Genomic DNA, 115,343 nt, shown 5'->3' with positions numbered 1-115,343 from the left:
CTATGGGATTGTCTATAGCCGGAATGAAGAGTGTTGTGGAAATGCAGTTTGCAGATTTTATCTCTTCTGGATTTAATCCTGTCGTGAATTTATTAGCGAAATCGTATTACCGCTGGGGGCAACAGGCTGATGTAGTTATCAGAATGCCATGCGGTGGTGGTGTGGGTGCAGGACCTTTTCATTCGCAAACCAATGAAGCTTGGTTTACTAAAACCCCTGGGTTAAAAGTAGTTTACCCCGCTTTTCCTTATGATGCTAAAGGTTTATTAGCTTCCGCGGTGAATGACCCAAACCCTGTTTTGTTTTTTGAACATAAAGGATTGTACCGAAGTATTCGTGAGGACGTTCCAACTGATTATTACACCCTTCCGTTAGGAAAAGCTTCTGTATTAAAAGATGGCACAGAAATCACTGTCATTAGCTACGGTATGGGTTTGCACTGGGTTTTAGAAACTTTAAAGCAGTATCCTGAAATTTCAGTAGATGTTATCGATTTAAGAACCCTTCAGCCTTTAGATACTGAAACGATGTTTAATTCGGTTAAAAAGACCGGGAAAGCTATTATTTTACAGGAAGATTCACTTTTTGGTAGCCTGTCAAGTGAGATTTCAGCATTAATTATGGAAAACTGTTTTGAATATTTGGATGCGCCCGTAAAACGTGTGGGAAGTTTGGATACGCCTATTCCGTTTGCTAAAGCATTAGAAGACCAATATTTAGGTGAATCTCGGTTTGAAGCCGCTTTAAAAAGCTTGTTAGCGTATTAATTTCTTATATTAAAGGAATGAAAACAACAGGTTTGAAAGGTATTTTAATGATATTGACAATGGTTATTCTAGGTTGTAAGCAAGAGCGAGAACAGCCTGTTAAAGAACTCTATGTATGGAAACCCTTAACAGTGAAAGCTTCAGCATATAATTCGGTTCCTGAACAAACGAGTCCGAACCCACATATCACGGCCTTTGGTGATAGTATTCATCCGGGACAACAATTTATTGCGGTGTCTCGAGATTTACTGAAAGGGGAATTAAAATATAATACCCTTGTTAAAATAGAAGGACTTGAGGGCATATATATTGTGAAAGATAAAATGCATTCACGATGGAAAAATCATATTGACGTTTATATGGGCTTAGATATTGAAGCTGCCAAGCAATGGGGCAGGCGAACGGTTGATGTTTTATATGCTGTAGAAAAGGAGGACTCAGAGCAAGAGTAAGCACCCAAAAAACAAAAACTAACAACCAATTATACCTTCTCGCAAAGACCCGAATGCGTAAAGTGTAATTAATCAGTGAAAATCAGTAAAATCTTTGTCTTAAAAGTTTTCTGTGAGGCTTTGTGAAACCTCAGTGTTTCTCTGTGTAATAATCAGCACAAGCGTAAGCACATAGTAACTAAAACAAACCAATTAAACTTAAAAGTTCTTTCTAATTCGACCTTGATAGAACTTGTTGTCAAAAAGCACATCCTTAAAAAACAGAAAAGCTTGATGGTAATCTTTATTAGGAAGATTAAAAACATCATGCCCTCGTCCTTTATAAGTGTATAGTAAGAAACTTGCATTAAGGTTTGCTAATTTATTGGTTATTTGTTTCGAACCTTCTAAGATGAAAAACCCTTTTTGAAAGACCGTACACGAATGATGAGCGCCTTTACTATAAGGTACTACGCGATCATTTTCACCATGATAAAAAGCACCTGGAATGGCGTTATCTTTTTTTATGGCATTAAGATCAAAAATAGCACCTGAAATTGAAAAAACGGCAGCAATTTTAATCCTTTTATGTCGCGACAAACTACTCATAAGTTTTCTGTTATAGGCGATATTTAAAATCGTTTCTGCTCCAGCGCTACTTCCTGCCAATATTATTTTTGAAGCATCAATTTTAAACTCCTTTTTATACTTAGTTAAATAGAATAAAGCGTCTAAAACATCTTGTGCACCTCTTCTATATACCTGAAAAATTTCATTTTGTGGGGTACCACAGCTTACATCTCTGTGCTCTTGTGTTAGCCGGTAGTCAATGCTAGCCACATTATAGCCCTTTTTAGCAATGTTTTTTGCCATAGAAATCAAATAACTCTCATTTCTACTACCGCTATAAAAACCACCGCCATGTACCAAAACCATTAAAGGTCGTTTCTTTATACTATCTCCAACAGGTTCATAAATATCAAGTTTTAAGGTGTCTTTGTCTTTAATAGCATAATTGTACGTACGCATTGATGCGTCACTGAAAACAGGGTCAATATAACGTGTTTGTGCGCTTAAGGCGTAAAAACTAAGTAGGAATAAAAGGCTTAATCTTAAAGCTGTCATAAATAGAATACATGGTAATTCGTAAAGCTAATTTAAAATGAATTTTTAATAATTGATGTACTGTTAGGATTATATTGTGAACTCTAACCTTATTTTAAACTGAAAAGGTTGCCTGAAAAAGACAACCTTTTAGTTTTACTGCATGAAATTTAGCAGTATATTAATTTGATGAGCCACTGAATCACCGTGCCCGTCGTCGGGCAGGAGTACTGGTTGATAAAATTTTACTTTTCAGACAGCTTCTTTTTATGCAAATAGATGAAATATATTGATTCGTAATAATTTTCATTATTATTTTATATTTTAGCGTAAATAATACGCATAATATGAATCAATCTATAAAGCTTTCCGTAGATGCTGTGGTATTTGGGTATGAAGCAGGTACTATCTCCGTATTACTCATAAAGAGAAAATATGAGCCTTTTAAAGGGAAATGGGCAATTCCAGGAGGTTTTGTTCTAAATAATGAAGCTTTAGAGAAGGCAGTAGAAAGGGAGCTAAAAGAAGAGACTGGAGTAGAAATTAATTATTTGGAACAACTATATTCGTTTGGAAATCCAAATAGAGATCCAAGAGGACGGATTGTCTCTATAGCGTATTTTGGACTAGTTCACCCTAGTGCTTTTAAAATTAATGCTTCAACAGATGCAGAGGAGGTGCAGTGGTTTAAAATAGATGAACTACCACAACTTTCTTTTGATCATAAAGATATTCTAAAATTAGCCATTTCTAGATTGCAAAGTAAAATAACCTATGAACCTCTAGGCTTTGAACTTCTTGATGAGAAATTTCCTTTTTCAGATTTAGAAAATTTATACACTACACTTTTAGGTAGACCTATTGATAGACGTAATTTTAGAAAGAAATTTTTAAAATTAAATATTCTTGACGAACTAGATGAGAAAATTTCAAAAGGATCGGGAAGACCAGCTAACTTATTTAAATTCAATCAAAAAAGATATTTTAAATTAAAACAAGAAGGTATCATTTTCGATATATAAAAGCTTAATATTTGTTTTTGTGTAAAAAAAACACAAATATTGTTTTGTGCAATCTAAATCTTGAATTATATTTGCGTTATAATTACGCAAAAACATTTTATTATGAATGGTTTATTATTAACAGACGGCTATAAAACAGGACATCACCAACAGTATCCAAAAGGAACAGAAGAAGTATATTCAAATTGGACACCTAGAAGCAATAAGTATGCTCCTAAAGGATGTAACCAAGTCGTATCTTTTGGGCAACAATATGTATTCATGTGGTTACATGATTTTTTTCAAGACAATTTCTTTTCAAAACCAAAAACTGAAGTTTGTAATGAAATTAAAGAAGAATTATCAATGTATTTAGGAGCAGATTATGATGTGACTCATTATGAAAAGCTCCATGATTTACAATATTTACCAATAAAAGTAAAATCGTTGCCAGAAGGGGTAGAGGTCCCTATTAGAGTACCTATGGTAACTATTGTAAATACTGATAAAGAATTTTACTGGATTACAAATTTTTTAGAAACTATTTTATCTACCATGTTATGGCAACCCATGACATCGGCTACCATAGCTTTGTGTTATAAAAGAATATTCAAAAAATGGGCCTTACGAACAGATAAAGAAAATTTAGGTTTTATTGATTTTCAAGGTCATGATTTTTCAATGCGAGGTATGGGTGGTTTACAAAGTGCTGTTTCTTCCGGGATGGGACATGGTGCGGTCTTTTTAGGATCAGATAGCTTGCCTATAATTAGCAGCTTTAGAAAATATTATAATGCACAAGGTTTTGTAGTAGGTTCTGTAAATGCAACAGAGCATTCTGTAATGTGCGCAGGAACTAAAGATGATGAAATAGGAACTTTTAGAGCGTTAATGAATACATATCCAAGCGGAATATTATCTGTGGTAAGCGATACTTGGGATTTATGGAAAGTACTTACAGTATATTTACCAGAATTAAAAGATGAAGTATTATCAAGAGATGGAAAATTAGTAATTCGCCCTGATAGTGGAGATCCTGTTGATATTATTTGTGGTGAAAGCCGAACTCTTGGAGGTAAAGCTGCAAAAGACAAAGGTGTTGTAGAACTGCTTTGGGATATTTTTGGAGGCGCTACAAACCCACAAGGTTTTAAAGTTCTAGATGCACATATAGGAGCTATTTATGGCGATAGTATTACAACAGAAAGAGCTGAAAATATTTGTCAGCGATTAAGCGACAAAGGCTTTGCAACAACTAATGTGGTTCTAGGAATAGGTTCTTTTACGTACCAATTTAACACAAGAGATACTTTTGGTTTTGCAATGAAAGCAACTTCTGTCGTTGTAAATGGAGAACGAAGAGAAATTTTTAAAGATCCAATTACAGATGATGGTGTAAAAAAATCGGCAAAAGGTTTAATGAAAATTGATGTTGTAGATAATGAATATGTTTTAATTGATCAGGTAACTCCTGAGGTTGAAAATGAAGGCGCTCTACAAGTTATTTATCAAGATGGTAAATTTGTTAATCAAATTAATTTACAAGACATAAGAACTAAAATTAATGGATGTATTTAATTTCGACTTCTATCAAAGACTGCAAAAAGACTATTTAGAGCATAAAAGTCTTTTTGTAGCATTTGATTATGATAATACAATTTTCGATTATCATAATCACGGTATTAATTATGATAGAATTATTTCTTTGTTAAGAACATGTAAGTCTTTAGGGTTTACTATGATACTTTTTACTGGTAACGAAGGCGAAAAATTAGAAACTATTAAAAGTGATTTAAAAACTCGAAATATCCCCTTTGATTTAATTAATGAAAATCCATTAATGCCAACAAGAAAACCTTATTACAATATTTTGTTAGATGATAGAGCGGGATTAAAAGAAGCCTATAATAATTTAAAAAAACTTACTGATGCAATACGAAATAAAGAAATTTAAAGACGGTCAGGTAGCTGCTAAAATTATTGAAAATGGAAATATTCATATAAAAATTAGAGGAAATAGCTATGAAGGTTTATTTGAAGCCGCCGCTGCAAAAGAAGCTTGGGATGCTGAAAACGCTATAAATAAGTCTGCAATTGCAGAATTAACGATTTACTGTTTAATTGGCCAACGTTCAGACCGACGTTTTAATAAGGGTGAATCTTTCGATTTGAAGCTTATATGTAATTTCATTAATTCTATGAAATTTGATAAGGTTTATATTCTACATCCGCACAGTCCAATTTCACTAGCATTAATTAATAACTCTGAAAAAATATCACATTTCAGTTTTGTTGAAGATGCTTTTAATAAAATTGGAAATCCAATATTAGTAAGTCCCGATGCAGGAGCTTATAAAACAACACATGAAATTGCTGAAAAACTTAATGCCGATTTAGTGCCTTCAAATAAAGTTAGAGTAAATGGAGCTCCAGAAATAAGCATACAAGGCGATGTTAAAGGTAAACCCTGTTTAATTATTGACGATTTGGCCGATGGAGGTAGAACCTTTAAGTTTTTAGCTGAAGCTTTAAAATTACAAGGCGCTATAAAAGTATTTTTATATGTAACTCATGCCCAATTTAATTATGGGTTTGAAGAATTAAAAGAAACCATTGATCATGTATATTGTACAAACAGCTATAAGAATATTGATGATGAGTTTGTAACGCAATTCAAACTAAAAGGAATTGAGTAAAATTCATAAATTTAAATTGCTTTATAAAAAAGGTTACTTAATTAAGTAACCTTTTTTTTATCTAGCAACCTCTTAGTTATTACTAGAAATAACGTTTAATATCTCACTTTTCTGAAGCACTCCAGATTGTCTCCAAACTTGTTTACCGTTTTTAAATAACAGCATGGTTGGAACGCCACGTACTTGATATTTTGTTGCTAATTCTTGATTTTTATCCACGTCAATTTTAACAATTGATACGTTTTCTCCTAAAGTATCTTTGACTTCCTTTAATATAGGACCTAATGTTTTACAAGGGCCGCACCAAGTAGCAAAAAAATCGATTAGAACAGGCTTGTCTTGATTTATTATTTCTGAAAAATTACTCATAATTTAAAATTTTATTTATCAAAAGTAATGCTCCATATACCTCGCACTTGGTTGGTATTATATCCAATTGCTTCATCTTTAGGGTAAAGAGCTTTTAACTTCTTATAAGTTTGTTGTTCTATATTTTGACCAGGGTTGCCATGACATTGTAAACACATGGAATTTGTTACAATTGGATAGTAAACATTCACTTTTTTACTTGTTTCTTCAAGAATAGGTTGTGGTTCACCTTGATTCTTTATTGTGTTCTTAAATGTTTTGATGTGATTTAATTCTTCAGCATTTGCTTGATTATCAGGGTTTCTTGGTTTATCGGATACCCTTTTAATAGTTGCATGATGTACAACCGACATACTATCTGTTAACGGGTAAGCTGCTTCATTACAAAATGCTAAAGCTTCTAGTGTTCCTTCTTTCTGAATAGTGCCTATTAAGTTTTTTCCTAAAACAGTTTTAGTTGATAAGGCATATTTTAAACCACGTTCTCCATAAGGCAGTTTTTCAATGGCTGATTGACCAGACGATGTTTCTGAATTCTTATTTCTATTTTTTTCACTGAAACCTTCTGGTTTATCAATATCATTATCAAACATATAACTTGCAATTTGTTTGATGGTCTCATCAGGATAAGCTGATTTTGGCATCAAACCAAATTGTTCTACAGCACCAGGCATTTTAGAGTCTTCAACATTAGGGTTATTAATCCAAGCGATCATGTCTTCAATAAATTCTTCTTTTGTGGTAGAAGGACTTATGTAGTGATTTTTAATAGCACTCATAGGAGGTCCTATTTTGTTGCTTTTAGAAGCCGTAGGACTATGACAGGTATAACAATTGGTTTCCATAAGCTGTTTACCTGGATGTGCTATACTTTGTTCTTTTTTATAATCAGTTACGTTTTCCTTCTTTTTTGACTGATTGCAATTGAAAATAAAAAAGGGTACTATTAATAGAATACAACCTTTCTTCATGTTATTATGGTTTATTTTGAAAATTTACCAGTTGCACAATTTACATAAGATTTTGCTTTAAAAATGTAGTTATTATCATCTTCAACTGATGGATAGCCTAAGCTTTTTAATTTTTCCTTTACTAATAATGCATCTTCAGTCGTTTCATAATTAAATGAAACTTTACTTTCTTCAATATCAACATGAATTTCAGAAATATTTTTAATACTAGCGAGTTTAGAGGAAATGGTATTCGCACAACCTCCACATTTTAGATTTTGAACAATTATTGATGTTTTCATAATTTAATTAGGTGTTTTACAGCTAATGTTAAAGAGTTTTAAAAAAAAACATTTATCGTTATCAAAATTAAAATTTAAAAAATAAAAAATAGGTGATATTTGTTACCTAAGGTATAATTATTTATTGGCTACCACCTATTTTTTATATTATATAATTAATAAGCCATTTTCACAATTTTCTCAACTTTATCAGGTGATAAGTCTTGGTGTTCACCCAAGCCAGTCCAACCACGATCGGTAAAACGTTTTGAAATTTCTTCAGCTGTACCTTCATAATCTTTGGTATAATCTGATAATTTCGTATCTATTCCTAATTCATGGAAAAAAGCTACTGTTTTTTCAATGGCCGCTTGTGCTTTATCTTCGGTAGAACCTTCAGTGATATTCCAAATGCGTTCGGCATATTGGGCTAGTTTTTCCTTTTTTGCTTCAAAATTGAAATGATAATGACTTGGTGCAATCACGGCTAAAGTCCTAGCGTGATCAATTCCGAATAAAGCGGTAAGTTCATGACCCATAGCATGTACTGCCCAGTCTGTAGGTACGCCTTTTTGAATTAACCCGTTTAAAGCCATGGTGCAACTCCACATGAAATTTGATGCCGCTTCATAATTGGTAGGATCTTCAATTACTTTCGGAGCCACTTCAATAAGGGTTTGCATGATACTTTCAGCAAAACGATCTTGAAGCAAAGCACCAGCAGGGTAGGTCATGTACTGCTCTAAAACGTGGCTAAAAGCATCAGTAATACCATTTGCTAATTGACGCTGCGGAATAGACTGAATGACCTGCGGGTCTAAAATTGAGAACTCAGGAAACAAGCCAGGGCCACCCATACCTAATTTTTCTTTAGTTTCGGCATTGGTAATCACGGCACCAGAATTCATTTCAGAACCCGTAGCTGGTAATGTTAAAACCGTTCCGAAAGGCATGCCTTTTTCAGTTCTAATCTTTTTACTTAAAATATCCCAAGGAGTATCGCCATCAAATAAAGCAGCAGACGATAAAAACTTCGTTCCATCAATAACAGAACCACCGCCCACAGCTAGTAAATAGGTGATATTTTCAGATTTAATCAATTTTAAAGCTTTCATTAAAATCGCATATTCCGGATTTGCTGGAATACCACCAAATTCAAGAACTTCGAACTCAGATAAGGCTTTTTTTACTTGGTCATAAATGCCATTCTTTTTGATGCTTCCTCCGCCATAGAGAAGGAGGACTTTGGCATCTTTAGGAATTTCATTTTCTAATTTTTCTATAGTATTCTTACCAAAAATAATTTTGGTAGGATTTTTAAATTCAAAAGTGTTCATAATTTAAGTTTTTCGTTTGTTTAAATTTCAACAATCATTTTCCCTTTGTTTTTCCCTTCAAATAAACCGATAAAAGCATCTGGGATATTATCAAAACCATTAACAACGGTTTCGGTATAAGTGAGTTTACCTTCAGATAACCAAGTAGATAGTTCTTTCATTGCTTCAGGAAATTTTTCAGCATAATTAGAAACAATAAAGCCTTGCATTAAAGCACTATTTTTAACCAAAAAAGGCTGTACACTAATACTTTTAGGGATTTCAGTATTATTATAAACAGAAATAGCACCGCAAATGATGATTCTCGCAAATCGGTTGATGTTGAACAATACCGCATCTGAAATTGGTCCGCCCACATTATCAAAATAAATATCTACACCGTAAGGTGCTAATTTCGAAATTTCAGCATTAATATCTTCCGTTGTTTTGTAGTTAATTCCAGCATCAAATCCGAATTTACTTTTAAGCATATCAACTTTTTCATCGGTTCCAGCGATACCTATTACATGAAGTCCGAGAATTTTTCCAATTTGTCCAACAACGCTTCCTACAGCTCCAGCAGCACCAGAAACCACTAAAGTTTCGCCTGCTACAGGTTTTCCTATTTCGGTTAAACCACAATATGCGGTTAAACCTGTCATACCTAAAATACCTAGGTAAGCACTTAATGGTGCTTTCGCTCCATCAACTTTTAGTAGCCCTTCGCCTGAAGAAAGTTGACTTGTTTTCCAATTGAGCAATCCTGAAACATAATCACCTTCTTTAAAATTTTCATTTTTTGAGGCTATTACTTTCGCTACGACACCAGACTGAACCGGTTTATTGAGTTCTAAAGGTGCTACATATGATTTTGCATCGCTCATACGTCCTCTAAGATAAGGATCAACAGATACAAATTGAGTTTCTAAAAGGATTTCTCCAGAACTAGGTTCTAAATTTTTATCTTCCGTTATAAATTCAAAATCTGAAACTGAAGGTTTACCTTGTGGTCTATTTTTAAGTAAAATGCTTTTTGTCTTCATCTTTTAATCTATTAAAGTTACTAAGTCTTTCATAGGTTTTCTAACTTTTACCAAGTTAACCAACCAATCATTTTCTTCTTTTCTGTAGCCTAAAGGTAACATGACCGCACTACGTAATCCTTTTTCTTTTAATCCCAAAATCTCATCTATGACAGCAGGATCAAAACCTTCCAATGGCGTGGCATCAACACCTTCAAAAGCAGCGGCGATAATGGCTTGAGAAAACGCAATGTAGGCTTGTTTTGCGGCATGGTTAAAATTTTCTTCGGCTGGTTTTTGCGGATATGAACTTAAAAGCATCTGACGGTAATTTTCCCAACCTTCGTTTTTAAATCCGCGAATGTCGTTTGTTAAATCAAACATGTAATTGATACGGTCTTCGGTATAGGTATCCCAAGCCACAAAAACAAGTAGATGCGAACAATCAGTAATCACAGATTGGTTCCAAGCTACTGGTTTAATTTTTTCTTTAATCTCTTTGTTTTTTATTACTATAATTTCAAAAGGTTGTAAACCACTTGATGTTGGGGCTAAACGTGCAGCTTCTAAAATTCGTTCTATTTTATCTTCAGGAACAGTTTCACCATTCATGGCTTTTGCCGCATATCTCCAATTTAATTTATCTAATAATTCCATAATTGTAACTGTTTATTTAATTCTATTTTGAAAGTGTTTTTATATTGTGTGATGTAATAATCGATTCTGTTTGAGAACTCGAATTAGCGAGGTTTATCATCCCTTGTGCAATGGTGTCAGGTTCAATGATTCTATAGTTTTTTAATGAGCCGAAGAATAAAGGTTGAACAACTTTAAATACCGCCAAACCTATTTTTTCTAGTGTTCGTTGTTCATTACGTTCGCCACCGATTAAAGACGGTCTTAAAACATATGTGTTTTTAATATTTTGCTGAAATACATCACGTTCCATTTCGCCTTTAGTTCTGTTATAAAACACCTTGCTTTTTGGATTAGCTCCCATTGCTGAAATCACCAGAAATGTTGAAATATTATTCGTATTAGACAGTTTTGCCGCCGTTACCGGAATACCATAATCAATTTGTTTGTAAAGTGTTTTATCTGGTGTTTTACTAGCCGTGGTCCCTATGCAACAATACACTTCGTTGGCCGTAAATTCTGCTCTTAACTGTTCCAATTCTAACAGATCACCGATAAACTGAGTCACTTTACTTGGAAGGTTTTCAATTTTAGAACGCGAGAACAGTTTAATTTGGCTATATCGGTCATCTTCAATTAATTTTTGAAGTAAAACACCTCCTGTTAAACCAGTTGCTCCTAATATTATGGCTGTTTTATTCATTGTATTATTTAAGTTTTATGCTATCCCAAGCCGCTTGATAGGCTTCTTCAATTTGATTTTTACTTAATGTAAAAGCCGCTCTTTTTTGTATCGTCAATAAAAACGACAAGGGGTTTATTGAATAGGCATACAAAAGGTAATCGTCTATGGGTTTAATAACACCTTCTTGTTTTCCTCGAGCCCATAAATCGAGTAGGGGTTGCAGGTGTTTAATACCTTCTTGCCTAGAGGCCTCATCTATAATAGGCGTATTATCACATTGTGCTAAGAAAAAAGCGTATTCACATTCTTTGAGTTTGAAATCGGCTATACGCTTCCAAATCACTTCAAAACTCTTTTCAACACAAGCATCTTCATTATAATTAGCGAAGGCGTATTTGGTGTATTCAGCTTTTACTTCAATGTAAGTCTGATTCACCAAATCCTGCTTATTTTCAAAGTATAAGTAAATCGTTCCTGGAGAAACATTCGCCATTTTAGCAATTTTACTCATGGGTGTCGCATGGAATCCGTTGTTGTTTACCAACTCAATAGTGGCCTTAATTAAGGCATTTCGCTTGTCTATACTTTTTTGAAGTTGTGCCATGATTTTATAATTGGACAACAAAGATATTAAAAAATGAACATTCATTCATTTTTTAACAAAAGTTTAATTTTTGATGTTACTTGATAGTACTGCATTTTAGTGCTTACTCTTGCGAGATTATTACACAGGGCTACGCTGAAATTACACAGGGATGCGCAGAGGATTTTGCAGACAACAATAAAAACGGTGATAGAGGGAAGTCGATATCCAATAATAACCTACGAATACAAAATCAAAAAGACACCCAACATAATCCCAACAAGTGGCACCAGTTTTTTACGCTTGTTTTGTTCTTTGAATAGGAGTCCGCCAACAAGAACTGAGATTAAAATCTGACTACGTTTAATAGCTGAAAGCAACATGATTAAGGCTTCTGGATCTTGTAGGGCTTTAAAATAGAAATAATCGGCAGACAATAGTAAAACGCCAACCGCAGGAATAGACCAACGCCATTTAAAAGCTTTTCGTTTTTCGGCATACGGAAACCAAGTAATGCTTAAAATAACTAGCAAGATTAAAACCACATAAAAACTAAACCAAAAGATTAGGGTAAAAGGAGTTAAGTTCAAGTATTGAATTAGGAATTTATCATATAATCCGCTTGAAGCTCCTAAAAACGTGGCTACTATTATCGCTAAAATCCATTTGTCCTTTTTGAAAACAATGCCTTCTTTTTTTCCGATTTTAGAATATAATAACACTGAAAAAATGATGAGAAAGAACCCTAACCATTGCAATAAATTTGGGTTTTCATGGTAAATAAGTATCGCCCCAATAAAGGTAAAAAACGGACCCGCAGAACGTATTGGTGTTACAATAGTAATAGGCAAGTGCTTTAAGGCTTGATAAGCTAGAATCCAAGATGCCGCCATGATGGCTGATTTTATAAATATATAGCCATGGAGAGTCCAAGATATGGTTCCGATGAATACACCATTTTTTTGAGCATATTCGGGCGCATTAACAGAGGTTAAAAATAAAGGAATAAGGAATAAAAAACCTGAGCCAACGGTGCCCAAAAGTACTGGAAAAACTTCGTTTCCTCTAACAGCATGCTTTTTACACAGGTTGTGTAAGCCTAAAAATAACGCGGCTAAAAGCCCTAAATACATCCACATGCGCGCGAAGATATGTTAAAGCTATTTTTTGAGGAATAAATTTCGTTTTTAATTTCATCACAGCTTTCTGAAATCAATTTTTAGTGTATTTTTAGAAAAGATATTGTGTGTTAAAATATTTGAATATCTAAAAAAAGCCAACTAAAACCACCACTTTTATGTCAACTTTAGAATCAAGTACCCAGATTAATATGAAATTAATAATCTTAGGTTTACTCGTTTTTTTTAGTATGATTTTCTTTGTGGACTTGCAACCTGGAAAACCTGAAGTCACTTATACTGCTGCGATTGCCGTTTTAATGGCTTTTTGGTGGGTTACTGAGGCTTTACCCATTGGCATCACATCGTTTCTTCCTATTGTTTTGTTTCCTACACTTGGGGTTTTGGATGGGAAAATGATTTCTGATGCTTATATCAATTATGTTATCTTTTTATTTATTGGTGGTTTTGTTATGGCTTTGGCTATGGAAAAATGGAATCTCCATAAACGCATCGCCTTAAAAATTTTATCGCTAGTAGGAGGGAGCCCTTTTAGAATCATGTTGGGTTTTATGCTAGCTTCTGCTTTTTTATCGATGTGGATGTCTAATACAGCCACGGCCATGATGATGCTTCCTATTGCATTTTCAGTAACGACGGCTCTTGAAGAAATTTATGGCTCAGGGAAAATAAGTCGATTTGCGGCAGGTTTACTCTTATCGATAGCGCATGCTTGTTCCATTGGAGGTATTGCAACTCTTGTTGGTACGCCTCCTAATTTATCATTTTTAAGAATTTTTGAAATTATTTATCCTGGTGCACCTGAAATTTCATTCGGACAATGGATTTCTTTTGCTTTTCCAATTACGCTTATGATTTTTATGTTTTCATTAGGCTTACTCTACTTTTCTTACCGACCGAAAGGACAAATAGAAGCTCTGGATAAATCCTTTTTCAAAGACAAATATCAAGCCCTTGGGAAAATAAGTTTAGAACAAAAGCGTGTGTTTCTTTTATTTGTGACTTTAGCATTTTTGTGGGTGTTTCGTTCAGATTTAAATCTAGGGTTTCTAAGTATTCCGGGGTGGAGTACTGTGTTTAAAAACCCGAAGTTCATAAATGATGGTACTGTTGCTATTTTTATTGCCATGCTTTTATTTATTGTACCTTCTAGCAAACAAAAAGAAGCCTTAGTCGATTGGAAAATTATGAAGAAACTCCCTTGGCACATTGTTTTCCTTTTTGGTGGTGGCTTTGCGCTTGCGAAAGGCTTTATTGACTCTGGATTATCAACGTATGTTGGCGGACTACTAAGCGGAACAAAAGGAATGTCACCAACACTTTTGGTTGGTTCACTCACCACATTAATGTCTACACTAACTGAATTTACATCAAACACAGCAACTACCGAAATGATGCTGCCAATAGTTTCAGGTTTGGCTTCAGAAATTCAAGTAAATCCCTTGTTGATTATGGTTCCGGTAACCCTGGCAGCTTCTATGGCTTTTATGCTGCCTATTGCTACACCACCAAATGCCATTGTTTTTGGCACCGGGAAACTCAAAATGATTCATATGATTAAAACAGGTTTAATCATTGATATTTTTGCCACTATCATCATTGTATTCATGACCCTTGTTTGGGGTACCATCATCTTTGATATTGACCCGAATGTTTTTCCTGAATGGGCTCATAATTCCGCGGAAGCGTTAAAACACTAATTGGTAAATGCTTTATTAACTCTCGATCTAATCCTTTATTCATAGGGTTTCAATAAGCATGTTACATATCTTTCACGATTTGTAATATATGAAATACATTGTACGGTTTTAGGGTGGTAACTTTATAAATGAAAAGTTAAACAGCTTGAATACATATATTTATTGATGAAAAATTTATTTCGAATTAGTCACTCGAAAAAAGCGAGATCTTAATTTTTAAGGTCTCGCTTTTTTAAAATTGTTATTATTGGTTTACGGGTTTGTAGACCATAATGCAGCACTTTTTAACATAGCGCGACGTGGAAGTTTCAACCCTGCTACAATTAACTCTGCAAAATCTTCAGGTTGTAAAACAGTATCTTCAGAATCTTTGTTGGCGATACCTAAATCAACAGACATATCTGAAACAATGGTACTTGGTGTTAATGTACACACACGAATATTATTTTTACGCACTTCTTTCATCAAGGATTCCGATAGGCCAATAACTGCAAATTTAGATGCCGAATATGCTGAAGTTGTAGCATTACCACTTAATCCAGCTGTTGAAGATACATTAATAATTTCACCTTCATTTTGATTAATAAGATGCGGTAAAACTTCTTTAGTTACGTAATACATGCCCATCACGTTGGTTTGCATAATTTGAGTCCATTGATCAACAGGCATGTCATTTAAAGTACCAAAGGCTGCAATTCCAGCGTTATTCACTAAAATATCAATGCCTCCAAGTGTACCAATTAGATTTTTAATTGCTGGTTTAACAGCTTCATAATCACTAATATCAAAAGCGGCGTAAGTAGCATTGACACCAAGCGCCTTAATTTCACTAACGGTTTCCTTTAGTGTGTCTTCATTTCTGCCTGTGATAGCCACATCAATACCTTCTTTGGCAAATTCTAAAGCTGTAGCTTTTCCTAAACCTCTGCTGCCACCCGTAATAATGGCTTTTTTTCCTTTAAATTCTGTCATTTTTCTTTTTTTTAGCGTTCTATGCAAGTGCAAAATCTTACATTTTTTTTAAGCTTCTAAGTTACGAATTAGCACAAAAAAGACCATAAATCTTATATAGTTTTAAGGTTAATTTATGAGTTAAAAGAAATTTATTTTTATCGAATAAATGGTATAAAAACAGACTAGAAACGTCAATCCCTTAGTGTTTAAATGAAGTCTATTTCTTGTTAATTTTTTATACATTCGTCTTTTTTTAAGACAAAGACTACAATTAAACAGCTTTTATGTCAAATGTTTACAAAATCATTCTGGTTCTAATACTAATACTTTCCATAGGGCATTTACTAAAATCTATATTCAACGATCGTGCATTGGATAAGATTGAAACTGAATTGAAACTGGTAAAACAAAGTTTAGATTCCGCTCTGTTTTCAAATCAAAAAGCTAAAACCGAAATAGAACAGTTACAAGCGGTTATTTCAAATTACCAATTAGAAAACGAGACAATTCAGAATGAAATTGACATTGTCAATTTAGAACATGAACGCGCTAAAGTAGGAACATTTAAGCAGCGCATAGTCATTGATTCCTTACTAAAAGTGAAACAGGAACGTCTTATTACTCTAAAAGCAAAAGATTCTGTTTTCAACTAAACAAACCCCTTATTTATGAAGCTCTTTTTACTTAATATTTTGTTCACAACCTGCTTTAAAAGTGTTTTATGGGCTCAGGGAAGTGTTACTGTCACAGGAGATACCACTACGGTTCATGAAACTTATGCCAAACAGCTAGAAAAACCGATTGAAATCAAGTCTTCTAATTATTTAATAAACAAAACAAACAGTACACTTTATGTGTTTAATGCTGTAAGCTTCCAATATTTTCAAGATTTAAGAATGCTTTTGGATGAGGAAGCCAATAGCAGCCTCATGGAAGCCATTAGTTTATATCATAAAAATTATTCTGAAAACCAAAAGCATTATCAAATATTATTCAACGCCTGTAATGAGCAACAAGCCTTATACAAAAGAAATATCACTGATTTAAAATTAGGTTTAAATGACTTAGAATCTACAGTTGAAAACACACAAAATGCCTTGCTACTAACTAACACCCATTTAGACAAAGCTAATGAAGCGCTTAAAACTTATAAGAAAAAGCAATTTTGGAAAAACTTTGGAAAGGTTGGAGTAGGCGTCGTTGTTGGTGTTGTTATAGGTGTATTGATAGCACATTAATAAGCTACTGACCTGAAATACCCGGAAATCATATATCTTTATAGAGTTGAAATACAGTAATTTATCACAAGCTAAACAATCAATGTCAAACCAGTTTAAACCTTTTGAAAAAATAGGGCTTTGCTTTAGCGGAGGTGGGTATCGTGCCACCTTTTACGCTTTAGGGATTTTATCTTACTTAGAGCAAATTTCCTATGAAAACCAAACCTTATTGAAACGTGTTAAAGCTATAAGTACGGTAAGTGGGGGAACTTTAACTGGGGTCGCATATACCAAAGCCGTGCAAGCTCCTGATTATAATTTTGATAGTTTCTTTAAAACTTTCTATAGCACGTTTACTCCTGAAAATGATAAACTTTTAGAAAACGCCATAGCAAAACTTGAAGACGATACCGTTTGGAAGGCTAATCCGTATAAAAAAAGGTCACTTATTAATGCTTTCGCCTTAACCTATTCGGAAATGCCTTTATTTCAAGGTACGTTTGAAAACTTAAAAAAAGATAAAATTAAGCAGCTAGAACAAGTTTGTTTTAATGCCACCGATTTTTCATTCGGACTCACATTTCGATTTCAAAATCATGGTTATTTTGGCAACACCCCGCTATATAAAAACAATCAGAAGGAAGTTAATGCGCTTCGTTATCAAGTGGAGCTAGGGGATGTGATCGCCTCATCGTCCTGTTTCCCTGTAGGTTTTGAGCCTTTAGTATTTCCCGACGATTATTTTAAAAATCAAACAGACACTGATTATAAAAACCTCAAATCACTAGATCATTTCATTGATGGTATTGGGATTATGGATGGTGGTATCGCCGATAATCAAGGTATTGGAAGTATGATGCTTATTGATGATCGTATGAAAAACACTTTAGACCTCATAATTGTGAATGATGTGGGAAGTTTTAAAATGCAACCCTGGAAACCTGATGATACACAAGTAGAAAAAAAATCAACGTTTAAACAAATTGTAAATAAAACACTTAAGTACTTTACTTTAAAACCTTTATACTGGATTGTTTTATTGCTAGGTTTAATAATTATTGTATTGAATGATATGCATGTTTTTGGAGTTCAAGCCTATAGCAGTCTTTATATTTTAGGTGGTGTGATTTTAGGTGCGGGCATGCTCTTAACACTTTTTGGTATAGTGGCTTCAGTGATTAAAATGTCCGTACTTTCCCGATTAAAAAGTATCTTTAAAAGGCAGGTTCCAGAGCCTTTGTTAGACGATGTTTTAACTTTTCAGAAATTAGATATCAGTTTAATTCAGCGCATGCTTTCTGAACGTTTAACTTCAGCAATGAGTATGATTAACGATGTGTTTTTAAAACAAATGCGACGCTTAAATTACGACTTGTTTTACTCAAAAAATGCTTTAAAAAACAAGCGTATTACAGCTACGGTTTATAAGTTAAACGGACAAAAAACACCTTATAATAAAGGCAAAAACTACAACAAGGCCATTCCTGCACCAAGTAAAGTCCTAGAATATGTATGTTTAACGGCTTCTGAAACCCCAACAACTTTATGGTGGGACAAAGTAGACGTCACTAAAAATCGCATGGAAAAATTGATTGCCTGCGGGCAATTTACCATCTGCTATGAGCTCATGGACTACATTTTAGACTTAAAAAAAGATCATGAAAATTTATTTGTTGATTTTCCTGAAGTAGAAGTCATGTATAGCACTTTAGAAACCGATTGGAAAAACTTCAATGCCAATCCACTCTGGTTAGTGAACCAACTCAAACCCTAATTTTATAAATTAAATTGTACTTTTATTCTTTAAACCAAACCAATGAGCAGACCTATAGCCGACCTACATTGTCACCCTTCATTCAAACCTGCAAACAATTCTGAAATCACTGATATCTGGACCTACAAGAAAAATCCTTGTACCAAAACCTTATTTAAGGGTGTTTTAGGATTTAGTCTAAGACGACTCATGGTCAACCTCTTTGTTAACGATTTAGCCACATACACGCAATCAAATTTAGATCATTGTCATGATGGTGAAAATCGACTCCTGTTTTTATCCATTTACCCTATTGAAAGGCAATTTGTTAAGCCCAATAGACCATTTTCATCTTCAACGGCTAGCCAACGTTTCATTTTAGGTCGCGTTTTTGGCATTAATCTGAAGTTACACCTTGATGCTAAGATTTTTCAGGTCCTCACAGGGTTTTCAGAAACTAAAGTAACAGGCTATTTGGATAGTGCTCATGGCTCAGAAGTGGTTGATTATTTCGATGACGATTTGGCTTGTGAATATACCTATCTTAAAGAAAGTCACAATAGCGAGTCACCAAATGAAACTTATGAAATCAGGCCAAAATTTCAGATGGTTTCTAACTATGAAGAATATGCTGCCTTGGAAAATCAAAATATTATTGCTGGAATAGTCACAATTGAAGGCATGCATGCTTTGGGTAAATATAAAAGAACCGATTTATTTGGTTCAAGCACTATTGACGGACTTTCAGATGAAAACAAAACCGATTTAATAAACAGTTTTATACAAAATGTGAGGCGCCTTAAGAATAAGGATGAATTTGAATTCACACCCTTTTTTATCACATTCGCACACCATTTCAATAATCTATTAACGGGACATGCCAAAAGTTTTGGTGATCCTAAAAACAAACTGCTTCCAGGTTTCTCCAATGTTTTTAATCAAAAACCAGGATTAGATGCAGGCATAACAGCCTTCGGAAAGGTTTTAATAAAGGATCATCTACTTTCAACAGTGAATGGCCAACGTATTCTTATCGATACTAAGCACATGTCTTTAGAAGCTAGAAATGATTATTTCAGCATTGTAAAATCCCTTAGAGACGTGGGTGATCATGTGCCTATAATTATCAGTCATACTGCGATAAACGGTATTTCTACAAGAGCCAGAGCGGCTGAACAGCCAGATACTAATAAACTCGACAAAAACTCTTATATAAGCCGTTGGGATATTAATATCACTGATCAAGACATTAGAGAGGTTTTTGATTCCGATGGGATTATCGGGGTATGCATGCACGATGGCCGTATGCCAGGAGGGAAGTTTAAAGCACTAATGAAAACCTATAAAAGACGCTTTACAAAAGAGGAAACGTTAAATAAATTGCATACACAAATGTTCTTAACCAATGTTTTTCATATTGCAAAAGTGAATTTGGAACATATTAGAGCTCACAATTCTCAAAATCCTAATCATCGCTACGAAGAAATTGAAGCTTGGAAAACCATTTGTTTAGGTTCAGACAATGATGGCATTGTTGACCCGTTTGATAATTTTAATTCAGCTAAAACTCTAGATGGTTTTAAAAATAGAGTAGCAAAATCTATTCATCTTAATTTTGACCCGTTATGGGAAAATTTTAAAATTCTTAATATTCAAGAAACGTCTTATACCGTTTTCACGGAAGATGAACTCCAAGATCTTATGTTAGGTTTAACTCCAGAAACGATATCAGAAATGATCTTCTGTGAAAACGCGCATCATTTTCTTAAAAAGTATTTTACACGATCGTATTTGGAAGAAGGTATAGTAAATAACATAGAAGCAATAGTTTAAAAGATTCGTTTCTAGCGGAAATCTGGTTAACCAATTTTTTTGCTTGTCATATATTTTCTATATTTAGGCACCAAAAACTAACCAAAACTAAACCATGTTAAGAAACATAACCGTAGGTTTATGCTTTTTATGCTGCATTTTTATGCCATTAAACGCACAAACTTCAAACCAAGCTAAGGGCAAACCAACCCAACAAAGCTCTACAGCTTCTTCCGGTACTTCAGATCGTGCTGTAGATGATAACAACAATACATTCACACAAACTAATAGTCAGTTAAATTCTTGGTGGCAGGTTGATTTACAATCAGATACTAATATTGACCTAATTAAATTATTTAAGGGATCAACCAGTCTTTCTAACTTTTATATTTTTATTTCAGACAGTGATTTAAGCTCACGTAGTTATTCAGATATCCTATCAGATTGTTCAGTCGAGTACATCTTTGTTTCTGAAAATATTGATGAATCATTGAACATTCCAGTTTCAGTGAGCGGCCGTTATGTTCGTATTCAATTAGCAGATACCAATATACTTTCTTTAGCTGAAGTTGAGGTATTTCAAGACACATCATCAAACGCTGTGTGTACTGATTTTTGTCTCATTGAAAATTTTGATAATAAACTCAACGGAAGCATTAGAGATCAAGACGGTTGGGTTGCCAATCCACCAGGTGCTTTAGATGGTGCCATAGTTGATTCTGAACCCAATGAAGCCTTTACAGGGAAGGCTTTAATGTTAGATCCTAACAATGTGCAATTCCGCGGAAACGCATACAAACCTTTAAATAACCAAAGCATTGTAGAAGGGGATTCTGGGACTTTATTTTTTCAATTGCTTACTGAAGATTTAGCTAATACTAGTACATCTATCGGTCTTAGTGATTTAATAGCCCCACGTTTAACTGATAGTGGAACAGGGCAATTGGATTTAGAGAATGATTTTGAGGTACAACTCATTTTAAAAAATGGTCAAATCGGCATTCAAAATGGAGGTTCAGCAGACTATTTTAATAATATTCAACTAGAAAACAATGTTGTTTATAACATTTGGTTGGTTGCAGACAATCAAAATGATAGTTTCCAAGTCTTTGTACAAGGTGGTGCTCATGTTTTTCCTGCTCAAGCGGAAATCACAGGTGGTGTAAACACTTTCACGTTTCGTAACAACACTACTGCGTCATTACAAAGCCTTTATTTTCTTAATGACCCTAATCAAATAGGAAACAGCTTAGTTTATCTTGATCAATTTTACCTTGATAACCAAAAAGAAAATCTTTCTATTCCTGTTGAAGTGTCTTCAATTTCAAAATTCACCTTAATTGAAAACTTTGAAAACCTAAATTTAGGTAATATTAACGGTCAAGATCAGTGGATCGCCAACACAGATGATGCCAAGGTGGCAACTGATCCTGAGTATAGTACGAATCAAATCATGACTTTTGATGCGTCTGAAGCTACGGTTTACCGTGACATTCCAGATGTTAGAGACTGTGAAACAGGTACACTATTCTTCCGAATGAAGCGTAATGGTTCGCTCAATGAAAATGTTGGTTTTTCAGATGTTCAAATACCTTCTGAATATGCCGATTTTGAAAGTCAGATTAATATTTCTGGAGACGAACTTAATGTACGTGATGGTGGTTCTTTTAGAGGTTTAGAAGATCTTGATAATGATTTGTGGTACTGTGTTTGGATGGTTTCAGATAACACGACAGATACCTATAAAATCTACATTCAAGGTAATGATGAAGAGAAACCAAGGTTATTGCGCAGTGATATCAACTACCGTAATGGTAGTGCTTCTAATGCTCTAACCACCTTTTTGATGAAACAAAGTCAGAGAGACGGTATTACGGGGACTTTTAGTATCGATGATATTTATTTACATCACAATGAAGAAAATTTAACTCACCCACATACTGACACCTGTATTCATGAAGAACCTATTCCTGATCCTAGTCAACCGCTTGACAATCCAATTGTAGAGCGTATTCATACTGATGGTTTAGGGCTTATTTTAGAAGAGTTTGTGACCATTCCTGCAAGTAATGGAGGTAACCCGAATACTAGAATTAATTTTTTAGACCATGCTAATGATGGTAGTGGACGCCTTTTTGTAAATGACCTAAACGACAAATTACACGTCATAATAAACGGAAACGTTTCAACCTATTTAGATGTAAGTGCACAATTTCCATATTTTGCTGAAGAACCACGATTAGGTTCTGGCTTTGGTTTCTTCGCCTTTCATCCTGAATTTGCCAACAATGGTAAGTTTTATACCGTACATACTGAGAGATTTGGTGCTTTAAGCGCTTACACACCAGATTATACTTCAGCCGGGACTGATGATATGCATGGTATTATTACAGAGTGGACGGCTTCAGACTCGTCGGCCAACGTATTCTCAGGAACAAAACGTGAAGTCATAAGAATTGGGTTTGACACTTACCTTCATGGTTTTCAACAAATAGGATTCAACCCCAATGCTACCCCAGGAAGTGATGATTACGGTTTACTATATCTCGCTCTTGGTGATGGCGAAGAAAACCCTGTGTTTTCAGGAGCACCGCAAGATCTTAGCACGCCGCATGGTAAATTATTACGAATTGATCCGCAAGGGAATAACGCTCCTAACGGCAATTATGGTATCCCAAGTAATAACCCATTTGTAGGTAATGCAGGGGCCTTAGGTGAAATTTATGTTTATGGTTTTAGAAATCCGCATCGTTTTAGTTGGGATACAGAAGGCACCAATAAAATGTTTATTGGAAATATTGGAGAGAAAAATGTTGATGGCGTTTATATAGGCGAACCAGGTGCCAATTATGGCTGGAATGAACGAGAAGGCTCTTTCTTGTTTAAGACAAACGACCCTAATAACGTATATCCGCTGCCTGCAGTTGATAATTTTGGCTATACTTATCCTGTTGCTGAATACGATCACGATGAAGGCTTCGCACTTGTGGGTGGTTTCGTTTACCGAGGAAATACTTACCCAGACCTTCAAGGCAAATATATTTTTGGAGATGTAGTAAAGGGCCGTATTTTTTATACTGAAGAAAGTGACATGATTTCTGGCCAGTCTTTTGCTGAAATCAAAGAATTTATAATTTATGATGAAAACCTTAATCAAACCAGCTTTTTAAATTTAGCCGATTATTCGCGTGCCGATTTACGCTTCGGAATGGATGCCAACGGTGAGTTGTATGCCCTTTCTAAGCAAAATGGTAAGATTTGGCGCATTAAAGGAGAGCGAACGCTATCTACCGACGCTATAGCTGAAGCCACTGAAGTCAAGGTGTTTCCAAATCCGGTTAAAGATGTGCTTAACATAAAATGGAATAACTCATTTCAAGGAAATGCCGAAATCAGTATTGTAAATCAGCTAGGTCAAAGCATAAAAACCATAAATGCTAAAAGTTTTTCAGGTAGAGTACAAGTATCTTTGAGTGACTTACCAAGCGGTTTGTACTTGGTAAATGTTTTTACAGGCACCGTTAATCATAGCGTTAAAGTTATTAAAAATTAGTAACTATGACCGTTATCGACCAGGCTCTAACGTGATCTCTGAAGTTGTTTCTTTATAGTCTTCGGAGTCGAGAAGCAATTTAACCACACAAGCGATGTTTTAAAGTGTAAACTTAAAAACATCGCTTTTTTTGTAATGGCAACTAATTTTTTCGACAGTTTTGACATGAGATAATCATAACATCTCTCAATAAAAAAACTCATGAAAGATAAATTAAAAATAGATATTGTTTCTGATGTAGTTTGCCCATGGTGCATCATCGGCTACAAACGTTTAGAAAAAGCTATTAATGAACTAGGTGTACAAGATCAAGTAGAAATTGAGTGGCAACCCTTTGAATTAAACCCCAATATGCCTGCGGAAGGCCAGCTCCTTACAGAGCATATCGCAGAAAAATACGGTTCAACACCAGAAGAACAAGAAGCTTCTAGACAGCGTATGACTGAAATAGGCGAGGAGCTCGGTTTTAAATTTGACTATTTTGAGGGTATGAAAATGGCAAATACTTTCAACGCTCATGTTTTATTGGAATACGCTCAAGAATTCGGCAAACAAACTGAATTAAAAATGAGATTAATCACCGCTTTTTTTGGTGAACGTCAAGATGTTTCAGACCGTGACGTTTTAAAACAAGCTTCGTTAGACGTTGGTTTAAATGCCGAAGAAGGTATGGCTTTGCTAGATAATGATGAAGCCCGTTATAATACAAGAAGCAAACAAGCGTTTTGGCAAAATGCCGGTGTACAATCTGTGCCAACTATCGTTTTTAATAAGAAAAGTGGCGTAACAGGAGCTCAGCCAATAGATGTTTTTAAAGAAGTATTAACCGACATGCTTAAAAAGTAAAAAAAGCTAATTAATTATGTCACGATTGTGATGTTAGCTTAATTGAAATATATATATGATTAAAAATAAATTACTATTAGGCTTGCTTTTAATGACGTTTCAACTCTTTGCTCAAAAGTATACTAGGGCAGAAGTAAATAATTTAATTCAAGAGAATTCTACTTTTACAATTCATCAAGATAACTATATTATTACTGGAATTCCAACGAATACAGATATTAATTCTGACACGGCAGATATTAAATATCAAATCAGTTTTAAACAATTAATTAGTCGTAAACCTCTAGTGTGGGATAGTTATATATACGCAACCTACACCCAAAAAGCATTTTGGAATATTTATAAATTTTCCAGTCCTTTTGAAGAAATAAATTTTAACCCCTCCATAGGTTTAGCGAAAGTGATTTATGATAAAAATGATCGCGTTCAGGGTTTGGCATCGGTCATGCTCAATCACAATTCCAATGGTAGAGATAGTATATACTCCAGAAGTTGGAACAGTTTGAATTTTAAATATTCGACAGCTTTAAATAAAAAAACGTTATTGAGTGCCGAAGTTTGGGCTCCTTTTGTTTATAAAGAAAGTAACCCCGATCTTTTTGATTATATAGGTTTAGCAGCTGTGACAGTATCTCGTAATTTAAATTCGGAAAAATTAATTTTAGAAATCGAAGCCAAAAAAGGATTAGAGTGGGATTGGAAAGGTTCAATTAGATCACGCCTATATTATAATCCGTTTAAAACAAAAAACCAGTATTTAATGTTCGAATGGTTTGCAGGTTATGCCGAAAGTCTCATCGATTACGATCAGTTTACAAGCATTGTTAGAGTTGGTTTTGTGGTAAAAACGAACGAATTAGATTTCTTAAGGCAAAAAAGATAATTATGAATCATTTAAAAAGGATCGCTTCTAAAAATAACAAGGTGTTGCGTTAAATACTTTGTAAGCTTTTTTCAAATGCTTAAATTTGATTAACAACTATCAATACGTTTATACTATGCTCGCATTATACAACTTATTACTTCAAATCCCGATGGGCACACCAAACCCAGACGATAATCAAAAAGTAGATTTATCAAATCCAGTTGAGATTATCGTCTTTATTGTGATTCCTATTGCAATTATAGCCCTTTATATTTTTTGGAGGGGAAAGAAGAAAAAATAGGTATTTATATCATAGTTAAAAAGTTACCGAGTTCACCCTATCTGCTGATAGCTAGGCTCGAACACCATTTCCAATCAAACCTTCGGAACGGTGTTTGAGCGAAGTCGAGAACCATTAAGCAATAGCTATTTATTTCTCCTTCTTTCCTGGTTTAGTATCAAGCTCGATATTTTCAATAGGTTCTTCTTCTGATTCTTTTTCTTTCTGCAGTTTATCACCCTTATGCCTGTCGTTCGTCAAAGGTCTTGCCGTGCGAGCTCCAGGAAAGTCTAAATTTTCTTCAGCAATCTCTGGCTCATTAGGGGTTTTCTTTACGATTGCGTTATTATCAGCATTTTTATTTAAATCCTTGGTATTCTTTTCTGAATTTTCTTTATCTGATTTATTCATGGTTTTAAAATTTTAAGTTCGTATTTACTCAAACTTAATGAATAGAATACCATAAGATTAGCTGGTTTACTTAAAACATTGATGCTTTTAATTAATTGAAGACAAATTGATAAAGTCATTATTTTACATAGAATAATCTATCAATATGAGACAGCAGTTTTGAGGAGTGATTTAAGTGTTTTAGGAGAAGTTTAAGACATTTTTTTGCTGTAAATATTTTTATCATATTATCTTTAATGAATAACTATAAAAAAACATTACATGAAAACTTTATATGAAGCAACTACGATTGCTACTGGAGGAAGAAAAGGTCGCGTAGAATCTGAAAACAGTCCGGTTAATTTTGATTTATCAGTACCTAAATCTATGGGAGGTGATGGCGGAGACGGTGCAAACCCAGAACAATTATTTGGTGCAGCCTATGCTGCCTGTTTTGGTGGAGCGTTACAAGCTGTGGCTCAAAATGAAGGAATAGACATTGATGATAATGAACTAAGTGTAACAGCTATCATCGGTTTTTGTAAGGATGACGACGGGTTCTTTTTAGAAGCCACTTTAGATTGTTATATCCCAGGAGTAGATCTTGAAACAGGTGAGGACTTAGTAGAGAAAGCTCACGAAATGTGTCCGTTTAGTAAAGCAACACGTGATAACATCACAGTTACCTTGAATTTGTTATTGGATAAGTAGAACCTCACAAATTTAAATTTATTGGAGGCTGTCTAAAAAATAAAGTTTTCGTTAACCTGAACTCCTGCCTACTAGCAGGCGTGATGATTAAGATTTTCATATTACCTGATTATCATAATAATACAACCCTTAAAGCGAAGTTTTAACGGGGTTGTATTACTTCAGAATGAGGGACTTTAATACTTTTTAGACAGCCTTTTTTATGCTTGTATTTTAAAAACTAAATTTTAGTTATAACGTATTAAAATGTTTTAAAATTTCGGCCCGATTGGATTTGCTTACCGGGATTTTTTTGTCCTTTATATAAAGCATATTTCCTTCAAAGCCACTCACTGCCGAAATATTAATGAGATAGCTTCTGTGCACTCTAAAAAACATATTTTCAGGCAATTGTTCTTCAAAATTTTTTAATCCTGTAGAATATAAAAATTTATCTAATTTGGTGTGGATTATGGTGTAATTATTATCTGCTTCTAAAAACTGAATATCTTCCAAAGCAACCCGTTCGTAGTGATTATTTTTTTTCAGAAACAAATCATTTTTAATACTCAGAGCCTGATTATCACTTTCTATAACAGGGTTATTATTTTGATTATCAATAGAATTTTCGACATGGCTTTCCTTAGAAAAGTTAGACAATGCTAATTCTATAGCAATATTTATCTGCCTGTCATTGAATGGTTTAAGAAGATACGCATGGGCTTTTACATCTTTAACACGATCAACAATTTTAGCATCAGTAAGCGAACTTAGAAAAATTAAAGGAATGTTATATTTTTCATTAATTATATGTGCTAATTCAATACCATCTTTATCACCCTTTATCATGATATCCATGAGTATAATATGAATATCAGAAGTGTTTTCTAATAAAGATAGTGTGGTTTCCGCCGAATCAGTAACACCTACTATTTCATAAGACATGTCTAAAAGTCGCCATGAAATATCTTGGGCTAATAGCTTTTCATCTTCAACAATAAGTATTCTAATATTCGAACTGAAACTCTTCATTCAAAAGTTATATTACTAAATTTATTTTCCACTGAGTGCCTTCGTTGCTCTCAATGTTTACGCTGCCATCTAATTGATCTATTAGTGAGTTAATAAGCTGTAACCCCAAAGAATTCTTTTTTTGTCGCTCTGTAGGACCGAACCCTTTGCCATTATCGCTCACTTCAACATGTAATCCTTTTTCATTAGAAAGTGCCGATATTTCAAGTTTAGGGTTAGGATTATCTTTATAAGCATGTTTGATGGCATTGGTTACAATTTCATTTAAAATTAAAGCAATAGGTATAGCTTTGTTAACGTCAATATTTATGGGGTCAATGTTAAATTTTGGATTTAATTCGACACCAAAACCATAAATAAGATTTAAAACAAGTTCCTCTACATATTCTTTTAAATTAATTTTGGTCTCAAGTCCTTCTTGGTATAGCTTACTGTGTACTAATGACAAGGCCTCGACTCTGTTCTTACCAGAAACGATAATTTCCTTATCTGAATTTTCACTAAGCGATCGGCTTTGCAAATTAAGTAAGCTAGATACCATTTGTAAATTATTTTTAACACGGTGGTTAAGCTCTTTTAAAAGAAAGGCTTTTTCTTTTTCCTTTTTCGATAAATCGGCATTAACGATACGTATACGATTGTACAATCTGTATAACAAATAACTTAATACAATAAATAATACAATCACAACTGATAATCCTATAACAATATTTTTTCTTGTAGCACTTATCTCATTAATACGCTCAATTTCCAACTCCCTTTTATTAATGATATACCCAGCTTTAAGCTGTTCTACTTTTTTTATATTCTCTTTATTAACAAGGCTATCGTGATAGGTTTGATATATGTTTTGATATTTAAAAGCTTCTTTATAATCTTGCTTTTCTTGGTTAAACAAAACTAGCGTTTTACTAAAGTCTTGTATTTGTTCTTTTAAACCAATTTTTTTAGCAATTTTGAAAGCCTCTAATAAGTATTTTTCTGCGAGATCGTGATTGCCTTCTTTCTTATAAATATCACCTAATTCCGCGAGGTATATGGAAACACAGTAATCATCTTGTAAAATCTTAAGAATATTTATGGCTTTTTTCAACGCATTTTTAGCCTTTTCAAATTCATTTTTAGAAGCATAAACCATTCCTAAATTACCAGATGTGTAGCCCGAAATGGCCTCAATGTCAAGGACTTTGTTTAATTCAAGAACATCTAATAAGGTTGTTTCTGCTAGATCGAGCATCCCAGCAACGCGATATGACTCACCTAAATTAATTAAGGTTAAAGCATATTTTATTTTTTCGTCAAGATCTTTGTAAATCGATGCTGTTTTTTTAAGATAAGTTATCGATGATTGATATTCTTGTAAAGCTGCATAAACAGTAGCTATTTGAGCTTGAACTGCAGCTTGATTATCTATTAAATTTAGTTCTTCATATATAGTTAAAGCTTCAAAAGCAGCTGATAAAGCATTGCTATAATTGCCTAATCGTTGCTCTAGCATTCCAATACTTTCTAGGGCTTGAGCTTCTAAAAGTCTGGAATCAATTTCTTTTGAAACTTTTAAAGATTCTTGAGCGAAGTAGAGCGCGCTATCTAATTTAGGGTGGTAAAATGAAATAGACTCTAATAAGTTAGCGCGCTCCTTTTTTGTGAAATTTTTAGCTTTTAGTAAATCTAGTAAACTATCAGATTTTTTTCTGTCCTGCCCATAGCCAAGCTGGCACAAAAGGCAAAAGATTAAACAAAAAAGGACTTTTAGTTTACTATACATATATTAATCGTTTAAATACTAATTGTGTTTTGAATGAATTTTAACAAACGGATCAATTTTAAAGTAATATTCTTTGTTGTCTATTTCAAAAGATAATACAATCGTATAGTATAAATACAAGTCTTTTAAGTCGCAATCTGATTGGTCTTTGTCTTTACTTTTAATTAAGAAATACTCTTCATTGCTCTCTTTAATGGTTCTAGGTTTAACAAAAAGGCTACCGTCTGGAGCTACCGAACTATGTTTATCATTTTTTTTAAAAATAATGTGTTCTTGCCAATCTTCTAAACTCATAAAAGTTTGAGAAGCTTTACTTAAATTGATGAATTTTAAGTAATATAATTTAGGAACGATACTTGTTCCTGGAAAATTTAATTTAAATTGAACACTTTCTCCACAAACTAGATTAAGGAAAAAGCCTTTTAAATCGTTTTTCACAAAAAAATCTAACAGTATAGGGTTTAAGTGTGAGCCTTCTCCAATATGTGTATTTTCAAGGGTTTCTTTTAGTTCATTAAAATCGAAATCAAGATCTAAAACGACCTCTTTAGGTGTTGGTTTTTGTTTCATAGAAAATTATGATTAATTAATTTAATTGATATTCTCAAATATATAGAATTATTTTCCGAAAGGAGGTTTGAAAAAAATTATCATTTTAAAAGTATCCACTTACTAGGTTTTTAGGTCGATTCACACAAAAAGATTGATATTCTTAGTGATGTCATATATATTCGATGTATGATATTAAAACAATTGGTGGTTATCTGAAAAACCAGAATAGAGTAGGAGCCTAATTAAAAGATGACATTATGAAATCAGAAAGTTTAGGAAATATAATTAGTGCTCATGATTTTTACAACCTAACCAATGAAGATATTGAAAAATTAACTTCTGGTATATCAAAAAGTTCTGCAATTATTTTTAATGATACTGGCAAACCTGTAGATTTCTACGTTTATAATTACATGGATGCCATGTGTTGGATACCAGCTCAAAATACTACGATAGACCATGGGAATTTTGGTACCATGACAACATTTGGTAAATACTTTAAAATTCATCCTGATAAAAACGAGGTCTATGAGTTTTTAGTTGCCCCAAATAGAGCTTATATATATAAAGGTCCGGGAACATTAGTTCATATTGACAGAAAATGAAAATATGATTATAAGTACTTTTCAATTCATGGATTGCTCATTTGTGTTTTAAAAAAAATTAGTGAAGGGATTAATGATTCAACTAAAAATTAAATTTTTAAAAAACACAAACTTCTCTAAATATCCCAAGAAATAAAGTTTATTTTAAACTGAGTTTTTTGGGATATTTTAAATTCTTGATGAACTTAAAAAAATTAAAGTATACAAACTTCAGATTGGCCTTGAAGGAATAAATCTTCTCAATTGTTACCTCGACAAGGTTAATAAAGTTAGTTTTCGAGATTCAAGAACATTCCTAAAACAATATTAACCTAGTGGTTAAACACTTTTTATTTAACGACATAGAAAGGAAGCCTATTGTATGTGCTATGGCAATTCAAATATTTTTATTATCTTTAATACAATCACTTGATATTTAGTGATTAACCCTCCCGATTTAAGAATACAATAGCAATGTTTTTTATTATTTACCCAGTATTGGGTATGTTTTAGTTTTAGCTGAAATCATAAGCATTAAGACCGATATTAATTTATGCAACGAAAGTTGAGTACTTTTTTAACTGGTCGTATTACCATTTATATGATTTACAAAAAACGAATAGTTATGTTATAAAGATATGATTAAGTATCGTCTTGCAACTTCTAAGGATAACCAACAATTATTAGAACTAACTAGGTCTGCAGGAATGCCTGGTAAAATGGCTTTGCGTATTGACCGGTATCCAGATTTTTTCAAGCTAAACAAATTACGAGGAGCGACTACAGTTTATGTAGCTACCGACGGCGCTAATATAGTTGGCTGTATTTGTGTTTCAGATCAAAATGTATATATAAATAAGCAACACTATCCGTTATATTATATAAGCGATTTTAAAGTATCTAAAACGCATAGACATCTTGGTATTGGACTAGAATTAACAAATACAGTTGTTAAGTATTTAGAAACTCAAAATGCCGATTTAGTCTTTCTAAATGTCGCAAAAGGGAATAAAAGGCCATTTGTGTTTTTTAGTGATAGAGGGCATTATCCAGATTTTCAAAATATAGGGACATTTACAACATTTCAATATATAGGAAAAAAAAAGAAATTATCGAATAAAAAATATAAGATTGAATTAAGTAGAGCAACAAGTGAAGTGATCGAATTTTTAAACGATTATTATTCTCAATATGAACTGGCAAGCATTATTACAAATGATAAAATTAAAGATACAGACTTGTACGTTGTAAGAGAACAAAACCAAATACTCGCAGTTATGGCTTTAATAGATACGATGGAAATGAAGCAGAATGTCGTATTAAAAATGCCTTGGCATTTAAAAGGGATTATTGCATTTATAAATGTGTTTTGTCAATTGTTTAAACTATCAAAACTTCCGAAGGAAAATGAACCAATTAAAATGCTTTATGTAAGGTATTTGGCAATAAAAGTATATGACAAAGCCCTTGTGTCCGCACTTATTTCATTTGCAAAACAACAAGCTTATAATAAATCGTATGCGTTTGTTTCAATAAGCTTACATGAAAACGACAACTTACTTCAAAAACTACCAAAATTTATGAGATTTACTTTTAATTCAGTAGGCATGTTGGTAAGCATGAAAGACAATAATAAACTGATGGAAATGGTAAATAAAGGCATGCCTTTTAGAGATTATTCAACCATTTAACATATTAATTTAAAACGCGAATTATGGAAACTACCAACAATTATTTTAAAAGTATTGAAGAATTTAATGTGGTGTCCGATGTGTTTTCTCAAGCCATAACTGGAGAGCTTATCGGTATGTCTAACTTTGCTTCCCTGTCAGGAACGATAGAAGATCCACACGAGAAAATGGAAGCCGTAGAACATGCCGACAGCGAAAGGCAACATGCCGAAGCTTATTTGGCACATGCCAAGAAAATGGAATTGAATATCAATATTAATTTAAATGGTGAATACTGGAGACGCGTAAGAGAAGTTTTTTTATCATACTCAAATAAAAATGACTTTATAGCATGCTTAATTATTCAAGAGGTGATGCTTGAATCTTTTGCTGTTTCCATGTATACTGATGTTGGAAATGCTCTTAAGAATTCAGCAGGAAAATTATTTTTGAGTATAGCAGATGAAGAAAAAGATCATATGGAGCATTCTATAGAATTTTTACGGGAGGAGCTCAAACAAAATGAAGCTGATTTCTTAATTAGGTTTGAAAAAATTCATTTCGATTGCATGACGATCCTTTCTGAATTTTCGGCTAAAACAGATTTAAATGGTCATTGTGGTGTTTGTAATGGAGATTGTATGAAAAACGCATTGCATCATATTGGGTTGGATGTAGTTAGTATGCGCGGAAATGCCTTGTCGCTATATGCAAAAACTTTAGATAGCATTGGGATTCCTGGTGAAAAATCTATTCAATGGATAGCCAATTTACCAGCGTAAAAAAGGGGAGTAGTTTGATCTAATATGTACAAAGTATAGTCCTTAAAGTCATCTCTATCATCTTATACTTCATTGAAGTATATAAGACAGTGATTTATTGATGCGGGATATTACACTTGAGAATAAAAGTAAATTATTACAACGCTTATGTCTAAAAAAAATAATTCAGATAGATTAGATTTTGCCGTTATTGGACATCAAGATAGTTGGTTAAATATAAAGGCGTTTATTAATGGAATGAGGTCTATTAGTGTTGGTGAATTATCGATGGAACATATTAAGGATACCTTTTGCTATATACCACCCAGAAGTGTTTTTAAAATGAAAGTACGCTCAAAAAAAGGTGATACCATACATGGTGTTTACATCGAAACTTTTTTAGATCCAGAAAAATTAGGTCCGCAATATATAAGAGGAAACATAAAAAAAGTAAATGAAGCCATAGCAGTAGCTCAAAAGCTTAATGCCAAAATTATAGCTCTTGGCGGTTTTACATCTATTGTATTAGAAGGAAATTTAAATCCTTTTAATACTACTGAAACTAAAATAACCACTGGCAACTCGCTTACCTCTGCGTTTATAATTAAGGGACTTGAGAACGCTTCAAAAGAATTAAATATTGACATCAAAGCGAGTCAATTATTAATTATTGGTGCTACAGGTGATATAGGGAGGGCATGCACCAATTATTTTAAAGGGAAAGTAAAGGGTTTATTATTGTGTGCAAGAAATAAAAAACGTTTAGAGCTTTTTTCAAAAGAAATTTCAAAAGAAGGCATAGCAGTTAAATACAGTACTGATTTAAACCACTTAATCCCTGAGGCAGATATTATTATTAGTGTAGCTAGCTCAAAAGAGATCGTGATAGAAAATCATAAAAAATCAGTTCTAATATGTGATGCTGGTTACCCTAAAAACCTAGAACAAAAAATTGATGTAAAAGCAGGAGTTTCTTTATTTCATGGAGGTATGGGACAAATAGAGGAAGGATACGATTTTCACCCAGATTATACCAAATACTTTTATAAATATCCTGCACCACACATTGGTCATGGTTGCGTACTTGAGGCCATAGTCTTGGCATTCGAAAATATATTTAAAAATTATTCCATTGGAAAAGGAAACATTACCACAGATAAAATTGATCAAATTTATGCTATGAGTGTAAAACATGGCATTGAATTGGCTCCTTTTTACAACTCTCAAGGCTTATGGGGTAGAAACCAAAAAAACATCGTGCTATGAATAAAAATCAAGTTCAAATATCAAAACTGGTATTCACACACAATTGGGAGGATCCATTAAGTGATGCTCTTGCTCTTAAGATCAAACCAAATGACACCCTGGTTACTATAACATCTGGAGGCTGTAATGTACTTGGTTTTTTATTACAGGACCCCAAAATTATTTATGCCATTGATATTAACTTGGCTCAAACTTATCTTCTTCAGTTAAAAATAGCAGCTATTAAAGCTTTAAGTTTCGAGGAATTTATAGCTTTTTCTGGTTTAAAAACACACCCAAATAGACAACTTTTATTTAACAAATTAAAGCAAGAACTCAGTCCTGAAACTGCATTATTTTGGCAAAAACAGAATAAAATAATTGCAAATGGTTTTATTATGAATGGGAAATACGAACAATTTGTAAAGTTTGCAGGTAAGTTTTTGAAACTTTTACAAGGTAAAAAAAGGGTTAATGCTTTATTTAATATAAAAACTCAAGAGGAACAAATAAAGTTTTTTGATGAAGTTTGGAATACTAAACGTTTTAAATTGATATTTAAAGTTTTATTCAATAAACATATTTTAGCCAAACGAGGGTTGGTAGCCGATTATTTTCATTTTGATGATGGAAGCACATCATTTGCAGAAAGTTTTTATCGCCGTTCAAAAAAGGCATTTAGAAACCTACCTATAAAAGGAAATTACTTTCTGACACTTTATCTTTTGGGGAAATACATGAACAAGGAAGAGGTTCCAGATTATTTAAAAGAAGAAAATTTTAGCCTTATAAAATCAAGAGTAAATCGGATTAAAACATTTACATCAGACGCCCAAAGTTGGATTGATACCATGCCTAATAACAGTATCAATTGCTTTGCGCTTTCTAACATTTGTGAATTAATGAGTGAAGAAGATACAAAACGTCTTTTTACGGCCGTTAACCGAACAGCATTGCCAAATGCAAGAGTAATTTTTAGAAATTTAATTATACCACGTGAAGTACCAGAAGAATTGAAAAATCATATTGTAAAAGATAAAGAATTAAGCAAATTTATATATGACAACGATCGATCTTTTGTTTATGGAAAAGTAGCAGCTTATAATATTTTTAAGGATGTAACATAAGGCTTGTCCACAATACATTTGTATTATAAAGTTCTGCGTTATGTAAGTTGAGCTTTGGTCAAAAGCGAGAGTTTTTATTTCAGTTTCTTGAAAAAAATATTCCAAAATGTTTCTTCAAAGATGTTAATGAAATCGAGTTGGCGAGATTCAAGAACTCCTCTAAAATAGTTTTAATCTAGTGATTAAACACTTTTATGCGAAAATGTGGAGGGGAAGTGTAATATGTGTGGAATGCACATTAAAGTATTTCAATAGCACATTTTTTATTACCAAAATTAAACTCAAATCCATATCTGTAACCATAGTATAAAACAGGATCATATGAACTTATGCATTGCAATCCACTTTGAGATATAATGGGGAAAAGCGGAAATAGTGTTGTTTCTATGGAATCTATTAACTCATAGCTTGAATTAAAAACATGAATTAACTTTTCACCTTGTACTGTCGCATATATATTATTGTTTTCATCAAAACTTGCTTGAAAATAGTTTTTACCTGTAATTTCTTTTAGATTAAAATCGTTAGAAAGATCATTTATATTCATCACATTTCCGTAATATGAACTAATAAACTTAGTCTTTTCGTTATTCCAAGAAAAAATAAAAGGATCAAAATAAAATTTTTCTCCTGATTCGTAATTGTATATGTAGAGATTATTAGGTATACAATTGTTTATGTCTATGCAACTTTCAGTTGTAATTTCTGTTACACTAAATCCCCCAAATAATATGGTATTGGGTTTTATAGTTTCCATGTAAGAACTATGTAAATAAGCCCAACCTTGATTAACAGATTCATTTTTGATAAGATCATAAAACTTTAAAACATTGTCATCATGATAGTAAATCCTATTTCCATCAATTGAAAAAGACTTCAGTTTTTCATTAATAGCAACAGAAAATTGATTATTTAGATCATATGAATTTTTATCAATTAATTTAAAATTCCCGTTATCATCTGAAATATAGATGGTGTTATCTTTTATTTTAAAGACTACATTATGGTAAATATTTTCACTTAAGTCAATACTATCAATTATTTTATTTTGTAGCGCATCATACTTTTTCAATTTTGCAGTTTGCATTCTATCTATCCAATGAAAAATATGATCCTCCACAGGATCTTTCACCACTTGAAATGGCACAGCCTCAAAAGCAACAATCTCTCTATTGTAAGTTTCTATTTGGCTTTCGACATCAAGTATATCGTAAAACTCACCTTCTTTTAAATCTTTGTCAATGAAATAAATAGCTTTAACTTTATAACTAATCGAAGATTGGTAAGGGATATTTCTATCTATATATGTGTTTATGTTTGTAGGTATATTGGCAATAGTATTTGAGGTAAACCTTCCATCTTGATCAATTACTTCTCTAATAATAAGGAGATCTTGAATAATTACATTATTACTTTTCTCGAGAGACCAATCTATTTTAACCTCATTATTTGAAGGTACTAAATCTGTGATTAATAAATTTAAAACTGGATCAGTCATGCCGTCATCAGTGTCACAACTATTTAAAATCAGAAGAGTAATTAATACGAATATTTTATAAAATCTCATTTATTAATTCTTTTTTAAGTTTGTAGGTAGCCAATTCAACTTTACCATCATAGAGCCACCCGCTTTTATGATAATATATGTTATCGTTGATTACAAAAAACCGACCTGCGGAGTGGTATGTATCACCAAATGCCAAATCAATACCGTTTGTTTCGTCAAATATGTTGTATAATCGCATTCTTTCATTAACTATATTAGATCTTCTTCCAATGAGAGATGTGCCATATGAGAATAACATATTAGTACCTGGCATTATTGTAACACTATAATCAGCATTAAGCCTGTAAATACTAGTATTTGCACTACTTGAAAAATACAAGTTGCCATTGTGAAAAATCTTTTTTACTACTGATTTTTTCCAAACTGTATCACTAAATAAGTTTGAAGTAATTTCTTCCCATTGCTGCACGTCACTTTTATAACGGTATTTTTTGTTTGATACTATAGATTGGTCGTTTTCGTAGGTCATGCCATTAAGAACAAATAAATCACCGTCATTACAAAAAATTGCCGAATGAGACAAACTTTGATGGAATGGGATATCAATTTTGGTTTCAGTAAAGGTATTAAGGTTTAGTTTGGTGAGTTCATTTCCATTAGTGCCTTCACCTTTATAAAGGTAAATGTTGCTATCATTGTCAAAAACCACATTATTTATATACCCTTGAAAACCAAAACTTTCAACTTTTGTCCATTTTTCAGTCTCTGGTGAAAATTCAAGCATCTCAATAGTTTGCATTGTGTCATTACTATTTACTTTTTTAGAAGTAAAAATGTATCCTTTGTTATTGTATACCACTACATCACCGTTTAAGTTAGGACATAGATCTACCATTACACCAACATTTTCAATATCTACGTCTAAATCAAAACTAGTTGTTAAACCAGCAGTAGAGTAGGTAATATTGGTAATCTTAAAATCAGAATAAGGTCCCAAAGGTACATCTATAAACAAGCTTGTGTTTTGAGAGGAGAAGTGACTTTTAACCCCATTAACAAATACTTCTCCATATTCATATTCTGGATTAAAGTTGATACCACTTATCGTTAAATTCCCTCTAAGCCAAGCTACATCATTAATTATATTTTGAATTTCAGGAGGTCTTAAGGTAAGCAGTCCTGTTGATATTGCTTCCTGAAGTTGAGATTTTACTTTAATAGTTAATGAGGCCTCTGTAATTTTGTGCGGAATCAATACTTCAAGTTGATCGTAATTAGTGTGAATTAATTGCGCCTTTTCATCATTTACATAAACTTCCACAAAATCTTTTTGAATATCAAAGTTTTCGCCGTTGATAACTAAAGTTTCATTAAAAGTAATTTGATTTCCACCAAACCCTGAAATCTTTGGCGCCCGTAACGTAAAGTTTTCATTAAGAATATCTTTATTTGTAATAAGGTTAATCACTTTTATAGTAGGATTGGATCTCTCAAGCGTTCGGGGTACAATAACTTCAATTAATTCTGGGGATAAAAAGTTAATTTGTGCTTTTTCCAGATCAAAAAATACCTGTAGTTTATTTGGTTCAAAATTTTCACCTTGTATAGATATTTTTTCACCAAGAACACCGTTGAGTTCTACTTTAGTAACTAATTGTTCTGGAGGTGTATCATTATCATCGTTACTACACGAAAAGACATGTAAGGTTAACATTAAAATAATAAGTAGTTTATTAAAACGCATAGGATAGATTTTGAGATGTAAATATATATTTTTACACCTTATAAAAAAAAGCGACCTCAAAAATATTGGCTAAAACATATGCGAATTTTAATTAATGAAAAAAGGTTAGTTTTTATTTTGGCCTCTGCCTGCAGGCAGACATGTTTGCGAGAATTGGAAGTTATTCGGAGATTTTTATTGTTTTAATTATAATGCTTCGTATTTGTGTTTCTGAAGTTTATTCAGAATCGCGTATTTGAAAATTATTGAAGCATTATACTGAATATTAAAATTATACGATCATTATAAGGACTCAAGTATTAAGGTTCATTTAAGCTTATAAGTTTAAAGGCCACAATTAGCTTGACATCATTACTATCGATATAAGCCTGTGACGTTGTTTCTTCAATGATGTTAATGAAATCAAGTTGGCGAGATTCAAGTACTCCTCTAAAATAGTTTTAATCTAGTGATTAAACACTTTTTATGCGACGACATAGGAGGGAAGCGTAATATGTGTGGAAGGCATCAAATATAAATGTTTTCAATAATTTAATTTACATTTGTTGTCTCCAAAAAAAAATATTGATTAACCAAAAATCCATAGCAGTACTACCATTCGTCAATATGAGTAATTCTATTGATAACGAATACTTTTGCGATGGATTAACAGAAGAAATCATTAATGCGCTTGCCAAAATTAAAGATCTAGCTGTAACTTCTCGTACATCTTCCTTCCATTTTAAAAATAAAAATATCACAGCCAGAGAGGTTAGAGAAAAATTAAAGGTGGCTACGTTTATAGAAGGAAGTGTTAGATCTTCTATAAATAAAATGCGCATTACAGTGCAAATGATTGATACTGTAGATGACTTTCATTTCTGGTCAGAAACATTTGATAGAAAACCAGAAGATGTTTTTGAAATACAGGACGATATCAGCCTTTTTATTGCTGAAAAACTACGCGAACATGTAGGCCATTTAGAAATAGAAGATAAGCTAGTAGAACCTATTGACGTCCCTACGGATGTTTACAGAGAATACCTAAAAGGGAGGTATTACATCATGAAGTTGGATTATAAAAACACTATAAAGGGTATCAAAATTCTTCAAAACCTCATAAAAAGGGCACCTAATTTTTCAAATCCCTATCTAGATATTAATCAAGCCTATGTTTATATGGGAACCATGGGGCTTTTACCTGCATTTGAAGCTTATGAGAAGGCTCAGCCATATTTACTGAAGGCATTGGAGCTAGACCCAAACTCATCGAGATCACAATTGAATTTGGCTTGGATAGAATGCTGGCAAAATTGGAATCTTAAGAAAGCTTACGAACATGCCAACAAGGCTTTGGATATTCAACAAGCAGATGATATATACTTAACCATTTCTAATTTTTTGACAGTGGAAGGAAAATTAGAAGCGGCACGTAATTATCTTGACAAAGCTTTACAATTAGATCCTTATGCTGCTATCAACCATCATTATAAGGGATTTTTATATTACTTACAAGAAGATTACACCACAGCAATACCTTTCTTGAAAAAGGCATTAGTGCTAGACCCCATGTTGCCCTTTCCACCAATTTATATAGGGATTTGTTTATTAATGTCAGGCAAACCAAATGAAGCTTTGTCTTATTTCGGTTCACTTGAAGGCGTTTCTGTTAAAGATCTTACCAAATTAGGAGGTGAAACCATGTGCTATGCAAAGCTCAATGAAATGGAGAAGTGCCATGATGGATTAGAAGAATTAGAAACCTATTTAACAACAACACAGGTAGATAAAGCATTGACGTTTTTAATATTAGTAAATGCCTTGTTGGGTAATAATAAAAAGGTAGTCGAATTAGTAACTCAAGCCTACGATAATAGGTTGCCATTAATTTTATTATTAAACCCCTCACCAATTCTGAAACCTATAAAAAATCATAAAAGTGTCAAAGAAATATTATTAAAGGCCATTCCAGATAACTTAAATTATAAACAAAATAAAAAGTACAAACAAGCCTTATTAGATACTAACGAAATTGAAAAGTACAGTAAAGAACTAGAACAAATTATGGCAGATTATAAACTATATCTAAATCCAGATCTGGCATTAAAGGATTTAGCATCCTATTTGGAACTTCCTGCAAATTATGTGTCTCAATTGTTAAACATGGGCTTTCAAAAAAACTTTTCAGAATTGGTGAATTCTTACAGGATAACTGAATTTAAACAACGCATCCTTTTAGAAGAAAACAAAGGTTTAACCATTATGGCAGTGGCTTATGATAGTGGTTTTAATTCTAAAACCGTTTTCAACACATTCTTTAAGAAAATTGAAGGTATGACACCAAATGCCTTTATCAAAAGCACTTTAAAGAATTAGTTCCGATTTCATAATTAGAACATTCGTAAAGGCATTCAATAATACTTTTGTGGTCTAAAGTATAAGTATTGAATAACAATTATGAAAGCAGCAGTTTACACAAAATACGGTTCTCCAGAAGTGATTCAGGTAATTGATGTTGAAATTCCATCACCAAAACCAAATGAGATTTTAGTAAAAATTAAAGCCTCTTCAGTAACCAGGGCAGATACAATGATGCGACAAGGAGTACCCAAATTTGGTAGATTGTTTTTAGGTTTATTTAAACCCAAAAATACAGCTTTAGGAACTGGATTTTCAGGAGTTGTAGAAGCTATAGGTACACAAATCACAAAATTTAAAGTTGGTGATCAAGTTTTTGGAGAAAAACTATTTAGTAATGGTTGTAATGCTGAATATATATGTATAGCAGAAGAAATGGTAATTGAAAGCAAACCAACTAATATTCCACATCAAGAAGCGGCTCCAATCTGTGATGGTTTTTTAACCTCGTATAATTTCTTAAAAGACATTGCCAATATAAAAGAAGGGCAACATATTTTAATAAATGGTGCTTCTGGAAGCTTGGGTTCAGCAGCAGTGCAATTGGCTAAAGTCATGGGAGCAAAAGTAACAGGCGTTTGTAGTACTAAAAACTTCAGTTTTGTAAAATCGATAGGAGCAGATGATGTTGTTGATTATAAAAATGAAGATTTTACAAATACTCTAAATAAATACGACATCATTTATGATTCAGTTGGTACTTTAAGCTTTAAAAGTTGTGAGAGTGTGTTAACTCAAAAAGGCATTTTTATGACACCTGTTTTAAGTTTTGGAATATTATGGCATTCAATAGTAAATTCAAAAAAAGTAAAATTTGCGGCTACAGGGCTTAAAAAAACTGAAGAATTAAAACGATTATTCTTAGAATTGGTAGACTTTTTTAAACAAGGAAAACTTTATACAAACATTGATAAAAGCTACAAGCTGTCAGATATCGCACAAGCACATAACTATGTTGAAACTGGTCGTAAAGTGGGTAATATAGTTATCATCAATCCTTAAATCATCAACTAAAAAACGAGCAGTCTATGTTTTTCAAATCAAAAGTAGGAAAAGAAAAAATCATAACCCTTTACAATCAAAAATTAAAAGAGCAGGAAATTGAGTATTCAGAAAAATTAGTAGAAACAAAATTCGGAAAAACCAATGTAATTCGAGTTGGTAACACTAATTTACCACCATTATTGCTTATTCATGGAACTGGTGGTTGTGCACCGCAAATTTTAGATTCTTTCCCTAATTTAGCTTCAAAATATTGTGTCTATGCCATTGATGTCTTAGCACAACCCAATAAAAGTGCAGAGATCAGATTAGACATGAAATCTTTAGAGTATGGAAAATGGCTTATTGAAATAATCATAAAACTAAGACTGAAAGATGTGACACTTGTTGGCTTTTCCTTTGGAGGTTTCATTAGCTTAAAAGCACTAGAATTTAATGAGATACCAATTAAGCAGGTTTTCTTAATCTCCCCAGTCTATATCGTAAATGGAAATCCCTTTGTAGGCGTATTCAAAATGTTTTTACCACTAAAAAAGTTTATCAAAACAAACAATCAGAAGCATATCAAAAAAGTTTTGGGAGCACTTTTTTCTGAATACGATGATTTTGCTTTAGAGTATATGTCGCTTACGTTTCAACATTGTAATATGGATTTTTCTCCTTTACCAATAATAAGTAGGGATAGAGCAAAAAGTATAAAAACCCCAATCACCATTTTTGCTTGTGAAAAAGACATCATGTTTCCTGGAAAAAAAATGATAAAACGGGCAAAAAGAGTTTTTCCAACTTTAAAGGAAGTATTTTTATTTAAAGCTTCTAAGCATGTTCCGACTAATAAAGAATTTAATAAAATAGAAGAGGTGATAATAAATAGCATATAAGTGGGATATCCAAACAATCTTAATAAGTTCCGAAATTGAAGTTTGCCATGTTCAAGTTATAAGTGCAACAGGCCAAGTAGATTTTAAATATGACAAGTGTATAGAAATTTGTTTTTACTCACATATTTAATTATTTGCATAAACTTCAAATGTGTTCGTGAATCTCCTAAAAAGTCGATTTCTTAAAATTTATGCTCTTGTGGCAAGCTTACGAGAATCGCGTAAAATTTTTTATTACGTATATTTTATCGAATCTTCGATTTTTAATACTAGCAAAAAGTTTAGCCTTTATTTGGTGCCGGCAGGCAGGTTGGCAAGCGTTGGAGAGATATTCACAAGATTTCTATTGTTTTAGAGAACCAAGTTCTAATTATTCTTATGATAACGAATGCTTCTGGGATATTTTACATAATACTGAATCATAGCTTACGAATGTTTAATAAAGTTTTGGTCATAAAATAGCTGTTACATAATTGCTATCGATATGAACCTAAAGGCATCATATCTGCAACTATGTAAAATAGAACTGAAAAAGTTCTATTCGCTATTTTACTCATGACAACAATTGTACTATAATTTATATTATGTAAAATAGAGATTCTCAACACATACTCTAGTTTGGTAGTTAGCTGAAAAATAAATTACAACGATATATCCCATTGGACTCTAAATCGTAATCCATCAGATGGCTCTATCACATTGTACGATTGTATTTGAAAATAAGTAAACTCAGTAGTTAGTTTATTTCTATGACCATTAAAGAACCAGTTAAACGCCAAACCAAATTCTTCTTCTAAATCTTGTTTGATTTCAATATTTGGGTTGTAATAACCAAATCTCCCAGCAACTTCAAGTGGTTCTGGTACGAAATCAAAAATATTAGAGAAAAAATAACCGGCTTGTACATACATACCTCTTAAATGGGTTTCTGTATCATTCACGTTATCAAAAATAGTTTTATGATGTACTTCACTTTGCCATGAAAAGCCTTTATACTTAAATGCCGTTTCAATTAAGCCCTGATTTACGGTGTATTGCCCAGAAACACCATCTTGAAAGCCTTCTAACTGTCCGCCACCAGATTGTGAAAATCGTGTATACGGACTCGTATTAGTCGCTGCAGCTAAAGCAATTAAGGCTTCTGGTTTTGTAACATGCTTTAAATCTGATCCTGACATTGAAACTTCTCTTCCTAAGAAATTCCATTGTAAACGCCCTACATACATAAGCCTGTTATCATCATTTTCAGTAGAACCACGCCCCGTTCCCGTTAATAATGACAAGTGATAAGTCAAATCTGCCGGTGATTCTTCAAAAAGGCGGCCGTAAAATGAAATTCCTTGCTGACGGTCAAGCGTAAACGGTCTGTTTATAATCGAACGGTCAACCATTTGTTGTTTCCCTGATGAAATGATACGCTCTCTACTGTAATAGGTTTTCCACTGTCCGACTTTGATGTGAAAGCCCTTCCACTTTTCAAACATCAGTCTGAAATCTAATAGATTAGATTGCGATAGTTCATACTCAAAATAATACTTTAAATCTGGTGTAAAGGCGTGACCTCCAATTTTTAAACGCGCTCGGTTAATTTTAAAAACCGTATTGCTTGTAGGGTAGATATCATCAAAAGTTAAAGGATTTTCATCACCTGGTGTAGCGAATCTAAATTGCAAACGGGACTCAATATGCAGTAAATGCTTATTATCTGAGGTTTTAAATTGAAAACCTTTGTCTGTATACTTTATATCAATTTTATTTTTTACAATCGAATCTTTTTGAATTTCTTGAGCCAAAACCTTACCCGTTGTTGCTAAAGTAAGTATTAAAAGGAATTTTATTAAAGTCTTTGTTTTTAGCCCTGAAAATTTAGCAATCATAAACCTTATTATTTACTGTAAATTTATAGCTAATGTTCTAATTATTCAAATTTGATTTGCTTTTAAGAAAACACAAATATTTTAACATAAACCATGCATAAATCTAACATTATTATTTATGTAATTCTTAGAGTTAAGACTATATTTGCATTTTAATTTGAAGCATGAAAAACAGCCCAAAATCTAAAAGCGAAAAATCACGTATAAAGCTATTGCACCAGTACTATAGCTACACTGGATTCTATAGTTTTGTGTGGCAAGCTGTTAAAAAGGCCTTGCCCTATATTATTGCAGTTGTTGCTTTAGTTTATGTTATCAATCATTTTTTTGATATTAATAAAGCATTAACTGAAATGACAGAAATACTTCCTGCATGGGGAGTATTAAGTTTCTTCTTTGTTTCTGAAACTTTATTGGGGCTTATTCCTCCGGAAATATTTATCGCCTGGTCTGGCAAAATGTACAGTCCGTGGTTTTTCCTAAGCCTTTTAGCCGTTTTATCTTATTCTGGAGGCCTTTTGGCATATTGGATGGGACGCACCATTACTAAAATCCCGTCTGTTCGTCATTATTTAGAAGTGAAAATGGAAAAACAACTGAAAAACTCTAGAAAATGGGGAGGTTTTCTTATTGTTGTTGGTGCGCTACTACCACTACCCTTTTCAATTTCTTGTATCGCAGCAGGTATTATTAAATTTCCTTTCAGAGCGGTTATACTATATGGGTCCTTACGATTATTACGATTTGTAATTTATGGATTGGTTATTTTTCACGCCTTATAAATCTGTTTACCATTCTAGGGCGCCTCTAGGAATATATTAACTTTATAAAAAACAATTCATGTTTTCATCTATTAACCTTTTCAGACTTATTGCCTTTTTAGAAGGTGTTTCTTATATTTTATTACTATTTATTGCCACTCCAATTAAGTACTTCGCCAATGATCCACAGTATGTTAAAATGCTTGGGATGCCTCATGGCTTACTGTTTGTTGCCTAAGTATCCATGGCTTTTATGTTTAAAAAAGAATTTGCCTGGAACACCAAAGAATTTTTAATTGTATTGGTAGCTTCGTTAATTCCTTTTGGTACTTTTTATATTGACAGAGTGTACTTGAAAAACTTAAAAACAAAATGAACAGTTTAAAAAAACGCTTTTTTGATTACTTAATTTCCGTAGGTATAGACGAAAGTATTGCTAAATACCTAGATGCTTTCGTATTTTTCTTAGGCTTGCTCATTGTTATTTTTTTAATAGACTTTATTATAAAAAAAATAATCCTTCAGGCCTTTACACAATTATCAAACCGTACAAAAACGAATTTTGATGACTTATTAGTAACCAATAAAGTGCCTCGGAACATTGCCCACATCATACCTTTTATCATTGCCTTAGAATTTATTCCAAATATTTTTGAAGATTTCCCAGATTTTGAAATCAGGGTAGAAAAAGGCTTGCAAGTCTTTGCTATTTTATTAACCCTTTGGGTGGTAAGAAGCTTACTAAACACCTTAAAGGATTACCTAAAAACCTTACCTCGCTTAAAAGACAAGCCTATAGATAGCTATATTCAAGTCTTTATGATTTTTGCGTGGACTATTGGTGTTTTTTCCGCCATTGCGATCATGACGGGGATTCCGTTTATTAATTTTATAACGGGAATGGGGGCCATTTCAGCGGTAGTACTTTTGGTTTTTAAAGACACTATCTTAGGCTTTGTTGCGAGTATTCAAGTTGCTATAAACGATATGGTACGTATTGGAGATTGGATTACTTTTGAAAAATATGGTGCCGATGGTGATGTGATTGAAATTAACTTAGCCACAGTAAAAGTTCAAAATTTTGACAAAACCATCACTACCATTCCGCCTTATGCTTTAATTTCAGATTCGTTTAAAAACTGGCGAGGTATGACGACTTCAGAAGGCCGACGAATTAAACGGGCCTTATTGATTAAGCAAGGCGGGGTTAAATATTTATCGGAGGCAGAAATAACAGATCTAAAGAAAATTCAACTCTTAACCGATTATTTAGAAAACCGTCAAGCGGATATTGATAGCTACAACAATGCACACAACATTGATAAAAGTATACTGTTAAACGGTAGAAACCTAACGAACTTAGGGGTTTTCAGAAAGTATATCGATTCTTACTTGAATAATCATTCGGCTGTTAATAAAGACATGATGATTATGGCCAGACAATTAGCGCCTACAACACAAGGAATTCCTTTAGAAATTTATGCTTTTAGTAGTGATAAACGTTGGGCAAATTACGAATATATCATGTCTGATATCTTTGATCACCTGATTGCAGCACTATCTTATTTCGGATTAGAAATTTTTGAACTGCCTAGTAATTCAACATTTAAGTAGTTATCATTCTAAACTCTATAAAGTAAAATTTATAACACCTTATAGCATTTGTTAAAAGAGTTAATAGAAGAAGAAGTTAGCTACTCTTTTACAACAATAACCGTTGCTTTTACTCCTTTAGCTAAATTCCATTGATTATGAGTAACCAAAGCTCCAGTATCATCAGTGACTCTAAACTCTGCTGTATTTGGTCCAGACTCTCCTTGATTTAGAGCTAAGAAGTCAATTTTGTTAATTCCAGGGTGTAAATCTAATTTAAAACCTTTGAAAGAATTTGATAGAAAAATACGGGCTTGCACCACGTCATCATTAACACGTACCTGTATAACATCACCATCCATATAACCATGATCACGATAAACCACATTTACAGAAGTGGCATTACTTCTAAATTCACCTAAGAACTGATCTACGGTACTTCCGTTTCTCATTTCCAACTCTTCTTTACTCAGTCTTAAATGATCTAAGGTTTTATTGATATTATCAGCGTACAATTCACCAGGATCACCAAACTCTTCCTCTGGTAACATTGAAAATGGTTTTTTAGGAAAAGGTGTATTGGTTACTGGCTCTGGTATATCTAAATTAGATTCTGGCTTAATTTCTGGTGTTTCAGGCTTTAAATCTGAGGTGTCTTTTGGTGCTTCAATAGCCGGAATACTAAACGCGTTATTCCTACTATCTATTTGAGCATAAGTAGATAGCGATAAAAAAATCATAAAAAGAAATACCAAATTAGATTTCATGAATCTTTTAAATTTTTATTAAAATTCAACGCGTAACGCTGACAAAGATATTTTTTTCTACGAAACACAAAAATTTCAAATTCATATTTAGTAGATGTTTAACAATTATATTTAGTTAATGGTCGATAGTTTTTGGTTTCTGGAGTCTTACTCATATGAGATAAACTCATAAAACAGTAATGCGTACCTTCTTTTTCTTTAAACGTGAATTGTTTAGCTTTTCAACCAATTCATTAGCAATGGTCAAAGGCACTGCCACAAAGGCACAATCCTGCTTCAGCTCAATAACGCCTAACTGTTCTTTGTTAATGTTTCCACTTTTAAAAAATAAACCAGCAATATCCCCTTTTGAAATTTTATCTTTTCTTCCTCCAGAAATAAATAAAGTTTCCCAGTATTGTGGAATAACTTCAGCCTTTTTTGAAATATTAATACCTTTTACATCTTTTATAAAATCTGGTAATAGTTGGTCTTGCCATTTTAAAACATAGGCTGTTCCTTTGGCATTCACTCGAGCGGTTCTTCCATTTCTATGAATAAATTCTTCTTCATGTCTAGGGAGTTCATAATGAATGATATAATTAAGTTCTGGAATATCTATACCTCTTGCAGCTAAATCGGTTGCTAATAGTACTTGAGACGTACCGTTTCTAAATTTTATTAAAGCACGCTCTCTATCTTTTTGTTCCATGCCTCCTGAGAATGTGGCATGACTGATGTGATTTCTTTTTAAAAACCGACTCACCTCACCTATACTCTCTCTTAAATTACAGAAAACAATCCCTTGCTTGTTTCCAATGTGTTGCATTAATTGTAACAAGGTTTTTAGTTTGTTTTTATCTGGAGAAATCACCGTTTTTATGGCTAATTGCGATTTTCTTTTTTCTTTTATAAAATCAATAATTTCGGGTTTGTCTAATCTTACGAAACCAGGAATCTTTACGCCTTGTGTGGCTGAAGTCAAGATTCGCTTGTTGATGTTCGGCAAATAATGCATAATGGCCTTCATTTCTTCTTCAAAACCATCTTCTAATGTTTTGTCGAATTCATCTAAAATCAAGGTTTTTATACTTTCTCTAGAAAAGCGCTCACTATCAAAATGATCTAATAATCTGCCTGGAGTTCCTATTAAAATTGCAGGATTGTGCTTGAGTTCTATTTTATCTTTTGAAATTGGCCTACCTCCATAAACGGCATTGACCTTATAACCAGAACCCATAGAACGAACGACTTGCTCTATTTGAATGGCTAATTCTCGTGAAGGCACCACAATTAAAGCTTGAATATGTTCTGAATCGGGATTCAAAAACTCCAATAAAGGCAGTAAAAAGGCTAAAGTTTTTCCGGTACCTGTTGGAGACAATAACACGGTATTAGTTGAACCCTCCATAACAACAAGGGCTTCTTCTTGCATGGGATTTAAGGCTTCGATATTCAGTTTATCTAAAATATCTTGCTGATTTTTGACGCGATTAGCCATAATTTGTTAGTGCTTTTTACGTTTTTTAGATGGGGCTTCCGTTGGTAATACTTTAGCGTTTTGAGCCAAATAATTGGCTAATATTTTATCTACCAGTTCTTCTTTGGTTAAATGATGAAAAATGGTTTTTATTTGAGATTTTAAATCTTCTGAAACCTCGCGATTTGGCTTAGTTTTAAAGATTTTCCTCGCCCATAATAAGGTGTTGTTTTCTTCAATGCTATGAGCATCAGCTTTTGGAAGGTTTTTAAATTTAATACCTAATTCATCTTGAAAATCGGCAATATCAACCACTTCCTCTTCTTGAATGATGGTTAATGCAAGCCCCTTTGCTCCTGCTCTGGCTGTTCTTCCGCTTCGATGTACATAGGCCTCATAGGTATCAGGTAAATGATAATTAACGACGTAAGAGAGCTCTTTAACATCAATACCACGGGCTGCCAGATCGGTTGCAACCAAAATATCAATATGTCCTTCTCTAAATTGTCCCATAATACGGTCACGGATCCCTTGAGATAGGCTTCCGTGTATGGCTCCCGAAGAAAATTTATTGATGGCTAAATTCTTAGCTAATTTATTTACAGCTGCTTTGGTTTTACAGAAAATGATACCACGTTGGCCCACTTTTGAGTTTAAAAAGTGGAGTAAAACGTCAAGTTTTTCAATAGGCTCAACCACTACATATTGGTGATCGATGCCTTGGTGTCCGGTCGTTTCCATATCAGCTTCAATTTGAACCACATGTTTAGACATGTAATTCTGAATTAATTGCTTGATGGTACCGGGCATAGTAGCCGTAAACAAGAAGGTTCTTCTGCTTTTAGGAATAGATTTTATAATGTGATCAACCTCTTCTTTTAATGCGGTAATCATTTCATCAGCTTCATCTAAAACAAAGTATTTCAAATGATTAAGATTGATTACTTCACGTTTTAAAAGATCTACCAGTCGTCCTGGTGTGGCTACAACCATATGAGTAGCTTCTTTAAGTCGTTCAATTTGGGGTTTGATAGGCGTACCTCCACAAAGCGATCCTATATTTATTTCAGGGTTTGCCGCAGCTAAAGCATGGAGATTCGTGAATATTTGTTGCCCTAATTCTCTTGTAGGTGCCAAAATTAGTGTTTGAATACGAGTCTCACTGGTATCGGTTAGCTGTAATAATGGTAATCCGAAAGCTGCAGTTTTACCAGTTCCCGTTTTTGCTAAAACAACCAAATCATCTTTTTTGTTCAGGACTACAGGAATGGCTTTTTTTTGAACATCTGTAGGTTTCGATATGCTTAAATCTGATAAGCTTTGCTGAAAGGATTCATGAATACCTAAATCTGAAAATTGTTTTAACATGCGAAAATTTTTCAGCAAAGATAAACACAGTTTTGTTGGCAAGGCTAATTATTGAATGCTTATTCTATATGCCTTCTGAAATTAGAAATCAATTTCCCTTTAGGCGTTTCCAAAGATCTGCTAAAAGACCTTTAGCATCCTCCCTATCCTTTGGAGTTTCTATAAAGGTAATGATGCCATCTGAATTTTGATGAATCTCATATTTAAACACAAACTGATCAGGATCTTGTTTAATGCCCATTGTGCCAAAACGCAAATCATTGAAGTACAATTTATTGGTATGTTTTGAAATGGTATACCAACCGTTAGAAATGGCAATCATACGTTGAACTTTATCATTTTCTTTTAAATCTTCCAAATACTCATGATGTTTCGGGTAAGAGTAAAATTTAATAGGTTTGGAATCAAAAAAAGAATAGTAGCCTACTAAATAAGTGTCTTTGGTATCCACATTGGCCGTCCACAATATCGTATTTAAAGGTGTTGGTCGGGTATCTACATCAAAATAATCAATGTTTTGTGATTTTAAAGCATCTTCAAACTTAGAGTAAGCTAGAACTTTTAAAACAACAGTGATTAGCAAATAACTAGAGCTAATTATGAGTCCTAAACGGTTATAAAATTGCCTTTTTTTTGAAGTTCTTTTATAACACATCACTAAAATTAAGCAGACTAGAAAAGGTAAAGTGTACAAAGGGTCAACTACAAATATAGTTTTATAGGCGACTCTTAAATCAAAGGGCCAAAATAATTGTGTGCCCCAAGTGGTGTGGGCATCTAAAAGCGGATGTGTAATAAATCCCCAGAAAAATAACCAAGACCAGCCTTTGAAATCTTTATAACGTTCATAACGGGAGACTAACCAGCCAAAAATGGGCGCAAATACAATGGAAAAGACTATGGAATGCGTAAAACCTCTATGTATTTCTAAAGCAGAAACCGTATCGGTAAAATGACTAGCCAATACATCTAAATCAGGTATTGTACCTCCTATAGCACCATATAACAAAGCTTTGTTGCCAACTTTTTTACCTAAAACAGCTTCGCCAACGGCAGCCCCTAAAACAATTTGAGTCAGTGAATCCATAAGGTTACAAACTTAACGGAATTCTTATCAAGAAAATAGAAAATGTTGCGTGTAATATTGAAATTGGGGTATTAGTAGATTCGTAGTCGATGTTCGAACGAATTAAAAACAGTCATTTAGAGTGAAGTTCTATCTGATTTTTTTAATGAATGCATCTGCTAGACTGGTCTCGAAAACCATCACTAAACATCTAATAAAACGGTGTTCGAGCGAAGTCGAGAACATTTACAACTCTAAAAAATTAGTGAAATCTGTTTCTAAATAACCTCTGAGAGCCTCTGTGAAATCTCAGCGTATCTTTGTGTAATAATAACGTAAGCATTAGCCCTTCTCTACTCGTCTCAAAACCATCACCAAACGTCTAATAAAACGGTGTTCGAGCGGAGTCGAGAACATTTATAACAATAAAATTCAGTGAAAATCAGTGAAATCTGTTTCTGAAAAACCTCTGTTAGTCACTGTGAAATCTCAGCGTATCTTTGTGTAATAATAATGTAAGAGTAAACCCTTCTCTTCTAGCCTCAACAACCACCACCCAACATCTAATAAAACGGTGTTCGAGCGGAGCCGAGAACATAACTATCTATTAAAAAAACCTCTCGAAAAGGCCAAACGACACAAGAGCTGGAATGTGACTAACATCTTTGAAAATCACCTTCTATTTAATAGGAATTTCTTCTCCTAAAATAATATCTCTAGTGGTGACATAAACACCTTCCTTTTTATCAAGCTTTAAAATCCTTCTTGGGTTGGTTTGTTCAACCAATTCGCGGCATTTATCCGTTAACCTCGGGTCATCATCAAAAAGAAAAGGTTCTATTTTATATTCTGGTTTATTAGGCTCTTTTAGGATAGGATGAATTTGTTTAGGGTCATTACCGTACATGGAACTACCTGGAATAAAAGTGTATAGGGTATATTGTCCTTTATCGTCAGTTCTAACCCAACCGCGATGTTTTACATAACGTTTTTTATTGTATCGACGTAATTGAAAATCACCGTTTTCATCACTTTGCTCAATAAATAATAATATGTTTTTTGCTATTGTAACCCCATCACTCTCATAAATTGTTCCCGTAATTTTAAGTTTGTTATTTTGAGTCAAATAATCAGGAATCGTATCTACACTATTTAAGTTTTTTTCTGAATAATCATAAATCGGACTCCTTTTTTTATAGTTTTTAGCCTTTGTGCCAGTTATATAAATGGTGTCTTGAGCGTAAGCATTTGAAAAAAGACTAATAATAAAAAAGAGACATAAGATTGTTGCTGTTTTCTTCATGAGAGTGAATATTAAAGTGATCACTTTAAATTAACGGATAATCTTAATTTTTAATAAAAAAATCGATGGAACTGTTATAAACACGTCAAATAACCAAAATTTATATGCTTTTAAATCTATGTATCAAAAATTAAGGCATAAAAAAAACACTTACTTAAGTTTAAACAAGTGCTCTTTATGTATGATATATTACTGATTTCTATTGTTTTGAAACTATAGCATCAGCCATTTTTAAAGCATTATAAGCATTTAAAATACGTCCAGATTTAGAAAACTCACTAAAATTCATTTTCTTTTTATCTTCAGTATTTGGTATAATAACATCCAAATCTACCTTAGATCCAGAATTCATAATAATTTGTTTTACTTGTGGTGCAGATAGTTCAGGGTAATAAGCTCTAATTAAGGCGGCAACACCTGAAACCTCTGGCGTTGCCATAGAAGTCCCACTTTTAAATCTATACTCATTATTAGGAATCGTTGAATAAATATCTGCACCAGGAGCAAAAATATCAACTGTGTACTTGCCATAATTTGAAAATCCAGCGACTAATTTCTCATTAAAAAATGGTGCTGTAGCTCCAATAGTTAGTACGTTATCTGTAAATTCGTTACGGTTGTTCATTGCATCATTTGGGTACATTGTTATTATATCAATATTTTCACCATCGTTTCCAGCCGCTTTTACAATTAAAACATCTTTACTTGCTGCATATTTTAGAGCGTTGTAAACCCATTCTGGGTTTGGGGATATGGTTTTCCCAAAGCTCATATTAATAACTTTAGCTCCATTATCTACCATATAATGAATGGCTAATGCCACATCTTTATCATGCTCATCCCCATTAGGTACCGCTCGTACTGCAATTAATTTAGCCTTATTCGTGACACCGTTGACACCTTTTTGATTAGATCTATCACCAAGGATAATACCAGCAACATGAGTACCATGACTTTCCTTGGTAAGTGATCCTTTTACCAAGTTATTCCCATAAACGACATCACTGATATCATAAGGGTCATCGTTAGTTTGACGTCCAATAAAATTGGGATTGAATTTTTTCTTTAGAATGTCACTTAAAGCACTCAATGGCACGGCATAGGGTGTTTTAGCATCTTCCATAGTGGCACCTTGAGCTAAAACCTCAATAACCATTTTTGTATTATCTGTCTCTGGAAGCGCTTTAACTTCTTCTAAAGTGTAATCCTCTTTATTAAGGGCAGTTCTAACTTCCAAATCAGCAGCATCTATAGATTGAACTATTGCCGTGTATTTATCATACATCTCTTGGTATTGCTCAGAACTGGTTTCATATTCTTCTTTTAATTCTAAATACTTTTGATAATCTACCCTATCGGCTTCTGCAACTGAAGCCTCATTAGCACCTTCAAAACGCTTTAAATATTTAGCATATTCACGTGTGAGGCCGTTTCTAGCGTAAATAGCTTCATTTTCAGTCCCGCCTAAGAAATTCCAGCCATGAATATCGTCGATATATTTATTGTTATCATCATCACTATTATTAGTCGTATTGTCGCTAGGGTTTGTCCACAGCATTGATCTTAAATCTTCATGATCGATATCAATACCAGAGTCTATGACGCCGACAAGAATAGGCTGAGCACTTTTGTCTTTAAGAAATTCATAAGCTTTGTTTAAACTCATTCCAGGTATAGAATCGCTAAGTAAGTCGGTGTGCGCCCAACCATGCTTTTCTGCTTCTGAAAATGACCCAGATTTAGGCGTCATTAAAATGGCTTTTTCATCACCTAAAGGCACTGGTTTGTCCCAAATAGCTTTAGTTTGGGTAACTTTAGAGCCACCACACCCAAGTAAAACTAAGGATGCTATTGAGTACTGTAAAAGTGTAGAGGTTTTCATAAATGGTGAAATATTTAATTATAAGTTGGTTTTTTTTAATATACTGAGGGATCAATTAATAGCGAACAGTCAACATGATTAATTATTGAAAGTAAACTATTAAATCCATGAAATTTAGTTATTCTTAGAGGTACTCCCTTTAGAAAGCGCTGCCATTTTACCAGTGTAACGAATCACAGTACGTGTACTTCCAGATAAAATCATAGTAGTTTTCAAATTAGGAAAAACATTGATATTTACATTAAAATTTTCAGAATGACTTTTCGCTTCAAAGGAGATATCATAACTAGAATCTTTTTTTTGTTTGATTTTATAGTTACGCATTAGACCTTTAAATTCAATTGTGGTGTCATCGCCTCCATAGCTTCCGCCGCCTTGTCGTTCTCCAAAATATGGAAGGTAAGAGCTAATACTATCACCTGAAACAGTTAAAAAATTACTATTACCAATTAAGTTTATCGCACTGGGATTGTTACCAGGCCCTAATAGCATCGAAGCTTCTTGCATAGCCATGCTTGCTATAGGGTGCGCCCAATCAGACTCAATGGTAAATTTCTTTTTGTTTAAAAGACTTTCTAAATGACTAATTTCAGCAGGACTTGCTGGCGTTTTTGATGACACACAAGCTATCAAGGATAAAGCAAAAACACTAACTGCTAGTTTTAAATAAATAGTTTTCATAGAACAAAGCAATATATTTAAAGTTATAATATTAAAAATCTAATATGGTATTGTGAATTTACGCATAAAAAGTTGTTTTTTGAATGATGTATTGTAAATTTAGCTTCCATGAATGATCACCCAAACCGTGTACAAAGGCAATTTGAAGGTTATTTTAATACGCACCTTCTATGGAAAGGAAAGGATTTAATGGGGATAAACCAGTTAAATTTAGTTACTACGGCACTTCCTCGTTTTGAGTCAATGAAGGAACCTAATACGCGATTGGGTAAACGTGTTGAGCAGTTTGTGTTTTTTGAACTTCAAGAGCATAATGAGATAAAAATCCTTTTACATAACACTCAAATTCAGAATGGAAAACAAACCGTTGGTGAAATTGATTGTATTTTAGAACATAATAATACTACTGTTCATCTTGAAATTGTGTTCAAATTTTACCTCTATGATGCTAATGTAGGTGAAACTGAAATAGAACATTGGATTGGCCCAAATCGAAAAGATTCCTTAATTCAAAAACTAACTAAATTAAAGGAAAAACAGTTGCCTTTAATTTTTAATCCACACGCCTCTTCCGTTTTACTTAAATTAGGATTAAAACCAGTAAAGATAACCCAAAGCGTGTATTTTAAAGCCCAATTATTTATCCCATTTGGAAAAGCAATCCCTGAATTTAAGCAACTCAACGAAGCTTGTGTAAGTGGCTTTTATATTCATTATTCTAAAATTGATCAGTTTAAAAATTGTAATTTTTTACTTCCGAATAAAATAGATTGGCTACAAGAACCTCAAAACCATTTAAATTGGGCCACCTACTCTACTTTTATTGAACAACTGATGCCCTTGATTAAAAATGAAACCGCTCCACTTATTTGGATTAAACAGCCAAATGGTCAAATAAATAAGTACTTTGTAGTGTGGTGGACCTAAAATAATCTTCACTGATCTGTAAAAAACCATAGAAAAACTAAATCAACTAATTATTCGGTATTTAGACGATTTTATTGCACTCGCGACTAGATACTTTTGTTCTTTTGATAGTGCTCTCTCTTTCTTAGTCTAGTTTAATGTTTTCAATCTGTTTAATAAAAGAAACAGTTGGAGTTGCATTGTTTTTATTTTATTAGTCATATTGTTTATATGAGAAAAGAAATTATTAACTACTTGTCCGTAAATAAAGATGTAAAATTTATTTTTACTGATTATTTTGACACTATTGTTCATAGATGTGTACACCCGAACTTCGTGTTGCGTTTATGGGCAAAAAAGATGATTCAACAATTGGCACTTCCGTTAAGTATCGATGATTTTTATTTTTTAAGAAACGAGTCAACTATCTTTTTAATGGAATCTCTTCATGTATATGCAGGTGAAATTCCTTATAGCCAACTTATAAGTGAAATTTATAGACGATTAGATAACAATTGTTTATTAGGCAACTCTAGTGATCTTAATAGTTTCACATTAATTAGCGAAGAAGCAGAATTTAGTTGTGAAATCAGTGTTCAATTCTTGAATATGGATACTGTAAATACACTGAAGCAGTTGAAAAATGAAGGGATTAAAATTTATTGCATTTCCGATTTTTACTCTAATGAAAATCTTATTAAAAATTTAATAAAAGCACACGGATTAGAATACCTCTTTGATGATGTTTTTGTTTCTGCAGAACAGAAGTCGAGCAAGCATGTAGGTGGTATTTATAAGCATTTAATGACTAAACTTAATATTTTGCCAGGTCAGGTTATCATGATAGGAGATAATTATAAAAGTGATGTTGTAAATGCTGAAAAATCGGGTATAAAAGCATTTCATATCCCTAATACGGCTCAAATTAATAAACAAAAGAAGTTGCGTTTTGGAAATGATACTAAAGATTATAAAAATTTAATTAAAGATATTTATAAAAAATGTAATGCTAAGGATGCTCCTCCTTACAGTGATTTCATCATTTTCTTTCAACAATTTACTGAAAAATTGTATCAACAAGCTTTAGAAAAGAAATTGAATAATTTAATATTTTTAGCTCGTGAAGGTTTGTTTTTAAAACGGTTATTTGATTATTTTCAAGAAGTTAATAAACTAAAAAACGGGCCTGTAGTAAAAACACATTATTTAAAAATGTCTCGCTTAGCGGCGTTACAAATTAGTTTCAAACCTATTGAAGATGAAAACTTTGAGTACTTTAGAGAGTTTATAAAAAATTTATCAGTAGTCAATTTTCTGAAAAACTTTAATTTCTCAGAAAATAAAAAACAAGAGATTATCGATTCAATAAATATAAAAGAAACAACTGCAATTATTCCAGATTTTTTTGAGAGTGAAACTTACCGTGTTATAAAAAACAACTCTGTATTTATTAAAGCCTATGAAGCTAATCGATTAGATCAAAAACAAGCTTTTAATAATTATTTTGACTCTTTAGGAGTTCCTAAGGAAGAAGGGATTAACCTAGTTGATATTGGTTGGTTTGGGACTATGCAGGATAAACTATTCAATTATTTCAATGGTGAATTTCCAGTGAATGGTTATTATCTTGGTATAACAAAATTCAGACACCCTTTAGAACATAAAAACACAACAAATCGAAAAAGAGGTTTAAACTTTGAAGTGAATTTATTTAGTAGTTTCGAATCAAGTGTTTTAATGTCGAGTACTGGCGTTTATGAGCAATTGGCACAAGCACCACACGGCAGTACTATAGCTTATAAAAATGTTCCGGGAGACTATACTGTAGAATATTTTAATCCTTCAGAAAAAAAAATCTATAACGATTTTATTAAGGACACTCAGGATTTCATGTTCAATATATTCAAACAATACTGCAGTGATACTAAAAAAATATGCTATAATTCGAATATAATACAAGAAGTTAGTATAAAATATGCCCTTAAAATTGGAACGATCATTTCTAAACGAAAATTGATTAGGTTTCAAGAGTTATCTAATGGTTTTTATAATAATATTGGTAATAATGATGTTGGATTTACCAATTATGAAATGGGCATAAAAAAAATGATTAATAAGAACATCTCTACTTTAAGAAGTTACGTGATTTCTCCAGAAAAATTAATCCAGTATGTATTACGTACCAAACTTACATTATACAATAAAAATAAAATGTATTTCATTCCAACATTTCCATTGTATTACTATTTATTAATAAATCGCTTAGCAAAAAAAACACTCGGTAAACGTGTGTATTTAAAATATTCACATTTTAGATAAGTAATTATTTTGATACTCCAGAAACTTAACCAATAATACAAATTATGAGAAAATTAATTGCTGATGAAATTTTAAGTAACCCGAGAATAAAACACATTTTCTCCGATTACTTTGACACCATCGTGCATAGAACAGTGCATCCTAATTATGTACTAAGGTTATGGGCTAAAAAAATGATTCAACAGTTAGCCATGCCGTTGAGTATTGATGAGTTATATTTCACGCGATTAGAATCTACAAAATACTTAGTGAGCGCCTTGAAGCGTGACGCTAGTGAAATTAATTATGAAGTTTTAATTTCAGAAATATATACGAGGTTAAATAATAATAATTTAGAAGGTCACGCAAATAGTATAGAGCATTTTATTAAAATTAGTGAAGAGGTTGAATGCAGTACAGAATATTCAGTTCAATTTTTAAATGATGAAACGGTTAACACTTTAAAACATCTTCAATCAAAAGGTTTGAAAATTTATTGTGTATCCGACTTTTATACTTCTGAGAAATTAATTAAAAAATTAATTAAAGCCCATGGTTTATCAGATATTTTTGAAGCTGTTTTTGTGTCTTCCGATCAAGGTTTTAGTAAACATGTAGGCGGGATTTATGAGCATTTATTAGATCAACTTGATATAACTTCAGATCAGGTGACTATGTTTGGTGATAACTATAAAAGCGATTTTATTAATGCTGAGAAAATTGGAATTAAAGCATATTTTATTCCTAATAAAGATCAAAAACGTATTCAAAAAAGACTCGTCTTAGGGAATGATACCAAAGACTATAACCAAATTATAAAATCTATTTATACTAGGTGCAACAGTAAAACAGCTCCTCCCTATAGTGATTACGTCATGTTTTTTGCTCTTTTTACTGAAAAACTTTATGCAGAATGCATGAAGAAAAAAATTAAAAACCTTTTCTTTTTAGCTAGAGAAGGATTATATCTGAAACGTTTTTTTGATCATTATCAAGAGATACATCGTTTAAAACACGGACATACAATAAGCACACATTATTTAAAAATGTCTAGGCAATCTGCTCTTCAAATAGTTTTAAAATCAATAGAAAATGAAGATTTCACTTATTTTAGAGATAAATACAAAAACATATCTTTAGATAATTTTCTGAAAAACTTCAGTTTTAGCACAGAAGATCATACACTAATAATAGAGGCGCTCAATTTAAATGAGCCAAGTGATGTTATAATCAAAGATTTTTTCAATTCAGAAACCTTTGAGGCCTTGCTTAAGAATGACATTTTTAAAATTAATTATGAATCGAATAGACAAAATCAAAAAAAAGCGTTTAATAATTACTTAGATTCTTTTAATGCGCCATATCAAGAAGAAGGTGTAACATTAGTTGATGTTGGTTGGGGAGGCACTATGCAAGATAAATTACATGAGTATTTTGATAAAAAAATTACAGTAAATGGTTATTATTTAGGCCTGAAAGAATTTAGACATCAAATAGGGCATCAAGAAAAAAACATTAATCGAAGAGGTTTAAATTTTGAAGTTAATTTATTTACTAGTTTTTCAAGTTCAGTAATGATGGCCAATACGGAGCTTTATGAACAACTGAGTCAGGCGCCTCACGGTAGTACATTGGGCTATAAGGATAATCCTGATCAATATACTATCGAGTATCACGAAGTGAATGAAAAACAAGTTTACGATCAATACATTAAAGAAACTCAAGATTTCATGTTTGATGTGTTTAAAGATTATTGTGAAAAAACCAATTTAGTATGTTATAATCTAGATACAGCTTCAGAAATTATTACAAAATTTGCGCTTAAAATAGGAACCATTATTCCAAAGCGAAAATTGAATCGTGTCATTAACTTATCTAAAGGGTTTTATGATAATATCGGAAATAATGAAGTTGGAGAGTCTCTTTATGAAATGAATGTTTTAACTGGTTTGAAAAATAAGCTATCTACATTTAAAAACTATATCATTTCACCTGAACAGCTTATTCCTTATGTCATGCGAACCAAGCTAACCCTGTATACTAAAAACAAACTATTTTTTATTCCAAGTTTTCCACTATATTATTACATTCTGTTAAATAGATTTTTAAAAAAACAAATAGGTAAAAAAGTTTATCTGAAATATGCCCATTTTAGATAGAAGTTAACAGTAATATTCTAATTCCTATCCTTTTTAGTATAAACTAATGAAGGTTACATTATGTTTGTGAATGGGCATGCTTTAAAGAGTCAAAATGTAATTTAATTTCGCTTTTTTATAAATGTAGATTATGAAATTCATAATTATCCCTGTTTAAAACAATTATATCAAAAACAATCAGGCTGTTTTTTACAGGCTTTCTTAGCTGTTTTTCACTCATTTATTACTAATTTTAGAATGAACTTATAAAATAATAAGTGTAGGTATAATGATTTCAAGTGAAATAACATCTATTTTGTTATAGATCTGATCAAATCAAACAGAAACCACAACATATATTTATTTGATTATAAGCGTTTTAATTCATTAAAATTTATAGTGTAATCTATGGCATTAAAAATCGTAATCTCGCACAAAACGAAATACAAATATGATAGAAAAGTATCATTATCTCCTCACATTTTTAGGTTAAGGCCAGCACCACACTCGCGAACTCCCATTGAATCCTATTCTATTAAGATTAAACCTGAAAACCAGTTTTTTAATTGGCAGCAAGATCCTTTTGGTAATTATGTGGCACGCTTGGTATTTCCCGATAAAACAGATGAACTCTCTATTGATGTTGAAATTATAGCGGATTTAAAAACGATTAATCCATTTGATTTTTTTATTGAAGAATCAGCTGAAGAGTATCCTTTTAAATACAGTGAAACTATAAAAAAGGAATTACTCCCCTATTTAGAAATCACTGATAACGGAAATCTTCTAAAGGATTTTATAAAAACCATAGATTTCACTCCTAGAAAAACCATTTATTTCTTAATTGATATTAATAGAAAGATCTATGAATATTTAAGTTATAATATAAGGATGGAACCTGGAGTTCAATCTTGTGAGGAAACCTTAGAGCGTAAAAATGGTTCTTGTAGAGATTTTGCTTGGCTATTTGTACAAACCTTGCGCCATCTTGGTTTTGGAGCGCGTTTTGTTTCGGGATACTTAGTACAATTAAAATCTGATGAAAAATCATTAGACGGGCCATCTGGTCCTGAAGAAGATTTTACCGATTTGCACGCTTGGGCGGAAGTCTATCTTCCTGGAGCGGGATGGATAGGTTTTGATGCCACCTCTGGCCTACTCGCTGGTGAAGGACATATTCCTTTAGCATGTACGCCTTCGTTTGAAAGTGCTGCGCCTGTTTCAGGAGCAACCGATGTTTGTGAAACAGAATTTGAATTTGAAAATTCAGTAACCCGTATTTTTGAATCACCTCGAGTGACAAAACCTTATACTGAAGAACAATGGAAAGCCATAAACAGACTTGGAGTTAAAGTTGAAAAACAACTTCAAAAGGGAGATGTTCGTCTAACCATGGGTGGTGAGCCTACTTTTATCTCTATTGATGATTTAGAATCTCCTGAATGGAACACGACAGCTGACGGTCCGATGAAACGAAAATTAGCTAAAGATTTATCTATAAAACTTCATGATGCTTTTGGAAAAGGAGGTGTATTACATCATGCCCAAGGAAAATGGTATCCTGGTGAACCTTTACCACGTTGGCAAATAGAAATCTGCTGGCGTAAAGACGGAAGACCAATTTGGTATAATAAGAATTTACTAGCCACTTATGTTGATGATTTAGTTGTTCCGCAGCATTCAGATAAATTGTTCTTAGAAACACTAACCAAATATTTAAGTGTGACTAATGAACATATTAAACCGACCTACGAAGATCCTTTTTACTATTTATATGAACAAGGAAACTTACCAACAGATTACGATCCTGAGGAAGATGAAGACGGTGAATTGGCCAAGAAAAAGGTTAATGAAATTTTTGAAAGAGGCATTAATAACCCTGTTGGGTATCTTTTACCGCTCAATAAAACCGAAAATAAATGGTTTACAAGCGCATGGACTTTTAGAAGAAGACATCTTTACTTAACACCTGGAGACTCCCCTATTGGTCTACGTTTACCATTGGCGTCTTTAGAATCTAGACCTGAGCATGAAATTTTTCCAATATACGAACCAGAACTTTTTAAAATAAAAGGAAGGCTTCCTAGTTTTAAAAACATTGTAAAGGCCCGTTATGAAGATTACTGTAATAATGGTTTAGACCTTAATACACCAAATTATTTTGTAAGAACAGCGCTTTGTGCTGAAATTAGAGACGGAAAACTTTATCTGTTCTTACCACCATTAGAATCGGCTGAAATCTTTTTAGATTTAATTGCTTCTATAGAAATGACGGCCAAAGAACTTAATATTCCGGTGATTTTAGAAGGGTACGAACCACCAAAAGATTACCGACTCGAATCTCTAAAAATCACTCCCGATCCTGCTGTTATTGAGGTGAATGTACATCCTGTTAAAAACTGGGAAGAATTATGTCATAACACATTTACTTTATATGATCTGGCGAAACAATCGCGTCTTGGTACTGAAAAATTCATGCTTGATGGCAAACATACTGGAACCGGAGGTGGAAACCATGTAACGCTTGGAGGTACAACACCACAGGATAGTCCACTGCTTCGTAAGCCTAGTTTACTTCGTAGTTTACTAACGTTTTGGCAACATCACCCAGGGTTAACGTATTTATTCTCTGGTGCTTTTGTAGGACCTACAAGTCAGGCACCTAGAATTGATGAAGCGCGCATGGAAAATTTATATGAATTGGAAATCGCCTTTAGTCAAATTCCTAAAGATAGTGAAGTGCCTTATTGGTTAACCGATAGATTATTCAGGCATCTATTGACTGACCTTACTGGAAATACCCACCGCGCAGAATTTTGTATTGACAAATTATATTCTCCTGATTCGTCTTCAGGACGATTAGGAATATTAGAACTTCGTGGTTTTGACATGCCACCACACCCACAAATGAGTTTAACTCAAATGCTACTAGTTAGAACTTTGGTAGCCTGGTTCTGGAAAAAACCTTACGAACACAATTTAGTGCGTTGGGGTACCGAATTACATGATAAGTTTTTAATCGAGCATTATGTTCGTGAAGACATTAAAGATGTCGTAAATCAACTTAACCGTGCTGGATATGCTTTTAAAGAAGAATGGTTTAATCCGTTTTTTGAATTTAGATTTCCATTGCATGGTATGGTTGAAATCAACAAAATTCACATGGAATTGCGAGCAGGTATTGAGCCTTGGAATGTTTTAGGTGAAGAAATGACTGGTGGCGGAACCGCTCGTTATGTAGACTCTTCTTTAGAGCGGTTACAAGTTAAAGTTTCTAATTTCATAGATGAAAGATTTGTGTTAACTTGCAACGGTGTAAAAGTTCAATTAAAAAGCACTGGTGTTCAAGGTGAATATGTAGCTGGAGTCAAGTATAAAGCTTGGGATCCTTACTCTGCATTACACCCTACCATACCAGTCGATACGCCGTTAGTTTTTGATATTGTTGATACCTGGAATAGACGTTCTATTGGAGGATGTACTTATTTTGTATCTCATCCTGGAGGGCGATCTTATGAATCATATCCTGTGAATAGTTTTGAAGCAGAGTCAAGAAGAATTAACCGTTTCTGGGAATTTGGTCATTCGCAAGGTGAAATGGAGGCTGTAGAAGAAATCAACCCAGACACCGATAATCCGAATAGAACGGTTGAAGAAAAAGGAAGCTCGAAACGATTTAAATATAAAGAACTACCAGTTAATTTTGAATTCCCTTACACATTAGATTTAAGAAAGAAATAATAAAGTTGCTTTAAATTAATATTGAGATTATCTTTATTTAACTCACTATAACCTTTTTGTTGTAGTGAGTTAAAGTAAATTAATGTCTTGAATTGCTTTTTAGTGACCATATCAAGATTAAGGAATCCAAATTAATGGAGACAAAAGAAAATACCATATTCGAAAATTACTTTAAGGATTTTAGTAAGTATGACGAATTATTAACTGCAGACATGACCATCAAACCTGATTGGAAAAGTCTGTTGGATAATTTATTGAAAATTGGTAGTAAAGAACTGGCTTCTAAACAATCTGAAATTGATTGGCTTTTGGCTGAAAATGGGGTAACTTACAATGTTTATAATGATCCTAATGGGTTAAATAGACCTTGGAATTTAAATATCATCCCTTTCATCATTCAACAAAAAGAATGGCGTTTAGTAGAAAAAGGCATTCAGCAACGTTCTGAACTTTTAAATTTAATTCTTAAAGATATTTATGGTGAACGTAAATTGCTCAAGGAAGGCATTGTCCCTCCTGAAGTGCTTTATGCTCATCGTGGATTTTTAAGGGCTTGTGATAAAATTCAATATAAAACAGCTAAGCAATTATCTATTCATGCGGTAGACTTAGCTCGTGGCCCTGACGGACGCATGTGGGTGGTGAACGATCGTACTCAAGCACCTTCTGGCATGGGCTATGCTTTGGAAAACAGATTGTCTAATAGTCGCGTGATCCCTGAGTTGTTTGATAATATTAATGTCAAACAACCGTCAAAATTCTTTAAAGATTTTAATCAATTATTACTTAGTGCTGTTCCTGAAAATAAAAGCAACCCTACCATTGTTATTTTAACGCCTGGACCTCATAATGAAACTTATTTCGAACATGCTTATTTATCTAATTTTCTAGGTTACCCTTTGGTTAAAGGCAATGATTTAGTGGTTAGAAACGGCAAAGTTTGGGTGAAATCCTTAAAAGGTTTAAAGCAGGTTCATGTCATATTACGTCGTGTTGATGATGCTTTTATGGATCCATTAGAACTTCGTGAAGATTCTTATTTAGGTGTCGCTGGTTTACTTGAAGTGGTACGACAACAAAACGTGGCTATTGTAAACCCTATTGGAAGCGGTGTTTTAGAAAACCCAGGCTTAATTCCGTTTATGGAAAATATTTGTAAATATTTCCTTGATGAGAAATTAATTTTGCCACAAATTGCTTCTTGGTGGTGCGGACAAGAAAAAGAGCGTAATCATGTTTTTGACAATTTAACGTCTTTTGTGGTTAAGAAAATTGACCGTTCGCAACGTGAAAACATTATATTTTGTGAGTTTTTATCTAAAAAAGAACTAAAAAAGCTTAAAAAAGACATTCTAACAAATCCGAATCAATATGTTGCTCAAGAAAAAATTTATTTTTCAACCGCTCCTAACTTTGTTAATGAAAAACTAGAACCTCGTAAAATATTATGTCGAACTTTTTCTATTGCTAAAGGAGACGGTTATAGTGTGATGCCTGGGGGTTTGGTGCGTGTTGCTGCAGAGCGTGAAAAATTATTTGTTTCCAATCAACGTGGTGGAACGAGTAAAGATTTTTGGGTGGTTGGCGAACAAAAAGAAAATCAGCTTCAACTGTATTCTTGGAATAAAACCTTCCCTAATAATATTATTAGCATCAATGATGTGCCTAGTAATACAGCTGAAAATCTATTTTGGTCAGGAAGATATGTAGCGAGAACTTTATTAACCGCTCGATACATTCGTATGGTTTTGAACCAAATGACCAATACACAATTCAATAGCAAGTATCAACCCAATTCAGAGAGTTTAAATATTCTATATCATTCTATTACCACAATAACCTCTACTTTCCCTGGTTTCTTTGATGAAGAAAAGGGAGATGACATGCTTAAAGATCCACTTAAAGAAATAATTTCTGTGGTTATAGATGAGACACGTATTGGAAGTTTTGCTCAAAGCTTACAAAGTTTCAATGGCTCATATTTTACTTTGAGGAACTTATGGTCTAAAGACATGTGGCGTGTTTTTGATAGTATTGATAAAATTTGGAAAAATTTTAAGACTGAAGAAAACTATAGTGTTTATGCCATGACTAAGTTCTTTGATAAAATTATTACCAGACTTATTGCTTTTATGGCGCTTACCGAAGAAAGTATTATGGTAAGACAAGGGCTCCTACTCTATTTTATTGGACTTCAACTCGAAGAAGCTTCTATTACCATTGAGAAATTTAGAGCACTTGTTGTTGTAAATCATGATGAAGATTTAGAATATGAAATTCTAGAATCGCTATTATCTAGCCATGAAAGTTTGAATATATATAGGTATAGTTATAAGTCGTATTTAAGTCTTGAAAATGTGCTCAAATTATTGCTTTTAGATAATGAATACACCAGGTCATTTAGCTATCAGATTACAAGATTGCAAAAGGATATCAATAAACTGCCTAATAACGGCTTAAATAATGAACCTACGGTTTGTCAAATAAATATAGATAAAGCTTTAAGTTTAATAGAAAACATTACTCTAGAGGCTATTTTAGAAGTGGATGAAAAATCTAAAATACGCTTGAAACTGGACACTTTATTATCAGAATTAAGTGATTTATTTCACGTAACCTCAATGGCGATTTCTGATACCTATTTCAATCACTCACAACAGCAAAAGCAATTGGTTAACCGAAATATCACAAATTAAATGGTAGTCTTTGATCTCTGGCATAAAACAAAATACAAATACGAACAAGGCGCTTCATTTTGTCACAACTTAGCGACACTTAAACCTAAAAATTTCAAGGGTCAAGAATTGTTGGAATACAGCTTAGAAATTAGTCCGAAACCTACTGAAATATCACAACGTGTTGACTTTTTTGGTAATACGGTTGCACGGTTTGATATTCAAGAAAATCATGAGGAACTGATAGTGATTTCACGAAGTAAGATAAAGCGTGATTTTAGTCTTCAGGTATCAGAGGATGATATTAAAAAACGTGATAGTATCACTGTGTCTTCGGCTTTAAGTTTATTAAAAGGTGTTGATGATGAAACGGTTAATGCCAGACAATTTCAATTATTTTCACCATTAATTTCAAAAATAACTCCTGAAATAAGAAAATACGCTAAAGTTTCTTTTAAGCCAGAGCGTTCTCTTTATGAGGCTGCGCATGAACTCATGCAACGCATTTTTATAGATTTTGATTTTGTTTCAGGCTTTACCAATATTGCTACACCTTTAGATGATGTGATGAAAGCTAAAAAAGGTGTTTGTCAAGATTTTGCTCAAGTTGCTATTGCATGCGTACGATCTATGGGTATACCTGCTAGATATGTAAGTGGTTACATTGAAACGCTTCCGCCGGAAGGCAAAGAAAAATTAATAGGAACCGATGCTTCTCATGCTTGGTTTTCGGTATATATCCCTTCTCATGGCTGGGTAGATTTTGATCCTACAAACAATCAAATTCCTAAAGACCAACATATAGTTGTCGCTCATGGTCGTGATTATTACGATGTACCTCCTCTTAAAGGTGTGATTTATTCAACAGGAAAAAACGATATGGAAGTTTCTGTAGATTTAAGACCGGCAAAACCGGCTACGCAACAACAAAGTCAAACTCAAAGTTAAAAGACTGACTAAAAGTATAAAAATAAGTCCTTCTGAGTTTATTTCAGAGTATTATAATTCATTGATAATCCACTTATATGACAACCTGAATCACCGTGCATGTCGGCAGGCAGAAGTTCAGGTTGACGAAAATTACACTTTAGAAAGTTTTATTTAAAAACAACTAGGCTTTTACTTTCTTAACCTCTAAACTGTGAGAAATATCAAAGTAATCTTCTTCTAATTTTTCAGCAATATCAGCTAATTTAACAATCAAGTTAGCAAGGCATTCTTCTAAATTATTATCAATTTCATCAATCAACTTGTACTCAAATTCAGAAGCCATTTTCCCAATTAAAAAAGCTGCAGAATTTACAGGTTTTTCATGTTGCTTTGAAATCATACAAATGTAATTATTCATTTTATTCAAGCTGTCTTTTATTGATCTCGGACATTTCGAATTTAGTATTAAAAATTCCAAAGTATTAATTCTTTCTGGGGTTTTTTTATAGCTTCTACGCATCATATCATAAGACAACACACACTTTAATAAAGTGCTCCATTGATAATTACCATCTACCTTGTCGCCATAAATATTCTTAACCGTACTGGCATCACTAACTTTAGAATTGATAATCCGCGCGACTTGCAACCCACGTTCAATATGAATACCTAACATAATAATAGCGTAAACTTCATCATGCAATAAAGTGCTTTCTATTTTGCTTTTGATTTCTGAAGTGGCATCCGAAACAATGATTGAGAAATCATATAACTGACTCTTTACCAGTTTTTCAACGGAATATCCTTTAATAGTATGTTTAATTCTATTGATAGTTTCAAATAACTCATTGGAAATTAAATCTCGTGCACTTCTAGCATTCTCGTGTGCGTTGACAAAACCGTTTACAATGGAATATGGTGTATCTTGATTTAAACCCACATTGTAAAGAACTTCTTCCTCTTCCAAAGCGATGTCTGAATCTATAATTTCATTCGCGGCCATGTACATCACCGATCTCAAGACAAATTGCCTCGATTGCGATAATTCATCTGGAGCATCTAAAGATGAAAAATAATTAACCCTTAAAAATCGTGCTACATGTTCAGATCGTTCAATATATCTTCCCATCCAAAATAAATTATTTGCTACTCTTGCTAACATATATATCCTATTTTTTTAATACCCATGTATCTTTTGAACCACCACCTTGTGATGAATTCACTACTAAATTTCCTTTTTTAAGTGCGACTCTGGTTAAGCCTCCTTTAAGCACAAAATCAATATCTTTACCCAATAAAGTAAAGGTTCTCAAATCCACATGCCTTGATTCAAACGATTGACTGTCATCAATATATGTGGGGTGCGTTGAAAGTGACATGATGGGTTGCGCAATGTACTTTCTTGGTTCTTTTTTTATAGTTTCTTTTACTTTTTCTATTTCTGCCTCACTCAGTTTATTTCCAATTGAAATCCCATAACCACCAGATTCATCAACTGGTTTTATAACCAGCTTATCAATATTTTCTAATACATAGTTCAATTCATTTTTACGACTACAATGGTATGTATGTACATTGTTTAATATGGCATCTTCATCTAAGTAATATTTTATGATTTCCGGCATATAAGTGTAAATGGCTTTATCGTCCGCCACACCAGTTCCTGGAGCATTTACTAATGCCACATTCCCTTTTAAATACACCGAAAATAACCCTAGAACGCCTAATAGAGAATCTGGTTTAAAAACTAACGGATCTAGAAACAAATCATCAACTCTCCTATAAATGACATCAACTTTTTCAATACCATAAATGGTTTTCATGTAAACAAAGTCATTTTCAACAAATAAATCACGACCTTCCACTAAAAGAATTCCCATTTGTTTGGCTAAAAAGCAGTGTTCATAATAAGCCGAATTATAAACTCCTGGCGTAATAATCACGCAAACTGGATTATCTACACCTGTAGGCTTTACAGATTGCATGGTTTCTAAAAGCTTAGAACCATAATTAACAATGGTATGCGCCTTATATTGGTTAAAAACACCAAATAATGCATGTTTTACGGCACCTCGATTTCCAATCACATAGCTCACTCCAGACGGACAACGAATATTATCTTCTAAAACATAGTAATTACCATCGGAATGCTTGATTAAATCAGTTCCAGAAATGTGGTTGTAGATGCCTTCTGGAGGATCTAAATTGATCATTTCTGGTAAAAAGTTCACCGAAGATTCTATGAGTTCTTTTGGAACAATACCTTGCTTTATGATTTTTTGATCATGATAAACATCCCAAAGAAACAAATTTAATGCCTTACTTCTTTGTAAAACTCCTGTTTCAATGGTTTCCCATTCATTATGTTCTATGATTCTAGGAAATAAATCGAAAGGAAATATTTTTTCGTTTACTTCATTGTCACCATAAACCTGAAATGTGATTCCTGAATTGAAAAAAGAATCTTTTGCCTGAATGTTTAGTCTATTAAATTCGGATACAGAATAAGACCCAAACAACTCAAATAATTTGGTGTAAATGGACCTAACGTCCTCTCTTTTAGAAAACAATTCATCATAAAATCTAGAATCAAACTCATATGAAGAAAATAATGGCAGGTTAATAGCGTCTTTCAAATTTTATATTTTAGTAATTAAACCTTCGTCAATGATTTAAATTTAATAAATATTTATTGACAAATTACTATTTGTGGTAAGTACTTTTTTTAGAGCACTTATATCTGTTGCGTATTTAACAATTAAAAGAGTGATTACTTAAATAATAAAAAATTTATAATCAAAAAACGACCTGTAAAACCTATAACTCTAAGGTTATACTGCATATTTCGTAATTTTTTTTTAATTAAAAATGGATTAAATAGTGTTTAATAAACAAATGTGATTGATGTAAATAAATACTAAAACATTAAAAACAAATACATTATACCTTAGATCAAAGTTAGGAATTACAACATAAGATCCTATTCTTGTACTAATTCAAGAATAGTTTGTACGGTAGATTCATTATCTACCCCTAAACCCCTTCTTGTTGATGCACTAATTCACCCTTATTATTGAAGACCGATATGATGTTTGAATGCTAAAAATCTATGGGTGAAATTTGCTTGTATTTCATAGCTAATACATTAGCCAACTCACGAACACCACTTTCTGTACCCTGTAAAAAGGTCCATTGTTTATCATTCATATGGTTTTCTATAGCAAAACATTCAAGCGTTCTGGAGTATCCGTTTTAGGGTCAATACTTATTAGTATAAAGTTTAAACCATCAAGGTTTTCTTTTGGAATTTTATTTTCAATATTTCGCATATCTGCTACAAGACTAGGACAAGCTGCTTTGCAAGTCGTATAAATCATCACCATCACTAAAGTTTTTCCTTTCAGGTCTCTAAGTTCGATGGTTTTATCTTCTTCAGTTTGCCATTTTGAAGTTAGGTTGAAAATGGAATTTTCAGAAATCACATTACTATCAGTGACTTGCTTGGTAGTTTCTATCACCTTTTTTATTATTTGATCCTTTAGAACTGCATGCCACCAAACAGATCGTGATAGCAAAAAGGCTAAACATGATTTTAAGTAGTTTCATAACATTATTTTTGTACATCTTTTACACATCTAAACCCTAGGTTCTTCATATAATATTTTGCTTTTAAGCTCACCCGAATGGCGTAACGCATAAAAGCGGCATAGTTCATTAAATCGATGGCGTTTAAAGCAGCGCTTCCGCAGAATAAATTATTGTCTTTATCAACATTTTTTCTAGACTCCCCTGTAATTAATACAGAATTAAAATCCAAGGTCCATTCCCAAACCAAACCATGCAAATCATAAACACCCCAAACATTTTTAGGCGTTAGCCCAATGACATTTTCATTGGTCCGCGGCGCTTCATACCATGAAAGTATTTTTGCATTATACTCTGGTTTTATTCTCGCATCTTTTGTGGTTTCGTCTGCCATAGCCACATATTCCCATTCATCAACCGTTGGTAAGCGCTTGCCTTGGCATTCACAATAAGCCTTTGCAGCATACCATGAGATATAAGTAGCGGCGTTATTGGGTTTTAAAGTTGGCTGAATTTCTAAATCTGAAGTATAATTAGCGAGATAACTTTTATCTGAAAACAAACTTATAACTTGAGATTTGCGCCATTTAGGATACTTTTTTAAAAACTCCAAATATTCTGAATTTGTTACCGGATAAATATCCATTTCAAAATCTTTGACTTCGACGACTGTAGAATCCCTTCCGTACAAAGGGATATACCGACTACCTTTAATGATAGTCATGTCTTTAGATTGGGCATTAAGGGCTGTTTGTATGTATAAAAAAAACGACTAATAATCTAAAGACTTGGCTTAGCATACTATTAACTATTTTTTGTTTTTAACTTTTTCAACCACTTTTTTGGAATTGCCCCAACTGTTATAAACATAAGTCATTATGTTGGCAATTTCTTCTGTAGTCAACATTTGTCTGGTCATGACAGTGTAGTATTTTTCACCATTCACTGTAATTTCACCTGTTTTTCCGTGTAAAACAATTCCAATAGCACGATCTACATCTGCGTTTAAATAATCTGAATTTGCTAAAGGAGGAAAAGCGCTTGGAATCCCCTGCCCTTCAGCTTGATGATAAGCATAACAGGTTTTCATATAAACTTGTTTACCGTATTCCATTTGTTCATCAAAAGATTGCGCCGAAGTGTTAGATTCTACAACCACATTTGTTGTTGGCATGTGATGAATTCTTGGTCCTTCAAGGTAAATAGATTCCATCGCTAATTTCGCCAGAATAAATAGTCTTATTTTCTTCGCCTTCGACTTTAAGCATCCCTAAAGCTCCTTTGTTAAAAGCTCTAAAAATTGAATGATCGACTAGTATAAATGTTACTGGCACAGCAACTTTAAATTCCATCATAGCTGCACCTTCGGCTGCATGCCTACAGGCGCCGTAGCACAGTGGTAAACATACAAACCTGGATGTAAGGTTTTAAACGAAAATACTTTTTCATGACCAGGAGCCACAAATAAAGATTCTGCACCTCCTCCTGGTCCAGTTACAGCATGCATATTAATATTATGAGGTAATTTGTTGTCTGGGTGATTTTGTAAATGAAATTCAACTTCATCTCCTACTCGAGTTCTAATAAAACTTCCTGGTACGGTACCACCAAAAGTCCAATACATATATTTAACCTCATCTGTCATTTCACCTTCTTGCTCCAAAATTTCCATTTTGACTTACAGTAATTTGAAGAGTAAACTATTTATAAAGTCTATAGAAATAGTATTAAACTTATCCATGGAATAATAACTTCCATGGATAAGTTTATTTAACTCAGAGGAATGATGCTAAAAAATCACTTATTCCCTTTATACAAGGCATTTAATACTAAAGCACCAATAATCATCGCGATACCGAGAAGACTCAAAAGTGTATACACTTCACCAAAAATAAAGGCTCCAAATAGTACGGTAAAAATCACCTCTAAATACTTAAGAGGTGCCACTTGATTGGTTGCCGCTATTTGAAAAGCTTTGGTCATATAAACCTGCCCAAAATAACCAAAAACACCTAGAGAAAGCAGTAGAAACCAGTCCATCCCAACAGGTGTGGTCCAATTAAATGAGGCTATTACCCCTCCTATTATGGTGGATATTACCATAAAGTAGTTTACCACAACCACCGGGTGATCAGCTTTTCCAATTTTACTTATTATGACATAAACCATACCGCTAAACAGCGCCGAGATAAAGATTAGTATAAGTCCGTAAGTATCTAAAGTTGCATCAAAACCTTTTAAAATAATAACCCCTATAAATGCGGCCAGAAAAAACAACCATTGTATGGGCTTAACTTTTTCTTTCAATAATAAAACAGCAAAAATTCCCGCGAAAATAGGTGCCATATAACGTAGTGATACCGCTGTACCAATAGGAAGGTATTTGGTTGACATAAAGAATAAAGCCATAGAAGTCATACCTACCAAAGCACGTAAAACTAACAGCTTCTTTTTATTTCCTAGAATAGGAATTTTATTTTTTAAAAGAAACCCGAAAGTAAAAAATAACGAACTAATAGATCGGAAAAACACGATTTCAAAAGCATCAAAATGTGCCAAATATTTGACAATGCCATTCATACATGTAAATGCTATTGTACTAATAAGCATAAATTGTAGTGCTTTTTTAACGTCCATGAAGTCTAGGTTTAAATTTTCTTTTAGAATTAATAAAATATACCCCGGTTAAAAGAATAATCGCAGCACATATAGATTGTAATGAAATATGTTCGTCTAAAATCCACCAGCCTAAAATTAAGGCGATAATTGGGTTGACATAAGTCGAGGTGGCTACTTTTTCTGGTGAAACTGTTTTTAAGAGATAATTAAAGGCGGTAAATGCAATGAGACTACCAAATAAAATCAAGCCCAACATAGCCCATTGTACGTTTTTTGGCCATGTCATTGGTACTGACCAAGGTTCGTCTAAAACGAGGCTTATAAATCCTAAGCACAATCCGCCACAAAGCATTTGGTACCCTGTATTTACAAAATGATTTTTTGGTAAATCGGCTTTGCCAACAAAAATACTAGCATAAGACCAACTTACCATACAGGCAAAAATGGTTATCATTCCTGTGATTTGCCCCTCCTGACTTAGTATTTCTTTTTGACCAACAAGTAGAAAGATGCCTATAAAACCAAGGAAAACACCTAAATACGACATTAGAGAAATACGTTTACCTTGAAGAATTCTGAGTAATATAAGAACTACCAAAGGCTGGGCTGATATTTCTAAAGCAGCAAAACCACTATCAACATATTTTAATGCCCAAACAACAACGCCATTTCCGAAGGTTAAAAACAAAAAACCAGCTATAGCCGCATTTTTTAATTGCGGCAAACTAATTTTTAAGCTAATTTTTGAAATTTTGGCTATAGTGAATATTAAAATACTAGCCGTAACAAATCTTAGTGATGCCAAAAAAAATGGAGGCAAATAGGTTACAGATATTTTGTTAAGCAGATAAGTAGAGCCCCAAATAACATAAATGGCAAAAAATGCTAAAATGATTAGAATCGTTTTACGCGATACATTCATATAATGTTAGGGGGTACTTGTATTTTAAAATAACGCTTTTGTTAAGTTAAATCTTTTTAACTTGAACAGCGTTCATACCTTTTTGACCACGTTCTAGTTCATAGGTCACTTTATCATTTTCTTCAATAGGTTCTAATGTTCCACTAACGTGAACAAAATACTTCTCTTGATTAATACTGTCAATGATAAAACCAAAACCTTTAGAATGATCAAAGAAAGACACTTTTCCTTCCTTTGCTGCTGGCTCTTCTTCTTCTCTGTCTTCTTTCTTAGGGATTCCTAATTCAATAGATTCAGCTTCAACCTTTTCGCGCATTGCAGGATCTGGTGGGGTGTCTGTAAGGTTTCCGTTAAAATCAACGTAAGCAAATTGAATACCTTGTGGGTTTTCTTTAGCTTCAGCTTTACGAGCTTCTTTCTTTTTTTGCTTTTCTTCACGTTTCTTTAAACGTTTCTTTTCTTTTTCAATTTTGTTAAAGGTAACTTGCGATTTTGCCATAGTTTATCTAATCGTGCAGATTTTATGAGTTAATAATAATGCAAAGATAAACCTTATTTTAAGTAAGCGACAATTATTATGTGTTATAATTTTTAATTTAAAGCCTAATCTTCTGGCGGATATCCATGAATATCTTCAAAAACTTCATCAAAATTAGAACGCAAGTACGAATTTAATTTCTTTCGGTAATCCCCTTTTAACCAGTCAACAAAGTTATATGTACTCTTGCTAATACACTTTGTGTAACGTTGAATTCTGAAATCAATATCGTCACCTAGCATTTTAGCTAATCCTAAGGCGTCATAAACGTCTTCACTATTTTCAATACAAATTTTAGCGTGTTGTTCTATTGATCGTTCTAAAACCACTTTTGAAGATTCTCCATTTCTTATCGAGTCTACATAGGTTTTCTGAATATCGAAATAAACATCTTTAGATTTTCCAAATTCAGCACGTAGTTCATCAGGCATTTCATATCTGAAATTACTTTCTAAATCTTCGTCACTTAAAATAGAATCTAAATAATAGGTTGGCGATTTAAAAATACGTTGCCAATCTAAATCTTCACCCCAAGGTCCAAATCTATGGAAGTTATTTCCTAGGTCAATAACCGAAAATGATTTTTTGTTTTTTAAGATACGAGAACCACGACCAATCATTTGGTAATAAAGCGTTAAGGATTTTGTGGCCCTATTTAATATAATAGCATCTACGGTTGGTTCATCAAAACCTGTCGTTAAAATACTTACCGAAGTTAAAATAGCATCAGGCGTGTTTTTAAACCATTTCAAGATCATGGCACGCTCTTTTTTACTATTGGTGTTATCTAAATGTGCAATTGGATAACCTGCTCTTCTAAAAGTATCATAAACATGAAGCGATGTATTAATACCGTTGTTGAAAATTAATGTTTTCTTCCCCTTGGCACGCTCTTCGTAGGCTTGTAAAAGCTTCGAAAGCATATCGTTATCGGTATATAAGTCTTCCGAAGATTTCACGGTGTAATCACCATTGGCACCAACAACTAACGAGGTTAAACCTACATTATAAGTGTACATTTCAGCACGGGCTAAGAAACCATTTTCTATTAAAGATTCGATACTTTCACCTACAATTAATTCATCATAATTGTCGGTCATAGGCAGTTCAATACTTGAACTTAAAGGTGTTGCAGTAACTCCTAAAATAAACGACTGACTAAAGAATTTAAATAGTTTTGTAAAGGAATTATAGTGTGCTTCATCTATAATCACTAAACCAATATCAGAAATATCAAGTTTATCGTCATTTAAACGGTTGTTTAAGGTTTCAACCATAGCAACAAAGCAACTAAAGTCAGCCTGATCACTTAAATCAGCCTTACTATCTACCACTTTATTGTGTACACCAAATTCGGTTAAAACTTTAGAAGTTTGACGACACAACTCAATACGGTGCGTCATCACCAATACTTTTTTCTTATGGTGTTTTAAATATTGTCTAACAATTTCAGAAAAGATAACCGTTTTACCTCCTCCTGTTGGCAATTGATACAGTAAATGATAGTCTTCTCGAGATTCTTCAAAGGCTTGAAAAATCTTATCTATAGCCCCCTTTTGATAACTATATAGATCTTTTCCTTCTTTTCTTTCTTCTAATTCCGCTTTTGTTGCCGACATGCTAAAAATTTTATGACGTGCAAAAATAACATCTTTAAAGCGTTTATCATGCATGATTGGGTGTAAATTATCTCGTAATTCATCTGAATATACTAAGACAAAGAGTATTAGGTCGTTAATTGGTATTATAAAACAAAAAATGTTATCAAAAAAAGTAATATATTTATGTTTTTTGATGAATTTTGATTATTTCCTTGAATATTTTGTAACAAAAAGTCACTTTTACCTTCTAATCATTTCTGAATATTTAATTAACTTGTAATAGAATTTTTAACTTTACTCCTTCAAATGAAAACAACAATCTTTAAATTAAGCAGTGCTTTATTCTTATTTTTAAGTATGATAACACAAACAGACGCCCAAGACATTTCCGGAGCTTGGAAAGGCAACATAATGCTTCAAAAAACAGAAATCCCCTTATTATTTAACATCAAAAAAGAAGACAATGGTTTAAGCTGTACTATGGATAGCCCGGTTCAGGGTGCTATGGGTATTCCTATGGATGAAGTTACTTTTGTAGACCAAGTTTTAACCATTAAATTAAAGCAAGTTAATTTAAAATATGTTGGGACTTTAAAAGGTAAAACTATTGAAGGAACTTTGTATCAGGCTGGCGATGAAAAGGCATTGGTTTTGACAAAGACTATAAAAACCTTACCTGGTGATACGAGTTTACCGTCTTCGGAAGCTGATTTAGCCAAGCTAAAAGACAACAGTAAAGGTAATTTTAAATATGCTGTTAAAGATTACTTTGCCAAGCCTAAAGCCAGCTCCTTTGCATTTTCACCAAATGGAGCCTATTTAGCTTATAAAGAAAAGGACGATGATACTAAAAATCATGTTTACGTGAAAAATCTTGAAAACGACAAGGTAACTCAAGTCATTAAAGAAGAAGATGAACTTATTCGTGGTTTTGGATGGGCAAACGACAACCGTTTGGTTTATATCATGGATAAAGGTGGTAACGAGAACTACCATTTGTTTGCAGTTAATTTAGATGGCACTAATGATGTTGAACTAACGCCCTTTGACGGTGTTAAAGTAAATATTATCAATGGTTTAAAAGAAGATAAGGAACATATGATTATCTCGATGAACCAAAATAATCCGCAAATTTTCGAGCCTTACAAGATTAACATTGTAACCGGTGAATTAGTTCAGCTATATAAAAATGATGATGCCGCTAATCCAATCGATGGCTACGAGTTTGATAAAGATGGTAACTTAAGAGGATTTACAAGACTGCGTGACGGTGTAAATGTTGATATGTATTACACAACAGACGGAGAAAACTATGAGATAATAAAGCAATTGAATTGGAAAGATAGTTTTAGCATTGCTTCATTTAATTATGCAAGTGACAACCCTCATGATGCTTATGTTATTTCTAACCTAGAAAGCGATAAATCGGAGATATACTTGTATGATTTGAAGGAAGACAAGGTTATAAAAAAGCTATTTTCTAATAAAGATTTTGATGTTTCTGGGTTAAGATTATCAAGAAAAAGAGGTTATGAATTAGACTATTATGCTTTTGAAGGTGAAAAGCAGGAAATTATACCTATAAGTCACTACTATAAAAAACTTCATAAAAAAATCACTAAAAAATTCCCTGATTACAACTACTCTATTTCTGGAGTTACAGATGAAGAAGATAAATATTTGATATTTCTTCAAAGTGATAAATTATACGGAACATATTATGCATACGATGCTAATAAAGATGAGTTTAAGTTACTTTATAACTTAATGCCGAACCTTAAAGAAGAAGATATGGCGGAAATGCGTCCTATTTCATTCAAAAGTCGTGACGGCTTAGATATACATGGCTATATCACGCTACCTCAAGCAGCCATAGATGGTAAGCAAGTACCTGTCATTGTAAACCCACATGGTGGCCCACAAGGTGTAAGGGATTCTTGGGGGTTCAACCCAGAAGCGCAACTTTTTGCAAGTCGTGGCTATGCAACATTACAAGTGAACTTTAGAATTTCAGGAGGTTATGGAAAAACCTTTTTAGAGTCAGGCTTCAAACAAATAGGAAGAAAGGCGATGGATGATGTTGAAGACGGCTTACAATACGTTATTGATAAAGGTTGGGTAGATAAAGATAATGCAGCTATTTACGGCGGAAGTCATGGTGGTTACGCGGTTTTAAGAGGCTTAACCAAAACACCTGATTTATATGCTTGTGGAGTGGATTACGTAGGAGTTTCTAATTTATTTACATTCATGCAAACCATTCCAGCGTATTGGAAACCTTATTTAAAAATATTAAAAGAGATTTGGTATGATGAAGATGTCGCTACCGAAAGAAAAATTATGGAAGAAGTGTCGCCAGCGTATCAAATTGATAAAATTAAAAAACCACTTTTCGTGGTTCAAGGTGCAAATGATCCACGAGTTAATATTGATGAATCTGACCAGATCGTTAAAGCTTTAAGAGCAAAAGGTGTTGATGTTCCTTATATGGTGAAGTATGATGAAGGTCATGGTTTTCATAAAGAAGTGAATAGACTAGATCTTTATGAAGCTATGTTAGGTTTTTATGCCAAACATTTAAATAATTAAATTACTAGTTTATTTTAAATATAAGCCTTCTGCATAATTTATTGCAGAAGGCTTTTCTGTTACCATACTTCATGTCTCTTTAAACAAATTACTGTCATTATTGTAAATTCAATAGTGCATAAGTGCTAAATTGATTTCTTGGTTGTGATGCTATAAAATGATTTAAAAATTAGTTTTTTAATTATTAAAAATCAGGTAATTAAATGGGAATTCTAAAAAATTTAATTATTACAAAAATTAAATATAGAAGTCTGAAATAATTTTATTAATATCCTTAGATGCTTATCTTTGCAACTAAATGTAATTAATTAAAACAAAGAACAAAATGAAAAAACCCACTATTGGATTTATCGGACTCGGCCTTATGGGGGCTAATATGGTTGAAAACCTTCAAAATAGAGGTTACGAATTGATCGTGATGGACCTAAATAAGGACGTTGTTGAAAAGGTAATCGCACGTGGTAATGCAACTGAAGCCGCTTCACCAAAAGAATTGGCTGAAAAAAGTGACATTATTATGTTTTGTTTGACAACTTCGGCTGTTGTTGAAAAAATTGTTTATGGTGAAAATGGTATCCTTGAAGGAATTAAAGAAGGTGCTGTTTTAATAGATTTCGGAACATCAATCCCTGCTTCTACGCGTAAAATTGGTGAAGACCTTGCCAAAAAAGGTGCTGGAATGATTGATGCCCCTCTAGGACGAACTCCTGCTCATGCCAAAGATGGTTTATTAAACATCATGGCGGCTGGTGATAAAGAAACTTTTGAAAAAGTAAAACCAGTTCTTGATGAACAAGGTGAAAATGTATTCCATTTAGGTGCTCTAGGTGCTGGACATACAACAAAATTAATCAATAACTTTATGGGAATGACTACAGTTGTAGCGATGTCTCAAGCTTTTGCTGCAGCTAAATTGGCTGGTGTAGATGGGCAACAGTTATTTGATATCATGTCTGCAGGTCCTTCTAATTCTCCTTTTATGCAATTCTGTAAAAACTATGCGGTTGATAATGTAAGTGACTTAGGGTTCTCTATAGCAAATGCTAATAAAGATTTAGGTTATTTCGTACAGATGGTTGATGATTTAGGTTCTGTTTCTGATATTGCTAAAGCAACTTCAGGTAACCTTACAGCTGCAGTTAACGCTGATATGGGTAATGGAAATGTTCCTGAAATTTTCGATTATTTCGTGAATCTTAAGAAATAAAACAAACAAATAATGTTTGTATTAGATTTTAGGCCGTAAAGTTTAAAATCTAAATCATAAAAAAGCCTGAATAACTTAGTTATTTAGGCTTTTTTAATTTTATATAGAAGTATTTCTTTCTACTAGATATTAGCAGCTAAATAATCACCTACTTCTTTTGTTCCGTATGATTTTCCACCATCAGCTAAATCTTCAGTTACAAATCCTTCAGCTAAAGCTTTGTTTACAGCTTCTCTAATGGCTTTACCTTCTTCTGGTAAGTTAAAAGCAGTTTCAAACATCATAGCAGCAGATAATACTGTTGCCATTGGGTTAGCAATATTCAACCCTGTAGCTTGTGGGTAAGAACCGTGAATTGGCTCAAATAAAGCGATATCAGATCCCATAGATGCTGATGGCATTAATCCCATAGATCCTGAAATTACAGAAGCCTCATCAGTTAGAATATCTCCAAAAAGGTTTTCAGTAATTAAAACGTCATAGCTATTTGGCCATTGTACCAAACGCATCGCTACCGCATCAACAAACTCGTAACTTACTTCAACTTCTGGATAATCTTTTTCCATTGCTTGAACCGTTTCTCTCCATAGTCTAGACGTTTCTAATACGTTGGCTTTATCAACACAACATAATTTTTTAGAACGTGTCATCGCTAATTCAAAACCTTTTTTAGCTAAACGTTGAACTTCTTCTCTGGTGTAAACACAGTTATCATAAGCGGTTTCTCCGCCATCTCTTCTACCCTTTTCTCCAAAGTAGATACCACCAGTTAATTCTCTTAAGAACACTAAATCTGTTCCTTCAATACGCTCTTGCTTTAAAGGTGATTTATCTAATAATGACGGGAAAGTAAATGTTGGACGTACGTTAGCAAATAAACCTAATTTTTTACGCATTTTAAGTAAACCTTGTTCTGGTCTTACAGGCGCAGAAGGATCATTGTCATACTTTGGGTGTCCGATAGCTCCAAATAAAACGGCGTCAGAAGCTGTACAAATATCATGGGTTTCATCTGGATAAGGTTCTCCAACAGCATCAATTGCTGCAGCCCCTGTTAATGCAGGTTTCCATGTGATTTCATGTCCGAATTTCTTAGCAACAGCATCACTTACCTTAACGGCTTGATCTATAACTTCTGGTCCTATGCCATCTCCGGCTAATAGTGCTATTTTAAATTTCATAGTATATTAATTTTAGTCTGTTTTTTTATTCTTTATAGTTTTTTGATCAGAATGAGCTGTACTATTAATTCGTTATAATATTCAGCATTTTTTCTGTGGCAATAATTGCAGAAACGGTTTGATCTGAATCTAACCCACGGGTTTTGAATTCTTTTTCAGCGCTTTTCCAAGTGATAATAGTTTCACATAAAGCATCTGAACGACTTCCTGGTGGTATTCTTACAGCATAATCAATGAGGTCAGGTAGTAAAATCAGCTTTTTACTTTTAAAAATACTTTTAATAGCATTCATAAAAGCGTCAAATTGCCCATCGCCTTGAGCATTCTCCTCAAAAGTCTCCCCTTCAATCGTAATTGATACAGATGTCGTTGGCTTTAATCCTTTTGAGTGCGTTAGCACGTAGGTGTTAACCTTTACCTTTTCTTCATAAGTTCTGTCTAAAACATCAGAAATAATATATGGTAAATCTTCTTTCGTAACCACTTGCTTTTTATCACCAAGCTCAATGATACGTTGAGTAACTTTCTTTAAATCTTCATCATTAAGTTGAAGTCCAAGTTCCTGTAAATTCTTTTGAATATTAGCCTTTCCGGAAGATTTTCCTAGAGCATATTGGCGTGTTCTACCAAAACGTTCTGGCATTAAATCACTGAAATATAGGTTGTTTTTATTGTCACCATCAGCATGAATACCAGCAGTTTGTGTAAAAACATTGGCACCAACAATTGGCTTATTAGAAGGAATTACTAGCCCTGAAAAATTCTCTACCAATTTACTTACGGTATACAGCATTTTTTCATTCACGCCAATTTCAACATGAGGCATAAAATCATTAATGACCGCAATAGTACTTGACATTGGCGCGTTTCCAGCACGCTCGCCCATACCATTAACCGTTAAATGTAAACCATCTGCACCAGCATTAATTCCTGCCATAACATTAGCAACACCTAGGTCGTAATCATTATGGGCATGAAAATCAAAATGTAAGTTTGGATACTTCTCTTTTATTTCACTAATGAATTTAAAAGATTCTTCAGGAGTTAATACACCTAAAGTATCTGGAAGCATAATGCGCTTCACAGGTTGTCTAGATAAAAACTCTAGAAATTCAAAAACATAAGCCTTAGAATTACGCATTCCATTACTCCAATCTTCTAAATAAATATTGGTTGTAATACTGTGCTTTTCTGCTAAATAAATATTTTCTTTTATTTCCTCAAAGTGCTGATTTGGAGTCTTTTTAAGTTGGTGAGTTAAATGATTTAATGAACCTTTAGTCAATAGGTTTTGCACCTTAGCACCAGATTCAATCATCCAGTTGATAGAGATGCCTTTATCTACAAAAGTTAAAACTTCAACAGCTTCCAATTGATTATTTTCAGAAGCCCATTTAGTCACATCTTTCACCGCTTGAAGTTCACCTTCAGACACTCTAGCCGAAGCAATTTCAATACGATCAACCTTAAGCTCATCAAGTAAAAGCTTAGCAATTGTCAACTTCTCAGAAGCAGAAAACGACACACTCGAGGTTTGTTCACCATCGCGTAATGTCGTATCCATTATTTCTATTTTTCTCAAACTCATGCTCTAGAAAGGGCGTGATTCTGTGAAAGTTTCTATCTCACCTTTCATGCTTTGTAAGTAATCAATATCATCAAAACCATTTAACATGTTACCTTTTTTGTAACCGTTAATGTCAAATGATTCTTGAGTTCCAGATGACGGTAATGTGATCGTTTGTGCTTCCAAATCGATTACTAATTCTGTTTTAGGGTCTTCATAAACCGCTTCAAAAATCTCATTCAAAAATTCAGGAGAAATTTGTACTGGCAATACCCCAATATTTAGACAGTTATTTTTAAAAATATCTGCGAAGAAACTAGAAACGACACAACGGAAACCATAATCGTAAACTGCCCAAGCTGCATGCTCTCTAGAAGAACCAGAACCAAAGTTCTTACCTCCTAAAAGGATTTTACCGCTATAAATTGGGTTGTTTAATACGAAATCTTGTTTTGGTGAATCGTCACCATTATATCTCCAATCGCGAAATAAGTTATCTCCAAATCCATCACGCGTTGTTGCTTTAAGAAAACGTGCTGGTATAATTTGATCAGTATCTACATTCTCTATTGGTAAAGGAACTGCAGTACTTGTTAGTGTTGTAAATTTATCGTAAGCCATTATTTTTAAGTTAAAAGTGAATAGTTAAAATTGAAAAGTTTTAAATCCTTTACTTTATTTTTCAACTATTCATCGTTAATTATTAATTATAAAAGTTCTCTAGGGTCAGTCACAACGCCTGTCACAGCAGCTGCGGCAGCCACTAAAGGACTCGCTAATAAGGTTCTTGAACCAGGACCTTGACGACCTTCAAAGTTTCTATTAGACGTACTTACTGCATATTTCCCAGCAGGTACTTTATCGTCATTCATAGCTAAACAAGCCGAACAACCAGGTTCTCTTAAAACGAAACCAGCTTCTTCAAAAATATCTAACAAACCTTCTTCCTTAATTTTAGCTTCTACAACATGTGATCCTGGAACTAACCAAGCTGTTACATTATCTGCTTTTTGTCTTCCTTTTACAATCGATGCAAATGCACGGAAATCTTCAATACGCCCATTAGTACAAGAACCGATAAATACATAGTCGATTTTCTTACCAATCATTTGTTCGCTTTCAGAATAGCCCATGTAAGCTAAAGACTTGTCGTAAGTTGCTTTACCACCTTCTACTGATTCTGCAGATGGAATGTTTTTTGAAATTCCCATCCCCATACCTGGATTTGTACCATATGTAATCATAGGTTCGATATCTCCAGCATTATAAGTTACTTCTTTATCAAAAGTAGCATCTTCGTCAGATTTTAAAGTCTTCCAATATTCCATGGCTGTATCCCAATCAGCTCCTTTAGGCGTCATGGCACGGCCTTTAATATATTCAAATGTCTTTTCATCTGGAGCAATCATACCACCACGAGCACCCATCTCAATAGATAAGTTACAAACAGTCATACGACCTTCCATAGACATGTTTTCAAAAACATCACCAGCGTATTCAACAAAATAACCAGTTGCACCAGAAGTTGTTAATTGAGAAATAATATATAAACCAACATCTTTTGGAGTAACCCCTTTATTTAGAGTTCCGTTGATGTTAATACGCATTTTCTTAGGCTTAGGCTGCATGATACATTGTGTGGTTAAAACCATTTCAACTTCTGATGTACCAATACCAAAGGCAATCGCACCAAAAGCACCATGTGTTGATGTATGTGAATCTCCACAAACAATGGTAGCACCTGGAAGTGTAATACCATTTTCTGGTCCTACTACGTGAACAATACCATTATTTTCGTGACCTAATCCCCAGTGGCTAATACCGTATTCATTAGCGTTATTTTCTAATGTTTTTAATTGATTAGCAGATAACGGATCTTGAACAGGTAAATGTTGGTTTATTGTAGGGGTATTGTGATCGGCAACTGCAAATGTACGCTCAGGATACAATACACTTAAACCTCTACTTTTTAAGCCAACAAATGCTACAGGACTTGTTACTTCATGAATTAAATGACGATCGATATAAAATACATCTGGACCATCTTCAATTTTTCTTACAACATGTGAATCCCACACTTTGTCAAACAATGACTTACTCATAAATAATATATTTTCTATTAAAATTGCTTTAAGCTTAGCTGTATAAAGCCTTATTACCCTATAAAAAGGCTTACAAATTTATGTTTTATTACATTTATTAAAAACTTAAAGCGCCTTTGTTATTTAATTTTTATAAAATTGATAGTGGATAGAATATAAATTGAATTTTATTCAACAAATACTTAGAATTGATTGTTTTTTTTAAACAATTCTATTGTAGTCTATCCTTAACGTATTCTACCTCAGTTTTACCATGAGCCTTAGCCTTTCCGTCAGGCCCTAAATTCACCATAACAATGTTAGAAATGGTAATAATGGTTTCTCTGGTCATTTTATTTCGAACCTCGCAACTTAAAGTTAATGAGGCGCTTCCAAATTTAACTGGTGTGATACCTATTTCAATGATGTCCCCTTGCCTTGCTGAGGCTTTAAAATCGATTTCACTAATGTATTTTGTAACCACTTTCTGGTTCTCTAATTGGATGATGGTATAAAGCGCCGCTTCTTCATCAATCCAATCTAATAATCGACCTCCAAATAAGGTGCCGTTGGCATTTAAGTCTTCAGGTTTAATCCATTTTCTCGTGTGAAAATTCATGAATAATTATTAAGTGTTAATTTTTATTTTTAATAGTTTTCTTCCCGTTTATACTTCTTCTCCCATGTCACAAAAAAGACTGTTTTTGCACAAAAAATTAAGACGAAAAGAGGCTTGTTTTTTTAAGTTCATAAAGGTAAGGAATTCTTCAATGTTAATAAACTCGTTGATAAGTATAAAGTTAATTTAATATCAACAACTCTAATAATCTCTACTTTTAAGTAAAATCTCCAAAAAATGAACACTAGACAATCCAATCTGACTAATATTCGACCTGAGATTTTAGGCGAAACAATTAAAGAAAACATGAGTCGCGATGAGCGTTTTCAAAATTTAGTTCTAAGACCAATCATCAAGCTTCAAAATGATTTACTTGTAGAAGTTTTTAAGAATTACATTAGAAAACACAAATCTGTTTTTCATGATTACACTTTAGAAAAGCGCATGTCTTACATAGAGAATGCGATTCAAAGGGATATGAAACTTAGAAATTCAATGAAAGGTATGATTATTGGCCAATTTACAGTTGAAGAATATCATACTTACATTGAAAATTCATCAGCACTAAACAAACGTATGATGAATTTGGTTAAAGAACGTTTATTGAGCCAGATTCAACTTTTTGAAAAACCAGAGCTACTAGAGGCGGTTTAATCAATAGTTGAAACACCATTTAAATCTGTAGTTAAAACGGCGCTCATATAATCAAAATATGGGCGTATGGTTTTAAATGAACGGGCAATTTCAGCTCTAAAATTAGGAGCTAAAACTTCAGAGTCTGTAAACTTTTTTACAAAAATAAATTGCTTTTTTCTTATTAAGTCAATAGATTTATGGTCTTTACTAAAGCCTTTAGGTGCTGTTTTAACCTGATCACCAACAAGTTCACCCCAATCAGATTGAAAGTTTTTATCTTCAATAATTTCACGAATTTCAGCATCATCTATTTCAAATTCTTTTCTAATTCTTAGTAAATCTTCTTTAGCGGGGTCCCAAAATCCAGCAGCAATAAAGCTTTCATTATTGGGCTGAATCTGGAGGTAATAACCACCTCTTAATCGTGGTTTAGTTCTATGAAAAGAACCTCCAAAATGGGTTTTATAGGGTAATTTGTTTTTTGAAAAGCGTACATCACGGTAAATTCTAAATATTTTAAGCCTGTCAATATCATCATGAATATTTAAATCTTCATAAATAGCCTGGTAAAAGGCTTTCACCTCTTTTTCAATGGCTTTAAATTCTGGTTTATGTTCATTAAACCATTCTCGATTATTATTTTTTTCTAATCTATTGAAGAATGTAAAAACAGACTTTGGTACTGTTAGGCTCATGGTATCATTTTTAATTAGTATCTAAAATACAAAAAGCCCTGAGTAACTCAGAGCTTTTCGTATTAGTTTTCACATTGAAAATTCAACATGATATTGTGTTAAGCAGGATTAATCTACCTCGTCAACAACGTCATCTACGGCATCGCCAACATCATCTGCAGCATCTTCAATAGCATCTCCCGTATCTTCAGCAGCTTCTTCAATTTTTTCTCCTGTACTTTTTTCTTCTCTACAACCTGTAAATACAGTAGATACTGTAAATAATAAGGCCAGTGCTAATATGGTTTTTTTCATAATTTTAAAGTTTGATTATTAAAATGTGTAATATTTGATCCTCTTCTTATTATGTTCAGAAAAGAACTTTTTTTATTCATTATTATTCGCTAACAATAAGTAATTAACGTTTTTATTTTTTCACTATACCTCTCAATAAAGAGATAACAAATAATATAATAAATATGTAGAAACATATTTTAGCAATACCTGCTGATGCTCCTGCAATTCCACCAAAGCCTAAAACTCCGGCTATTAAAGCAATAATAACAAATGTGATTGTCCAACGTAACATAATTTTTGATTTTTAAGTGTTAATAAATAACTGTATACTAAATAACTAAATAGCTATTTTTTTACATTTATAAAGTTAGTAAAATATATCTTACAGTCAGAAACAAACTTTACCTCATATATATTAATGTTGACTCATTTCCTCTTTGGCTTCTGTAAAATCAATTTAAACTACTAGCATTCAGTTGTTTAAAGTTTAATTTATTTTTTCAAACACCTAATATGTATCTTTGTAAGGTCTATTTTGCCTTAATATAAAACTTTATTACCACTTTTAAGAACTGAATATATTTGTACCATGCGATAAATGGTTTGAGTAAATATAAGTGATGTGAGAAGAATTAAATAAAGTCAATTTTATTTAAAATAAGCCCGGAAGCTGGGGCAATATAATTCATTTTAACCGTGCTATCTTGGAGTAAGCTCACTCGAATATCCTCTAACGTGAGTTTGCCCTTACCCAAATCAATTAAGGTTCCCATCATTAAACGGATTTGATTTCGCATAAAGCCCTTACCTCGAACTCGTAAAATATAAGATTGCTTTGGAAAATAATTGGCGGTATAAATGGTGTTTTCTACGATTTCACAGGTTAGAATCTCTCTATTATAAATCCCGTTATCAGTAGGTTTATAACAATATGATTTCACATAATGCTCCCCTTGAAAGAGTTTTGCCCCGGCTTTCATGAGTTCAATATCTAAATCATCCAAAATCGTTGTCATGATTGGCGCACAAAAAGGATGGCATTTTTCTCCAAATGTGAACAAATAAAGATATTCCTTGATTTTGGAATTATTGATGATGTTGAATTTCTCATCAACTTCACGTATACTTAAGGCACGAATATCTTGAGGAAGGTTGTAATTGAATAATTCTAAAAACGCCTCTTGGTCTTCAATAGGCTCATGAACAAAAAGCTCAAAAGCAGCACATTCCGCTGAAACCATGGCATCCGTACGTCCTGAACTTAAACTTTTAAACTTTTTACCTTCTAAAATATAATTTAAGGTTCTGTCTACCATCAAATGTAAAGTTTTCACATCTGGTTGTTTTTGCCATCCGTGAAAACGGTACCCTAAATATTGAATATTAAAAACGTAGAAATACTTTTTCAAACCGAAAAATTACTTATGTCTACCTTTTAGCTCCGCTTCAATATCTTTTAACGTAAAACCTTTAGCCTGAAGTAGCATCAAATAATGGAATAACAAATCGGCCGATTCATACAAAAACAATTCATCGTTATTATCCATAGCTTCAATCACGGTTTCAACGGCCTCCTCGCCTACTTTTTGAGCCACCTTATTGATGCCTTTTGAAAATAAGCTTGCCACATAAGATTTGTTAGTATCTTTATTAGCGACACGTTCAGCAATAACATCTTCTAGATTTGAAAAGAAACCATACGTTGAATTATTTTCTTCACCCCAACAGTTTCCAGTACCCTTATGACAAGTAGGCCCTGCAGGATGGACTTGTATTAGGAGGGAATCATTATCGCAATCATTTTTTATACTTACAAGGTTTAAAACATTTCCGCTTTCTTCGCCTTTAGTCCATAAACGTTGCTTACTTCTGCTAAAAAAAGTCACCTGTTTGGTGTCAACAGTTTTTTTATAAGCTTCTTCATTCATATAACCCAACATTAAAACTTTACTTGTTGTTGCGTCTTGAATAATGGCTGGTACTAAACCTTGTGCATCGTATTTAATTGTCATGATTCTTCTTTTTTATAGTACTGAAATAGCTTCAGTATATAAGATTCATTTATAAACGAACCTCAATATTATTTTGTTTTAATTCTTTCTTTAATTCTGGGATTGGGATTTCACCAAAATGAAAAACACTAGCGGCTAAAGCGGCATCAGATTTTCCTTCAACAAAAGTATCAATAAAATGCTGAACATTTCCAGCACCACCAGAAGCAATAATTGGGATGTTTAATAACTCTGATAGTTTTGCTAAAGCTTCGTTGGCAAAGCCGTTTTTAGTACCATCGTGGTTCATAGAAGTAAACAAAATTTCTCCGGCACCACGTTGTTCAACTTCTTGAGCCCATTCAAACAGGTCAATTTCAGTTGGAATACTGCCTCCTGCTAAATGCACTCTCCATTGGCCGTCAACTTGTTTCGCGTCTATAGCAACAACTACACACTGACTTCCAAATTTATTAGATAATTCGTTTACCAATTCTGGTCTTTTTACTGCTGAAGAATTTATAGACACCTTATCGGCACCACATTGTAATAGCGCATCGACGTGCTCAACAGATGAAATACCACCGCCTACTGTAAACGGAATATTGACTTGTTCGGCAACACGTAAAACCATATCTAGAGTGGTTCCTCTACCTTCTAAAGTTGCTGCAATATCTAAAAACACCAATTCATCAGCCCCATGTTCAGCATATTGTTTTGCTAATTCAACAGGGTCTCCTGCATCACGCAAATCGACGAAATTCACCCCTTTTACGGTGCGTCCGTTTTTAATATCTAAACAAGGTACAATTCGTTTTGTTAACATTTAATCTCTTTTTTTTGAGTTTCCATCGAAGTGGAAATCATTATCTGCTTTAATTAGATTTTTGCTTTCGCGGAAATAGAAACAACAATACTTCTAAACGTATCTTTCTAATTGATGTAAGCTAATTCTATTTTCGTAAATCGCTTTACCTATAATAACCCCTTCACAGCCTAAATCTCTCAGTTTCGGAATTTCACCAATTTCTGAAATGCCACCAGAAGCGATTAATTTGATAGACTGACCGGTACTACTGTTTGAGCATTCTGAAATAATTTGCTTATATAAATCAAACGACGGCCCTTCTAGCATACCATCTTTAGAAATATCGGTACAAATCACGTATTTAATGCTTTTTTTCTGATAGCCTTTAATAAACGGAAGTAATTCTTCTTCACTATCTTCCTGCCAGCCACTAATAGCTACTTTTCCGGCGTTAGAATCTGCCCCTAAAATTATTTTTTCACTGCCATATTTTGAAATCCACCCTTCAAAAGTTTCACGGTCTTTAACCGCAATACTACCACCAGTAATTTGTTTAGCTCCAGAATTAAAGGCAATATGTAAATCTTCATCAGATTTTAAACCACCGCCAAAATCAATTTTTAAGCGTGTTTTTGAAGCAATTTGCTCAAGCACCTTATAGTTAACAATGTGTTGCGCCTTAGCACCATCTAAATCTACTAAATGTAAATTCTCAATTCCTGAAGCTTCAAACATTTTAGCAACTTCAAGCGGATTTTCATTATATACTTTTTTGGTATCGTAATCACCTTTGGTTAAACGAACACATTTTCCGTCTATAATGTCTATGGCTGGGATTATTCTCATCTGTTGGTTGTTAGTTAATTGTTTCTGGTTATTAGTTAATAAATATTAGAAGTTAAATATAAAATATTAAAAGTTACTTTCGTTGTCGGTTGCGCTTTGCGGTGTTAATTGAAGCTACGGTTATTGCTAATAATTCCTTTCCTTCTTTTTGAAGTTTTAATACCTCTTCTTCATGTTCAGGTAAAACTTCTTGAAAAATTTCTAACCAATAAACACTTTCATCCACTTCCTCTTTAACAATTTTTAATTTGTTTATAAAATCAGCTGTAGATTTTGCTCGTTGTGCTGCACGATAATTGGCTCCTACAGAACTTGAGCTTCTAATTAACTGATTAACAAAAGCATTATATTCTCTAGATTTAGGCACTTTGAAACAAAAGGACCAACAATCTAATGCAAAACATTTTGTTCGTAGAATTAATTCGTTCTTCATTACAGCCTTCTAATATCTAACTTTTAAAATTTAATATTTATGAAGTTTTCTAAAATTTTTTGACCTTGAATTCCACTTTTTTCGGGGTGAAATTGAACCCCATAAAAATTATTATGTTGTAAAGCAGATGCGTAATTGAGGCCATAATCTGTTTTAGCTATGGTTTCCTTACAGTGCTCGGCATAATAACTGTGCACCAAATACATGTATTCGTTTTCTTTGATGCCTTTAAACAAATCAGATTTCAAATCTTTAATCACGTTCCACCCCATTTGAGGTACTTTCACATCATTTGAAAAACGCTTTACTTCGGTTTGAAAAACTCCTAATCCTTGAGTGTTACCTTCTTCACTAGATTTACAAAGCAATTGCATGCCTAAACAAATTCCTAAAACTGGTTGTTTTAAATTCGGAATTAAAGTATCTAACCCAGAGGTTTTCAACATTTTCATGGCTGAACTCGCTTCACCTACTCCAGGAAAAATTATTTTATCAGCCGCTTTAATGACTTCTGGGTCGTTAGACAACATAGCATCAACACCCAAACGTTTAAAAGCAAACTGTATGCTTTTAATATTTCCAGCACCGTAATTTATGATGACTACCGATGACGCCCCATCTAGCTTCCCCGAAGGGGAAGAACTCTCACTCATATCTTTATTTTTACTCATTATTTTTACTTTCTTATAATTTGTTTTTAGCAACAGTGTTCCCCTTTCTGGGGGTTAAGGAGGTCTACAACACCCCTTTCGTTGATGGTAAAAACATTTTATTTGAATCGCGTTTTACTGCCATTTTTATGGCCTTAGCAAAAGCTTTAAAGATACCTTCAATTTTGTGGTGCTCATTAACACCTTCGGCTCTAACATTTAGGTTACATTTAGCACCATCAGTAAATGATTTGAATAGGTGGAAAAACATTTCAGTTGGCATATCACCTATTTTTTCACGTTTAAATTCAGCATCCCATTCTAGCCAGTTTCTGCCACCAAAATCAACAGCGACTTGCGCTAAACAATCGTCCATAGGCAAACAGAATCCGTAACGCTCAATTCCAAGTTTGTTACCAAGGGCTTTATTGAATAATTCTCCAAGGGCAATCATAGTATCTTCAATAGTATGATGTTCGTCAACTTCTAAATCGCCACTAACTTTAATAGTTAAATCCATATTACCATGACGACCAATTTGATCTAACATGTGATCAAAAAAGGACAAACCGGTATCAATATCATTTTTTCCTGAACCGTCTAGATTTAGTTTGATGTAAATCTGCGTTTCGTTTGTGTTTCTTGTGATTTCAGCAACACGATCTTTTAATTTTAAAAACTCGTAGATTTCTTTCCAATCTGTGCTCGTTAAAGCAATACAATCGTTGATTTCTTGCTGCGAAGCTTCAGTTTCATCTGCTCCTAATTCAGGATTTTCTGAAAGGTAAATTCCTTGAGCTCCTAAGTTTTTAGCCAATTCCATATCAGTGATACGATCACCTAAAACATAGGAATTTTCTAAATCGTAATCCTCTGAAAAGTATTTTTGTAACAAACCTGTTTTTGGCTTACGCGTTTCGGCATTTTCATGCGGAAAGGTTTTATCGATATGAATATCACTAAAAACCACGCCTTCCTTTTCAAAAGCCGAAAGTACTTTGTTCTGTGCTGGCCAAAAGGTATCTTCAGGAAAAGAATCTGTACCTAAACCATCTTGATTGGTTACCATAACCAATTCATAATCCAATTCACTAGCAATTTTAGCCATGTATTGAAAAACCTTCGGATAAAACTCAAGTTTTTCTAAACTATCTAATTGGTAATCAACAGGTGGCTCTAGAACAAGCGTACCATCACGGTCTATAAATAATACTTTTTTCATTGGTTTGTTTTTATCTTTTGTTTACGTTTCGGTAAACACTTACTTTATGTTTTAGCTTACAATAAACAAGGTTATGAAAGCGCCTTTAAAGTCTCTATTAATTTTTTATTCTCCTCAGGTCTTCCAACGGTAAACCTAAGCGTGTTTTCACAACCCGGTTGGGTAGTTCTGTTACGAATTACGATACCTTTTTCTATAAGTTGATTATAGCGCTTTGTAGCATCATCAACCTTGGCTAAAATAAAATTAGCATCTGAAGAGTAGATTTCCGACACATAATCCACCGTTTTTAAAGCATCAACAAGCAAACTACGTTCTTTTAAAATACTTGCAATTTGCTTTGCCGTTAAATCTTTATTCTCAAGTTGAGCAATCGCTTTTTGCTGTGTTAACTCATTTACATTGTATGGGGGTTTCAATCGGTTTAAAATTGAAATAATAGCTTCAGAAGCATAACAAATACCTAAACGAATACCAGCCATACCATAGGCCTTTGACAAAGTTTGCGTGACAATCAAGTTAGGGAATTCAGCTAATCTACTCACCCAACTTTCTTCATTTGAAAAATCAATATAAGCTTCATCAATAACTACAATGCCTTTAAAATTATTGATTAATTTAGAAATAGATGCTGCTTCAAAACTGTTTCCCGTTGGGTTATTTGGCGAACACAAAAACAACAATTTACTATTTTCATTAGCTGTTTCTAAAATAGCATCCACTTTTGGCTGAAAATTGTCATCTAACTGAACCGCTTGTATGTCAATCGCATTAATATTTGCCAAAACACTGTACATCCCGTAAGTTGGTGGTAAAGTGATGACATTATCTTGATTTGGTTCACAAAATGCTCTGAAAATCAAATCTAAAACTTCATCGCTACCATTTCCTAAAAGAATATTTTTAGTATCAACATTTTTTATTTCAGAAAGCAAGGCTTTCACTGAACGTTGTTGCGGATCCGGATAACGATTTACGCCGTTTTCATACGGGTTTTCATTAGCATCCAAAAACACCATATCGTCACTATTACCCTGAAACTCATCTCTTGCCGATGAATAGGGTTTTAGTGCTTTTATGGTTTCGCGGGTTATATTATCTAAGTTAAAATCTGCAATCATGTTTATTCTATTCCTGTCTGCACAGGAATTTTTTATTTTAAATCTTTTAATCGAATGCTTACCGCGTTTTTATGCGCTTGCAAACCTTCTGCCTCAGCCATTAGTTCAATCGTTTCACCAATATTCAAAATCCCTTCTTTTGTGATTTTTTGAAACGTCATGCTCTTCATAAAACTATCTAGATTTACACCTGAATAAGCTTTTGAAAAACCGTTTGTCGGTAAGGTGTGATTGGTTCCCGAAGCATAATCTCCAGCACTTTCAGGGGTATAATCACCAATAAACACAGAACCTGCATTGCTGATGCCGTTGATGTATAAATCTTCGTTTTTTGAACAAATAATGAAGTGTTCCGGACCGTATTCATCAATCAACTCTAATCCTAATTCGTCATTTTCAATATAAATTAGTTTAGAATTAGCTATAGATTTTTCTGCTATCGCTTTACGCGGAAGTACAGCTAACTGAGATTCAACTTCCTTTGAAACATCATCAATTAAATCTTTTGAAGTAGATACCAAAATCACTTGACTGTCTGTACCATGTTCGGCCTGACTTAATAAATCGGAAGCAATATAGGAAGCATTCGCAGAATCATCGGCAACCACTAACAATTCACTTGGACCAGCAGGCATATCGATAGCCACTCCAAATTTCGTAGCCAATTGTTTAGCCACTGTTACGAATTGATTTCCTGGTCCGAATATTTTATAAACCTGCGGAATAGATTCCGTTCCAAAGGTCATACCAGCAATCGCTTGAATCCCTCCTACTTTTATGATTTTGGTGACGCCACAAAGTTGTGCTGCAAACAAAATTTCTGGAGCTAGTTTCCCTTCTTTATTTGGTGGCGAACATAAGACAATCTCTTTACAACCTGCAATTTGAGCAGGTACAGCAAGCATTAATACCGTTGAAAACAAAGGTGCGGTACCTCCAGGAATGTATAATCCTACTTTTTGAATTGGTCGTTTTTCTTGCCAACAAGCAACACCCTTAGTTGTTTCAACATCAATTCTGGATGTTTTTTGTGCTGCGTGAAAGCCTTCAATATTAGATTTTGCCAATTTTATGGCCTTCTGAAGATTTTCTGGAACTAATGCTATGGCTTCTTGAATCTCTTCTGAAGAAACGATATTTGATTCTAACGAAACCCCATCGAATTTTAAGGTGTATTTTTCAACAGCCTTTTCCTTATCTTCTGAAACTTCTTTAAAAATTTCATTGACGATACTCTCAATATCATTAACCGTTTGTGTTGGGCGTTTTAAAATTTCCTTCCAACTGTCACGATTGGGATTGTTTATGATTTGCATAATAAAACCTTTTTTCTATTTCCGCGAAAGCGAAAATCTCTTAAAACTAAATGGCTTCATGATTTGTAAAACATATCATGAGATTCCTACTTTCGTGGGAATTAAAAATTGTACTATTTATAACACCATTTTTTCAATAGGACAAACTAAAATACCTTGAGCTCCTTTTGCTTTAAGGTCATCAATAACACCCCAGAATTCATTTTTACTTATCACCGAGTGAATAGAACTCCATCCTTCCTCAGCTAAAGGTAAAACCGTTGGACTTTTCATCCCTGGTAATACATTAATAATCTCTTGGACTTTGTCGTTTGGTGCGTTTAATAACACATATTTAGAATCACGTCCTTTTAAAACCGATTTAATTCTAAACTGAATCGTATCTAAAATCGCTTGTTTTTCATCTGTTAATTTCGGAGAAACTGCTAACACCGCTTCCGAAGTTAAAATGGTTTCAACCTCCTTTAAATTGTTTTTAAACAAAGTACTGCCACTAGAAACGATATCGCAAATTGCATCAGCTAATCCAATATTTGGCGCGATTTCAACAGAACCATTAATAATGTGTAGGTTAGCGTTTACGCCATTTTTCTTTAAATACATTTCAACAGTATTCGGGTAAGAAGTCGCAATACGCTTACCTTCTAAATCCTTAATAGAACCGTATTCAGTGGTTTTTGGTACTGCAATACAAACGCGACAAGAAGAAAAACCTAATTTTTCAACAACGTTGATATCGTTTCCTTTTTCAATTAAAACATTTTCGCCAATAATAGCGGCATCTACAACACCATCTTTTAAATACTGTGGAATGTCTCCATTTCTAAGGTAAAAAACTTCTACAGGGAAATTTCTTGCTGAAGCTTTTAATTGGTCGATACCGTTATCGATAGAGATTCCGATGTCTTTTAAAATTCTCATCGAATCGTCATTTAATCGACCCGACTTTTGTACTGCAATTCTTAATTTACTCATTTTATTGGTTTTATGAGTTTGAAACAATCGTTTTGGTTGTGAAAAATAAAAACCCGCTTGATTGTCTCAAACGGGTTTAAAATATATGTTGATTTTAGTCAATACAATTTCATTTCGCTTGAGTGCAAATATGGAAATGATGATGTAAATGAATAAAAGTCATAATCTTTTTTATTTTCTGACACAAATATCAACAAATTATCTTTATAATTCTTCAAGATTTGTATGAAATATTAACAAAATATATAATTGGTATTTTTCTTTAATGAATATTAAAAATCATTTACCAAAACAGGATTTTGTTCAAACATTTTTCAAAATTATTGATTTCCTAAGATGATTGGCATACCGCTATCTCCTGAGCCTATAACAATAATTTTACTGTTTGATGATTCTGAAAGCTTAATAGTAGCTTCAATACCTTTGTCTTGAAGAATTTTATCGGTTAACGACTGACTTAAAATCGTGTTTGCTCTCGCTTTACCTTCTGCTTCAATAATTTGTTTTTCTGCTTCTTTTTGTGCCGTTACTAATCTAAATTCATATTCTAAAGACTCTTGCTCCTGCCCTAATTTACGTTCAATAGCATCTTTAATAGCAGTTGGTAAAGTCACGTCACGAACTAGTACTTCAACTAAATTCACATATTGGTCTGAAACAATTTTTTTAGTTTCGTCAAAAATCTCAGCTTGAATTGCATCTCTTTTTGAAGAGTAAATTTGCTCAGGCGTATAACGACCAACAACACTTCTAGTTGCCGAACGAATAGCTGGTTTTAAAACACGGTCTAAGTAACTAGCCCCTTTTTCTTGGTGTAATTTACCTAAATCTTTAAATTCTGGCATATACCAAGCTGTTGCTTCTAATTGAATATCTAGTCCGTTTGAAGATAGTACTTTCATACGTTCTGTTAATTCTTGCTGACGTACTTCATAAACATAAACTTTGTTCCAAGGCGCTACAATATGAAAGCCTTCTCCCATAGGAGCTTCATCAGTTACAACACCACCTCCAAACGTTTTGTATAATACGCCGGCCTGACCAGAATCTATGGTGACTGCCGATTTGGTGATGATTACAACCAGTACGACGATTGCAATAATAAAAGGTAATGCTACTTTAGGTAATTTGTCCATTCTATAATTATTTATTTAAATTAATCCGTTATATTTTCTTAAAAACCACTCTAAACCAAGGCTTGAGGCAATGATTGCCAAGAGGTATTTCCAATCTACCAAAGGTATGGTATTTTTAGTACTTTTCTGTATAGCTTGGTAGCGATTATCTGCTAATATTTCGTTAATTATGCCTTCTGAATTACCCATAAAATAAGGTGTTCCAGAGCTGTTAGTTGCCAATTGCTTCATCTTTGAAACATTAGCATTTAAAAATTGTTGTTCGACGTTATATTCTAAAATTTCAAAACTACCTGATTTTGAAATCTTTTCATTTGTCGCTTTTACGGTGAATTGATACTCGGCAGCTTCTAAACCACTTAAATCTACTTCAAAATGATTGTTTTTAAGTACTAAAGGGAAGGTTTTACTTAATTCAGATACCTTATTAGTCACTGTGATATGAAGGGTTTCACGAGCATCAAAGACATAGTTTTTATCAAAAAAATCGGCTTTAATAACCACATGATTATTACCCTCATAAAATGAATTATAATCAAGGTTTAAACGGCTTTTTTGTTTGTTTGAAGCTAAATACTGCACGAGTTTACCTAAGAAATCATCAAATTCTTGGAACGATTGGTTTTCTAAATAACTGTGTGCTCGCCATTTCCAAATGTTTTCTCCCAATAAAACAGCTTCTCGTCTGCCTTGGGTTTCAAAAGTCACCAATAACGGGTCGTCAGTTGAAACCTTATGTACGCTTTTATTTAAAAGCACATCTACTGGTTGTTTAAATTTAATACTTCCGTAATGCGATTGTAAAGGCGGAAAAGATTCAAAACCAATATCATCGATAATAAACGGATGGTAATTACTATTTAACACAGCCTGATAATCTTCACGCTGATTGGTGATGTCGTGATCGTAAACTTCTGAAGTATTATTAATGAAATTTAAGTTGGTTTTAGCTCCTATAACTGTAAAGTAGTTTCCATTTGAAGTTTTCAGTTTATTTAACAACAATTTAAACCTGTGGTTGGGCTGATACACTATAAACAACTGAAAATCATTAATTTTATCAATTATATTATCAGGTTTTAAAATAGATACAAAACGTTGTTCGTTACTTTCTATGCTCTTTTTTAGTGCGCCAAGGTCAGGATGTAAAAAATCACTAATAATAGCAATATTCGTCTTTTGGTCAACAACCTCTACAGCAAAATTTTTAATATTATTGACTCTATTTTTTTCATGAGAAAGCGGGATGATTTGAGCTTTATATTTACTCACTCCTACCGCGGTAGCTGGTAAAGTAAAATGAATGACCTTAGAGTTGTCTTCTTTTGAAAAAGTAACAGGTTTTGAAAATACAACACCATGTTGGTTAGAAATCTCAAATTTTGAATTCACCGTTTCTGAACCATTATAAACCACAATGGTTTCTACTGGAAACTTATTTTTTAAATATACGTAACGATTCACGTTTAATTGCTGAATCTTTAAATCGGTATAGCGAACAGTATGACCTAAAATAACAGGATAAATAGGCTGTTTATACAAATCATGTACAAACTGATAATCGTTGCCGTAAGTTTGATTTCCATCTGAAATTAAAATTGTTGGAGCCGTACTTTGCTTATAAACCTGTGATAGTTGTTTAAAAGCATGATAGATATTGGTTTGGCTCTCAGAGAAACTAAGAGAGTCTAATGCATTAAGTTTATCACCAAAGGTATAAACATCTAGATTAAATTTTTCTTGAAGCCCTGCATGGTTTTGAATAGTTTCAATAAAATTTTTAACTGCACCATCTTGTTTCAAATACTTTACGGATGTGGAGTTATCAACAGCCACTACTAAATTTGGTTTTTCTACATGCAGTGTGAGTTGCTCAAAACTCGGATTGATAATTAAAAGTAGTATAGAAAATATAATTATAAATCTTAAAAAAGAAAAAAACATGTACCATTTAGACATGTTTTTCCCTTTTCTAAAATACTGAAATAGCGCTAAGAGTAGCGCTAAAATTCCAGCAAGTATTATGTATAATATCGTTTCTGAACTCATTAAAAGAACAAGAAATTGAATTTTAAGTTAGCATACCACCATCAACATTTAATGTTTGTCCGGTAATATAAGCACTCATATCACTTCCTAAAAACACACAAACATTAGCAATATCTTCAGGGGTTCCGCCTCTTTTTAAAGGAATTCCAGCACGCCATCCTTCAACAACAGTGTCATCTAATTTGGCCGTCATTTCAGTTTCAATAAAACCAGGAGCAACAACGTTACTTCTAATGTTTCTTGAACCTAATTCTAAAGCAACCGATTTAGAAAAACCAATAATTCCAGCTTTAGAAGCTGCATAATTCGTTTGACCAGCATTTCCTTTTACACCTACCACCGAACTCATGTTAATGATGGAACCTTTACGTTGTTTTAACATGGTTCGTTGTACGGCTTTAGTCATATTGAAAACCGATTTCAAATTCACCTCAATAACGGTGTCAAAATCTTCTTCAGAAATACGCATTAATAAATTGTCTTTCGTGATACCGGCATTGTTTACTAAAATATCGATAGCTCCAAATTCGGCAACCACGTCTGCAGCTAACTTTTGAGCTTCCTCAAAACTTGCGGCATTACTTTTATATCCTTTTGCTTCAACACCTAAAGCAACTAATTCTTTTTCTAACGCATTTGCAGCATCGACAGATGAACTGTATGTAAACGCAACATTTGCACCTTGAGCAGCAAATACTTGGGCAATTCCTTTTCCAATACCACGACTTGCACCAGTTACAATGGCAGTTTTACCTTCTAATAGTTTCATTATGATTATTTTTTAATATCTCCCTATTTTAAAACAGAGGGATTGAGCTTATTTTAATAATACCAAATATAGCAAATACAAATGGCTTCAAATAAAAAAAACCTCGCAAATGTTTGCAAGGTTTTTTTGTATTTGGTTTATGTATTATCCTAAAACTTCAGCAATTTTCTTACCGATTTCAGCTGGAGAATCTACTACGTGAATACCACATTCTCTCATAATTGCTTTTTTAGCTTGTGCTGTATCATCACTACCACCTACAATCGCACCTGCGTGTCCCATTGTACGTCCTGCAGGAGCTGTTTCACCAGCAATAAAACCTACAACAGGTTTTTTACTTCCACTAGCCTTGTACCAGTTAGCAGCATCAGCCTCTAATTGTCCTCCAATTTCACCAATCATTACAACAGCTTCAGTTTCTGGGTCATTAATTAATAACTCAACAGCTTCTTTGGTTGTTGTTCCGATGATAGGGTCACCACCAATACCGATGGCTGTAGTAATTCCTAAACCTTGTTTTACAACTTGATCAGCTGCTTCGTAAGTTAATGTTCCTGATTTTGAAACAATACCAACTTTACCTTGTTTGAAAACAAAACCTGGCATAATACCAACTTTAGCTTCACCTGGAGTTATAACACCTGGACAGTTAGGACCAATTAAACGACAATCTTTATCTTTAATATAACTTGAAGCAGTAATCATATCTGCTACAGGAATACCTTCTGTAATAGTAATTATCACTTTAATTCCAGCATCAGCAGCTTCCATGATAGCATCGGCAGCAAATGCTGGCGGTACGAAAATAATAGTTGTGTCTGCTCCTACTTGTTCAACAGCTTCAGCTACTGTATTGAAAACAGGTTTGTCTAAATGTTTTTGCCCTCCTTTTCCTGGAGTAACACCACCAACAACGTTGGTTCCGTATTCAATCATTTGGCTAGCGTGGAAAGTACCTTCACTACCAGTGAACCCTTGAACAATAATTTTTGAATCTTTATTTACTAAAACACTCATAAGTGATAATTAATTGTTAATATATTTAAAAAACAAATGTAATTTTTTGAATTAACTTTTTATAGAAAATTACAGTTTTTTTGATTTCAAAATCTCTAAAATTTTTGGAATCTGACGTATGCCTGCTAATTCCTTGAGTTTAACCCTAACTTCTTCGGCAGGATAGCCAAAATAAACCTTCCCTCCTGGCAAAGATTTACTAATACCAGATTGCGCCTGAACTACAGCTTTTTTTCCAATGGTAATACCACTAGTGCAGCCCACTTGCCCCCAAATAGTCACTTCATCTTCAAGAACCACACAACCTGCAATACCAACTTGAGAAGCAATTAAACATTTTTTACCAATAACAGTATCGTGACCAATTTGAATTTGATTGTCTAATTTAGAACCTTCACCAATAGTTGTATCTCCAGTAACACCTCGATCAATAGTGCAGGCAGCACCTATATCAACGTTGTTTTCAATAACTACACGTCCGCCTGATTTTAACTGGTCATAGCCTTCTGGTCGATTTTTATAGTAAAAGGCATTAGCACCTAAAACTGTTCCTGAATGAATAGTTACATGATCACCAATTACGGCGTCATCATAAATACTCACATTGGAATGAATGACACAATGATTACCAACAACCACATTGTTTCCTATGAAACAATTGGGTTGAATCACTGTGTTTTTACCAATTTTGGCTGAATCTGAAATTGCCGAATTTGAAGCTTTAAAAGGCTTAAAATGTTCTGTAAGCTTATTAAAATCCCTAAACGGATCATCACTAACCAATAAAGCCTTGCCTTCAGGGCAATCAACTACTTTGTTAATTAAAACAATAGTAGCAGCAGACTCTAAAGCCTTATCATAATATTTAGGATGATCTACAAATACGATATCTCCTAGTTCTACGACATGAATTTCATTCATGCCCAAAACAGGAAAATCAGGATCACCTATAAATTCACATTGAATTAAATCTGCAATTTGATTTAAAGCGTATGGGTTTGGAAACTTCAACAGGCCCTATTCTTTAACACGTTCTTTGTAAGTTCCTTTTTCTGTTTCTACTTTAATTTTGTCTCCTTCATTAATAAAAAGAGGGACATTTACAGTAGCTCCAGTTTCAACAGTTGCTGGTTTTGTAGCATTGGTTGCCGTGTTTCCTTTAACACCTGGTTCAGTAGCAGTAATTTCTAGAACAACACTAGCAGGCATTTCAACAGAAAGCGGTGCATTATCTTCAGAATTAATAATTACAGTCACTACTTCTCCTTCCTTCATTAACTCAGGTCTATCTAAAACCGCTTCAACTAATTGAATTTGAGTGTAGTCTTCGGTATTCATAAAATGATAATATTCACCATCATTATATAAAAATTGAAATTTGTGGGTTTCAACACGAACATCTTCTAATTTATGTCCAGCTGAAAAAGTATTATCAACAACTTTTCCGTTGGTAACGCTTTTTAATTTTGTTCTAACGAAAGCAGGGCCTTTTCCAGGTTTTACGTGTAAAAACTCTACTACTTTATAAATATCATTATTATACCTAATGCATAATCCGTTTCTAATATCTGATGTTGTTGCCATGTATTTAATTTGATTTAAAATATCCTTTCATAATGCCTCGATGAGAATTCTTAATAAATTGAAGAATTTCATCACGCTCTGGAGTTGCCTCCATTTCTGCTTCTATAATTTCAGCAGCTTGGGTGTTGTTATAATTTTTCTGATAGAGAATTCTATAAATATCTTGAACTTCTCTAATTTTATCTGTTGTAAAACCTCTTCGTCTTAATCCAACTGAATTAATACCCACATAAGATAAAGGTTCACGTGCCGCTTTAACAAAAGGTGGCACATCTTTACGTACTAAAGACCCCCCTGTTACAAAGGCATGATTACCAATAGACACAAATTGATGAACGGCAGTCATACCTGCTAGTACCACATAATCACCAACATTAATATGCCCTGCTAAGGTGCTATTGTTTGAGAAGATACAATTGTTTCCTACCACACAATCATGGGCAATATGACAATAAGCCATAATTAAACAATTGTCTCCAATTACAGTTTTCATCTTATCAACGGTTCCCCTATTAATGGTCACACACTCTCTTATAGTTACATTGTCACCAATTTCTACGGTAGTGTCTTCATCATTATATTTTAGATCTTGAGGAACGGCTGAAATGACCGAGCCAGGAAATATATTACAGTTCTTTCCTATTCGAGCCCCTTCCATTATGGTCACATTGCTTCCAATCCAAGAACCCTCACCTATTATTACATTGTTGTGTATTGTTGCGAACGGTTCGATTACAACGTTTTTTGCAATTTTTGCACCTGGATGCACATATGCCAAAGGTTGATTCATAATTTTATTTTACTTTAGAAATTTGTGCCATTAATTCTGCTTCTGCACAAAGCTTACCATTAGCGTAAGCATAACCTTGCATATGGCAAATTCCACGACGTATTGGCGTAATTAACGAACATTTGAAGATTAAAGTGTCACCCGGAACCACCTTTTGCTTAAATTTAACATTATCCATCTTCATGAAAAAGGTTAAATAGTTCTCTGGGTCTGGTACTGTATTTAACACTAAAATACCTCCCGTTTGCGCCATGGCTTCACAAATTAAAACACCAGGCATCACAGGAGCTCCTGGAAAATGCCCTTTAAAGAACTCTTCATTCATAGTGACGTTTTTCATTGCCGTTACGTAACTATCTGTAAGTTCAAAAACTTTATCTATTAATAAAAATGGTTGCCTGTGTGGTAACATGGCCATAATTTGATTCACGTCCATTAAAGGCGCTGAATGCAAATCTATATTTGGTACATTGTTTCTACGTTCATTTTTAATAATTTTCGCTAATTTTTTAGCAAATTGTGTGTTTACAAAATGCCCAGGCTTATTAGCAATAACTTTACCTTTTATACGAGTACCCACCAAAGCTAAATCACCGAGTACATCTAATAATTTATGTCTAGCGGCCTCATTAGGGTGGTGTAAAGTAAGGTTGTCTAGAATACCGTTAGGTTTAATACTAATACTATCCTTTTTAAAAGCTACTTTAAGTTTTTCTAAAGTTTCAGGAGATAAAGCTTTATCAACATAAACAATAGCGTTGTTTAAGTCGCCTCCTTTTATTAGTCCATTCTCTAGGAGCATTTCAATTTCATGTAAGAAACTAAAGGTTCGGGAATTAGATATGTGTTCTTTAAAATCTGATATTCTATTTAAGGTGGCATTTTGAGTACCTAATACTTTTGTGCCAAAATCTACCATTGTGGTGATTTGGTATTCTGTTGCTGGCATGATTAGAATTTCACTACCAGTTTCTTCATCTGTATACGATACAATGTCTGTAATCTCAAACTCTTCTCTAAACGAATCTAGTTCAATAATACCTGCTTTTTCAACCGCTTCAACAAAAAACTTAGATGAACCATCCATAATTGGTGGTTCTGATGCGTCTAATTCAATAACCATGTTATCGATATCTAAACCTACTAAGGCAGCTAAAACGTGCTCTGAAGTTTGAATAACAACGCCATTTTTTTCTAAACAGGTACCACGTTGAGTGTTCGTTACATAATTCGCGTCAGCTTGAATTACAGGCTCTCCTTCTAAATCGACACGTTTAAATACAAATCCTGTATTTGCCTCTGCTGGTTTAAAAGTTAAGGTTACGTTTTTACCTGTATGTAACCCAACACCATTTAAAGACACACTGTCTTTAATTGTTTTTTGTTTGATTTCAGTATTAACTATTCCCATTTGTTTTTTCTAAATCGTTTATATTTTTAACTATTGTAGGCAAGTTTTTAAAATGGACATAGGCCTTGTTATAGTCACTTAATTTTATTGCAGGAGAGCCTTGTAATGTCTCATTATCCTTTATATTCCTTCCAATACCTGATTGTGCTTGTATTCTAACATTATTACCTATGGTAATGTGTCCGGCAATACCCACTTGTCCTCCAATTTGACAATGTTCACCAATTTTAGTTGACCCAGCAACACCTGTTTGGGCGGCTATAACCGTGTTTTCTCCAACTTCAACATTATGGGCTATTTGAATTTGATTATCAAGTTTCACGCCTTTTCTAATAATAGTGGATCCTAAAGTAGCTCTATCAATAGTAGTCGCTGCACCTACATCAACAAAGTCCTCAATAATAACGTTACCTATTTGAGGCACTTTATTATATCCACCCTCATCATTGGGAGCAAAACCAAAACCGTCGGCACCAATTATAGCACCTGAATTAATAACGCAATTTGCTCCAATGATACTTTCAGAATAAATTTTAGCTCCAGCAAAAACAATGGTATTGTCTCCAATAACAACATTGTCACCAATATAAACATTGGGGAAAATTTTCACATTGTCACCTAAAACAACATTATTTGCAATGTAGCTAAAGGCGCCTAGGTATAAATTATCACCATATGAAGCCGATTCAGAAACAAATGAAGGCTGCTCTACACCTACTTTATTAAGTTTTACAGAGTTATAATATTCTAAAATTTTTGAAAAAGCTAAATAAGCATCATCGACTTTAATCAGTGTCGTTTCAACTTCCTGCTCAGGAACAAAAGTTTTATTGACAATTGTAATAGAAGCTTTTGTATTGTATATATGTTGCTTGTACTTCGGATTTGCTAAAAACGTTAATGCCCCTTCAAAACCTTCTTCAATTTTAGAAAGTTTTGACACTTCGGCATTTGGGTTTCCATCAACATCTCCCTCTAGGATTTCTGCTATTTGTTGTGCTGTAAATTTCACACTATTAAGTTTGATGGTTTTTTTTTAATTGTGACAAAAATAGGAAAAAATGTGTTAAAGTTTGTCCTTCGGGTAACAGATATAATATTTAGTTACTGGTTTTGACAAAGCTTTAAGATTTAATTGGTCGGAAGCCTTTACAATATCCTGAATTTTCCCTGATTTATGCAAAATATTAATACGTTTATCCTTTATATGGTAAGCTTGATTAGAAATCTGGCCTGTAAACACAAAATAACGGGCTTCTTCACGAGAGATATTATAGCTATTCATTAAAGCCGTGGTACGTTTTTCAAGACTATCATTCTTGATACTTTTATTTCTCACCTTGATCTTTAGTAGATTCCTATTAATAATCATTTGACATAATTCACTCAACACAAAATCGCTATGTAATTGCCATTCCTTCATTGCGGAAATAACATCATAATCATCAAGCTGAGCGAAAACATCAAGTGTTTCTTCATTAAAATTATCTAAGGTGATTTTATTATTTAGAAAATACATCAAGGCTTTACTTGCACTTAAATACACCCCAGCGTCATGAAGCTCCTTAGCTCGTTGTAATACTCTAATAAGTAATTGCTCAGCCACCAAGCCTGTTTTATGCAGATAGACCTGCCAATACATTAAACGTCTAGCAATGATGAATTTTTCAACACTATAAATACCTTTTTCTTCAACTACGAGTTCATCCTCAACCACATTCAACATAGTAATCAATCGTTCACTATTGATGTTTCCTTCAGCGACTCCGGTATAAAAGCTATCACGCTTAAGATAATCAGCACGATCCATGTCTAGCTGACTTGAGATTAACTGAAACAGAAATTTCCGAGGGTATTCACCTTTAAAAATCTGAATCGCAAGCGTTAAACTTCCGTTAAATTCAATATTTAAACGTTCCATAAAAAGCAGGGAAATCTCTTCGTGAGACACATTATTTACAATACTATGTTCCATGGCATGAGAAAATGGCCCATGACCAATATCATGCAGTAAAATGGCTGCATATAAGCCTGTTTCTTCTTCTTCTGAAATGATAACCCCTTTAAAACGAAGCACATTAACTGCTTGTTGCATTAAATGCACACAACCAATGGCATGATGAAATCTTGTATGATGCGCGCCTGGATATACTAAATACGACATCCCCATTTGGGTTATTCGTCGTAAGCGTTGAAAATATTTATGCTGAATTAAATCGAAGATTAGCGAATTCGGAATGGTAATAAATCCGTAAATTGGGTCGTTTAATATTTTAAGTTTGTTCAAACTTTAACTTTTATAATTAAATATCTACAAATATAGCTATATGAATACAATAAAAATACTTTGGGTTGATGATGAAATAGATTTATTAAAACCTCATATTTTATTTTTAGAAAGTAAAAACTACAAAGTCACCAAATGTAAAAGCGGTACTGAGGCTATTGATATTTTAGATGAAGAAAATTTCGATATTGTTTTTTTAGATGAAAACATGCCGGGGTTAACAGGTTTAGAAACCCTCAATGAAATTAAAGAGAAAAAAGATAGTCTTCCTGTGGTTATGATTACCAAAAGTGAAGAAGAATATATTATGGAAGAGGCTATTGGAAACAAAATTGCTGATTATTTAATAAAGCCCGTAAATCCTAACCAAATCCTACTTTCATTAAAAAAGAATTTAGATCATTCTCGACTAATTTCAGAAAAAACCACTTCAAATTATCAACAGGAATTTAGAAAAATTGCTATGGATTTATCTATGGTAAATTCTTATGAGGAATGGTGTAATTTATATCAAAAACTCATCTATTGGGAAATTCAACTGGAAGAGATTGAAGACATTGGCATGTTTGAAATTTTAGAATCTCAAAAAAGCGAAGCCAATACACAGTTTGGTAAGTTTATTGAAAAAAGATACGAAAACTGGTTTCAGCCAAATACCGACGCTCCTATCATGTCGCATACGCTTTTCAAGGAAAGAATAATGCCTGAAATTAGCAAAGAGCAGCCTACAATTTTAATTGTGATTGACAATTTACGCTATGACCAATTCAAAGTTTTTGAGCCAATCATTAATAATTACTATAAAAAAGAAAAGGAAGAAGCTTTCTTCAGTATCTTACCTACAGCTACACAATATGCTAGAAATGCCATATTTTCTGGACTGATGCCAGCCGATATGGAAAAACTTTTTCCACAATATTGGAAAAACGATACCGATGAAGGCGGTAAAAATTTACATGAAGCCGATTTTTTAGAAGCTCAGTTAAAGCGTTTAGGTTTATCTCATTTAAATCATGAATATCACAAAATAACAAGTTTAAAATCGGGTAAAAAGCTAGCAGAAAACTTCAAATCATTAAAAAACAATGATTTATCTGTGGTTGTATATAATTTTGTTGATATGCTTTCGCATTCCAAAACAGAAATGGAAGTGATTAAAGAGCTAGCTTCAAATGATAAAGCTTACCGATCATTAACCTTAAGTTGGTTTAAAAATTCACCGTTGTTAGACATGATTCAACAAGCCCAGCATTTAGGGTTTAAACTTATTTTAACTACAGATCACGGTACCATTAATGTTAAAAACCCATCAAAGGTAATAGGTGATAGAGACACAAGCTTAAACCTACGCTATAAAACAGGTAGGAGTTTGACTTACGATAAAAAGGAAGTGCTTCTTGCTAAAAACCCTAAAGATTTACACTTGCCTACTATCAATATGAGTAGTTCGTTTATTTTCGCTAAAGGTGATTCCTTTTTTGCTTATCCAAATAATTACAATCATTATGTAAGTTATTTTAGAAACACCTTTCAGCATGGTGGTGTTTCTTTAGAAGAAATGATTATTCCTTTTGCTGTGTTTAATCCGAAATAGAAATCTCGATAGGTTTTGTTTACTAGGTTTTATATCATCTTATTGCTAATTTTGTTTTATTAAATCAAATCAAATTGGAAATCACATACGAACTAAAAGATATTGAGAAGGTAGCTCAGCAAATCATTGAAAATTCAAAAACAAAAACTTTACTTTTCTATGGCGACATGGGGGTTGGAAAAACAACGCTAATCAAGGAAATTGTCCAAAGTTTAGGAAGTGAAGATGAAGTGAGTAGCCCTACCTTTTCAATTGTAAATGAATACAGTCTAACTGAAGGTAAACTCTATCATTTTGATTTGTACCGATTAAAAAGCACAGAGGAAGCTTATGATTTAGGTATTGAAGATTATTTAGATTCTGACCATTGGAAACTCATTGAGTGGCCCGAAAAAGTAGAGGCTGATTTGTTTGATGACTTTGATGAAGTTCATATTACTATAGCAGATAATAACAAGCGTTTGTTACAGTTAAATCAAAAATATTAATTTGCAAATTCTCACTTTTACATATTAAAAATTATACATATCATTTAATTTCATAATGTTATTTCAAATAATTTCATTAAATTAAAAACTTATTAAAAATAAAGAAACTTCTGTTTTTTCACTTCTCTATTTTCTTCGACTACAAAGTTTTCTTTGAAAAGAAATTTGAACTAATGTGATGAACTATAATTTTTAATGGAAGACAAGCAAACAAATATCAAAAACAACAAATCTTCAAATTTCCGACAGCTCGCTAATAAAAGTCTGCAACGCGGTAGTATTGTTGCGCTTTTAATTGCTATAAGTCCTTATCTTTTTTATTTACACCAAAACGTTCCAAAAGAACAAATTTGGCACACATTTTTATTTACTTATGATAGCAAATATTTTGGAGATGCCAGTACTGCCATGTGGATTTTAACAAGCAAAATTCTTCCACTCTATTTACTACTTATTTGGTTTTTTACCTGCAGACAATGGTGGTATCACACCTTAATAATACCAATAACCATGTATGCTTATCAAACAATTAGCATGCTAAACGATGACCTAACCTATATTGATCATTCAAAACAACTTCTCTTTCTAATTCCAATTATGGCAATAATTATCCCCTCAATTTATTTAGTTAGAGCTAGAATTTTTAATAAAATAAATGAAGCCAATAAATCACTTCAAGATTTAGAGGATGAGTTAAGAGTTACTCCAAAAAGTTTTTGGGGAAAAATTAGAAGTTATTTTTAGTTAAGCTAAAAATGCTGGTTTTATAAATAAATGGATTAATTTTCATAATTTATCTTTGAGATTAACGGTCAATTTTAATCACATTCAGATCCTATTTATTTTTAAGTTTAAAAGCTTCATTAACAAATTTATTTGTAATTTGAATTTTTATTAAGAGCAGCCAATAATGTCCAAACAATTATCCCCCTTTACTAAGCAGCAGCTTATTCCACAAGAAGAAACCCTTGAGATTTTTAGAAAAAAAGGCGAACTATTTATAGGCGTTCCAAAGGAAACTGCTTTTCAGGAAAAACGTATTTGTTTAACCCCTGATGCTGTTTATGCTTTGGTAAGCAATGGACATCGGGTATTAATGGAAGCTGGTGCTGGTGAAGGCGCTAGTTTTTCAGATAAAGATTATAGCGAGGCAGGTGCAGAAATCACAAAAGATACGGCTAAAGTTTTTTCTTGCCCCATGATTCTAAAAGTAGAACCTCCTACTCTAGAACAAATTAAAATGATTAATCCTCAAACCATTTTAATTTCTGCTTTACAACTAAAAACACAGTCAAAAAAATACTTTGAAACTCTTGCTACAAAACGTATTACGGCCTTGGCTTTTGAATTTATACGAGACACTGATGGTAGTTATCCTGCAGTAAAATCTTTAAGTGAAATTGCTGGAACGGCTTCTGTTTTAATTGCTTCAGAATTATTATCTGAAACTAAAAATGGAAACGGACTCATGTTTGGGAATATCAGTGGAGTTCCGCCATTAGAAGTGGTGATTTTAGGCGCTGGTACCGTTGGAGAATTTGCCGCTAGAAGCGCTCTTGGCTTGGGTGCTGGTGTGAAAATTTTTGATAATTCTATCACCAAATTAAGAAATGTACAAATGCACCTTGGGCGACCATTATTTACATCAACCATTCAACCTAAAAATCTTGCAAAAGCTCTAAAACGTTGTGATGTGGTTATTGGCGCTGTGAGAGGTTCAAACAGAGCGCCAATAGTTGTTACAGAAGCTATGGTTGAAACCATGAAAAAAGGTGCTATTATCATTGATGTCAGTATAGATATGGGTGGATGTTTTGATACGAGTGAAGTGACTTCGCATAGACAACCTACATTTGTTAAACACAATGTAGTACATTATTGTGTTCCAAATATTCCAGCACGATACCCACGTACGGCTTCTATTTCAATTAGTAACATATTTACACCTTACCTTTTAAAAATAGCTGAAGACGGCGGACTTGAAAATTCTTTAAGATTAGACAGAGGTTTAAAAAATGGATTGTATTTTTACCACGGAATTTTAACAAGCAAACCTGTTGGTGAATGGTTCGATTTAAAATATAGTGATATTAATTTACTCATATTTTAAAAAGCTTACCCTTTTATTGCTCTCAACTCTATTAAATGAAACTTATTCAACGTATTGGCTACTATCTTGGTGGTTTTTCATTAGGACTCGTATTATTGGCATTTTTTTTAAGTGGGAAAAAAACATCCTGTAGCTACGGGCCAGATGCTAGAGTTTTAAAAAATATCAATACCAAAAAAATTTTATATAGCTCTGAAGCTAATCAGGTTTTAAACCAAAAAATTACTGATACCACAGAAGTTTTTCTAATCTTAAAAAAAGGTGATATTAATTTTTCTACGAGTTCACCAAGACAAGAACCTTGTGGTGTGTATTCGGTTGAGGGTGAAATAGACAAAAAAATTATCATTCTTACTGTTGAAAATTGTGATAGCATCGCCACAATAAAAAGTATTAAACTAAACCAATATGATGATTAAACGTTGTTTTGACTTTGTTTTTGCTTTACTCGGCTTAATTGTACTTCTACCCTTTTTTCTAATCATTATTATTCTAATAAAATTTGACTCACCAGGGCCTATATTTTTCATTCAAACCCGTGTAGGGAAAGATAATAAGGATTTTAATATTTATAAATTTAGAACCATGCGTGCGGAATCTGATTCCAAAGGATTACTAACACTAGGCAATCATGATTCTAGAGTAACCAATGCTGGTTACATTTTAAGGCGTTACAAAATTGATGAATTTCCGCAATTAATAAATATTATTAAAGGTGATATGAGTTTTGTGGGACCAAGGCCAGAACTGCGTCATTATGTTAATTATTATTCTGAAGACGATATGCGAATTTTTCAAGTGAGACCAGGTATTACAGGTTTAGCATCATTAAAATACAGAAATGAAGTTGAACTTCTTGAAAAGGCTGATGATCCTGAGAAGTTTTTTATTGAAACTATTATTCCAGATAAATTGAGATATAATAAAGAGTATATCAAAAAACAAAACTTCTTTTTTGATGTACAACTTATTATGTTGACAGTAATTAAAGTAATTACTAAATAATATTTATTGTTTTAGTTAACTTTCGTAACCAAAAACTGTATTTCAAAAAATAATACCCTATGGAAATATCGACCTCTAAAATTATTGATGAATTACTTTCTGATTCTGGTCTATTTTCATTTATTAAAAAAGATAAGATAAAAGAAGAGATTTTTAATTTTTCAGAAGAAACCATTCTGGTTACAGGTGCGGCAGGAACCATTGGAAGTGAACTAACTAAAAAACTAGTCAAAGGGACTTTTAAAAAATTAATATTAATAGATTTTGCTGAATCTCCATTATATAATTTAATTAAGGATTTAGAATTTGAAAACACCAACAATTTAGTATATCAACTTCTTGATATCACCGATGAGCTAGCTTTAAAAAACACCTTTAACACTTATAAACCTACAATTGTTTTTCATACAGCGGCATATAAGCATGTACCACTGATGGAACAAAACCCTTATAAGGCTGTTAATAACAATATTTTTGGAACACAAATACTAGCAGATTTATCTTCGGAATTTCTTGTTGATCGCTTTATTTTTATTTCAACAGATAAAGCTGTAAACCCCATTAGTGTTATGGGAATGTCAAAACGTATTAGCGAAGTATACTTAAATTACTTAAATACAATATCTAAAACAACATTCATAAATACACGATTTGGAAATATTATTGGGTCAAATGGATCAGTACTTCCGTTACTAAAAAAGCAAATAGAATCAGAACTACCCATAACGCTTACAAGTAAGCATATTTCGAGATATTTTATTAGTAAACATAAAGCCTGTGAATTAATTTTAAAAATTGCTCAAATTGAAAATACAGAAAATAATACTTTTACTTTCAATATGGGTAAGCCAATAAAAATAAGTGATA

At 33.2% G+C, this 115,343-nt stretch carries 103 protein-coding genes and 2 pseudogenes (2 of these 105 only partly in view); 43 read left to right on the top strand and 62 right to left on the bottom strand.

All coding sequences use genetic code 11. From position 1 onward, the window contains the following. Positions 1-767, top strand: partial view of an alpha-ketoacid dehydrogenase subunit alpha/beta gene (locus F6U93_RS01255; protein ID WP_150936056.1) — the end only. 1,210 nt of this gene lie to the left of the window's left edge; the window shows 767 of its 1,977 coding nt (coding positions 1,211-1,977); its start codon lies beyond the left edge, outside the window; the stop codon is at positions 765-767. Between the two features lie 17 nt (positions 768-784). Beyond that, the gene (locus F6U93_RS01250; protein WP_225312483.1) at positions 785-1,219 is read left to right on the top strand and encodes a 3D domain-containing protein; all 435 of its coding nucleotides are present in this window, start codon (positions 785-787) and stop codon (positions 1,217-1,219) included. A 198-nt stretch (positions 1,220-1,417) separates the two neighbouring features. Here F6U93_RS01250 and F6U93_RS01245 read toward each other — a convergent pair whose 3' ends face one another. Next, the gene (locus F6U93_RS01245) at positions 1,418-2,323 is read right to left on the bottom strand and encodes an alpha/beta hydrolase (RefSeq protein ID WP_150936054.1); all 906 of its coding nucleotides are present in this window, start codon (positions 2,321-2,323) and stop codon (positions 1,418-1,420) included. Positions 2,324-2,649: 326 nt separating this feature from the next. Between F6U93_RS01245 and F6U93_RS01240 the strand changes: the two genes are divergently transcribed. From F6U93_RS01240 to F6U93_RS01225, 4 genes are all read left to right on the top strand, one after another. Beyond that, a complete protein-coding gene (locus tag F6U93_RS01240; RefSeq protein ID WP_150936052.1) occupies positions 2,650-3,324 on the top strand; it encodes an NUDIX hydrolase in 675 nt (224 codons plus the stop codon). A gap of 102 nt (positions 3,325-3,426) precedes the next feature. Then, positions 3,427-4,881 (top strand): nicotinate phosphoribosyltransferase, encoded by a 1,455-nt coding sequence (locus F6U93_RS01235; protein WP_150936050.1) that lies wholly within the window; start codon positions 3,427-3,429, stop codon positions 4,879-4,881. After that, the gene (locus F6U93_RS01230; RefSeq protein WP_150936048.1) at positions 4,868-5,257 is read left to right on the top strand and encodes a Cof-type HAD-IIB family hydrolase; all 390 of its coding nucleotides are present in this window, start codon (positions 4,868-4,870) and stop codon (positions 5,255-5,257) included. The genes F6U93_RS01235 and F6U93_RS01230 overlap by 14 nt, the downstream gene beginning before the upstream one ends. After that, positions 5,232-5,999 (top strand): phosphoribosyltransferase family protein, encoded by a 768-nt coding sequence (locus F6U93_RS01225; protein ID WP_150936046.1) that lies wholly within the window; start codon positions 5,232-5,234, stop codon positions 5,997-5,999. The genes F6U93_RS01230 and F6U93_RS01225 overlap by 26 nt, the downstream gene beginning before the upstream one ends. Before the next feature lie 72 nt (positions 6,000-6,071). Here F6U93_RS01225 and trxA read toward each other — a convergent pair whose 3' ends face one another. From trxA to F6U93_RS01180, 9 genes are all read right to left on the bottom strand, one after another. Beyond that, positions 6,072-6,368: a thioredoxin gene (trxA, locus tag F6U93_RS01220; RefSeq protein ID WP_150936044.1), complete on the bottom strand. Its 297-nt coding sequence runs from the start codon at positions 6,366-6,368 to the stop codon at positions 6,072-6,074. 11 nt (positions 6,369-6,379) lie between these two features. Further along, entirely contained in the window at positions 6,380-7,339 is a 960-nt protein-coding gene (locus F6U93_RS01215; RefSeq protein ID WP_150936042.1) for a c-type heme family protein, read from the bottom strand. An 11-nt stretch (positions 7,340-7,350) separates the two neighbouring features. Beyond that, positions 7,351-7,620 carry a heavy-metal-associated domain-containing protein gene (locus F6U93_RS01210; RefSeq protein ID WP_150936040.1) on the bottom strand — a complete coding sequence of 90 codons (270 nt, stop codon included), beginning with the start codon at positions 7,618-7,620 and terminating at the stop codon, positions 7,351-7,353. 155 nt (positions 7,621-7,775) lie between these two features. Then, entirely contained in the window at positions 7,776-8,936 is a 1,161-nt protein-coding gene (locus tag F6U93_RS01205; protein WP_150936038.1) for an iron-containing alcohol dehydrogenase, read from the bottom strand. Positions 8,937-8,956: 20 nt separating this feature from the next. Then, positions 8,957-9,958, bottom strand: coding sequence for an NADP-dependent oxidoreductase (locus F6U93_RS01200; protein ID WP_150936036.1), 1,002 nt, complete (start codon positions 9,956-9,958; stop codon positions 8,957-8,959). A 3-nt stretch (positions 9,959-9,961) separates the two neighbouring features. Next, positions 9,962-10,594, bottom strand: coding sequence for a nitroreductase family protein (locus F6U93_RS01195; protein ID WP_150936034.1), 633 nt, complete (start codon positions 10,592-10,594; stop codon positions 9,962-9,964). A 22-nt stretch (positions 10,595-10,616) separates the two neighbouring features. Continuing rightward, positions 10,617-11,276: an NAD(P)H-binding protein gene (locus F6U93_RS01190; RefSeq protein WP_150936032.1), complete on the bottom strand. Its 660-nt coding sequence runs from the start codon at positions 11,274-11,276 to the stop codon at positions 10,617-10,619. A gap of 4 nt (positions 11,277-11,280) precedes the next feature. Beyond that, on the bottom strand, positions 11,281-11,862 hold the full coding sequence (locus F6U93_RS01185; RefSeq protein WP_150936030.1) for a TetR/AcrR family transcriptional regulator: 582 nt from the start codon (positions 11,860-11,862) through the stop codon (positions 11,281-11,283). A 218-nt stretch (positions 11,863-12,080) separates the two neighbouring features. Beyond that, the gene (locus F6U93_RS01180; protein ID WP_150936028.1) at positions 12,081-12,980 is read right to left on the bottom strand and encodes an EamA family transporter; all 900 of its coding nucleotides are present in this window, start codon (positions 12,978-12,980) and stop codon (positions 12,081-12,083) included. Positions 12,981-13,138: 158 nt separating this feature from the next. Here F6U93_RS01180 and F6U93_RS01175 point away from each other — a divergent pair, with 158 nt between their 5' ends. Next, complete coding sequence (locus F6U93_RS01175) at positions 13,139-14,680, top strand: SLC13 family permease (protein WP_150936026.1); 1,542 nt, start codon at positions 13,139-13,141, stop codon at positions 14,678-14,680. Between the two features lie 252 nt (positions 14,681-14,932). On the opposite strand, the gene F6U93_RS01170 is transcribed toward F6U93_RS01175, so the two are convergent. Further along, positions 14,933-15,652 carry a 3-ketoacyl-ACP reductase gene (locus F6U93_RS01170; RefSeq protein ID WP_150936025.1) on the bottom strand — a complete coding sequence of 240 codons (720 nt, stop codon included), beginning with the start codon at positions 15,650-15,652 and terminating at the stop codon, positions 14,933-14,935. Positions 15,653-15,918: 266 nt separating this feature from the next. Here F6U93_RS01170 and F6U93_RS01165 point away from each other — a divergent pair, with 266 nt between their 5' ends. From F6U93_RS01165 to F6U93_RS01130, 8 genes are all read left to right on the top strand, one after another. Then, positions 15,919-16,287 carry a hypothetical protein gene (locus tag F6U93_RS01165; protein ID WP_150936022.1) on the top strand — a complete coding sequence of 123 codons (369 nt, stop codon included), beginning with the start codon at positions 15,919-15,921 and terminating at the stop codon, positions 16,285-16,287. A gap of 15 nt (positions 16,288-16,302) precedes the next feature. Then, positions 16,303-16,872, top strand: coding sequence for a hypothetical protein (locus F6U93_RS01160; RefSeq protein ID WP_150936021.1), 570 nt, complete (start codon positions 16,303-16,305; stop codon positions 16,870-16,872). Between the two features lie 82 nt (positions 16,873-16,954). After that, a complete protein-coding gene (locus F6U93_RS01155; protein WP_150936019.1) occupies positions 16,955-18,628 on the top strand; it encodes a patatin-like phospholipase family protein in 1,674 nt (557 codons plus the stop codon). 42 nt (positions 18,629-18,670) lie between these two features. Continuing rightward, the gene (locus F6U93_RS01150; RefSeq protein WP_150936017.1) at positions 18,671-20,440 is read left to right on the top strand and encodes an amidohydrolase family protein; all 1,770 of its coding nucleotides are present in this window, start codon (positions 18,671-18,673) and stop codon (positions 20,438-20,440) included. A gap of 94 nt (positions 20,441-20,534) precedes the next feature. Then, on the top strand, positions 20,535-23,972 hold the full coding sequence (locus F6U93_RS01145; RefSeq protein ID WP_150936015.1) for a PQQ-dependent sugar dehydrogenase: 3,438 nt from the start codon (positions 20,535-20,537) through the stop codon (positions 23,970-23,972). Between the two features lie 201 nt (positions 23,973-24,173). Beyond that, entirely contained in the window at positions 24,174-24,818 is a 645-nt protein-coding gene (locus tag F6U93_RS01140) for a DsbA family oxidoreductase (RefSeq protein WP_150936013.1), read from the top strand. Between the two features lie 55 nt (positions 24,819-24,873). Beyond that, complete coding sequence (locus F6U93_RS01135) at positions 24,874-25,701, top strand: phospholipase A (protein ID WP_191963431.1); 828 nt, start codon at positions 24,874-24,876, stop codon at positions 25,699-25,701. A gap of 115 nt (positions 25,702-25,816) precedes the next feature. Continuing rightward, positions 25,817-25,984 carry an adenylosuccinate synthetase gene (locus tag F6U93_RS01130; protein WP_150936011.1) on the top strand — a complete coding sequence of 56 codons (168 nt, stop codon included), beginning with the start codon at positions 25,817-25,819 and terminating at the stop codon, positions 25,982-25,984. Positions 25,985-26,113: 129 nt separating this feature from the next. Here the strand turns inward: F6U93_RS01130 and F6U93_RS01125 are convergent, their stop codons facing one another. After that, positions 26,114-26,374 (bottom strand): hypothetical protein, encoded by a 261-nt coding sequence (locus tag F6U93_RS01125; protein WP_150936010.1) that lies wholly within the window; start codon positions 26,372-26,374, stop codon positions 26,114-26,116. 261 nt (positions 26,375-26,635) lie between these two features. Here F6U93_RS01125 and F6U93_RS01120 point away from each other — a divergent pair, with 261 nt between their 5' ends. Further along, on the top strand, positions 26,636-27,064 hold the full coding sequence (locus F6U93_RS01120; protein ID WP_150936008.1) for an organic hydroperoxide resistance protein: 429 nt from the start codon (positions 26,636-26,638) through the stop codon (positions 27,062-27,064). 231 nt (positions 27,065-27,295) lie between these two features. Here the strand turns inward: F6U93_RS01120 and F6U93_RS01115 are convergent, their stop codons facing one another. From F6U93_RS01115 to F6U93_RS01105, 3 genes are all read right to left on the bottom strand, one after another. Next, positions 27,296-28,075 (bottom strand): LytR/AlgR family response regulator transcription factor, encoded by a 780-nt coding sequence (locus tag F6U93_RS01115; RefSeq protein ID WP_150936006.1) that lies wholly within the window; start codon positions 28,073-28,075, stop codon positions 27,296-27,298. Between the two features lie 7 nt (positions 28,076-28,082). After that, positions 28,083-29,798, bottom strand: coding sequence for a tetratricopeptide repeat-containing sensor histidine kinase (locus F6U93_RS01110; RefSeq protein ID WP_191963430.1), 1,716 nt, complete (start codon positions 29,796-29,798; stop codon positions 28,083-28,085). A 63-nt stretch (positions 29,799-29,861) separates the two neighbouring features. Next, entirely contained in the window at positions 29,862-30,413 is a 552-nt protein-coding gene (locus F6U93_RS01105; protein ID WP_150936002.1) for a hypothetical protein, read from the bottom strand. A 239-nt stretch (positions 30,414-30,652) separates the two neighbouring features. On the opposite strand from F6U93_RS01105, the gene F6U93_RS01100 reads away from it, so the two are divergent. From F6U93_RS01100 to F6U93_RS01080, 5 genes are all read left to right on the top strand, one after another. Continuing rightward, the gene (locus tag F6U93_RS01100; RefSeq protein WP_150936000.1) at positions 30,653-31,000 is read left to right on the top strand and encodes a hypothetical protein; all 348 of its coding nucleotides are present in this window, start codon (positions 30,653-30,655) and stop codon (positions 30,998-31,000) included. A 617-nt stretch (positions 31,001-31,617) separates the two neighbouring features. Further along, positions 31,618-32,670: a GNAT family N-acetyltransferase gene (locus F6U93_RS01095; RefSeq protein WP_150935998.1), complete on the top strand. Its 1,053-nt coding sequence runs from the start codon at positions 31,618-31,620 to the stop codon at positions 32,668-32,670. Positions 32,671-32,693: 23 nt separating this feature from the next. Next, positions 32,694-33,431, top strand: a complete 738-nt coding sequence (locus tag F6U93_RS01090; RefSeq protein ID WP_150935996.1) for a ferritin-like domain-containing protein — start codon at positions 32,694-32,696, stop codon at positions 33,429-33,431. A gap of 147 nt (positions 33,432-33,578) precedes the next feature. Next, complete coding sequence (locus tag F6U93_RS01085) at positions 33,579-34,676, top strand: hypothetical protein (protein WP_150935994.1); 1,098 nt, start codon at positions 33,579-33,581, stop codon at positions 34,674-34,676. Beyond that, positions 34,673-35,782, top strand: a complete 1,110-nt coding sequence (locus F6U93_RS01080; protein WP_150935992.1) for a DUF3419 family protein — start codon at positions 34,673-34,675, stop codon at positions 35,780-35,782. Before F6U93_RS01085 ends, F6U93_RS01080 begins: the two co-directional genes overlap by 4 nt. 238 nt (positions 35,783-36,020) lie before the next feature. Here F6U93_RS01080 and F6U93_RS01075 read toward each other — a convergent pair whose 3' ends face one another. Together F6U93_RS01075 and F6U93_RS01070 are read right to left on the bottom strand one after the other, a co-directional pair. Then, positions 36,021-37,349 (bottom strand): hypothetical protein, encoded by a 1,329-nt coding sequence (locus tag F6U93_RS01075; protein WP_150935990.1) that lies wholly within the window; start codon positions 37,347-37,349, stop codon positions 36,021-36,023. Further along, positions 37,336-39,033 (bottom strand): IPT/TIG domain-containing protein, encoded by a 1,698-nt coding sequence (locus tag F6U93_RS01070; protein ID WP_150935988.1) that lies wholly within the window; start codon positions 39,031-39,033, stop codon positions 37,336-37,338. Before F6U93_RS01070 ends, F6U93_RS01075 begins: the two co-directional genes overlap by 14 nt. 606 nt (positions 39,034-39,639) lie before the next feature. On the opposite strand from F6U93_RS01070, the gene F6U93_RS01065 reads away from it, so the two are divergent. The 3 genes from F6U93_RS01065 (at position 39,640) to F6U93_RS01055 (ending at position 43,313) form a co-directional block, all read left to right on the top strand. Then, positions 39,640-41,388, top strand: a complete 1,749-nt coding sequence (locus tag F6U93_RS01065) for a helix-turn-helix domain-containing protein (RefSeq protein WP_150935986.1) — start codon at positions 39,640-39,642, stop codon at positions 41,386-41,388. An 81-nt stretch (positions 41,389-41,469) separates the two neighbouring features. Next, the gene (locus tag F6U93_RS01060; RefSeq protein WP_150935984.1) at positions 41,470-42,432 is read left to right on the top strand and encodes an NAD(P)-dependent alcohol dehydrogenase; all 963 of its coding nucleotides are present in this window, start codon (positions 41,470-41,472) and stop codon (positions 42,430-42,432) included. Positions 42,433-42,458: 26 nt separating this feature from the next. After that, positions 42,459-43,313, top strand: coding sequence for an alpha/beta fold hydrolase (locus tag F6U93_RS01055; RefSeq protein WP_150935982.1), 855 nt, complete (start codon positions 42,459-42,461; stop codon positions 43,311-43,313). Between the two features lie 641 nt (positions 43,314-43,954). Here the strand turns inward: F6U93_RS01055 and F6U93_RS01050 are convergent. Then, on the bottom strand, positions 43,955-45,190 hold the full coding sequence (locus F6U93_RS01050; protein ID WP_150935980.1) for an OprO/OprP family phosphate-selective porin: 1,236 nt from the start codon (positions 45,188-45,190) through the stop codon (positions 43,955-43,957). A 164-nt stretch (positions 45,191-45,354) separates the two neighbouring features. Between F6U93_RS01050 and F6U93_RS01045 the strand changes: the two genes are divergently transcribed. From F6U93_RS01045 to F6U93_RS01035, 3 genes and pseudogenes are all read left to right on the top strand, one after another. After that, complete coding sequence (locus F6U93_RS01045; RefSeq protein WP_150935978.1) at positions 45,355-45,972, top strand: YqaA family protein; 618 nt, start codon at positions 45,355-45,357, stop codon at positions 45,970-45,972. A 58-nt stretch (positions 45,973-46,030) separates the two neighbouring features. Then, a pseudogene (locus tag F6U93_RS01040) lies at positions 46,031-46,327 on the top strand (DUF3817 domain-containing protein). After that, entirely contained in the window at positions 46,324-47,565 is a 1,242-nt protein-coding gene (locus F6U93_RS01035; protein ID WP_150935976.1) for a mechanosensitive ion channel family protein, read from the top strand. The pseudogene F6U93_RS01040 and the gene F6U93_RS01035 overlap by 4 nt, the downstream one beginning before the upstream one ends. Positions 47,566-47,645: 80 nt before the next feature. Here F6U93_RS01035 and F6U93_RS01030 read toward each other — a convergent pair whose 3' ends face one another. The 7 genes from F6U93_RS01030 to F6U93_RS01000 form a co-directional block, all read right to left on the bottom strand. Further along, complete coding sequence (locus F6U93_RS01030) at positions 47,646-48,311, bottom strand: hypothetical protein (protein ID WP_225312482.1); 666 nt, start codon at positions 48,309-48,311, stop codon at positions 47,646-47,648. Between the two features lie 166 nt (positions 48,312-48,477). Then, complete coding sequence (locus F6U93_RS01025; RefSeq protein ID WP_150935974.1) at positions 48,478-49,791, bottom strand: DEAD/DEAH box helicase; 1,314 nt, start codon at positions 49,789-49,791, stop codon at positions 48,478-48,480. A 6-nt stretch (positions 49,792-49,797) separates the two neighbouring features. After that, on the bottom strand, positions 49,798-51,138 hold the full coding sequence (locus tag F6U93_RS01020; RefSeq protein ID WP_150935972.1) for a DEAD/DEAH box helicase: 1,341 nt from the start codon (positions 51,136-51,138) through the stop codon (positions 49,798-49,800). A gap of 88 nt (positions 51,139-51,226) precedes the next feature. Further along, positions 51,227-52,225, bottom strand: a complete 999-nt coding sequence (locus tag F6U93_RS01015; RefSeq protein WP_150935970.1) for a metal-dependent hydrolase — start codon at positions 52,223-52,225, stop codon at positions 51,227-51,229. Between the two features lie 658 nt (positions 52,226-52,883). Then, entirely contained in the window at positions 52,884-53,507 is a 624-nt protein-coding gene (locus F6U93_RS01010; RefSeq protein WP_191963429.1) for a hypothetical protein, read from the bottom strand. A gap of 199 nt (positions 53,508-53,706) precedes the next feature. Then, complete coding sequence (locus tag F6U93_RS01005) at positions 53,707-55,389, bottom strand: S8 family peptidase (RefSeq protein WP_150935968.1); 1,683 nt, start codon at positions 55,387-55,389, stop codon at positions 53,707-53,709. A 114-nt stretch (positions 55,390-55,503) separates the two neighbouring features. Further along, entirely contained in the window at positions 55,504-56,070 is a 567-nt protein-coding gene (locus F6U93_RS01000; RefSeq protein WP_150935966.1) for a DUF4251 domain-containing protein, read from the bottom strand. A gap of 108 nt (positions 56,071-56,178) precedes the next feature. Here F6U93_RS01000 and F6U93_RS00995 point away from each other — a divergent pair, with 108 nt between their 5' ends. From F6U93_RS00995 to F6U93_RS00970, 6 genes are all read left to right on the top strand, one after another. Beyond that, positions 56,179-56,997, top strand: a complete 819-nt coding sequence (locus tag F6U93_RS00995; protein ID WP_150935963.1) for a DUF1853 family protein — start codon at positions 56,179-56,181, stop codon at positions 56,995-56,997. Positions 56,998-57,207: 210 nt separating this feature from the next. Next, positions 57,208-59,295, top strand: coding sequence for an HAD family hydrolase (locus F6U93_RS00990; protein ID WP_150935961.1), 2,088 nt, complete (start codon positions 57,208-57,210; stop codon positions 59,293-59,295). A gap of 44 nt (positions 59,296-59,339) precedes the next feature. Further along, the gene (locus tag F6U93_RS00985; protein ID WP_150935960.1) at positions 59,340-61,433 is read left to right on the top strand and encodes an HAD family hydrolase; all 2,094 of its coding nucleotides are present in this window, start codon (positions 59,340-59,342) and stop codon (positions 61,431-61,433) included. A gap of 387 nt (positions 61,434-61,820) precedes the next feature. Then, positions 61,821-65,153, top strand: coding sequence for a transglutaminase family protein (locus F6U93_RS00980; protein WP_150935958.1), 3,333 nt, complete (start codon positions 61,821-61,823; stop codon positions 65,151-65,153). 134 nt (positions 65,154-65,287) lie between these two features. Then, on the top strand, positions 65,288-67,849 hold the full coding sequence (locus F6U93_RS00975; RefSeq protein WP_150935956.1) for a circularly permuted type 2 ATP-grasp protein: 2,562 nt from the start codon (positions 65,288-65,290) through the stop codon (positions 67,847-67,849). Next, positions 67,850-68,776, top strand: a complete 927-nt coding sequence (locus F6U93_RS00970; RefSeq protein WP_150935954.1) for a transglutaminase family protein — start codon at positions 67,850-67,852, stop codon at positions 68,774-68,776. It abuts the gene before it with no gap. Positions 68,777-68,939: 163 nt separating this feature from the next. On the opposite strand, the gene F6U93_RS00965 is transcribed toward F6U93_RS00970, so the two are convergent. The 9 genes and pseudogenes from F6U93_RS00965 to F6U93_RS00925 all read right to left on the bottom strand — a co-directional run bounded on the left by F6U93_RS00965 (position 68,940) and on the right by F6U93_RS00925 (position 78,041). After that, the gene (locus F6U93_RS00965) at positions 68,940-69,920 is read right to left on the bottom strand and encodes an alpha-E domain-containing protein (RefSeq protein ID WP_150935952.1); all 981 of its coding nucleotides are present in this window, start codon (positions 69,918-69,920) and stop codon (positions 68,940-68,942) included. A 7-nt stretch (positions 69,921-69,927) separates the two neighbouring features. Further along, entirely contained in the window at positions 69,928-71,394 is a 1,467-nt protein-coding gene (locus F6U93_RS00960) for a circularly permuted type 2 ATP-grasp protein (RefSeq protein WP_150935950.1), read from the bottom strand. Positions 71,395-71,973: 579 nt separating this feature from the next. Further along, positions 71,974-72,276 (bottom strand): SCO family protein, encoded by a 303-nt coding sequence (locus F6U93_RS14980; protein WP_394349740.1) that lies wholly within the window; start codon positions 72,274-72,276, stop codon positions 71,974-71,976. A 92-nt stretch (positions 72,277-72,368) separates the two neighbouring features. Continuing rightward, on the bottom strand, positions 72,369-73,067 hold the full coding sequence (locus tag F6U93_RS00950; protein ID WP_150935948.1) for a formylglycine-generating enzyme family protein: 699 nt from the start codon (positions 73,065-73,067) through the stop codon (positions 72,369-72,371). Positions 73,068-73,151: 84 nt separating this feature from the next. Continuing rightward, positions 73,152-74,021: pseudogene (locus F6U93_RS00945) on the bottom strand (c-type cytochrome); the annotation flags it as partial. Between the two features lie 119 nt (positions 74,022-74,140). After that, on the bottom strand, positions 74,141-74,980 hold the full coding sequence (locus F6U93_RS00940; RefSeq protein ID WP_150935946.1) for a DMT family transporter: 840 nt from the start codon (positions 74,978-74,980) through the stop codon (positions 74,141-74,143). Next, entirely contained in the window at positions 74,970-75,884 is a 915-nt protein-coding gene (locus F6U93_RS00935) for an EamA family transporter (protein WP_150935944.1), read from the bottom strand. Before F6U93_RS00935 ends, F6U93_RS00940 begins: the two co-directional genes overlap by 11 nt. Positions 75,885-75,930: 46 nt before the next feature. Then, positions 75,931-76,383, bottom strand: a complete 453-nt coding sequence (locus F6U93_RS00930; protein ID WP_150935942.1) for a cold-shock protein — start codon at positions 76,381-76,383, stop codon at positions 75,931-75,933. Positions 76,384-76,487: 104 nt separating this feature from the next. Further along, positions 76,488-78,041 (bottom strand): DEAD/DEAH box helicase, encoded by a 1,554-nt coding sequence (locus tag F6U93_RS00925; RefSeq protein ID WP_150936155.1) that lies wholly within the window; start codon positions 78,039-78,041, stop codon positions 76,488-76,490. A gap of 288 nt (positions 78,042-78,329) precedes the next feature. Between F6U93_RS00925 and F6U93_RS00920 the strand changes: the two genes are divergently transcribed. Then, positions 78,330-80,612 (top strand): S9 family peptidase, encoded by a 2,283-nt coding sequence (locus F6U93_RS00920; RefSeq protein ID WP_191963428.1) that lies wholly within the window; start codon positions 78,330-78,332, stop codon positions 80,610-80,612. 325 nt (positions 80,613-80,937) lie between these two features. Further along, positions 80,938-81,819, top strand: coding sequence for an NAD(P)-dependent oxidoreductase (locus F6U93_RS00915; protein WP_150935940.1), 882 nt, complete (start codon positions 80,938-80,940; stop codon positions 81,817-81,819). 122 nt (positions 81,820-81,941) lie between these two features. On the opposite strand, the gene leuB is transcribed toward F6U93_RS00915, so the two are convergent. The 5 genes from leuB to F6U93_RS00890 all read right to left on the bottom strand — a co-directional run bounded on the left by leuB (position 81,942) and on the right by F6U93_RS00890 (position 87,267). Next, positions 81,942-83,000 carry a 3-isopropylmalate dehydrogenase gene (leuB, locus tag F6U93_RS00910; protein WP_150935938.1) on the bottom strand — a complete coding sequence of 353 codons (1,059 nt, stop codon included), beginning with the start codon at positions 82,998-83,000 and terminating at the stop codon, positions 81,942-81,944. A 64-nt stretch (positions 83,001-83,064) separates the two neighbouring features. Then, a complete protein-coding gene (locus tag F6U93_RS00905) occupies positions 83,065-84,588 on the bottom strand; it encodes an alpha-isopropylmalate synthase regulatory domain-containing protein (RefSeq protein WP_150935936.1) in 1,524 nt (507 codons plus the stop codon). A 3-nt stretch (positions 84,589-84,591) separates the two neighbouring features. Next, on the bottom strand, positions 84,592-85,188 hold the full coding sequence (gene leuD, locus F6U93_RS00900) for a 3-isopropylmalate dehydratase small subunit (protein ID WP_150935934.1): 597 nt from the start codon (positions 85,186-85,188) through the stop codon (positions 84,592-84,594). Positions 85,189-85,274: 86 nt separating this feature from the next. Then, the gene (gene leuC / locus F6U93_RS00895) at positions 85,275-86,669 is read right to left on the bottom strand and encodes a 3-isopropylmalate dehydratase large subunit (protein ID WP_150935931.1); all 1,395 of its coding nucleotides are present in this window, start codon (positions 86,667-86,669) and stop codon (positions 85,275-85,277) included. 211 nt (positions 86,670-86,880) lie between these two features. After that, complete coding sequence (locus F6U93_RS00890) at positions 86,881-87,267, bottom strand: acyl-CoA thioesterase (RefSeq protein ID WP_150935928.1); 387 nt, start codon at positions 87,265-87,267, stop codon at positions 86,881-86,883. A 237-nt stretch (positions 87,268-87,504) separates the two neighbouring features. Here F6U93_RS00890 and F6U93_RS00885 point away from each other — a divergent pair, with 237 nt between their 5' ends. Continuing rightward, positions 87,505-87,921, top strand: coding sequence for a glyoxalase (locus tag F6U93_RS00885; RefSeq protein WP_150935926.1), 417 nt, complete (start codon positions 87,505-87,507; stop codon positions 87,919-87,921). On the opposite strand, the gene F6U93_RS00880 is transcribed toward F6U93_RS00885, so the two are convergent. The 23 genes from F6U93_RS00880 to F6U93_RS00770 form a co-directional block, all read right to left on the bottom strand. Beyond that, on the bottom strand, positions 87,918-88,598 hold the full coding sequence (locus F6U93_RS00880) for a DUF2461 domain-containing protein (protein ID WP_150935924.1): 681 nt from the start codon (positions 88,596-88,598) through the stop codon (positions 87,918-87,920). The two genes, F6U93_RS00885 and F6U93_RS00880, sit on opposite strands and share 4 nt — an antisense overlap. A gap of 108 nt (positions 88,599-88,706) precedes the next feature. Then, complete coding sequence (locus F6U93_RS00875) at positions 88,707-88,892, bottom strand: hypothetical protein (RefSeq protein ID WP_150935922.1); 186 nt, start codon at positions 88,890-88,892, stop codon at positions 88,707-88,709. A gap of 112 nt (positions 88,893-89,004) precedes the next feature. Then, complete coding sequence (locus tag F6U93_RS00870) at positions 89,005-89,166, bottom strand: DUF1328 domain-containing protein (RefSeq protein WP_150935920.1); 162 nt, start codon at positions 89,164-89,166, stop codon at positions 89,005-89,007. Between the two features lie 340 nt (positions 89,167-89,506). Continuing rightward, positions 89,507-90,283, bottom strand: a complete 777-nt coding sequence (locus F6U93_RS00865; protein ID WP_150935918.1) for a tRNA pseudouridine synthase A — start codon at positions 90,281-90,283, stop codon at positions 89,507-89,509. Between the two features lie 9 nt (positions 90,284-90,292). Continuing rightward, positions 90,293-90,886, bottom strand: a complete 594-nt coding sequence (hisIE, locus tag F6U93_RS00860) for a bifunctional phosphoribosyl-AMP cyclohydrolase/phosphoribosyl-ATP diphosphatase HisIE (RefSeq protein ID WP_150935916.1) — start codon at positions 90,884-90,886, stop codon at positions 90,293-90,295. A gap of 49 nt (positions 90,887-90,935) precedes the next feature. Beyond that, a complete protein-coding gene (hisF, locus tag F6U93_RS00855; protein WP_150935914.1) occupies positions 90,936-91,691 on the bottom strand; it encodes an imidazole glycerol phosphate synthase subunit HisF in 756 nt (251 codons plus the stop codon). Between the two features lie 93 nt (positions 91,692-91,784). Beyond that, positions 91,785-92,519: a 1-(5-phosphoribosyl)-5-[(5-phosphoribosylamino)methylideneamino]imidazole-4-carboxamide isomerase gene (hisA, locus tag F6U93_RS00850; protein ID WP_150935912.1), complete on the bottom strand. Its 735-nt coding sequence runs from the start codon at positions 92,517-92,519 to the stop codon at positions 91,785-91,787. Positions 92,520-92,592: 73 nt separating this feature from the next. Next, positions 92,593-92,952 carry a four helix bundle protein gene (locus tag F6U93_RS00845; RefSeq protein ID WP_150935910.1) on the bottom strand — a complete coding sequence of 120 codons (360 nt, stop codon included), beginning with the start codon at positions 92,950-92,952 and terminating at the stop codon, positions 92,593-92,595. 23 nt (positions 92,953-92,975) lie between these two features. Further along, positions 92,976-93,605 (bottom strand): imidazole glycerol phosphate synthase subunit HisH, encoded by a 630-nt coding sequence (gene hisH / locus F6U93_RS00840; protein ID WP_150936151.1) that lies wholly within the window; start codon positions 93,603-93,605, stop codon positions 92,976-92,978. A gap of 82 nt (positions 93,606-93,687) precedes the next feature. Then, the gene (hisB, locus tag F6U93_RS00835; RefSeq protein WP_150935907.1) at positions 93,688-94,824 is read right to left on the bottom strand and encodes a bifunctional histidinol-phosphatase/imidazoleglycerol-phosphate dehydratase HisB; all 1,137 of its coding nucleotides are present in this window, start codon (positions 94,822-94,824) and stop codon (positions 93,688-93,690) included. A 71-nt stretch (positions 94,825-94,895) separates the two neighbouring features. Then, complete coding sequence (gene hisC, locus F6U93_RS00830; RefSeq protein ID WP_150935905.1) at positions 94,896-95,945, bottom strand: histidinol-phosphate transaminase; 1,050 nt, start codon at positions 95,943-95,945, stop codon at positions 94,896-94,898. 32 nt (positions 95,946-95,977) lie between these two features. Beyond that, complete coding sequence (hisD, locus tag F6U93_RS00825; RefSeq protein WP_150935903.1) at positions 95,978-97,261, bottom strand: histidinol dehydrogenase; 1,284 nt, start codon at positions 97,259-97,261, stop codon at positions 95,978-95,980. Positions 97,262-97,378: 117 nt separating this feature from the next. Further along, on the bottom strand, positions 97,379-98,236 hold the full coding sequence (gene hisG, locus F6U93_RS00820; RefSeq protein WP_150935901.1) for an ATP phosphoribosyltransferase: 858 nt from the start codon (positions 98,234-98,236) through the stop codon (positions 97,379-97,381). 320 nt (positions 98,237-98,556) lie between these two features. Beyond that, a complete protein-coding gene (locus F6U93_RS00815) occupies positions 98,557-99,372 on the bottom strand; it encodes a prohibitin family protein (RefSeq protein WP_150935899.1) in 816 nt (271 codons plus the stop codon). 15 nt (positions 99,373-99,387) lie between these two features. Further along, positions 99,388-101,421, bottom strand: a complete 2,034-nt coding sequence (locus F6U93_RS00810) for a VWA domain-containing protein (protein WP_150935896.1) — start codon at positions 101,419-101,421, stop codon at positions 99,388-99,390. Positions 101,422-101,443: 22 nt separating this feature from the next. Next, complete coding sequence (fabG, locus tag F6U93_RS00805) at positions 101,444-102,190, bottom strand: 3-oxoacyl-[acyl-carrier-protein] reductase (protein WP_150935894.1); 747 nt, start codon at positions 102,188-102,190, stop codon at positions 101,444-101,446. Positions 102,191-102,334: 144 nt separating this feature from the next. Continuing rightward, on the bottom strand, positions 102,335-103,207 hold the full coding sequence (gene sucD / locus F6U93_RS00800; RefSeq protein WP_150935892.1) for a succinate--CoA ligase subunit alpha: 873 nt from the start codon (positions 103,205-103,207) through the stop codon (positions 102,335-102,337). A 69-nt stretch (positions 103,208-103,276) separates the two neighbouring features. Then, entirely contained in the window at positions 103,277-104,218 is a 942-nt protein-coding gene (locus F6U93_RS00795; protein WP_150935890.1) for a UDP-3-O-(3-hydroxymyristoyl)glucosamine N-acyltransferase, read from the bottom strand. Between the two features lie 6 nt (positions 104,219-104,224). Next, positions 104,225-104,791 carry an elongation factor P gene (gene efp / locus F6U93_RS00790; RefSeq protein ID WP_150935888.1) on the bottom strand — a complete coding sequence of 189 codons (567 nt, stop codon included), beginning with the start codon at positions 104,789-104,791 and terminating at the stop codon, positions 104,225-104,227. A gap of 4 nt (positions 104,792-104,795) precedes the next feature. Then, entirely contained in the window at positions 104,796-105,581 is a 786-nt protein-coding gene (lpxA, locus tag F6U93_RS00785; RefSeq protein ID WP_150935885.1) for an acyl-ACP--UDP-N-acetylglucosamine O-acyltransferase, read from the bottom strand. 4 nt (positions 105,582-105,585) lie between these two features. Continuing rightward, positions 105,586-106,992: a bifunctional UDP-3-O-[3-hydroxymyristoyl] N-acetylglucosamine deacetylase/3-hydroxyacyl-ACP dehydratase gene (locus tag F6U93_RS00780; RefSeq protein ID WP_150935883.1), complete on the bottom strand. Its 1,407-nt coding sequence runs from the start codon at positions 106,990-106,992 to the stop codon at positions 105,586-105,588. Beyond that, entirely contained in the window at positions 106,979-108,004 is a 1,026-nt protein-coding gene (gene lpxD, locus F6U93_RS00775) for a UDP-3-O-(3-hydroxymyristoyl)glucosamine N-acyltransferase (protein ID WP_150935882.1), read from the bottom strand. Before lpxD ends, F6U93_RS00780 begins: the two co-directional genes overlap by 14 nt. A 54-nt stretch (positions 108,005-108,058) precedes the next feature. Then, positions 108,059-109,279, bottom strand: a complete 1,221-nt coding sequence (locus F6U93_RS00770; RefSeq protein WP_150935879.1) for an HD domain-containing protein — start codon at positions 109,277-109,279, stop codon at positions 108,059-108,061. Between the two features lie 40 nt (positions 109,280-109,319). On the opposite strand from F6U93_RS00770, the gene porX reads away from it, so the two are divergent. The 7 genes from porX to F6U93_RS00735 form a co-directional block, all read left to right on the top strand. Continuing rightward, the gene (porX, locus tag F6U93_RS00765; RefSeq protein ID WP_150935877.1) at positions 109,320-110,873 is read left to right on the top strand and encodes a T9SS response regulator signal transducer PorX; all 1,554 of its coding nucleotides are present in this window, start codon (positions 109,320-109,322) and stop codon (positions 110,871-110,873) included. A gap of 74 nt (positions 110,874-110,947) precedes the next feature. Next, positions 110,948-111,361, top strand: coding sequence for a tRNA (adenosine(37)-N6)-threonylcarbamoyltransferase complex ATPase subunit type 1 TsaE (tsaE, locus tag F6U93_RS00760; protein WP_150935875.1), 414 nt, complete (start codon positions 110,948-110,950; stop codon positions 111,359-111,361). A 195-nt stretch (positions 111,362-111,556) separates the two neighbouring features. Next, positions 111,557-112,105 (top strand): hypothetical protein, encoded by a 549-nt coding sequence (locus F6U93_RS00755; RefSeq protein WP_225312481.1) that lies wholly within the window; start codon positions 111,557-111,559, stop codon positions 112,103-112,105. Positions 112,106-112,271: 166 nt separating this feature from the next. Beyond that, on the top strand, positions 112,272-113,471 hold the full coding sequence (locus F6U93_RS00750; RefSeq protein WP_150935874.1) for an alanine dehydrogenase: 1,200 nt from the start codon (positions 112,272-112,274) through the stop codon (positions 113,469-113,471). A 35-nt stretch (positions 113,472-113,506) separates the two neighbouring features. Further along, positions 113,507-113,890 carry a DUF4258 domain-containing protein gene (locus F6U93_RS00745; RefSeq protein ID WP_150935872.1) on the top strand — a complete coding sequence of 128 codons (384 nt, stop codon included), beginning with the start codon at positions 113,507-113,509 and terminating at the stop codon, positions 113,888-113,890. After that, positions 113,880-114,476: a sugar transferase gene (locus F6U93_RS00740; protein WP_317132814.1), complete on the top strand. Its 597-nt coding sequence runs from the start codon at positions 113,880-113,882 to the stop codon at positions 114,474-114,476. Before F6U93_RS00745 ends, F6U93_RS00740 begins: the two co-directional genes overlap by 11 nt. Positions 114,477-114,535: 59 nt before the next feature. After that, positions 114,536-115,343: the 5' portion of an SDR family NAD(P)-dependent oxidoreductase gene (locus F6U93_RS00735; RefSeq protein WP_150935871.1), read on the top strand. The gene runs 263 nt beyond the window's last position; only the first 808 of its 1,071 coding nucleotides appear in the window; the start codon lies at positions 114,536-114,538; its stop codon lies beyond the right edge, outside the window.

The sequence above is a fragment of the Pseudotamlana haliotis genome, from assembly GCF_008806375.1.
GTDB classification, from domain to species: Bacteria; Bacteroidota; Bacteroidia; order Flavobacteriales; family Flavobacteriaceae; genus Pseudotamlana; species Pseudotamlana haliotis.
This window is presented reverse-complemented; position numbering and strand designations above follow the sequence as displayed.

Bases quoted from the DNA above. Each gene is read 5' to 3' on its own strand.
- F6U93_RS00880 (WP_150935924.1), bottom strand. From the start codon at position 88,598: ATGAGCCTAACAGTACCAAAGTCTGTTTTTACATTCTTCAATAGATTA.
- F6U93_RS01165 (WP_150936022.1), top strand. From the start codon at position 15,919: ATGTCAAATGTTTACAAAATCATTCTGGTTCTAATACTAATACTTTCC.
- F6U93_RS01150 (WP_150936017.1), top strand. From the start codon at position 18,671: ATGAGCAGACCTATAGCCGACCTACATTGTCACCCTTCATTCAAACCT.
- F6U93_RS01225 (WP_150936046.1), top strand. From the start codon at position 5,232: ATGCAATACGAAATAAAGAAATTTAAAGACGGTCAGGTAGCTGCTAAA.
- F6U93_RS00815 (WP_150935899.1), bottom strand. From the start codon at position 99,372: ATGGACAAATTACCTAAAGTAGCATTACCTTTTATTATTGCAATCGTC.
- efp (WP_150935888.1), bottom strand. From the start codon at position 104,791: ATGGCAACAACATCAGATATTAGAAACGGATTATGCATTAGGTATAAT.
- F6U93_RS01210 (WP_150936040.1), bottom strand. From the start codon at position 7,620: ATGAAAACATCAATAATTGTTCAAAATCTAAAATGTGGAGGTTGTGCG.
- trxA (WP_150936044.1), bottom strand. From the start codon at position 6,368: ATGAGTAATTTTTCAGAAATAATAAATCAAGACAAGCCTGTTCTAATC.
- F6U93_RS01065 (WP_150935986.1), top strand. From the start codon at position 39,640: ATGAGTAATTCTATTGATAACGAATACTTTTGCGATGGATTAACAGAA.
- F6U93_RS01175 (WP_150936026.1), top strand. From the start codon at position 13,139: ATGTCAACTTTAGAATCAAGTACCCAGATTAATATGAAATTAATAATC.
- F6U93_RS01050 (WP_150935980.1), bottom strand. From the start codon at position 45,190: ATGATTGCTAAATTTTCAGGGCTAAAAACAAAGACTTTAATAAAATTC.
- F6U93_RS01145 (WP_150936015.1), top strand. From the start codon at position 20,535: ATGTTAAGAAACATAACCGTAGGTTTATGCTTTTTATGCTGCATTTTT.
- F6U93_RS00780 (WP_150935883.1), bottom strand. From the start codon at position 106,992: ATGGGAATAGTTAATACTGAAATCAAACAAAAAACAATTAAAGACAGT.
- F6U93_RS01075 (WP_150935990.1), bottom strand. From the start codon at position 37,349: ATGAGATTTTATAAAATATTCGTATTAATTACTCTTCTGATTTTAAAT.
- F6U93_RS01025 (WP_150935974.1), bottom strand. From the start codon at position 49,791: ATGGCTAATCGCGTCAAAAATCAGCAAGATATTTTAGATAAACTGAAT.
- F6U93_RS00750 (WP_150935874.1), top strand. From the start codon at position 112,272: ATGTCCAAACAATTATCCCCCTTTACTAAGCAGCAGCTTATTCCACAA.
- F6U93_RS00985 (WP_150935960.1), top strand. From the start codon at position 59,340: ATGAGAAAATTAATTGCTGATGAAATTTTAAGTAACCCGAGAATAAAA.
- sucD (WP_150935892.1), bottom strand. From the start codon at position 103,207: ATGAGTGTTTTAGTAAATAAAGATTCAAAAATTATTGTTCAAGGGTTC.
- F6U93_RS00810 (WP_150935896.1), bottom strand. From the start codon at position 101,421: ATGAGTTCAGAAACGATATTATACATAATACTTGCTGGAATTTTAGCG.
- F6U93_RS00920 (WP_191963428.1), top strand. From the start codon at position 78,330: ATGAAAACAACAATCTTTAAATTAAGCAGTGCTTTATTCTTATTTTTA.
- F6U93_RS00970 (WP_150935954.1), top strand. From the start codon at position 67,850: ATGGTAGTCTTTGATCTCTGGCATAAAACAAAATACAAATACGAACAA.
- F6U93_RS01200 (WP_150936036.1), bottom strand. From the start codon at position 9,958: ATGAAGACAAAAAGCATTTTACTTAAAAATAGACCACAAGGTAAACCT.
- hisG (WP_150935901.1), bottom strand. From the start codon at position 98,236: ATGAGTAAATTAAGAATTGCAGTACAAAAGTCGGGTCGATTAAATGAC.
- F6U93_RS01000 (WP_150935966.1), bottom strand. From the start codon at position 56,070: ATGAAAACTATTTATTTAAAACTAGCAGTTAGTGTTTTTGCTTTATCC.
- F6U93_RS01115 (WP_150936006.1), bottom strand. From the start codon at position 28,075: ATGAAGAGTTTCAGTTCGAATATTAGAATACTTATTGTTGAAGATGAA.
- F6U93_RS00965 (WP_150935952.1), bottom strand. From the start codon at position 69,920: ATGTTAGCAAGAGTAGCAAATAATTTATTTTGGATGGGAAGATATATT.
- F6U93_RS00990 (WP_150935961.1), top strand. From the start codon at position 57,208: ATGAGAAAAGAAATTATTAACTACTTGTCCGTAAATAAAGATGTAAAA.
- F6U93_RS00745 (WP_150935872.1), top strand. From the start codon at position 113,507: ATGAAACTTATTCAACGTATTGGCTACTATCTTGGTGGTTTTTCATTA.
- F6U93_RS00890 (WP_150935928.1), bottom strand. From the start codon at position 87,267: ATGAATTTTCACACGAGAAAATGGATTAAACCTGAAGACTTAAATGCC.
- F6U93_RS00930 (WP_150935942.1), bottom strand. From the start codon at position 76,383: ATGGCAAAATCGCAAGTTACCTTTAACAAAATTGAAAAAGAAAAGAAA.
- F6U93_RS00885 (WP_150935926.1), top strand. From the start codon at position 87,505: ATGAACACTAGACAATCCAATCTGACTAATATTCGACCTGAGATTTTA.
- F6U93_RS00870 (WP_150935920.1), bottom strand. From the start codon at position 89,166: ATGTTACGTTGGACAATCACATTTGTTATTATTGCTTTAATAGCCGGA.
- F6U93_RS00975 (WP_150935956.1), top strand. From the start codon at position 65,288: ATGGAGACAAAAGAAAATACCATATTCGAAAATTACTTTAAGGATTTT.
- F6U93_RS01015 (WP_150935970.1), bottom strand. From the start codon at position 52,225: ATGGATTCACTGACTCAAATTGTTTTAGGGGCTGCCGTTGGCGAAGCT.
- F6U93_RS01080 (WP_150935992.1), top strand. From the start codon at position 34,673: ATGAATAAAAATCAAGTTCAAATATCAAAACTGGTATTCACACACAAT.
- porX (WP_150935877.1), top strand. From the start codon at position 109,320: ATGAATACAATAAAAATACTTTGGGTTGATGATGAAATAGATTTATTA.
- F6U93_RS01140 (WP_150936013.1), top strand. From the start codon at position 24,174: ATGAAAGATAAATTAAAAATAGATATTGTTTCTGATGTAGTTTGCCCA.
- F6U93_RS00845 (WP_150935910.1), bottom strand. From the start codon at position 92,952: ATGAAGAACGAATTAATTCTACGAACAAAATGTTTTGCATTAGATTGT.
- hisF (WP_150935914.1), bottom strand. From the start codon at position 91,691: ATGTTAACAAAACGAATTGTACCTTGTTTAGATATTAAAAACGGACGC.
- F6U93_RS01155 (WP_150936019.1), top strand. From the start codon at position 16,955: ATGTCAAACCAGTTTAAACCTTTTGAAAAAATAGGGCTTTGCTTTAGC.
- F6U93_RS00875 (WP_150935922.1), bottom strand. From the start codon at position 88,892: ATGAAAAAAACCATATTAGCACTGGCCTTATTATTTACAGTATCTACT.
- F6U93_RS01180 (WP_150936028.1), bottom strand. From the start codon at position 12,980: ATGTGGATGTATTTAGGGCTTTTAGCCGCGTTATTTTTAGGCTTACAC.
- F6U93_RS00950 (WP_150935948.1), bottom strand. From the start codon at position 73,067: ATGACTATCATTAAAGGTAGTCGGTATATCCCTTTGTACGGAAGGGAT.
- F6U93_RS01235 (WP_150936050.1), top strand. From the start codon at position 3,427: ATGAATGGTTTATTATTAACAGACGGCTATAAAACAGGACATCACCAA.
- hisD (WP_150935903.1), bottom strand. From the start codon at position 97,261: ATGCAAATCATAAACAATCCCAATCGTGACAGTTGGAAGGAAATTTTA.
- F6U93_RS00755 (WP_225312481.1), top strand. From the start codon at position 111,557: ATGGAAGACAAGCAAACAAATATCAAAAACAACAAATCTTCAAATTTC.
- lpxA (WP_150935885.1), bottom strand. From the start codon at position 105,581: ATGAATCAACCTTTGGCATATGTGCATCCAGGTGCAAAAATTGCAAAA.
- leuC (WP_150935931.1), bottom strand. From the start codon at position 86,669: ATGAGTAAGTCATTGTTTGACAAAGTGTGGGATTCACATGTTGTAAGA.
- F6U93_RS01125 (WP_150936010.1), bottom strand. From the start codon at position 26,374: ATGAATAAATCAGATAAAGAAAATTCAGAAAAGAATACCAAGGATTTA.
- F6U93_RS01160 (WP_150936021.1), top strand. From the start codon at position 16,303: ATGAAGCTCTTTTTACTTAATATTTTGTTCACAACCTGCTTTAAAAGT.
- hisIE (WP_150935916.1), bottom strand. From the start codon at position 90,886: ATGACAATTAAATACGATGCACAAGGTTTAGTACCAGCCATTATTCAA.
- F6U93_RS01060 (WP_150935984.1), top strand. From the start codon at position 41,470: ATGAAAGCAGCAGTTTACACAAAATACGGTTCTCCAGAAGTGATTCAG.
- F6U93_RS01250 (WP_225312483.1), top strand. From the start codon at position 785: ATGAAAACAACAGGTTTGAAAGGTATTTTAATGATATTGACAATGGTT.
- F6U93_RS01030 (WP_225312482.1), bottom strand. From the start codon at position 48,311: ATGAAATCTAATTTGGTATTTCTTTTTATGATTTTTTTATCGCTATCT.
- leuD (WP_150935934.1), bottom strand. From the start codon at position 85,188: ATGGCTTACGATAAATTTACAACACTAACAAGTACTGCAGTTCCTTTA.
- F6U93_RS01105 (WP_150936002.1), bottom strand. From the start codon at position 30,413: ATGAAACAAAAACCAACACCTAAAGAGGTCGTTTTAGATCTTGATTTC.
- F6U93_RS01245 (WP_150936054.1), bottom strand. From the start codon at position 2,323: ATGACAGCTTTAAGATTAAGCCTTTTATTCCTACTTAGTTTTTACGCC.
- F6U93_RS00940 (WP_150935946.1), bottom strand. From the start codon at position 74,980: ATGGACGTTAAAAAAGCACTACAATTTATGCTTATTAGTACAATAGCA.
- hisH (WP_150936151.1), bottom strand. From the start codon at position 93,605: ATGAGTGAGAGTTCTTCCCCTTCGGGGAAGCTAGATGGGGCGTCATCG.
- F6U93_RS01170 (WP_150936025.1), bottom strand. From the start codon at position 15,652: ATGACAGAATTTAAAGGAAAAAAAGCCATTATTACGGGTGGCAGCAGA.
- F6U93_RS00925 (WP_150936155.1), bottom strand. From the start codon at position 78,041: ATGTCGGCAACAAAAGCGGAATTAGAAGAAAGAAAAGAAGGAAAAGAT.
- fabG (WP_150935894.1), bottom strand. From the start codon at position 102,190: ATGAAACTATTAGAAGGTAAAACTGCCATTGTAACTGGTGCAAGTCGT.
- F6U93_RS01010 (WP_191963429.1), bottom strand. From the start codon at position 53,507: ATGAAGAAAACAGCAACAATCTTATGTCTCTTTTTTATTATTAGTCTT.
- F6U93_RS01205 (WP_150936038.1), bottom strand. From the start codon at position 8,936: ATGAACACTTTTGAATTTAAAAATCCTACCAAAATTATTTTTGGTAAG.
- F6U93_RS01190 (WP_150936032.1), bottom strand. From the start codon at position 11,276: ATGAATAAAACAGCCATAATATTAGGAGCAACTGGTTTAACAGGAGGT.
- F6U93_RS00995 (WP_150935963.1), top strand. From the start codon at position 56,179: ATGAATGATCACCCAAACCGTGTACAAAGGCAATTTGAAGGTTATTTT.
- F6U93_RS01230 (WP_150936048.1), top strand. From the start codon at position 4,868: ATGGATGTATTTAATTTCGACTTCTATCAAAGACTGCAAAAAGACTAT.
- F6U93_RS01085 (WP_150935994.1), top strand. From the start codon at position 33,579: ATGTCTAAAAAAAATAATTCAGATAGATTAGATTTTGCCGTTATTGGA.
- F6U93_RS01130 (WP_150936011.1), top strand. From the start codon at position 25,817: ATGCTCGCATTATACAACTTATTACTTCAAATCCCGATGGGCACACCA.
- F6U93_RS00740 (WP_317132814.1), top strand. From the start codon at position 113,880: ATGATGATTAAACGTTGTTTTGACTTTGTTTTTGCTTTACTCGGCTTA.
- F6U93_RS01100 (WP_150936000.1), top strand. From the start codon at position 30,653: ATGAAATCAGAAAGTTTAGGAAATATAATTAGTGCTCATGATTTTTAC.
- F6U93_RS01185 (WP_150936030.1), bottom strand. From the start codon at position 11,862: ATGGCACAACTTCAAAAAAGTATAGACAAGCGAAATGCCTTAATTAAG.
- hisB (WP_150935907.1), bottom strand. From the start codon at position 94,824: ATGAAAAAAGTATTATTTATAGACCGTGATGGTACGCTTGTTCTAGAG.
- leuB (WP_150935938.1), bottom strand. From the start codon at position 83,000: ATGAAATTTAAAATAGCACTATTAGCCGGAGATGGCATAGGACCAGAA.
- F6U93_RS01215 (WP_150936042.1), bottom strand. From the start codon at position 7,339: ATGAAGAAAGGTTGTATTCTATTAATAGTACCCTTTTTTATTTTCAAT.
- F6U93_RS00980 (WP_150935958.1), top strand. From the start codon at position 61,821: ATGGCATTAAAAATCGTAATCTCGCACAAAACGAAATACAAATATGAT.
- F6U93_RS01070 (WP_150935988.1), bottom strand. From the start codon at position 39,033: ATGCGTTTTAATAAACTACTTATTATTTTAATGTTAACCTTACATGTC.
- F6U93_RS01055 (WP_150935982.1), top strand. From the start codon at position 42,459: ATGTTTTTCAAATCAAAAGTAGGAAAAGAAAAAATCATAACCCTTTAC.
- F6U93_RS01135 (WP_191963431.1), top strand. From the start codon at position 24,874: ATGATTAAAAATAAATTACTATTAGGCTTGCTTTTAATGACGTTTCAA.
- F6U93_RS01240 (WP_150936052.1), top strand. From the start codon at position 2,650: ATGAATCAATCTATAAAGCTTTCCGTAGATGCTGTGGTATTTGGGTAT.
- F6U93_RS01120 (WP_150936008.1), top strand. From the start codon at position 26,636: ATGAAAACTTTATATGAAGCAACTACGATTGCTACTGGAGGAAGAAAA.
- hisA (WP_150935912.1), bottom strand. From the start codon at position 92,519: ATGAGAATAATCCCAGCCATAGACATTATAGACGGAAAATGTGTTCGT.
- F6U93_RS00915 (WP_150935940.1), top strand. From the start codon at position 80,938: ATGAAAAAACCCACTATTGGATTTATCGGACTCGGCCTTATGGGGGCT.
- F6U93_RS00905 (WP_150935936.1), bottom strand. From the start codon at position 84,588: ATGAGTTTGAGAAAAATAGAAATAATGGATACGACATTACGCGATGGT.
- F6U93_RS01045 (WP_150935978.1), top strand. From the start codon at position 45,355: ATGAAAAACAGCCCAAAATCTAAAAGCGAAAAATCACGTATAAAGCTA.
- F6U93_RS01035 (WP_150935976.1), top strand. From the start codon at position 46,324: ATGAACAGTTTAAAAAAACGCTTTTTTGATTACTTAATTTCCGTAGGT.
- F6U93_RS01095 (WP_150935998.1), top strand. From the start codon at position 31,618: ATGATTAAGTATCGTCTTGCAACTTCTAAGGATAACCAACAATTATTA.
- F6U93_RS01195 (WP_150936034.1), bottom strand. From the start codon at position 10,594: ATGGAATTATTAGATAAATTAAATTGGAGATATGCGGCAAAAGCCATG.
- F6U93_RS01020 (WP_150935972.1), bottom strand. From the start codon at position 51,138: ATGTTAAAACAATTTTCAGATTTAGGTATTCATGAATCCTTTCAGCAA.
- F6U93_RS01090 (WP_150935996.1), top strand. From the start codon at position 32,694: ATGGAAACTACCAACAATTATTTTAAAAGTATTGAAGAATTTAATGTG.
- F6U93_RS00935 (WP_150935944.1), bottom strand. From the start codon at position 75,884: ATGAATGTATCGCGTAAAACGATTCTAATCATTTTAGCATTTTTTGCC.
- F6U93_RS01005 (WP_150935968.1), bottom strand. From the start codon at position 55,389: ATGAAAACCTCTACACTTTTACAGTACTCAATAGCATCCTTAGTTTTA.
- hisC (WP_150935905.1), bottom strand. From the start codon at position 95,945: ATGATTGCAGATTTTAACTTAGATAATATAACCCGCGAAACCATAAAA.